This window comes from Bradyrhizobium sp. C9 (genome assembly GCF_002532045.1).
GTDB lineage: Bacteria > Pseudomonadota > Alphaproteobacteria > Rhizobiales > Xanthobacteraceae > Bradyrhizobium.
This window is the reverse complement of record NZ_NWTG01000027.1, coordinates 1-83,265: the sequence shown is the minus strand read 5'-3', so window position 1 is coordinate 83,265 and position 83,265 is coordinate 1. Positions and strand designations below refer to the sequence as shown.

Annotated in this window: 71 protein-coding genes, 1 tRNA gene and 2 pseudogenes; 43 read left to right on the top strand and 31 right to left on the bottom strand. The window is 64.9% G+C overall.

All coding sequences use genetic code 11. The features are described 5' to 3' along the window. Positions 1-53: 53 nt before the first annotated feature. Positions 54-863, bottom strand: a complete 810-nt coding sequence (locus CO675_RS33840) for an alpha/beta fold hydrolase (protein ID WP_097676161.1) — start codon at positions 861-863, stop codon at positions 54-56. 156 nt (positions 864-1,019) lie between these two features. Between CO675_RS33840 and CO675_RS33835 the strand changes: the two genes are divergently transcribed. Further along, positions 1,020-1,562, top strand: a complete 543-nt coding sequence (locus tag CO675_RS33835; protein WP_097676175.1) for a methylated-DNA--[protein]-cysteine S-methyltransferase — start codon at positions 1,020-1,022, stop codon at positions 1,560-1,562. Between the two features lie 188 nt (positions 1,563-1,750). Here CO675_RS33835 and CO675_RS33830 read toward each other — a convergent pair whose 3' ends face one another. From CO675_RS33830 to CO675_RS33815, 4 genes are all read right to left on the bottom strand, one after another. Beyond that, entirely contained in the window at positions 1,751-2,620 is an 870-nt protein-coding gene (locus CO675_RS33830; protein WP_198964846.1) for an MBL fold metallo-hydrolase, read from the bottom strand. A 283-nt stretch (positions 2,621-2,903) separates the two neighbouring features. After that, entirely contained in the window at positions 2,904-3,518 is a 615-nt protein-coding gene (locus CO675_RS33825; RefSeq protein WP_097676172.1) for a glutathione S-transferase family protein, read from the bottom strand. A gap of 202 nt (positions 3,519-3,720) precedes the next feature. After that, on the bottom strand, positions 3,721-4,563 hold the full coding sequence (locus CO675_RS33820; RefSeq protein ID WP_097676170.1) for a fumarylacetoacetate hydrolase family protein: 843 nt from the start codon (positions 4,561-4,563) through the stop codon (positions 3,721-3,723). A gap of 157 nt (positions 4,564-4,720) precedes the next feature. Continuing rightward, complete coding sequence (locus CO675_RS33815; RefSeq protein WP_245453035.1) at positions 4,721-5,374, bottom strand: TetR/AcrR family transcriptional regulator; 654 nt, start codon at positions 5,372-5,374, stop codon at positions 4,721-4,723. A gap of 148 nt (positions 5,375-5,522) precedes the next feature. Here CO675_RS33815 and CO675_RS33810 point away from each other — a divergent pair, with 148 nt between their 5' ends. After that, positions 5,523-5,894 (top strand): hypothetical protein, encoded by a 372-nt coding sequence (locus tag CO675_RS33810; RefSeq protein ID WP_097676159.1) that lies wholly within the window; start codon positions 5,523-5,525, stop codon positions 5,892-5,894. 245 nt (positions 5,895-6,139) lie between these two features. On the opposite strand, the gene CO675_RS33805 is transcribed toward CO675_RS33810, so the two are convergent. Then, a complete protein-coding gene (locus tag CO675_RS33805; RefSeq protein WP_097676158.1) occupies positions 6,140-6,988 on the bottom strand; it encodes an MBL fold metallo-hydrolase in 849 nt (282 codons plus the stop codon). 118 nt (positions 6,989-7,106) lie between these two features. Here CO675_RS33805 and CO675_RS33800 point away from each other — a divergent pair, with 118 nt between their 5' ends. Next, positions 7,107-7,520, top strand: coding sequence for a DUF3775 domain-containing protein (locus tag CO675_RS33800; protein ID WP_097676157.1), 414 nt, complete (start codon positions 7,107-7,109; stop codon positions 7,518-7,520). Positions 7,521-7,696: 176 nt separating this feature from the next. Here CO675_RS33800 and CO675_RS33795 read toward each other — a convergent pair whose 3' ends face one another. The 3 genes from CO675_RS33795 to CO675_RS33785 form a co-directional block, all read right to left on the bottom strand. Continuing rightward, entirely contained in the window at positions 7,697-8,686 is a 990-nt protein-coding gene (locus CO675_RS33795; RefSeq protein WP_097676155.1) for an NADPH:quinone reductase, read from the bottom strand. Continuing rightward, the gene (locus CO675_RS33790; protein ID WP_097676154.1) at positions 8,683-9,465 is read right to left on the bottom strand and encodes an SDR family oxidoreductase; all 783 of its coding nucleotides are present in this window, start codon (positions 9,463-9,465) and stop codon (positions 8,683-8,685) included. The genes CO675_RS33795 and CO675_RS33790 overlap by 4 nt, the downstream gene beginning before the upstream one ends. Positions 9,466-9,601: 136 nt before the next feature. Continuing rightward, a complete protein-coding gene (locus CO675_RS33785) occupies positions 9,602-10,117 on the bottom strand; it encodes a CvpA family protein (protein ID WP_097676152.1) in 516 nt (171 codons plus the stop codon). A gap of 108 nt (positions 10,118-10,225) precedes the next feature. Between CO675_RS33785 and CO675_RS33780 the strand changes: the two genes are divergently transcribed. Next, positions 10,226-10,987: an SDR family NAD(P)-dependent oxidoreductase gene (locus CO675_RS33780; RefSeq protein WP_097676150.1), complete on the top strand. Its 762-nt coding sequence runs from the start codon at positions 10,226-10,228 to the stop codon at positions 10,985-10,987. Positions 10,988-11,344: 357 nt separating this feature from the next. Here the strand turns inward: CO675_RS33780 and CO675_RS33775 are convergent, their stop codons facing one another. Together CO675_RS33775 and CO675_RS33770 are read right to left on the bottom strand one after the other, a co-directional pair. Next, entirely contained in the window at positions 11,345-12,952 is a 1,608-nt protein-coding gene (locus CO675_RS33775) for a GMC family oxidoreductase (RefSeq protein WP_097676149.1), read from the bottom strand. Between the two features lie 113 nt (positions 12,953-13,065). Further along, on the bottom strand, positions 13,066-14,499 hold the full coding sequence (locus CO675_RS33770; protein ID WP_097676147.1) for a coniferyl aldehyde dehydrogenase: 1,434 nt from the start codon (positions 14,497-14,499) through the stop codon (positions 13,066-13,068). A gap of 316 nt (positions 14,500-14,815) precedes the next feature. On the opposite strand from CO675_RS33770, the gene CO675_RS33765 reads away from it, so the two are divergent. Beyond that, positions 14,816-14,892: transfer RNA gene (locus tag CO675_RS33765), tRNA-Met, on the top strand. Positions 14,893-15,280: 388 nt separating this feature from the next. On the opposite strand, the gene CO675_RS33760 is transcribed toward CO675_RS33765, so the two are convergent. Beyond that, complete coding sequence (locus CO675_RS33760; protein ID WP_245453034.1) at positions 15,281-15,529, bottom strand: hypothetical protein; 249 nt, start codon at positions 15,527-15,529, stop codon at positions 15,281-15,283. Positions 15,530-16,154: 625 nt separating this feature from the next. Here CO675_RS33760 and CO675_RS33755 point away from each other — a divergent pair. Further along, positions 16,155-17,348, top strand: a complete 1,194-nt coding sequence (locus tag CO675_RS33755; protein ID WP_198964845.1) for a polysaccharide biosynthesis/export family protein — start codon at positions 16,155-16,157, stop codon at positions 17,346-17,348. Between the two features lie 275 nt (positions 17,349-17,623). Here the strand turns inward: CO675_RS33755 and CO675_RS41190 are convergent, their stop codons facing one another. Beyond that, the gene (locus tag CO675_RS41190; RefSeq protein WP_198964844.1) at positions 17,624-18,424 is read right to left on the bottom strand and encodes a hypothetical protein; all 801 of its coding nucleotides are present in this window, start codon (positions 18,422-18,424) and stop codon (positions 17,624-17,626) included. 57 nt (positions 18,425-18,481) lie between these two features. Here CO675_RS41190 and CO675_RS33745 point away from each other — a divergent pair, with 57 nt between their 5' ends. Continuing rightward, positions 18,482-19,426 carry a hypothetical protein gene (locus CO675_RS33745; RefSeq protein WP_198964843.1) on the top strand — a complete coding sequence of 315 codons (945 nt, stop codon included), beginning with the start codon at positions 18,482-18,484 and terminating at the stop codon, positions 19,424-19,426. A 162-nt stretch (positions 19,427-19,588) separates the two neighbouring features. Here CO675_RS33745 and CO675_RS33740 read toward each other — a convergent pair whose 3' ends face one another. Together CO675_RS33740 and CO675_RS33735 are read right to left on the bottom strand one after the other, a co-directional pair. Continuing rightward, a complete protein-coding gene (locus CO675_RS33740) occupies positions 19,589-21,106 on the bottom strand; it encodes an ATP-binding protein (protein WP_097676144.1) in 1,518 nt (505 codons plus the stop codon). 92 nt (positions 21,107-21,198) lie between these two features. Then, positions 21,199-21,597 (bottom strand): winged helix-turn-helix transcriptional regulator, encoded by a 399-nt coding sequence (locus CO675_RS33735; protein ID WP_097676143.1) that lies wholly within the window; start codon positions 21,595-21,597, stop codon positions 21,199-21,201. 126 nt (positions 21,598-21,723) lie between these two features. On the opposite strand from CO675_RS33735, the gene CO675_RS33730 reads away from it, so the two are divergent. The 3 genes from CO675_RS33730 (at position 21,724) to CO675_RS33720 (ending at position 25,315) form a co-directional block, all read left to right on the top strand. Further along, positions 21,724-22,119, top strand: a complete 396-nt coding sequence (locus CO675_RS33730; RefSeq protein ID WP_097676142.1) for a hypothetical protein — start codon at positions 21,724-21,726, stop codon at positions 22,117-22,119. A gap of 12 nt (positions 22,120-22,131) precedes the next feature. Beyond that, positions 22,132-23,796, top strand: a complete 1,665-nt coding sequence (locus tag CO675_RS33725) for an amidohydrolase (protein WP_097676140.1) — start codon at positions 22,132-22,134, stop codon at positions 23,794-23,796. Between the two features lie 229 nt (positions 23,797-24,025). After that, positions 24,026-25,315, top strand: coding sequence for an MFS transporter (locus tag CO675_RS33720; RefSeq protein WP_097676139.1), 1,290 nt, complete (start codon positions 24,026-24,028; stop codon positions 25,313-25,315). A gap of 27 nt (positions 25,316-25,342) precedes the next feature. Here CO675_RS33720 and CO675_RS33715 read toward each other — a convergent pair whose 3' ends face one another. From CO675_RS33715 to CO675_RS33700, 4 genes are all read right to left on the bottom strand, one after another. Continuing rightward, positions 25,343-26,053: an alanyl-tRNA editing protein gene (locus CO675_RS33715; RefSeq protein WP_097676166.1), complete on the bottom strand. Its 711-nt coding sequence runs from the start codon at positions 26,051-26,053 to the stop codon at positions 25,343-25,345. An 11-nt stretch (positions 26,054-26,064) separates the two neighbouring features. Then, complete coding sequence (locus tag CO675_RS33710) at positions 26,065-27,234, bottom strand: OpgC domain-containing protein (RefSeq protein WP_097676137.1); 1,170 nt, start codon at positions 27,232-27,234, stop codon at positions 26,065-26,067. 187 nt (positions 27,235-27,421) lie between these two features. Next, positions 27,422-28,036, bottom strand: coding sequence for a TetR/AcrR family transcriptional regulator (locus tag CO675_RS33705; protein ID WP_097676135.1), 615 nt, complete (start codon positions 28,034-28,036; stop codon positions 27,422-27,424). 84 nt (positions 28,037-28,120) lie between these two features. After that, positions 28,121-29,293 carry an acyl-CoA dehydrogenase family protein gene (locus CO675_RS33700; RefSeq protein ID WP_097676134.1) on the bottom strand — a complete coding sequence of 391 codons (1,173 nt, stop codon included), beginning with the start codon at positions 29,291-29,293 and terminating at the stop codon, positions 28,121-28,123. Positions 29,294-29,522: 229 nt separating this feature from the next. Between CO675_RS33700 and CO675_RS33695 the strand changes: the two genes are divergently transcribed. Together CO675_RS33695 and xylB are read left to right on the top strand one after the other, a co-directional pair. Continuing rightward, on the top strand, positions 29,523-30,623 hold the full coding sequence (locus CO675_RS33695) for an asparaginase (protein ID WP_097676164.1): 1,101 nt from the start codon (positions 29,523-29,525) through the stop codon (positions 30,621-30,623). A 19-nt stretch (positions 30,624-30,642) separates the two neighbouring features. Next, positions 30,643-32,085: a xylulokinase gene (xylB, locus tag CO675_RS33690; RefSeq protein WP_097676132.1), complete on the top strand. Its 1,443-nt coding sequence runs from the start codon at positions 30,643-30,645 to the stop codon at positions 32,083-32,085. A 37-nt stretch (positions 32,086-32,122) separates the two neighbouring features. Here xylB and CO675_RS33685 read toward each other — a convergent pair whose 3' ends face one another. Then, positions 32,123-32,737: a glutathione binding-like protein gene (locus tag CO675_RS33685; RefSeq protein ID WP_097676131.1), complete on the bottom strand. Its 615-nt coding sequence runs from the start codon at positions 32,735-32,737 to the stop codon at positions 32,123-32,125. Between the two features lie 252 nt (positions 32,738-32,989). Between CO675_RS33685 and CO675_RS33680 the strand changes: the two genes are divergently transcribed. The 3 genes and pseudogenes from CO675_RS33680 to CO675_RS33670 all read left to right on the top strand — a co-directional run bounded on the left by CO675_RS33680 (position 32,990) and on the right by CO675_RS33670 (position 36,568). After that, complete coding sequence (locus CO675_RS33680) at positions 32,990-34,525, top strand: sugar ABC transporter ATP-binding protein (protein ID WP_097676129.1); 1,536 nt, start codon at positions 32,990-32,992, stop codon at positions 34,523-34,525. Next, entirely contained in the window at positions 34,518-35,555 is a 1,038-nt protein-coding gene (locus tag CO675_RS33675; protein WP_097676127.1) for an ABC transporter permease subunit, read from the top strand. Before CO675_RS33680 ends, CO675_RS33675 begins: the two co-directional genes overlap by 8 nt. Before the next feature lie 68 nt (positions 35,556-35,623). Further along, positions 35,624-36,568: pseudogene (locus CO675_RS33670) on the top strand (ABC transporter substrate-binding protein). A gap of 80 nt (positions 36,569-36,648) precedes the next feature. On the opposite strand, the gene CO675_RS33665 reads toward CO675_RS33670, so the two are convergent. Beyond that, the gene (locus tag CO675_RS33665) at positions 36,649-37,200 is read right to left on the bottom strand and encodes a sigma factor-like helix-turn-helix DNA-binding protein (protein ID WP_097676126.1); all 552 of its coding nucleotides are present in this window, start codon (positions 37,198-37,200) and stop codon (positions 36,649-36,651) included. 174 nt (positions 37,201-37,374) lie between these two features. Here CO675_RS33665 and CO675_RS33660 point away from each other — a divergent pair, with 174 nt between their 5' ends. The 4 genes from CO675_RS33660 to CO675_RS33645 all read left to right on the top strand — a co-directional run bounded on the left by CO675_RS33660 (position 37,375) and on the right by CO675_RS33645 (position 42,495). Beyond that, the gene (locus tag CO675_RS33660; RefSeq protein ID WP_245453033.1) at positions 37,375-38,355 is read left to right on the top strand and encodes an AraC family transcriptional regulator; all 981 of its coding nucleotides are present in this window, start codon (positions 37,375-37,377) and stop codon (positions 38,353-38,355) included. Between the two features lie 60 nt (positions 38,356-38,415). Continuing rightward, positions 38,416-39,222 carry an MBL fold metallo-hydrolase gene (locus CO675_RS33655; protein WP_097676123.1) on the top strand — a complete coding sequence of 269 codons (807 nt, stop codon included), beginning with the start codon at positions 38,416-38,418 and terminating at the stop codon, positions 39,220-39,222. Positions 39,223-39,308: 86 nt separating this feature from the next. After that, positions 39,309-41,174 carry a molecular chaperone HtpG gene (gene htpG, locus CO675_RS33650; RefSeq protein ID WP_097676121.1) on the top strand — a complete coding sequence of 622 codons (1,866 nt, stop codon included), beginning with the start codon at positions 39,309-39,311 and terminating at the stop codon, positions 41,172-41,174. Positions 41,175-41,346: 172 nt separating this feature from the next. Continuing rightward, positions 41,347-42,495, top strand: a complete 1,149-nt coding sequence (locus CO675_RS33645) for a DUF3095 domain-containing protein (protein ID WP_097676119.1) — start codon at positions 41,347-41,349, stop codon at positions 42,493-42,495. A 71-nt stretch (positions 42,496-42,566) separates the two neighbouring features. Here CO675_RS33645 and CO675_RS33640 read toward each other — a convergent pair whose 3' ends face one another. From CO675_RS33640 to CO675_RS33630, 3 genes are all read right to left on the bottom strand, one after another. Further along, the gene (locus CO675_RS33640) at positions 42,567-43,010 is read right to left on the bottom strand and encodes a DUF2147 domain-containing protein (protein ID WP_097676118.1); all 444 of its coding nucleotides are present in this window, start codon (positions 43,008-43,010) and stop codon (positions 42,567-42,569) included. 193 nt (positions 43,011-43,203) lie between these two features. Further along, complete coding sequence (locus CO675_RS33635) at positions 43,204-44,589, bottom strand: MATE family efflux transporter (RefSeq protein WP_097676116.1); 1,386 nt, start codon at positions 44,587-44,589, stop codon at positions 43,204-43,206. A 136-nt stretch (positions 44,590-44,725) separates the two neighbouring features. Then, positions 44,726-45,256 (bottom strand): GNAT family N-acetyltransferase, encoded by a 531-nt coding sequence (locus CO675_RS33630; RefSeq protein WP_097676114.1) that lies wholly within the window; start codon positions 45,254-45,256, stop codon positions 44,726-44,728. Positions 45,257-45,398: 142 nt separating this feature from the next. Here CO675_RS33630 and CO675_RS33625 point away from each other — a divergent pair, with 142 nt between their 5' ends. The 14 genes from CO675_RS33625 (at position 45,399) to CO675_RS33560 (ending at position 61,236) form a co-directional block, all read left to right on the top strand. Further along, positions 45,399-45,998 (top strand): superoxide dismutase, encoded by a 600-nt coding sequence (locus CO675_RS33625; protein ID WP_021078629.1) that lies wholly within the window; start codon positions 45,399-45,401, stop codon positions 45,996-45,998. Positions 45,999-46,262: 264 nt separating this feature from the next. Beyond that, positions 46,263-46,649, top strand: coding sequence for a fluoride efflux transporter CrcB (gene crcB, locus CO675_RS33620; protein WP_097676113.1), 387 nt, complete (start codon positions 46,263-46,265; stop codon positions 46,647-46,649). Between the two features lie 483 nt (positions 46,650-47,132). Further along, positions 47,133-47,846 carry a protein TolQ gene (gene tolQ / locus CO675_RS33615; protein ID WP_016846954.1) on the top strand — a complete coding sequence of 238 codons (714 nt, stop codon included), beginning with the start codon at positions 47,133-47,135 and terminating at the stop codon, positions 47,844-47,846. A 34-nt stretch (positions 47,847-47,880) separates the two neighbouring features. Beyond that, positions 47,881-48,348 carry a biopolymer transporter ExbD gene (locus CO675_RS33610; RefSeq protein WP_097676111.1) on the top strand — a complete coding sequence of 156 codons (468 nt, stop codon included), beginning with the start codon at positions 47,881-47,883 and terminating at the stop codon, positions 48,346-48,348. A gap of 34 nt (positions 48,349-48,382) precedes the next feature. Next, on the top strand, positions 48,383-49,318 hold the full coding sequence (gene tolA / locus CO675_RS33605; RefSeq protein WP_097676110.1) for a cell envelope integrity protein TolA: 936 nt from the start codon (positions 48,383-48,385) through the stop codon (positions 49,316-49,318). Between the two features lie 72 nt (positions 49,319-49,390). Further along, on the top strand, positions 49,391-50,734 hold the full coding sequence (gene tolB, locus CO675_RS33600; protein WP_097676162.1) for a Tol-Pal system beta propeller repeat protein TolB: 1,344 nt from the start codon (positions 49,391-49,393) through the stop codon (positions 50,732-50,734). Positions 50,735-50,921: 187 nt separating this feature from the next. After that, positions 50,922-53,252 carry a putative bifunctional diguanylate cyclase/phosphodiesterase gene (locus CO675_RS33595; protein ID WP_097676108.1) on the top strand — a complete coding sequence of 777 codons (2,331 nt, stop codon included), beginning with the start codon at positions 50,922-50,924 and terminating at the stop codon, positions 53,250-53,252. A 171-nt stretch (positions 53,253-53,423) separates the two neighbouring features. After that, on the top strand, positions 53,424-54,155 hold the full coding sequence (locus CO675_RS33590) for an N-acyl amino acid synthase FeeM domain-containing protein (protein WP_097676107.1): 732 nt from the start codon (positions 53,424-53,426) through the stop codon (positions 54,153-54,155). A gap of 306 nt (positions 54,156-54,461) precedes the next feature. Further along, positions 54,462-54,956 carry a peptidoglycan-associated lipoprotein Pal gene (gene pal, locus CO675_RS33585; protein WP_097676106.1) on the top strand — a complete coding sequence of 165 codons (495 nt, stop codon included), beginning with the start codon at positions 54,462-54,464 and terminating at the stop codon, positions 54,954-54,956. Positions 54,957-55,205: 249 nt separating this feature from the next. After that, entirely contained in the window at positions 55,206-56,222 is a 1,017-nt protein-coding gene (gene ybgF / locus CO675_RS33580) for a tol-pal system protein YbgF (RefSeq protein WP_097676105.1), read from the top strand. Positions 56,223-56,270: 48 nt separating this feature from the next. Next, a complete protein-coding gene (gene tilS, locus CO675_RS33575; RefSeq protein ID WP_097676104.1) occupies positions 56,271-57,308 on the top strand; it encodes a tRNA lysidine(34) synthetase TilS in 1,038 nt (345 codons plus the stop codon). 259 nt (positions 57,309-57,567) lie between these two features. Continuing rightward, the gene (ftsH, locus tag CO675_RS33570; protein WP_097676103.1) at positions 57,568-59,490 is read left to right on the top strand and encodes an ATP-dependent zinc metalloprotease FtsH; all 1,923 of its coding nucleotides are present in this window, start codon (positions 57,568-57,570) and stop codon (positions 59,488-59,490) included. Between the two features lie 12 nt (positions 59,491-59,502). Beyond that, a complete protein-coding gene (locus CO675_RS33565) occupies positions 59,503-59,916 on the top strand; it encodes a DUF3052 family protein (protein WP_097676102.1) in 414 nt (137 codons plus the stop codon). Positions 59,917-60,036: 120 nt separating this feature from the next. Beyond that, positions 60,037-61,236, top strand: a complete 1,200-nt coding sequence (locus CO675_RS33560; RefSeq protein ID WP_097676101.1) for an ABC transporter substrate-binding protein — start codon at positions 60,037-60,039, stop codon at positions 61,234-61,236. A gap of 218 nt (positions 61,237-61,454) precedes the next feature. On the opposite strand, the gene CO675_RS33555 is transcribed toward CO675_RS33560, so the two are convergent. Further along, positions 61,455-62,954 carry a hypothetical protein gene (locus tag CO675_RS33555; protein WP_097676100.1) on the bottom strand — a complete coding sequence of 500 codons (1,500 nt, stop codon included), beginning with the start codon at positions 62,952-62,954 and terminating at the stop codon, positions 61,455-61,457. Positions 62,955-63,365: 411 nt separating this feature from the next. Between CO675_RS33555 and CO675_RS33550 the strand changes: the two genes are divergently transcribed. Both CO675_RS33550 and CO675_RS33545 read left to right on the top strand, forming a co-directional pair. After that, positions 63,366-64,040 (top strand): TetR/AcrR family transcriptional regulator, encoded by a 675-nt coding sequence (locus tag CO675_RS33550; protein WP_097676099.1) that lies wholly within the window; start codon positions 63,366-63,368, stop codon positions 64,038-64,040. An 82-nt stretch (positions 64,041-64,122) separates the two neighbouring features. Beyond that, the gene (locus CO675_RS33545; RefSeq protein ID WP_097676098.1) at positions 64,123-64,551 is read left to right on the top strand and encodes an OsmC family protein; all 429 of its coding nucleotides are present in this window, start codon (positions 64,123-64,125) and stop codon (positions 64,549-64,551) included. Positions 64,552-64,667: 116 nt separating this feature from the next. On the opposite strand, the gene pyk is transcribed toward CO675_RS33545, so the two are convergent. Both pyk and CO675_RS33535 read right to left on the bottom strand, forming a co-directional pair. Beyond that, positions 64,668-66,104: a pyruvate kinase gene (gene pyk / locus CO675_RS33540; RefSeq protein ID WP_097676097.1), complete on the bottom strand. Its 1,437-nt coding sequence runs from the start codon at positions 66,102-66,104 to the stop codon at positions 64,668-64,670. After that, the gene (locus CO675_RS33535; protein ID WP_097676096.1) at positions 66,101-66,709 is read right to left on the bottom strand and encodes a DUF1036 domain-containing protein; all 609 of its coding nucleotides are present in this window, start codon (positions 66,707-66,709) and stop codon (positions 66,101-66,103) included. The genes pyk and CO675_RS33535 overlap by 4 nt, the downstream gene beginning before the upstream one ends. Before the next feature lie 196 nt (positions 66,710-66,905). Between CO675_RS33535 and CO675_RS33530 the strand changes: the two genes are divergently transcribed. The 5 genes from CO675_RS33530 to CO675_RS33510 all read left to right on the top strand — a co-directional run bounded on the left by CO675_RS33530 (position 66,906) and on the right by CO675_RS33510 (position 73,396). Next, a complete protein-coding gene (locus tag CO675_RS33530; protein ID WP_198964842.1) occupies positions 66,906-67,208 on the top strand; it encodes a DUF1244 domain-containing protein in 303 nt (100 codons plus the stop codon). A 174-nt stretch (positions 67,209-67,382) separates the two neighbouring features. Then, entirely contained in the window at positions 67,383-67,655 is a 273-nt protein-coding gene (locus tag CO675_RS33525) for a DUF2312 domain-containing protein (protein ID WP_029085502.1), read from the top strand. Positions 67,656-67,786: 131 nt separating this feature from the next. After that, the gene (locus CO675_RS33520; RefSeq protein ID WP_097676093.1) at positions 67,787-69,550 is read left to right on the top strand and encodes an adenylate/guanylate cyclase domain-containing protein; all 1,764 of its coding nucleotides are present in this window, start codon (positions 67,787-67,789) and stop codon (positions 69,548-69,550) included. Between the two features lie 64 nt (positions 69,551-69,614). Beyond that, on the top strand, positions 69,615-72,626 hold the full coding sequence (locus tag CO675_RS33515) for an autotransporter outer membrane beta-barrel domain-containing protein (protein WP_097676091.1): 3,012 nt from the start codon (positions 69,615-69,617) through the stop codon (positions 72,624-72,626). A gap of 308 nt (positions 72,627-72,934) precedes the next feature. Then, entirely contained in the window at positions 72,935-73,396 is a 462-nt protein-coding gene (locus CO675_RS33510) for an SgcJ/EcaC family oxidoreductase (RefSeq protein ID WP_158231342.1), read from the top strand. A 30-nt stretch (positions 73,397-73,426) separates the two neighbouring features. Here the strand turns inward: CO675_RS33510 and CO675_RS33505 are convergent, their stop codons facing one another. From CO675_RS33505 to CO675_RS33490, 4 genes are all read right to left on the bottom strand, one after another. Next, positions 73,427-74,392 (bottom strand): LysR substrate-binding domain-containing protein, encoded by a 966-nt coding sequence (locus CO675_RS33505; protein WP_097676088.1) that lies wholly within the window; start codon positions 74,390-74,392, stop codon positions 73,427-73,429. A gap of 226 nt (positions 74,393-74,618) precedes the next feature. Beyond that, on the bottom strand, positions 74,619-76,217 hold the full coding sequence (locus CO675_RS33500) for a peptidoglycan L,D-endopeptidase MepK (protein ID WP_097676087.1): 1,599 nt from the start codon (positions 76,215-76,217) through the stop codon (positions 74,619-74,621). A gap of 265 nt (positions 76,218-76,482) precedes the next feature. Further along, entirely contained in the window at positions 76,483-78,738 is a 2,256-nt protein-coding gene (locus tag CO675_RS33495) for a L,D-transpeptidase family protein (protein WP_097676086.1), read from the bottom strand. A gap of 306 nt (positions 78,739-79,044) precedes the next feature. Next, the gene (locus tag CO675_RS33490; protein WP_097676085.1) at positions 79,045-80,535 is read right to left on the bottom strand and encodes a sigma-54-dependent transcriptional regulator; all 1,491 of its coding nucleotides are present in this window, start codon (positions 80,533-80,535) and stop codon (positions 79,045-79,047) included. 142 nt (positions 80,536-80,677) lie between these two features. Between CO675_RS33490 and CO675_RS33485 the strand changes: the two genes are divergently transcribed. From CO675_RS33485 to CO675_RS33475, 3 genes and pseudogenes are all read left to right on the top strand, one after another. Next, on the top strand, positions 80,678-82,588 hold the full coding sequence (locus CO675_RS33485; RefSeq protein ID WP_097676084.1) for a M3 family oligoendopeptidase: 1,911 nt from the start codon (positions 80,678-80,680) through the stop codon (positions 82,586-82,588). A 249-nt stretch (positions 82,589-82,837) separates the two neighbouring features. Then, positions 82,838-82,990, top strand: a complete 153-nt coding sequence (locus tag CO675_RS33480) for an aa3-type cytochrome c oxidase subunit IV (protein ID WP_097676083.1) — start codon at positions 82,838-82,840, stop codon at positions 82,988-82,990. Between the two features lie 142 nt (positions 82,991-83,132). Beyond that, a pseudogene (locus tag CO675_RS33475) lies at positions 83,133-83,265 on the top strand (NAD(P)(+) transhydrogenase (Re/Si-specific) subunit alpha); the annotation flags it as partial.

The following is an 83,265-nucleotide window of genomic DNA, read 5'->3' as shown; positions in this document are numbered from 1 at the left end:
AACCTCAGCTTCCTCGGTTCAGACCAGATGGACAACCTCCTGAGAGAGCAAAGCTAGCTCGCCAGAAACTCCAGCACGATCTCGCAATAGCGCTGCGGGGCCTGCTCGAACATCGGGTGCGTAGTGCCGGGGATCATCTCGGTGCGCGCGCCCTTCACGTTGGCGGCAAGCGCGTGCAGCACCTTGGGCAGCACGCCCTTGGTGTTGGCGCCGCCGATGAACAGCGTCGGCGTCCTGATCGCCTCCGCGTCGGCCTTCGAGAACGGCGGGCGCTGATCGCGGGTCTGGCCGATGAGCGTGGTCGCGTTGTCGCGCAACAGCTGCTTGGAGGTTGCCGGGATCCGCTTCCAGGCGCCGGGGCCTTCGAGCGCGTCCATGAATATCTGCAAGCCGCCGTCGATGTCGCCCTTGGCGATCTCAGCGGCACAGGCCGCGAAGCGCGCTGCCAGCGGCGACGGGCCCGGCTTGAAATCGGGATCGAGGCTCTCGTCGAGCTCGCCGCCGGGCTCGGCCAGGATCAGCCTGCGCAGCAGGTCCGGCCGCCGCTGCGCGGCGCGGAAGCAGATATGGCCGCCGCGGGAATGCCCCATCAGGTCGACCGGCTTGGTGTCGAACGCCTCGATGAAGGCGATCAAATCGTCGACATGCTGTGCGATCGAATAGGTGTCGCCGACGCCGTCCCAATGCGCCGGGAAGAAATGCCGCAGGCTGACCGCGATCACGCGGTGCCGCCGCGTCAGCGGGCCGAGCACCGCCGACCAGATCCGGAAATCGCACAGCGAGCCGTGCACGCAGACCAGCGGCGGGCCCTCTCCGATATCGAGATAGGGCATGTCGAAACCGTTGACGTGGAGGCTGTGCATTTGGGGGCTCGCGAGAGGGCAGGAGATGTTGTTGATTTAGCCCAAGTTCCCACGGAATTCGGGTGGATAGCAACATTCTCCAAGCCTAGATTTCAGATCGACAGCAGGCTCGAACGCATGAGCCCAAACGATATGAAGGAACATCTGGAGCGAGCCATGACCGGCCAGCATTTTGCAATCTTCGAGACCATGATCGGCGCTTGCGGCGTCGTCTGGGGCGAGCACGGCGTTACCGCCGTGCAGCTGCCGATGGGCACCGAGGAGAAGACCCGCAAGCGCATCTTCCAGCGCAACGGCGACGTCACCGAGGCGGCACCGCCGGCCGAGGTGCAGCACGCGATCGACGGCATGATCGAGCTGCTTGCCGGCAAGCCGAACGACCTCGCCGACATCGTGCTCGATCTCGACGGCGTGCCGGCGTTCAACCGCGGCGTCTACGACATCGCGCGGAAGATTCCGCCGGGCAAGACCGTGACCTATGGCGACATCGCCAAGCAGCTCGGCGGCGTCGAGCTGTCGCGCGACGTCGGCCAGGCACTGGGCCGCAACCCGTGCCCGATCGTGGTGCCCTGCCACCGCGTGCTGGCGGCCGGCAACAAGCCGGGCGGCTTCTCGGCCAATGGCGGCGTCGTCACCAAGCTGAAGATGCTGCAGATCGAAGGCGCGGTGGTGAACCACACGCCGAGTTTGTTTGATTGAGCGGGGCGCGCTCTTCTTATCCTCCCCTGGAGGGGGAGGATCGGTGCGCATGAAATGCGAACCGAGGTGGGGTGAAGGTCTCTCGTATCGGGCGCTGCCCGTGTTGAGAGATCACCCCACCCCGTCTCACACCTCGCTACGCTCGCTGTGAGCCGACCCTCCCCCTCCAGGGGAGGGTAAGCGCTCAGCTACACCGTCTCGCACACAAACCCATTGCCCTTGCGCTTGATCTTGCCGACTGTCGGCGAGGGGAAGTGCGCGGGGCAGCACAGCGTGTCGGTGTCGCAATAGCGCTCCAGGAAACCGCGGCGCGTCTTCGCGGCCTGTGCCTGGTCGACATCGAACTTCGCCGACAGTTCCGGATAGTGCGTCTGGATCGGCGAGTGCATCAGATCGCCGGCAAACACCGCATCATCCTTGCCGCGGCCGAAGCTGAAGGCGACATGGCCCGGGGTGTGGCCGGGCGTCGGCAGGATGCGGACGTGATCGCCGATGACAAAATCATTGCCGACGAGGTCGGCGCGCTTGGCTTCGACCACCGGCAGCACGCTGTCGACGAAGGGCGGCACCTCTGCCTTGGCGTTGGTCTCGGTCCAGTAGTCGAACTCGCCCTTGTCGAACACGTAGCGCGCGTTCGGGAAGGTCGGCACCCAGCGGCCGTTCTCGAGCCGCGTGTTCCAGCCGACATGGTCGACATGCAGATGCGTGCACATCACATAGTCGATGTCGCCGACCGAAAAGCCCGCCGCCGCGAGGCCGCGCAGATAGTTGTCGTCGGTCTTCATGTTCCAGCTCGGCCGTCCCGGCCGCGGCTTGTCGTTGCCGATGCAGCTGTCGATCAGGATGGTGTGGTGCGGCGTCTTCACGATGTAGGACTGGAACGCCAGGATCAGCGTGTCGCTGTCGTCGAGTGCGCCGGCCGCCTTCATCCAGGCGCGGTTCTCCGCGAGCAGCTCCGGTGTCAATCCGGGCAGCATGTCGAGCGCGGGCAGGAACAGCCCTTCGTCCTCGACGATGCGGTGAATGGTGAGATCGCCGGCGGCAAATTTCAGGCTCATGGGGATTCCTTGGCGTTGGCGTTTGCGAGCGAAGTGGAGTGAGTGCGGTTGGCGTGAAGAGAACGCGTAAAAAAGCCAGTGCGCGTCGCGCACGGCGGGAATTCTGATGTTGGCGAGGATATCCATCGCCGCAAGGGCTTGCTCCGGCGGGCCGTACCGGGCTGCCGTCATCGTCATCACAAAGTCGAGATCGGAGACGTTCAGTGCGAGCACCAGGCTCGCGCTGAAAATCGAGAGGCGGGGACGCATTCGCGGATCGTCATTCGCCCCGCGCTTTGCTTTGCTAGGCCGCAGGCGGCGCCGAGATCTTCACCGATGGCCGCTCCAGCATCTTCTGGTAGAAGGCGTCGAGCTTGGGATAGGCCTTGCGCCAACCGCAATCGGCAAAGCGGAAGTCGGCATAGCCGAGCACGCAGACGAGGCCGATCTGCGCGATGTCGAACGACGCGCCGTTCAGCACGTCCGGCCGGTTCTCGAACCGCGCCATACCGGCCCAGGCCCTGTTCCAGTGATCGTCATACCAGGCCTGCCACAGCGAGCCCTGCGGCCGCACCATCTTCTCGTAGCGGCACAGCAGCATCGAATCGAGCATGCCGTTGAGCAGCGAATGATCGGTCTTCAGCTGCCAGCGCCGCGGACCGTAGCCCGGGATCAGCCGGCCGCCGCCGATCTCGTTGAGATATTCGACGATGACGTAGGAATCCAGGATGACGTCGCCATGGTCGAGGATCAGCACCGGCAGTTTCTTCAGCGGCGAGATCTTGGAGTATTCGTCATTGGCCGTGCCCGGCGCGACGCTGGCCGGCACGAACTCGATCTTGTCGATCAGGCCGAGCTCGATCGCTGCGATGCGCACCTTGCGGGCGAACGGGGAGGCGGGAGAGAAGGTGAGTTTCATGGTGATGACCTCGTTTCGCATACACGGTCGTCATCCTGAGAGACCGTGAATGTATGACTCTCGATGACGCAACTTACTCGATGTCGTCCCGGCCTAGTGCGCAATTGCGCACTAGGCCGGGACGACGAGGAGAGAGATTGCGCTGTATCCCCGTTATCCCGCGCAGCGGCGAAGCCGTTGCGCGGGATGACGATTCCGCAAACTACGCCGCGACGATTTCCTGGCGCTGCTCGCCGAGGCCCTCGATGCCGAGCGTCACGACGTCGCCGACATTGAGGAAGGTCGGCGGCTTCATGCCGAGGCCGACGCCGGGCGGCGTGCCCGTCGTGATGATGTCGCCGGGCAGCAGCGTCATGAACTGCGAGACGTAGGAGATGCATTTCGCCATCGTGAAGATCATGGTCTTGGTCGAGCCGGTCTGGCGGCGCTGACCGTTGACGTCGAGCCACATCGACAGGTTCTGCACGTCGGCGATTTCGTCCTTGGTGGCGAGCCACGGGCCGACCGGACCGAAGGTGTCGTGCGATTTGCCCTTGGTCCACTGACCGAGGCGCTCGGTCTGGAAGTTACGCTCGGAGACGTCGTTGCAGACGCAATAGCCGGCGACGTGGTTGAGCGCGTCGGCTTCCGAGACGTACTTGGCGCGGGTGCCGATGATCGCGGCGATCTCGACTTCCCAATCCAGCTTGGTCGAGCCGCGCGGCTTCTCGACGGCATCGTTCGGACCGGACAGCGAGGTATTCGCCTTCATGAAGATGATCGGTTCGGTCGGGATCGCCGCGCCGGTTTCCTTGGCGTGGTCGGAATAGTTCAGGCCGATTGCGACGAACTTCGAAATGCCGGTGACCGGGGCGCCGAAGCGCGGCTTGCCGGAGACGGCGGGCAGGGAGGCGGGATCGAGCGCGGAAAGCTTCTTCAGCGAGTCCGGCGTGTAGGCTTCACCGGTCAGGTCCTTCAGATGGGCCGAGAGGTCGCGGAGCTGGCCGGATTTATCGATCAGACCGGGCTTTTCCGCACCCTTTTCGCCATAACGAACAAGCTTCATGTTGATCACTCCCTACGATGTCTTGAGGATTGTTACTGGTATACCTCGACACGCTTCATGGAACAGCGCGGGAGGAAATTCAACCGCCTGTCGCCTCGGGCATTGCAGCCATCACCTGCCGGCGTAGCCGTTTTGAGCCGGTTCTTTCAAACGGTGGTCATGATCGCGGATGCGGCGCGGCCAGCATCCGCGTGAACATCTCTTCCAGCAGCCGGCACGGCGGCTCGGGATCGCGAGTGCCCGCGACGATCGCGTCGTCGACCACGGCATGCATCCCGTCGAACACGATCAGCGCCGCGCTGCGGGCATTCGGGAACGCCCAGACGCCGGCGGTCCGGCCGTCCTCCAGCACGGCAACGACCTGCGCGATCACGTCGTCCTTTTCCTGTGACTGGCGCTGATGATGCGGGAAGTCGTGAAACACGACGTCATGCAACTCGACATTGGCAAGATAGGTTCCAACGGCGCCGCGCAACCAGGCGGATAGCCGCCCCGCGTGATCGTCCGCGGCACGCGCGCCGATCGAGGCGGTGACGCGGGAGAGGAAATCCTGCGTGAAGCGGGCGCGCAGGGCGATGATCACATCGGCCTTGGTCGAGAAGTAATGGTAGAAGGTGCCTTTCGCGACGCCGGCCCGCGTGACGATGTCGTCGATCGTGGTGGCCTCGATGCCCTTCGCGATGAACAGGGCCGCCGCCGCCGACATCAAATCGTCCACCCTGACCTCGGCGGGCTGCGTGCGCCGCCAGTGCTGTGATGCGCCGCGCGTTGTCCTCGCCTGCCGCTTCCCGATCATGTCGTCAGCATCCATCCGCCCCTGATATCCGATTCTGAGATCGCATATTTAGAATGTCTTTGAAATAGCTTATCGGCGTTGACCGACCGTCAGTTGACCAATATTTGTGCCCGGCCGCCTGCCGATCAGCACGGTCAGGCGTCGTCATCATGAGGAAGCTTCCATGAAATTCTTTCGCGAAGCCGAGCCCGGCATCTTCGTCGCGACCGGCCGTCTGCAAACCGAGCAGGACGGCTGCGACTGGACCGTGGAATACACCGAGCTTCTGGCCGCGAACCGTCCGTTCGCCGTGATCGTCAATGTCAACGATCAGCCGGAGGTCGCCGCCGGCAAGCCGATGGTGCTGTGGATGAAGGCGCGCAAGGCCGAACTCGGCCGGCTGATCCGGGTCACCGTCTATATCGCCGATGACGACGAGGAGCGCGCCGAGCTCGAGCGCACCCTTCCCGGACGGGCCAAGGCGTTGCCCTATCCCGCCGCGATCGCCGCCAGCGAAGCCGACGCGCTCTTCCTCGCGCGCGCCAGTTTGATTTAGAGGGCGATAAGATTAGGTCGAGTAGCGATCGTACTGCGCTCCCTCTCCCCGTTTTTACGGGGAGAGGGTTGGGGTGAGGGCCGTCCCCGCGTATTCGGTGATAGCTGCGTTCGCGGAGGCTCCCCCTCACCCGGGAACGCATCTAGCGATGGGACATAGCCGAAGCTCTGCTTCGGCGTTCTTGAGAACGGCCGCCGAAGGCGGCCTATGCCTCTCCCCGCACGCGGGGCGAGGTGAAGCTGAGTCTAGCTCAGCGCGACGAACCTGAACGCGTCGCCGTCGCGCTTGATGTGGCCGGCATTGAAATGCCCGCCGATCACCAGCGTCGGCGTGTCGGCAAAGCGCGAGAACAGTTCGCGCCGCGTTATGACCGATTGCTTCTGGTCGGAGTCCGCGGTCGACGACCAGTCGAGGTGGTACATCTGGCAGGGATGATGGGCGACGTCGCCGGTCAGCAGTCCTTCCTCGCCTGCGGACTTGATGTGGATGCTCATATGGCCGGGGCTGTGTCCCGGCGTCGGGATCAGCGTGATCTCCTCGGTCAGGCGATGATCGCTCGGCACCAGCTCGGCCTTGCCGGCGTCCGCGATCGGCTTCACCGAGTCGGCGAACACGGCGGCATGCGCGGCATCGTCGCTGTGGTCGCGCCAGTGCTCGAACTCGGTCTTGCCGAACACATAGCGCGCGTTCGCGAAGGTCGGCACCCATTTGCTGCCGACAAGTTTCGTGTTCCAGCCGACATGGTCGACATGCAGATGCGTGCACAGTACGGTGTCGATGCTGTCAGGGGCAAATCCGGCCGCGGTCAGTTTCTCCAGGAACGGATCGCTGCGGTTGTTCCAGGTCGGCACGTTACGGCCCTGCTTGTCGTTGCCGAGCCCGGTGTCGATGATAATGCGGTGCTCCGGCGTCTCGACCAGCAGCGAATGAATCGACATTTTCAGCCGGCCATCCTCATTGGCGAAATGCGGGATCAGCCAGGGCAGGCTCTGGATCTCTTCCCGGCCGGCCAGCGGCAGGATGAAGCGCGTGCTGCCGACGGTCTCAAGCTCGACGACTTTTGTGATCTTGACCTTGCCGATCGTCCATTGCATGCGGCGTGTCCTCTGATTTTTTGTTCTCTCGCCGGACCATGCGGGTTTCCGCGCGCCGGCGCAATGGATCAAGTCGGCGCTTCCCGCGTTACCGCCTCCTGGACCAAGGAGTGCGCGAATGCCGGAACTTACAATCTCCCCTGAGAAGGTTGGTTTCTTGATCGAGAAGGCGCGGGAATTCGACGTCAAGGAGGGGATCGTCGATCCGGACTCCGGCTCGAACGGCACCGACGACGAGATGATCGATGTGCTGGAGGATGACGGCAACGATCCGGTGGCGCGCGAGATCACCGGCTTCATCAACGCGCTGAGCGAGGACGAGCAGGTCGATCTCGTCGCGCTGATGCGGCTCGGCCGCGGCGATGCCACCATCGAGGAATGGGCCGATCTCCGCCGCGAGGCCGCGCGCGGCCGCAACGGCCGCACCGCGAGCTATCTGTTGGGCGAACCGATGCTGGGCGATTTCCTCGCCGAAGGGCTCGACGAGTTCGGCATCACGCCCGGCGACGAACGCATCACGCCAGTTCAGTAGGGAGTCGAAGCGTGCTGTTCTCCTTACCTCGCCCCGCTTGCGGGGAGAGGTCGGAATTCAAGCTAAGCTTGAATTCCGGGTGAGGGGGAGTCTCGGCATACTTCGCTATCACCAACTTCGCGGAGACAGCCCCTCACCCCAACCCTCTCCCCGTAAGAACGGGAAGAGGGGGAAGATCACCGCGCGCAGTCGACGATCACCGTGCCGATCTTGTCGCCCTTCTCGACGGCGAGATGGGCCTCGGCGGTCTCCGCCAGCGCGAATTGTCCGGCGATGTTGTGCACGCGGGTGCCCGACTCCAGCCATTTGGTGATGTCGGCCTGCGCGGCCGCGAGCAGCGGTGGCGGCAGTGCGAATAGCACCAGCGAGCGCACCGTGATGCACTTTTCCATCAATTCGCGCACCGGCAGCACCGGCGTGCGGTTGCCGTTGGTGGCGTAGACCGCGATCGTCGAGTTCAGTGCCATGATCTTCAGCGTGGTCGCAAGGTTGCCGCCGAAATCGACGTCGATCACGCGGTCGACGCCGCGGTTCTCGGTGAAGGCCATCACCTTGGAGACGACGTCCTCGGTGCGGTAGTTGACGACCGTATCGGCACCGGCAAGCCGCGCCTCGACGTCCTTGACCTCTGAGCTCACCGTCGCGATCACCCGCGCGCCGCCCCACTTTGCGAGTTGCACCGCATAGTGGCCGACCGCGCCGGCGCCGCCGGTGACCAGCACGGTTTGGCCGGAGATCGGACCGTCGGCAAACAGCGCGCACCACGCCGTCATGCCGGGGATGCCGAGCGTTGCGCCGGCCGCGAACGACACGTCCGGCGGCAGCGGCGTCACCAGGTAATCGGCGAGCGTGATGTACTCGGCGGCGGTGCCGAAGGCGCGGCCGTTGCGCTGGCCGTTGAACAGCCAGACGCGGTCGCCGACGGCAAAGCGCGTCACGCCTTCACCGATCTGGTCGACGATCCCGGCGCCGTCGCTGTTCGGGATCACGCGTGGAAATTCCATCGCGCGATAGTTGCCGCTGCGGCGGCCGACATCGGCCGGATTGACGCCGGAGGCCTCGAGGCGAACCCGGACTTCGCCCGGGCCGGCGTCGGGCGTCGGCATCTCGCCGACGGTGAGTACCGTCGGCGCCGCGCCGGTCCGCTCGTACCAGACCGCTTTCACAGCGTACCCGGGAAGGCGCCGCCGTCGAGCAGGATGTTTTGCCCGGTGATGAAGCCGGCCTTGTCGCCGCACAGGAAGGCGCAGGCGTAGCCGAATTCCTCGGGACGGCCGAAGCGGCCGGCGGGGTTCAGCTTGGCGCGCTCCGCCAGCACCTGCTCGGCCGAGATGCCGCGCTTCTCGGCCTCGGGTTTCGCCGTGCCGCGCAGCCGATCGGTCTCGAACGGGCCCGGCAGCAGTCCGTTGATGGTGACGTTGTTGATCACGGTCTTGCGCGACAGGCCGGCGACGAAGCCGGTGAGGCCGGCGCGGGCGCCGTTGGACAGGCCGAGGATCTCGATCGGTGCCTTCACCGCCGCCGAGGTGATGTTGACGATGCGGCCGAACTTGCGCGCCATCATGCCGTCGACGGTCGCCTTGATCAGCTCGATCGGCGTCAGCATGTTGGCGTCGATCGCCTTGATCCAGTCGTCGCGGGTCCAGTTGCGGAAATCGCCGGGCGGCGGGCCGCCGGCATTGTTGATCAGGATGTCCGGTTCGGGGCAGGCCTTGAGCACGGCTTCGCGTCCGGCCGGCGTCGTGATATCGCCGACGATCTCGGTGACGGTGATGCCGGGATGGCCTTTACGGATCTCGTCGGCGGTCTGCTTCAGCGCTTCGGCGCCGCGCGCCGTCAGCGTGACGTGCACGCCCGCATCGGCGAGCGCAATCGCGCAGGCGCGGCCCAGTCCCTTGCTCGATGCGCAGACGATGGCGCGGCGGCCTTTGATTCCAAGATCCACGAGTTCACTCCCTGTGATGTCGGATTGGTTTGTAGAGTTTCGCTGGCGCCAGTCTAGCCAAGCCCGGCGGCGCCGGTAAGGGAGGTGCAATGCATAAGTGCATGCCGGACCGGAGCAGCCCGGGTGAGCCCGTTGGTTAGATGCGCTGCTCGCGCCGTAGCCGTTCGATCGCCATGGTGGCTTCGGGCGGCAGCGACCGGAATCCGGCCTGTCCGGCGGCGGAGAACAGCGGCCGCAACTGCGATCCGTTGAGGAATTGCGGCTGCCTTGCCAGCGGCACCAGCTGATCGAACACCAGCACCAGCGTGGTCACGACGAGGCCGACCCTGATTGCGCCGAGCAGCGCGCCGCCGAGCCGGTCGCCGATCCCGATCTCCGAGCCGATGGTGTCGTCGAGCATCGTCCGCGCCATCTTGCCGAGGATGACGCCGATCAGAAGGAAGAGGCCGAACAGCAGCACCCCGTTGGGCGGAAACGGCGAGGACGGCAGCGTTGCGATGCGGGGCCCGACCATTGCCAGCAACGCGACCGCAAGCGGCATCGCGACGAGGTAGGCCAGGATGGTGACCGCGCTGCGCAACAGGCCGGTCGTGAAGCCGGTGACGACCGCAAACAACAGACCGAGCGTCACGGCGATGTCGAAGAGGTTCATGGAGGGAATTCCTGCCTCGATCTCGTACCGTCCCCCGGTTGATCAAACCTGCTTACATCAGGGACAATTGTCGCTATCACTCGTCCGCTTCAATCCGGGAACCTGCCGATGTCCGACCTATTCGATGTCAGTAAAGAAATCATCCTCATCACCGGCGCCTCGCAGGGGCTGGGGCGGCAATTCGCCCGCGTGCTGGCGGCGCATGGCGCTGCGGTGGTGCTGGCGGCGCGCCAGACCGCGAAGCTGAAAAGCCTGGAGGAAGAAATCAAGGCGAAGGGCGGCCGCGCTGCCGCGGTGCAGATGGACGTTGCGGATATTTCCGGCATTGCGAAGGCACTCGACGCTGCGGAAGCAGCACTCGGTCCGGTCTCGGTGTTGATCAACAATGCCGGCATCGCGATCGAGAAGCTTGCGACCGAGCAGACCGAGGCCGACTGGGACGCCGTGGTCAACGCCAATCTGAAGGGTGCCTATTTCCTCGCAACCGAGCTTTCGCGGCGCATGATCCTGCGCAAGCAGCCGGGCAACATCATCAATGTCGCGTCCGTGCTCGGGCAGGGCGTGCTCAAGGCCGTCTCGCCCTATGCGATCTCCAAGGCCGGCATGATCCAGGGCACCAAGGCGATGGCGCTGGAACTCGCCGGCAACAACATCCGCGTCAACGCGCTGGCGCCGGGATACATCGATACCGAGATGAACCATGATTTCTGGTCGACGCCGGCAGGCGAGCGGCTTGCAAAACGGATTCCGCAGCGCCGCGTCGGTGCAGAGTCCGACCTCGACGGCGCGATCATGCTGCTCGCCTCCAACGCCTCGCGCTACATGACCGGCACGGTGTTGACAGTCGATGGCGGGTTTTTGCTGAATTAGCTCCGTAGCCCGGATGACATTGCTGTCATCGCCCGGCCTGTGCGCAATTGCGCACATGGACCGGGCGATCCAGTACGCCGCGGCCCTTCGGCTCAAGCACTGCGGCCTCTGGAATACTTGGTCACCCGCATGCGCCGGTGATGACACTGCGCAAGCTGAGGCCGTCTGCACGATTTCGGAATAATAGAACGGTACCGCTGATTTGCCCGACGAGTCAAGCTGCCGTGTCGAACGCCGGCGGCCGCCGGCTACTGTGCATGGGGTTGTTTTCGATATTTTGGCCGCGCGCCCCTGCGACGGCCAGTCTCACAGGGTGGGCAAGGGCGCTCTCGCGCCATGCCCACCCCGCGCATTTGGTCAGCCCGCCCGCATCTCCGCCTTGATCATGTCGGCGGCCTTCTCGCCGATCATGATGGTCGGCGCGTTGGTGTTGCCGCCGATCAATGTCGGCATGATCGAGGCATCGACCACACGCACGCCTTCGAGCCCATGCACGCGCAGCTTCGGATCGACCACCGCGAGTGGATCATCCGTGCCCATCCTGCAGGTGCCGACCGGGTGATAGACGGTATCGGAGCGCGCCCGCAGGATGCTGCGGATGTCGTCGTCGGTTCGGACATCCGCTGTGAACATGTCCTTCTGCTGCAGGGCGCGCAGCGCCGGCGTGTCGAGCAGCCGTTTCGTCATCTTGAAGCCCGCGACCATGGTCTCGACGTCGCTGTCCTCGCCGAAGAAATTCGGATCGATTGCCGGAGCCGCGAGCGGGTCGGCGCTGTTCAGCCACACGCTGCCGCGGCTTGCCGGGCGCAGCAGGCAGACATGGCAGGAGAAGCCAGTGCCCCAGCGCGGCTTGCGGCCGTGGTCTTCCACCATGGCCATGCAGAAATGCAGCTGGATGTCGGGGACGTCGAGATCGGGGCGCGTCTTCAGGAAACCGCCGCATTCGGCGACGTTCGAGGTCATCGGGCCGCGCCGCTCGCGCCGGTACTGCCCGATCCCCTTGAGGATCCGCCCGATGCCGCTCCACGATAGTCCCGAGAAATAGGGTGCGTCGGAGGCGAAGCCGAACACGAAATCAGGGTGGTCCTGCAGGTTCTGTCCGACGCCCGGGAGTTGATGCACGCTGGCGATCCCGTGCTTGCCGAGCGCCGCGGCGTCGCCGACGCCCGACAGCATCAGCAATTGCGGCGACTGGAACGCGCCGGCCGAGAGGATGACCTCGCGCCGCGCGCGCAGCACCTTCTTCTCCTTGCCCTGCAAGTATTCGACGCCCACGGCACGCTTGCCCTCGAAGAGGATGCGGGTCGCCTGCGCCTGCGTCTCGATGCGCAAATTGGGCCGGCGGCCCATGTGGGGATGGATGTAGCCGCGCGCGGCGCTCCAGCGCTCCCCATTCTTCTGGGTCACCTGGTAGATGCCGAGGCCTTCCTGTTCGGCGCCGTTGAAATCGTCGCGGATCCGGAACTGCGCCTCGCGCGCGCCCTGCAGGAACGTCTCCTTGACCGGATTGTCGGACTGCAGGCCCGTGACGTTGAGCGGCCCGCCCTTGCCGTGATACTCGCCGTCGAGCTCGGTGTTGTTCTCCGAACGCTTGAAGTAGGGCAGGACGTCGGCATAGCCCCAGCCGGTATTGCCGAGCGAAGCCCAGTGATCGTAGTCGGCGCGATGGCCGCGGATATAGACCATGGCATTGATGGCGCTGGAGCCGCCGAGCCCCTTGCCGCGCGGCTGATAGCCGATGCGGCCGTTCAGGCCCTTCTGCGGCACCGTGTCGAACGCCCAGTTGTTGAGCTTGCTCGAGAGCATGAGGATGATGGCGCCGGGCGTGGTCACCACCCAATTGTCGTTCTTGCCGCCGGCATCGAGCATCGCCACCGAGGTCGCCGGATCCTCCGACAACCGCCCCGCCACCGCGCAACCGCCGGAGCCGGCGCCCACCACCACGAAATCGAATGTGTCAGTCACGTATGTTTCCCCCTGTCTCTTCGTCATTCCGGGATGGTCCGAAGGACCAGACCCGGAATCTCGAGATTCCGGGTTCGATGCTGACGCATCGCCCCGGAATGACGTTCTAAGTTTTACGACAACAGCCGCATCAGCTTCTCCAGCCGCGCGACCTTAGCGCCATAGGGCGGATAGAGGTCGGCGAGGCGGTTGAAGCGCGAGCGGTAGAACACCGGCTTCAGCTTGGTCAGCGTCTTGAATCCCCATTCGCCGTGATAGGCGCCGGTGCCGGACGCGCCGACGCCGCCCATCGGCTGATAGGCCTGCGCGAAATGGAACAGGCAATCGTTGACGGTGACGCCGCCCGACACCGTGCGTACCAGCACCGCATCCCGCGCGGCGTTGTCGGTGCCGAACCAGTACAGCGCCAGCGGGCGGTCGCGCCGGTTGATGAAGGCGATCGCCTCGGTTGCGTCGCGGGTGCCCATCACCGGCAGCAGCGGTCCGAAAATCTCCTCCTGCATCACGGTCATCTCTGGCGTCGCATCGACGATGACGGTCGGCGGGAATTTGCGCCGCGCCTTCCACTCCGGATCGTTCGGCGCGGCCGGCTGCATGATGGTCGCGCCCTTCGCGGCGGCATCGGCGACGAGGTTCTCGAGCCTTGCATAGTGCCGGTCCGAGACGATCGAGGTGTAGTCGGGGTTTTTCGGATCGGTACCGAACATGTGCTGCATGTGGCCTTGCAGCCGCATCGCGAACGGTTGCACCGAGGCTTGCGCCACCAGCGCGTAATCGGGCGCGATGCAGGTCTGGCCGGCATTGAGCAGCTTGCCGTAGGCGATGCGCTGCGCGGCCTCGTCGAGGTCGGCGGAGCCGTCGACGATCGCAGGCGATTTGCCGCCGAGCTCGAGCGTCACCGGTGTCAGGTTGCGGCCGGCCGCTTCCGCGACCAGCCGGCCGACGCGGGTCGAGCCGGTGAAGATCAGATGATCGAACGGCAGGGCGGCAAAGGCCGTTGCGATGTCGTCGTCGATATCGGTGACCGCAAGCTCGGTGGTGTCGAACTTCTTCTCGATCACCTCGGCCAGCAGCTCGGCGAAGCGCGGCACCAGCTCGCTCGGCTTGATGATGGCGCGGTTGCCGGCCGCGATCGCGGCGACCGCGGGCGCCAGGGTCAGCTGCAGCGGATAATTCCACGGCGCGATGATCCCGACCACACCGAGCGGCTGCGGGATCAGCCGGTTCCTGGCCGGCGCGAACTGCACCGTGGTCGGGATCCGCTCGGGCGCCATCCAGCCCTTGAGGTGCTTGGCCGCATGCTTGATCTCGCCGAGCACCAGCATGGTCTCGGCGATCGCGGTCTCGACGGTGGAGCGGTGGCCGAAATCGGCTGAGATCGCCGCCTCGAACCGCGCCTCGTTCTCGGTCAGCGCGGCGCGCAGGCGGCGCAGCCGGTCGAGCCGCGCCTGCAATGTCGGCGCCGGCTCGCTCCGCGACAGCTCGAACTGGCGGTGAAAAGTGTCCTCAAGCGCATGCAGCCCCGGGCTCTTCAATGGCCGGTCCATGGCGTTTCCCCTCGAATGACGTGTCCTTGACGGATTTTGTTGGGCGCCAAGCTCCGCTTTTGCGCGCGATCTGGCAAGAGCCGGTTCCCGGCGGTAAATTTGCCAGGAAAACCACTGATTTCGACGTCACAAAATCCTCAAAAACCCGCATCCGGGGCTTTCCAAACCGTACTCACGTTGATACATACCCCTCGCACCCGACGGCTTCGGCCCGGGTCGCCTTCTCAGGAAGCCCTCCGGACGGATCGATCGGCGCCATCTGATGCGTTGGCCGACCGGCTCGGGCACTCTTTCTGCAAGGCACGCAAAGGTTTAACGCGGGGTGGAGCAGCCCGGTAGCTCGTCAGGCTCATAACCTGAAGGTCATAGGTTCAAATCCTATCCCCGCAACCAAGTTCGACACGGAAACCCGGCAATCTGAAATGGATTGCCGGGTTTTTGTTTTGTGGGTTCGAAACACCGCAACCTCCCGCGGCCGGCATAACGACACCGGGCGCGAACAGCGCAGGCCGACTTGCCTTGGCCATCTCTAGTGGCTTGATTGGGAAACCGTCGATCTCGCCGATCAATCGGATTATCGACGCTATGAACTCGCGGGATCGTCTCGACGATGTCGGCGCGTGGATCGCGCTGACAGGCGTGTGAGCCGAACGGGCGGTGAGGGACGTTCGGTATGGCACGCGCCATTGACGAGGTGCTTCGGTGAGCCACCGAGCATGCAGGCGATACGCATCCGGATTTCAACCGCCTTTGCCTCGTTGCATTGACGACACAACCCCGATCATTTTTTGTCCTTGTCGGCGTCGTCGTCCACGTTGCCTTCATTGTCGACGCATCTTTTGAAATCGTCGCGTTCGGCCTGCCCATTGCCTTTGGCACTGCCCGCCGCCGGATTGCCAGGCTGACGTGGCGGAAAATTCTTCGCAATCAGCGCATTGCATTTCCTCGCGACCTCAGCGCTGACGGCTGATGTCTCTGTTGGGCTCGCCTGCCTGACCAATTTCGCGGAAAAGGCGACGTCGGTCCCCATCACACCAATTCTGAACGCGCCGGCCCGTTTGCTATTTTCGAACACTATTGGCAGCTAACGCATTGCCGACCGCAATTTCTCGCCGTCGCGGCGGCATGAGAGAGTTCCCGGTCCGTAAAATTGGGAGGAGCGTTTCATGAGATACGGAACAGCCGTGCTGACCCTGTTGTTGCTGTCCGGTGGGGGAGCAATGGCACAGGGCGTATCGCAAACTCCGACCCAGACCGTTACGCAGCAGCGCCAGAGCGGATCGACGGTGGCGGGCGGGCCGAATTCGGCGGTGAGAACCAACCAAGGCGTCAGCACCGGATTTAGCAGCCCGTTCGCAAGTCCGTTCGGAAGCTCCAATAGCTCCCAATCGAAGGGCGGCTACGCCGGTTCCAGCTCTGGCCGGTGATTTTCTTCGCCAAGGTGAGGTTCGCCAAATCTGCCACCTGTCCGTCATCTCGCCATGATGATGTCTCCGCAGCCAGCGAACTAACTCCGCGCCAGCGAGCCAAGCTTGGTTAACTGCTGGTTGAGCCCCGTAAGATCGTTGCAAACCAGCAACTGCCGCGATCCAAAAAATCTGCTCCAACGCAGATTCACTTAGAGATTGCACCGAGTCCACGAGAGTTCCGACAGCATGGGGACTAATCCTAAAATCAAACCTTTTGCCGGAATCGTCCTCAGCGCCACGATTGGCCTGGCCGGGTGCAGCATGTTGCCGACGTCGGGGCCATCCAGCCAAGCTGTAAAAAGCGAGACGCCGGTCGATGAAAACAGCCTTCCGTATGCGCTGGTTCGCGTCAATTCAGACGTGGTGTCCGTACTTGCGCGTACGGGCAAGTTGACGGTGACCTATCCCGATCGTCAGCCTCCGCGCGAAATCAGATTTGGCGTGGGCGACGTCGTCAGCGTGACCATCTTCGAAGCCGCCGCAGGCGGCCTGTTTATCCCGGTTGAAGCGGGTGTTCGGCCGGGCAACTTCATCGCTCTGCCCAATCAGACGGTGGACAACAAGGGCAACATTTCGGTTCCCTATGCCGGCGCTGTCCGCGCGCAAGGGCGGACGCCTTCCGAAGTCCAGCAGGCGATTGCGGATGCGCTGAAGAATCGCGCGATCGAGCCGCAGGCTGTCGTCGCCCTCATTGATCAGCGGACGTCGCTCATCAGTGTTCTCGGCGAAGTGAACAATCCGCTTCGCTATCCCGCAAACGCTGCTGGCGAGCACCTGCTTGATGCGATCACGCGTGCCGGCGGCCCCAAGGGACAAGGCTTCGACACCTGGGTCATGCTCGAGCGCAACGGCAAGCAGGCGACCGTGCCGTTTGGGTCGCTGGTGTATGAGCCATCGAACAATATCTGGGTCCATCCGAACGATACGATCTACGTTTATCGTGAGCCGCAGACGTTTGTGGCGTTTGGTGCGACCGGCCAGCAGGGTCAGTTCAATTTCGACGCCTGGCGAATTTCGGTGGCCGAGGCCGTGGGCAAGGCAGGCGGCCTGAACGATGCGCTGGCTGATCCCGGAGCGATCTTCCTCTATCGCGGTGAGCGGCGCGAAATTGCCGCGATGATGGGCGTCGACGTGAGCCGTTTCACGACGCCGATCATCCCGATCGTGTATAATTTCAATATGCGCGACCCGTCGACGTACTTCCTGGCGACGAAGGTGCTGATCCGGAACAAGGATGTTCTGTACACGTCGAACGCTCCAGCGGTGGAATCGGCGAAGCTGATGACGTACATCAGGCTGGTCACCGCAACGGTCAATGATCCGATCGTTGCAGCCTACAATGGCGCCGCGCTTCGGAGTCTGGTCGTAACGACTCCCTGATCCGCATGCGGTACAACGGGCGATACATCGTCGTCTTGAAGACGGCGGTGGTCGCCCTCAAACCGCGGCAGGCCGCCGTAACGGCCTGGGAACAGAGCGGTCCCGCCGCTTTTCGGCTGAATCTCGTACATCTCGGCATTCTCTTTGATCGGCGACGCGATAGGGAAATGAAATATTCCGAATGTACCACCGCGATTTGTTTGGGAAGAGATTCGCACTCACGTTGCCGGTTGCCGGAGATGCGGACCGCTCCGTCCCCGCAACCCGGGCCTTCCCTAGACGATGAAATGAAATTCCTGCCAGGCGCTCCAGATCATGCCGTCGTTGGTGCGAACCCAGAGGTCGTCAGACACGGTGCCGCCATCGAAAGTCGTACTGGCGAGCTGGGCCGTGGTGACGTTGATTGCGGTGTTGGCAGGCTGCGCATTCCCGCCGATGCTCCAATGGCCGCTGCCTGCCGACGGCGTCGACTCCCAGAATTGATACTGGCTCATGTGGTCCCCGTCGGCATCCGCGACCGAGAACAGCATCGATGCGGCCACGCTCTGGTTGGCGGTCGCGTGGAAGTCGGATGCGGTGACGACCGGGGCGTTGTCAATCGGTGCGTTGACGTGAAATTCCTTCCACGGCCCCCAGGCGATACCGTCGTAGGCTCTCGCCCAGAGATCGTCTGAACCGGAGCCGCTCTGAAAGCTTGTGCTCGAGAGCTGGGCTGCGGTCACATTGATTGCGACATTGGTGCCCTGAGCCACCCCGGCGACCACCCAGTGCCCGCTGCTCGGATCAGACGTCGAATCCCACAGCTGATAGTTCGTGATCGTGTCTCCATCCGCGTCGGTGGTCGAGAACAGCGTGGAGGCCGCGATATCCTGGCCGTGGCTCGCTGAAAAGTCGGCGGCCGCCACGATCGGAAGATTGTCGACCGGCGCGTTGACGTGAAACTCCTTCCAGTTGCTCCACATCATGCCGTCGAACGCGCGCACCCAGAGATCGTCGGAGCCCGAACCGCTCTGAAACGATGTGTTCGTCAATTGGGTGGGCGTCACATCGATGGCGATGTTGGCGGCCTGCGCCACGCCGCCGACCACCCAATGCCCGCTGGCAGGATCGGCGGTCGAGTCCCAGAACTGATAATGAGTGAACGTATCGTGAACGATCCGATCACCCAGTACGCGTTCTGGGACACCGGCGGCAATGGTCACTGGGTGGTGAATGGCGTCGCCCAGGCAGCCAATGTCGAGATCGATGTTGCCGCGGCGAACCTGTCGCAGGTCAGCTACGTGTTCGGCCCCGGCGGCTCGCCGTCGGATACGCTCTACGTGCGGGCCAATGACGGCAGCGAGTGGAGCAGCTGGAAGTCGTTCACGGCCACCGCAACCAACCAGGCGCCGACGGTCGCGGTCTCCAATGTCGTGACGGTCTCGGGGCAGACCTTTGCTGCCGCGAGCCTCGTCACGGCGACGGACGCCGACGGCGATGCCATCACGAAATATGCGCTGTGGGATTCCAACACCAACGGGCGGTGGAACGTCGGCGGAGTCAACGAGCCTGCAAATACCGAGATCGACATCACGGCGGCGCAACTTTCCCTGACCACCTATCAGGCCGGCTCCGGCACCGACCAACTCTGGATCCGGGCCAATGACGGCACCGCGTGGGGGGCCTGGCAGTCGTTCAACGTGACGGGAGAGAGTCCGAGCAGCGCCACTATCGTCCCGAGCGGCACCCTGGAATTGACCGGGACATCGAATGCCGCCGTAACGTTCCAGGGTTCGACGGGAACGCTGAAGCTCGACAATTCCGCGAGCTTTAGCGGAACCGTCGCCGGGATGACCGGTTCGGACGCGATCGATTTCGCGAACATCAGTTTCGCGAACGTTCAGACCCCGAGCTTCAGCGGAGACTCATCGCACGGCACGCTCACGGTGACGGACGGCACCGTCACGGCGAGCATTGCGCTGCTGGGCAACTACATGGCCTCGACCTTCACGACCTCGAGTGACGGCCATGGCGGCACCCTGGTTGTCGATCCGCCGGCGACGCAAGTCAGCCAGCTGGCGCAGCCACAGCATGCGTGAGGTCTGAAGGTGAGGGGCGGTGTGGGCCTGTCGCGGGCCCACGCAACCAGATCCCTCAACTGGCAGAAACAAAAAAGGCCCGCCTCCCGGCGGGCCTTTTCGTGTTCTGCGACGCTTCTGGGATTCCATGCGAGACCGAACGCTTCGTCGCCCGGTGACTGACTACGGAGTCGAGCTGTTGCAGGCTGCTTCCGCCGGCACTTCGTCGGCATTCGGGTCGGCCGCGGCCGTGGCCCAGGCGAGCTCGACGAGTGTCACGATCCGCCGGCCGGCACCGTCCAGCTGGCAGACAATCAGGCCTTGCTCCTCGATGTAGGTCAGCAAATGCCGGGCGCGGCGCAGCGAGTGCGTGCCATAAGCGCGGGCGATCGCGGCATCGCTCGGGCAGGGCCAGCCTTCCTTCGCGGCGCGGGCGATCATCATGAAGACGCCCTGCATGTCCTCGGGCAGGATCGCGGCACGCAGCGAGACATCCTGCCACGCGTCGTCCTCCGCCATCTCGGTGCCGAGCCCGGCGCGGGCGCGCGTCAGCATGCGACGGAAATCGGTCAGCTCGGGCACGACGGCACCGAGACCCTCGATCCGGCAGCGGACCACGAACTCCTGATAGAGCACGCCGATGGCGCGGAAGCCGGCGTCGGGCTCGGCGAGGATCGCGCGCAGGATGCGATCCAGCCGCTCACGCCGTTCGGCCAGCTGCTCGGCGCTGAGCGGCGGTTCCGCGGTTTCGGGATCTTGCTCCGGTGCTGTTGGCTTGGCGGCCATCAACTGGCTGAGCAGGTCGGGCGACGGCGCGCGGCGCGGCGGCCTGGCCGTCGTTTCGGGCGGCGGGGCCGCGAGGATGATGGCGCGCGCGTCTTCGAGCGCCGCTTCAGGCAGCGGCATCAGCCGCGGCGCCGCGTTGCGCGGTTGGGTATCGGTCGGACCGATGCGGAGACCCAGCGGACGGCGGGAGAGCGCGGGTCCCAGCGCCATGAATTGTCCGCGCTCCAGGTCGCGGAACGCCTCTGCCTGCCGCCGCTCCATGCCGAGCAGGTCGGCGGCGCGCGCCATGTCGATGTCGAGGAAGGTCCGGCCCATCAGGAAGTTCGATGCTTCGGCGGCGACATTCTTGGCGAGCTTGGCCAGCCGCTGGGTCGCGATGATCCCGGCAAGTCCGCGCTTGCGGCCGCGGCACATCAAATTGGTCATCGCGCCGAGCGAGAGCTTGCGCGCCTCGTCGGAAACTTCGCCCGCGATCGCCGGCGCGAACAGCTGTGCCTCGTCCACGACCACCAGCATCGGATACCAGTGGTCGCGGGCAACCTCGAACATGCCGCCGAGGAAGGCCGCGGCGCGCCGCATCTGGTTCTCGGCGTCGAGCCCCTCGAGATTGAGCACGGTGGAGACACGATGGATGCGCACGCGCTCGCCGGCGACCTGCAGGCTGCGCTCGGTATGGTCCTCGGCATCGATGACGAGGTGGCCGAATCGCTCGGCCAGGGTCACGAAGTCACCCTCTGGATCGATGATGGTCTGCTGCACCCATGGCGCGCTCTGTTCCAGCAGCCGGCGCAGCAGATGAGACTTGCCGGAACCCGAATTGCCCTGCACCAAAAGGCGCGTGGCCAATAGCTCCTCGAGATCGATGGCCGCCGATGCGCCGGCCGTCGTCTGTCCCATCTCGATCGCTACGGTCATGTCCCGACTCAAATTGTCCTTGCGGGGTGCGGCTTAACAAGCCGATCGCGCCCCGTCGAGCGAACCGCGGCATGATCCCCAGGCGCGACCGCCTATGTCCGGTAGGTCTCGTCACCGCCGTCGCGCTGGGCGCTTCGCCGCGGCTCGGGCGGTCGCCACGTAACGCCCTGTTCGGCGAGCAGATTGTTTCCCCACTCGGCCAGCGGGGTCAGCAGCGCAACAAGATTGAACCCTCGCTCCGTCAGTGCGTAGATCGACCGTTCAGACGAAATCTTGCGCTGCCGGACCGCGCCGTCGGCGATCAGGTCCCGCAGCAGGCTGGACAAGACTTGCTGGCGAACGCCCACGATCGAGTTGCGCAATTCGCCGAAGCTGAGTTCGTCTAGCGAGAGAAGATGAAGCACCCGAACCTTCCACTTGCCCGAGACGATCTTGAGGACCGTCTCGACGGGGCAGGGATCCTGGGCGGGGCGCTTGCGATGGTAGGCCATGGCTTCCTCGGTCAGAAATTAATGTGTCTGGCTGGCCCATGATTGATGTGGGACCATGAAGCGACGCGAGCGATGTAACCAGCCCGCCGACAAGAATATCTCGCAAGGTGCTTCATGGGAGACTCGATGAGCGGTCGAATTCTCAGCCTGCTTCTGTGGGCCGGCGTGGCCTATTTCTGCTGCATGGCAGTGGCGCACTTCTTCGGAATCAAGGTGCCAATCCTGTTTATCTACTACGATACACCCTATTACGCCTATCAGGACAAGATCATCGCGTTCGCGGTGGTGGCCTATATCTGCCTGTTTGTCTCCGCCGCGCGTTCGGGTGAGGTCGTGTTCGCCTTGGTCGCGATCTGGGTCACGGTTCTCGGTCTCTGCGCCGTCAATCTTTCCGACGCGCTGCACGTCGTTCTCGACGGCAGGTCCACACTACCTTACTGGCTGCAGACCGCCGCAATCGCGGCCTACGCCCTGTGCCTCACCATTCTCTCGCGGCAGCCGCGAAACCTTTCGGCGCACTGAGGGCCAGGCACGATGATGCAGGCGGAATTGATCTTCCATAATGGAAACGTGTTCACGGCGGATGCCGCTGCGGGTCGTGCCGAGGCGATCGCGGTGGCCGGCGGCACCATCGTTGCTGTCGGTCACGATCTCGACGTCAAGAGCCTGGCCGGTCCCGGAACCAGAATGGTGGACCTTGGTCGCGGCATGCTGTTGCCCGGTATCGTCGACGTGCACAACCACCATCTCCGTGGCGGGCAAGCCGACCTCTATGAATTGAAACTCTTGCCGACGATGTCGTTCGATGCCGTGCTGGAAGCTGTGCGCGCGCGATGCGCGACGACGAAACCGGGCGAGTGGGTCTTCGGCGGCATCTGGGGAAGTCAACTGGTCGAGGTGATCGGCCGTGCAAGTTCGCTGGCGGCGCTCGATGCCGTTTCCGGGGCGCATCCGGTGATGCTGCGCGACGACAGCCAGCACAACCGGTGGGTAAACTCTCGTGCGTTGGAGTTGATCGGGATCGACGCCGGCACCCCCGATCCGCAAGACGGTCAAATCCTGCGCGATGCGGAGACCGGGGCTGCGACCGGGCTATTGCTGGAGCGAGCCTCGGGGCTTGCCGAGCAGGCGGTCGAGCGAAGCATCCCGGACCTTGCGGAGCGCAACAAGGCTTCGTGCCGCCGCGCGGTTGAGATTCTCAATGGCTTCGGCGTCACCGCATTTCAGGATGCGACCACGACGCTCCCGTTCCTGGAAGCGCTGGCCGCGCTGGATCGTGCGAACGAGCTCAATGGCTGGTGCGTCGCCTCGCTGCCCGCGCAGCGGACGCTGTCGGGCGCCGATCTCGTCGGCGACGCGCTGATCGTACGCCGCGAGGCCTATCGCACCCGGCACGTCCGTCCCGATTTTATCAAACTGTTCATGGACGGGGTCCCGACGACGCGTACCGCCGCCATGCTCACGCCATACCGCGCCACGCGCTTGCAAGGCTGCTGCTTTTGCGGCGATCCCTTGATCTCGATTCCTGATCTGGTGCGGTGGATCGCAAAGGCCGAGAAGCATCGGATGCGGGTCAAGGTGCATTGCACGGGCGATGCCGCGGTTCGCGATACGCTCGACGCCATCGACGTCGTGCGCAGCTTCAACGGACCCGGAAACGGCGCCGATGCTACTCACCAGGTCGCGCATGCGGGCTTCGTAGCCCCCGCCGATATCCCGCGCTTCCGCGCGCTCGACGTCGCAGCCGACCTGTCGCCGATCATCTGGTATCCCGGCCCGATCCAGGAGGCCATCCGCGCGGCGATGCCGGTGGATCGCGCCGACTGTTATTGGCCGCTTCGCGATCTCCACGCCGCCGGCGCGTTGATGGCGGCCGGATCGGACTGGCCGGTTGTGGCCAATCCGGACCCCTGGCTCGGGATCGAAGGGATGATCACGCGGCGCAATCCGCGGGGCGGATATGATGGCGCGCTTTGGCCGGAACAGGCCCTCGATCTCGAGACAGTGCTGCGCATCTACACCGTCAACGCGGCGCGGGCGATGGGCTTGTCCGATCTCACCGGATCGATCGAAGCCGGAAAGTCGGCAGATTTCATCCTGATCGATCGCGACTTGTTCGCGACCGCGCCGCAGCTTCTATCGCAGACCAGGGTGCTTTCAACATGGTTCGAGGGCCGTCAGGTTCACGAGGCCGGATGAAAGCTCGCGTGGCTGGCTCGAAAGTGCCTCTTGGAAGATGACATGCCCTTCCCGACTTTCGGGACTACCGCTTGAGAAATTCCAGCCGCCGTTCGAATTTGGCGAGAAGGCACTGTCCCCGAACGGCGCCGCTATTCTGATGTCGGATACCTCCATCCCATTCGCCGGAGGTGTCCCTTCGCGCAAACCCCGTCATAGTCCGCAGCACAAAAGAAACGTGCGAGGAAACATGACTGAGAGCATCGTTGATGCCGTTGCGCCGTCGGTCGCGGCGACTGGTGCGGTGTCGCCGCGAAAGGTGTTTTGGGCGACCTGGTTCGGCTGGATGCTCGATGGCTTCGATTCCTCGATGTACGGCTACATCCTGGTCGGCGCGCTGAGCGAACTGTTGCCCGCCAGCGGCATCGAGCCGAGCAAGGCCAATATCGGCATCTATGGCGGGCTGCTGTTCTCGATCTTCATGCTGGGCTGGGCCTGCTCGATGGTCTGGGGCTGGGCCGCGGACCGTTACGGGCGCGTCAGGATCATGTGCTGGACGGTGCTGGTCTACTCGCTGTTCACGGCGCTGTGCGGGCTGGCAACCGGAATCGTGATGTTCGCATTGTTTCGCTTCGTTGCCGGCTTCGGCATCGGCGGCGAATGGGCCGCGGGCACGCCGCTGCTGCAGGAATCCGTGCCGGAGAATACGCGTGTGCGGCTAGCGGGCTGGTTGCATACGGCCACGCCGACCGGATTGTTCCTCGCCGCCGCCGTGACGCTCCTGATCGGCGGCACGCTCGGCTGGCGCGGTATGTTCCTGCTCGGCATCCTGCCGGCGCTCCTGATTGCGTATCTGCGCAGCAACATTCCTGAGCCCGAGGGCAGCGCGTCGCGCGAGCCGCCGTCGATTTCGGCGTTGTTTGCGGGAGATCAGGCTCGCACCACCTGGGCGGCGGCGCTGATGATGGCCTGCATCATCTTCGGCCTGTGGTCGTCGAACTTCTGGGCACCCACCGTGATTGCGACCAAGCTGGTCGCGGCGGGGGCGAGCCCGGCGCATGCGCAGGAGATGGGCGCGGTGGCCGGCCTGATCACCAATGTCGGCACGCTGATCGGCTGCTTTCTTGTGCCATGGATCACCGGCTGGCTCGGTAGCCGGCGCCGCACCGCGGTGCTGTTCTTCATCGGCGGGCTGATCTCCGTCGTGGTCTGCTATGAAGTCGCGATCGAATGGCTCGACAGTCTGGTGCTGTTCATGGCTTTGCTGCCGGTGCTCGGCTTCTTCACCAATGGCGTGTTCGGCCTGTTCACGATCTGGCTGCCGGAGATGTTTCCATCCGTGCTGCGCGGCTCGGGCTCCGGCTTCGCCTTCAGCATGGGCCGCGTGCTCGGCGCCGCCGGCCCGACGCTGATCGGCGCGCTCGCCGCCCGCACCGGAAGCTTCCCGCTGGCGATCTCGATGTTGTCGCTGATCTACGTAATCGGTCTGCCGTTGATCGCCCTCGCGCCGGAGACGGCGGGCAAGCCGCTCGCGAAATAGCAAGCCCAGGCCGTGTGCGAGAGCCGGTCAGACCGCAACCTTGATCCTGCGGTTCTGGCGGCCCTTGTTGTCGATCTTGACGATCCGTGCGGGTCGCGCGCGCCCGGTCGACTCCAGATGGGTCCCGCCGCAAGCCTGGCGATCGAGGTCGAGGATTTCGACGATGCGAACCAGTCCATCCTCCCCGGCCGGCGGGGCGACGGCCTTGCTACGGAACAGGCCGGGCACCGCCTGCGCTTCGTCGTGCGGCATGAAGACGCTGCTCACCGGAAGATCCCGCCGCATGACCGCGTTCAGCGGCGCCTCGAGCGCCCGCAGCGTGTCATTGTCGGCTCCCGGCAGATCGAAATCGACGCGGAACGTGGCATCGGCGTTGAGCTGGGCGCCGGTGAGAAGGGCGCCGCCGAACTGCGTGTAGACGAGTGCATTGACGACATGGGCGAGCGTGTGCAGTTCGCACATCAGGGCGCGAAATGCCGGCTCGACCTCGAGCGTCACGTTGCCGGAGGGCAAGGCTTCGCCGGCAAACAGATGCCACAGGCCGCGTTCGTCGCGCTCAAGTCCGGTGACGGGCAGCACGCCGCCGGACCATCTCAGGACACCGCGGTCCGGAAGCTGCCCGCCCCCTCCGGGAAAGAACGGCGAGCGCTCGACGAGGACCGCGCCGGGTCTGGCGTCGCGCACCTCGGCTTCGAGCTGCAGGATTTCAGGATGATCGTGATAGAAGGCACGCGACATCGATGACGCGCCTACGCCGCCGGCTTCGCGGCCGCTGGCGCCTGCGCAGCGACGGGTGGCTTCGGCGCCTTGTCGACCTTCTTCGACCAAGACCGGTAGTAGGCGAGCACGGTCATCAGCACGATGCCGACCGCGCTGACCACGATCTGCATCCAGAGGCTGCCGGAAACCTCGACCAGTACCACATGCGCGACCACGGCAAGGAACACGCCCGAGCAGAACACCTCGAGCGATTGCTGACCGCATTTGATGATCGGCTGGAATATCGGCCATTCATACCCAGCCCATTCGCGCGGCAAGAAGCGCGTGACGAAGAAGGCCAGCACCACGAAGTGCAGCACGCGATAGGGCGCGAGGTTGGTCTTGTCGTTCGGATTGAAGGCATCATAGAGCCAGGGCGGCATCACCTGGCCCAGCTCCGGGAAGCGGCCCGCCAGCGTCATGACCAGCGCGAACAACAGATAGGCGCCGCCGAGCCAGAGGAAGGCGCGCGAGCGGATCAACGTAATCGATTCGCTGGCACCGCCGAGCGCGAACCAGCCGCCGAACACGAACAGGAACTGCCAGCAGAACGGGTTGAAGTACCACGAGCCGCCCGGATAGGCCGGCAGATTCCAGCCGAAATGCCGTGCGGCGAGATAGAGCAGGAACGAGGCCAGCAGGGTCAGGTTGAGCTTGCGCAGCATCGCCCACAGCACCAGCGGATAGACCAGCATCAGCGCGATGTAGAGCGGCAGCACGTCCATGTTGACCGGCTTGAACGCCAGGATCAGGCCTTGATAGAGCGTCTCCGCCGGGTTCTGCATGAAGCCCGCGACGTTGAATTCATTCTGCAGATTGGGATCGTGATAGCGTTGCGCGAGATAGCCGATCTCGGCGATGTAGATCACGAACAGCAGGACGTGCGCGACATAGATCTGCCAGGCCCGCTTGATCAGCCGGGTGGCGCCGATCACGGTGCCGCGCTCCAGCATCATCCGCGCATAGACAAAGGAGGCGGTGTAGCCGGAGATGAACACGAACAGATCGGCCGCGTCGCTGAAGCCGAAATTCTTCTGCGTGATCCAGTTAACGGCGTTGTTCGGGATGTGATCGAGATAGATCGCCCAGTTGGCGAAGCCGCGCAGCAGATCGAGGCGATAGTCGCGGCCACGCGGCGGCAGAACAGCCCTGACGTCCATTGGTTCGCTCCCATCCCCAGTGCCCGCGTCTTCGGCCGCGGGGCGTCCACCGCGTCATACTAGAACAGGATTTCGACGGTTGTGTATTGGTTTTCTGGGAAAGGATCGTCTCAATGGCAGGTTAGACAGCGCTGAATTTGGATCAAATCATTCGCGTCGCCGAAGCCAGGGCCGCGCGCAAGCGCGGCTAGCGCTGAACGAACCCGTTGTGCAGCGTGGTGAACAGCGTCTTGCCCTTCTTCACCAGATCGTATTTGCGGCCATAGAGCAGCCAGACCGCGGTCAAGTGGCACATGCCGCCCATCATCAGCGACATCGCGGTGTAGGGATCGAGATTGCGGCGATAGGTGCCGGCGCGAATCGCCTGCTTGATCAGCTGCACGTAGCGCAGCGCATATTTGTCGACCGCCTTCTTCACCCGCGGCTCGGCGGCAAGGACGCTCGGCCAGATCTCCAGGAAGAACACGCGGCCCCAACTCGGGTTGTCCTTGATGTACTGGAAGTTGGTCAGGAAGATGATGCGAAGCTGCTCGACGGGGTCGCCGCCCTTCACCAGCAGCGGCTCGGTCTTCTGGTACAGCGCTTCGAAATTGCCCTCGGGCACATCCAGCACCAGCGCGCGCTTGTCCTCGAAGTAATCGTAGATGCTGGAGAGCGGTACTTTCGCCACCGCCGCAACCTCGGTGAGCGAGGTGCCGTCGATGCCCCTTTGGCCGAACAGCCTGGTCGCTGCCGAGAGGATCTGCTCGCGCCGATCGCGGCTGCGTTGTTGCTTGAGCTTGAGCGTCGTCCCCGAAGCCACTTCCTTCTCCCATCCCGCAAAACAGTAAGACAGCGGAAGTGGATCACCAAGAACTATTGCAACATAAAGTGGAAGAGGCCGTTGTCAGATTGGCGTGTTCCGCCGCTCGTGGTTGCGGAACGCGTTGCGGGCGATGATCTGCCGCATGATCTCGGATGTGCCATCCAGAATGCGCACCACCCGCGTTTCGCGCCAGATGCGTTCGATCGGCAGGTCCCTGGAATAACCGGCACCACCGAACAACTGCATGGTCATGTCGGCCACCCGCTGCACCGTGTCGGCGCCGGTATATTTGGACAGTGCCGCCGCGGCGGTGCGGGCGGCGTCGTCGCCTTGGTCGTAACGCCAGGCCGCCTCATAGGCGACCAGGCGCGCGGCATGCAGCGCGCTTGCCATGTCGGCGATCTGCCATTCGATGCCTTGATGGTCGCGCAGCTTGCGTCCGAACGTCTCGCGCTCCGAGACATGATCGAGCGCGTAGTCCAGCAGCTGGCTCGCTGCGCCGACGCAATAGGCGCCCCAATGCGTGCGCCCGGCGTCCAGGCACCGCATCGCAATGGCAAATCCTTCACCCTCCCGGCCGAGCAGGTTTTCGCGCGGAACGCGGCAGCCGTCGAAGATCACCTCGGCATGCGCCGAGCCGCGGCCGGCGGCCATCTCGACCAACCGGCCGATGGCGAGGCCCGGCGTCTTTGCGTCCACGACAAACGCCGCGATGCCCTTCGCGCCCGCCGACGGGTCGAGCGTGGCGAACACCGTGAAGACGCCGGCGACCGGCGCATTGGTGATGTAGGTCTTGTGGCCGTCGAGCACGTAATGACCGCCGTCCCGCCGCGCCCTGGTCTGGATGCGGGCGGCATCCGATCCGGCGTTCGGCTCGGTCAGCGCGAAGGCGCCGATCATGCGTCCGCTGGCGAGCTCGGGCAGCCATCTGTCGCGAACCCAAGGTTGCGCGAAAAACTCGATCGCCTTCGATCCGATATGAACGTTGACCCCACTCAGATAGTAGAAGGCAGTGTGCGCCTTCGCGAGTTCCTCGATCGCAAGGCAGCTGCCGAGCATCGACAGGCCGAGTCCGCCGAATTGCTTCGGCGTGTTGGTGCCGAACAATCCCATCCTGCGCAGGCCGGCCATAGCGCTCTCCGGAACCTCGCCGGTCGCCTCGATCGCGGCATCACGGGGCTTGAGCTCGCTGCGTACGAATTCGCGCACCCGGCCTTGCAGAACGCGGAGATCGTCGGGAAGCTGGAAGTGCATAGCGTGCCATTAATTCGAATAATCTTCGAAAAATGTGCGCTGTCATGCCCGCGGTGTCAACGTTTTGCAGGAGCGCCGGCGAACAAGGCGGTGTGATCAGGGTACCGGGTGAGAGCGGCGGGCAAGGTCGGAATTCTGTCCCCGATGGTTTCCGCCGCAAGTTTGTCCATTTCTTGCGCGATAAAACCACGAGTTGTGAGCAGGAAATCTGTCGCTGGGGGGAGAAATGATGCTGCACTTGTTCCGATCGGCTCGTTCCGCACGCACGATCGTCGGCCTGGCCGCGGCCCTCGTGATCGGGTTTGCGTCGCCGACCGTCGCACAGCAGTCGCCCGCCGGCAGCGCGCTGGCCCGCGTGCTTGTGCTCGGCACCGGCGGCACCATCGCGGGCCAGGCCAATGCACGCGCCGGCAATGCCTATGATTCAGGCAAGGTCAGTGCGGCCAACCTGATCGCGGCCATCCCGGGCATCGACAAGCTTGCGCAGATCTCGGCCGAGCAGATCTCGTCGATCGGCTCGCAAGACATGAACGACAAGGTCTGGTTCGACCTCGTCAAGCGCATCCGTACCGCGATCGACAACAAGGAAGTCGACGGCGTCGTCATCACGCACGGCACCGACACGATGGAGGAGACCGCGTTCTTCCTGCAAAACGTGCTCGACACCGACATGCCGGTCGTGCTGGTCGGATCGATGCGACCTTCGACCGCGATCGGCGCCGATGGCCCGGCCAATCTCTACGAGGCGATGCGGGTTGCGTCGGCGCCGGAATCCCGCGGCCGCGGTGTGCTCGTGGTTCTCAACGACACCATCCATGCCGCGCGCTGGGTGCAGAAGACCAATACGACCAGCGTCGAGACATTCCGCTCGCCCGACGCCGGTCCGGTCGGCTACGTCGACACCGGCTCGCTGCGCTTCCTGCAGCCCGCCGCATCAGTCAAGGCTGCTAAGCTGAAGCTGCCGGATGCGCCGCCTCTGCCGCGGGTCGACATCATCTATTCGCACGCCAACATGGATGCCGCGGAGGTCGAGGATGCGGTCAAGCGCGGCGCCAAGGGTATCGTGCTGGCTGGCGTCGGTGACGGCAACTCGTCGAAAGGCGCGATCGATGCGCTGGCGGCCGCGGCGAAGCAGGGTGTCGTGGTGGTGCGTTCGAGCCGGGTCGGCTCGGGCTACGTCAACCGCAACGTCGAGGTTGATGACGACAAGCTCGGCTTTGCAGTCGCGCTCGATCTCAACCCGCAGAAGGCGCGCGTACTGCTTGAGCTTCTGATCGCCAATGGCGTCACCGAATCCAAGGCGGTGCAGCAGGCATTCGCGCGTCCGTGATCGAGTGACGTGAAGCATCATGTATCTCGGGATCGATCTCGGCACCTCGGCGGTCAAGACCGTTCTCGTCGACGAGGCCCAGCGGGTGGTGGCGAGCCGCAGCCAAACGCTGACGGTGGCCTCACCGTTTCCCGGCCATAGCGAGCAGGACCCGGCGCAGTGGATCGACGCCACGTTCGCGACGCTCGACGCGTTGAAGGCCGAGCATCCAGCCGAACTGGCTGACGTCGACGGTATCGGCCTGTCCGGCCAGATGCACGGCGCGACGCTGCTGGATGCCGACTGGAAGCCGTTGCGGCCCTGCATCCTCTGGAACGACGGACGCTCGGCTCTGGAATGCGGCGAGCTGGAGCAACGCTGGCCGGCGTTGCGGGCGACGACCGGCAACAAGGCGATGCCGGGCTTCACCGCGCCCAAGCTGCTGTGGGTCGCCAGGCACGAACCGGAGATTTTCGCGGCCACCAGGCTGGTGTTGCTGCCGAAAGCCTATCTGCGCCTGGTGCTGACGGGCGAGGCAATCGAGGACATCTCCGACGCCTCGGGAACGTTGTGGCTTGATGCGGCGCGGCGGGACTGGTCCGACGCGGCGCTCGACGCGACCGGCCTGTCGCGCCGCCAGATGCCGCGTCTTGTCGAGGGCTGCGCGCCTGCGGTGCGGCTCTCGAGCGAACTCGCGCAGCGCTGGGGCATGCGCAAGCGGCCCATGATCGCGGGCGGCGCCGGCGACAACCCGGCGGGTGCCGTCGGGATCGGCGCGATCGGCAACGGCGCTGCCTTCGTCTCGCTCGGAACCTCGGGCGCGCTGCTGGTGCCGACGCAAGCGATCGCGGCCAATCCGGAGCGCGCGGTGCACACCTTCTGTCACGCGATTCCCGGGATGTGGATTCAGGCCGGCGCGATCCTCTCGGCCGCGTCTTGCCTCGCCTGGATCGCGCGGCTGTTGCGGGCCTCCGAGGCCGAGCTGCTGGCGCCGCTCGGGTCGCGCCCGACAGCGCCGTCGCATGTCAGCTTTCTGCCCTATCTGTCCGGCGAGCGAACGCCGCACGACGATCCCGATGTGCGCGGCATGCTCGACGGTCTGGCTCACGGCACCGATCGCGACGCGATCGTGCAGGCCGTGCTTGAAGGCGTCGCCTTCGCGCTCGCGGATTGCCGCGACGTGCTGGCCGATAGCGGCATGGCGATCACTGCCGTGGATGCGATCGGCGGCGGCTCTCGTTCGCGGTTCTGGCTTGCGGTGCTGGCCAACGTCCTCGACATTCCGGTGCATCGCTTTGCCGATGGTGAAACCGGGGCCGCGTTCGGCGCCGCACGGCTCGCCCGCCTTGCGGTCAGCGGCGAGGCGATCGCGGCCGTCTGCACGGCGCCGCCGCGCGTCGAGACGTTCGAGCCTGACCGCGCGCTTGCGGCGGCCTATGCCGAACGGCTGCCGAAATGGCGCGGCCTGTACCGGCCGCGATGAAAGCCGGCGCGCCTTTTGAAAACTCTCCGCCTGAAGGTCATGCCGGAACAGGGCCCTCGACCCGGTGAACTTCACGCACGGCATCACGATTGGCGATCCGGGCGTGATGCGCAGCAAGGTTCGGGTAGGCACCAATGTCGAAGCCGACGCGGGGCGTCCAGCCCGTCATCGCATAGAGGCTGACGTCGGCAATCGAGTAGCTTTCGCCCAAAAGATAGGCGCGCGTCGAGAGGTGCTGGTCGAGAAAGCCGAAGCGTGCCCGCAGCCGCTCCCGGAAAACGTCCTTCGCCCGTTCATCCAGCGCGGTGTAAAACAACGGGCCGAGACCTCCCTTGTGCACCTCACTGGAGAGGAAGTTCAGCCAGGCCTGCAACCTGGCCCGCTCGACGGTTCCGGGCGGTGGTGCGAGCCCATTGGTTGGGTCGCGGTCCGCGATGTATTGGGCGATCGCGGCTGCCTCGAGAAGGATGCTGCCATCATCGAGCGCCAAGGCCGGTATGTATCCCAGCGGGTTTATCGTTCGATAGTCTCCGCCATCCGCCATCATCTTGGTTGCTTCATCGACTCTGATGCCGGCAAAGGAAAGACCGCTCTCGAGCAGGGCGACATGGGGCATCAGCGATATCGTGCCCGGCGCGTAGTACAGCTTCATGCCGCCACCTTTCCTGCCTCCGGCGCCGACGCGCCAGGGGAGTTGCGCGCCGGCAAGGAGAATGGGCGAACGTTCGGCAGGAATGCAATCGCGAAAAATTCGCTTTGCCTTGCCGCCCCGGTTCCCGGCTCGTGTCTCGCCCGAAGCTATTGCCCTGTGCTGCGGCCTTTTGTTTAATGCGCGCACGCGCGCGAGAAATCGAATGCAACTTGCGGGTGCGACGCAACGCCGTCGGCGCAGTGGGGAGGCAAGATGAACGACCCGATCCTCGAGATGCGCCGGGTCTCCAAGTCTTTCTTCAGCATCAAGGCATTGCGCGGCGTCGACCTCACGGTCCATGCCGGCGAAATCCATGCGCTGATGGGCGAGAACGGCGCCGGCAAATCAACGCTGATGAAGATCCTGTCGGGCGCCTATCGGCCTGATCCGGGCAGCGAAATCCGCATCGAGGGCAAGGCCGTGAGCTTCAACGGCCCGCATGCCGGACGTGCGGCGGGAATCTCGATCATCTATCAGGAGCTGTCGCTCGCGCCCAACCTCAGCGTCGCGCAGAACATCTATCTCGGCCGCGAGGTCTCGCGCTTCGGGATGCTGGCGCGCGAGGCGATGGAGTCCGCCGTCGGCCCGGTCCTCGCGCGGCTCGGCGCCGATTTCGCGCCACGGACGCTGGTGGCCGGTCTGTCGATGGGCCAGCGCCAGCTGGTCGAGATCGCCCGTGCGCTGCATGCCCGCTCGAAGATCCTGATCATGGACGAGCCGACCACCGCGCTTTCGGCGGGCGAGAGCGAGCGGTTGTTCGGCCTGATCCGCCGGCTCCGCGACGAGGGCCTTGCCATCATCTACATCTCGCACCGCATGGACGAGGTCTACGCACTCGGCGACCGCGTCACGGTGCTGCGCGACGGCACGCTGGTCGGCTCGCTCGACAAGCCCGAGATCCGCGCCGACACCATCGTTCGCCTGATGGTGGGACGCGACGTCTCGTCCTTCTACAAGAAGGAGCACGATCCCGGCAGCGATAGCAGGGCGCTGGATGGGGTCCCCGTGCTCGCGGCCGTCGACATCGCCGACGGACGGCGCGTCAGGGGCTGCTCGCTCGCTGTGCATGCCGGCGAGGTGGTCGGCCTCGCCGGGCTGGTTGGCGCCGGTCGCACCGAGCTCGCGCATCTGATCATCGGCGCCACGCCAAAAACCGCCGGCCATATCGAGATCGAAGGACGCTCGGTCGATATCCGCAACCCCGGCGCGGCGCTCGCGGCGGGCATCGCCTATCTCACCGAGGACCGGAAGGCGCTCGGCCTGTTCCTCGACATGTCGTGCCTCGACAACATCAATCTCGCGATGCTCGGCCGAGATGCGAGGCCAGGCGGTATCCTCGACCGCGACAAGGCGCGCGATCGGGCGAGAAGGGCATTCGCGACGCTGGGCATCCGCGCCGCCGATATCCGCGTTGCGGCCGGCGGTCTCTCCGGCGGCAACCAGCAAAAGGTGCTGCTGTCGCGCCTGCTTGCGACCACGCCCAAAATCCTGATCCTCGATGAGCCGACGCGCGGCGTCGATGTCGGCGCCAAATCCGAGATCTATTCGATCATCGACAACCTTGCGAAGTCGGGCACGGCGGTGCTGGTGATCTCGTCCGACCTGCCCGAGATCATCGGCATCTGCGACCGCGTCCTCGTGATGCGCGCCGGGATGATTGCCGGCGAGATCAAGCGAACGGCTGCCGCACCGCTCGACCAGGAGCAGATCATGGCGCTCGCAACCGGAATGGAGCGGCTCGATGCCTGATGACGGTGCTTCCGCAAAGGCCGCCGCCGCGCCTGGCCTCGTCGCGGCGCAGGAAAGCAAGCGTCAGCGTACGCGGCTGCTGATTCGCTCGCTCGGCATGCTGCCGGTGCTGGTGCTGCTGTGCATCGGCTTTCATCTGCTGTCGGATGGCCGTTTCTTCACCGCGCAGAATCTCGGCATCGTGGTGCAGCAGGCCGCCGTCAACACCGTGCTGGCGGCCGGTATGACCTTCGTCATCCTGACCGGCGGCATCGATCTGTCGGTCGGCTCCATTCTGGCCGCCTCGGCCATGGCAGGGCTGATCATCTCCAAATTCCCCGATTTCGGCGCGTTGTGGTTGCCGGCCGCGGTGCTCACGGGCGCGGCTTTCGGTGTCCTCAACGGCGGCCTTATTGCGCTGTTGCGCCTGCCGCCCTTCATCGTGACGCTGGGGTCGCTCACCGCCGTGCGCGGCGTGGCGCGCCTGCTCGGCGCCGACACCACGGTGTTCAATTCGGCGATTCCCTATGCTTTCATCGGCAACGGGTCGCTGATGCTCGTTCCCGGCGTGCTGTCGATACCCTGGCTCTGGGTGATCGCGCTGCTCGTGATCCTGGCTTCGTGGCTGGTGCTGCGCCGGACCGTGCTCGGCGTTCATATCTACGCGGTCGGCGGCAATGAAAGCGCGGCGCGGCTCGCGGGCATCAAGGTCTGGGCGGTGCTGATCTTCGTCTACGCCGTGTCGGGCCTGCTCGCCGGTCTCGGCGGCGCCATGCAGGCGGCGCGGCTTTACGCCGCCAATGGCCTGCAGCTCGGCCAGTCCTACGAGCTCGATGCGATCACCGCGGTCATCCTCGGCGGCACCTCATTTGTTGGCGGCATCGGCTCGATCTGGGGCACGCTGGTCGGTGCGCTGATCATCGCCGTGCTGTCGAACGGCCTGATCCTCACTGGCGTCTCCGACGTCTGGCAATATGTGATCAAGGGACTCGTGATCATCGGCGCGGTGGCGCTCGACCGCTACCGGCTGCAGGGCTCGGCACGCACGTGAGCCACAGCAAATCGGGCGCAGTCACTGGTCGCCGCGCCGGAGCTTCAAACAGACCAGGGAGGAAGCCAATGAAGACGATCTCATTTGCCGGCGCCGTCATCGCGCTCGCCCTCGGTTCAGCGCCATGCTTTGCCAAGGAGCTGAAGTCGATCGGCATCTCGCTTGGCTCGCTGGGCAACCCGTTCTTCGTCGCTCTGTCGAAGGGGGCCGAGTTCGAGGCGAAGAAGTCCAATCCCAACGTCAAGATCACGACGGTCGGCTTCGAATACGACCTCGGCAAGCAGGTGACCCAGATCGACAATTTCATCGCCGCCGGCGTCGACTTGATTCTGCTCAATCCGGGCGATCCCAAGGCCGTCGGGCCGGCGATCAAGAAAGCGCAGGCCGCCGGCATCATCGTCGTGGCCGTCGATACCGCGGCCGAAGGCGCCGATGCCACGGTGACCACCAACAACGTCCAGGCCGGCGAGATCTCCTGCCAGTACATCGTCGACAAGTTGGGCGGCAAGGGCGACGTGATCATCGAGAACGGACCGCAGGTCTCCGCGGTGATCGATCGCGTGACCGGCTGCAAGAACGTGCTCGGCAAGAGCCCCGGCATCAAGGTGCTGTCCAGCGACTAGGACGGCAAGGGTTCGCGCGAAGGTGGCCTCACCGTGGCGCAGGGCTATCTGACGCGCTTCGCCAAAATCGATGCCATCTTTGCCATCAACGACCCGCAGGCGATCGGCACCGATCTCGCCGCGCGCCAGCAGAATCGCAGCGGCATTGTCATCACCGCGGTCGACGGCGCGCCCGACATCGAGGCCGCACTCAAGGATCCCGCTTCGCCGCAGATCCAGGCGTCCTCCTCGCAGGACCCATTCTTCATGGCGCGCCGCGCCGTGCAGATCGGCGTCGGCCTGCTCAACGGCCAGAAGCCTGCCTCGACCGTGGAGCTGTTGCCGTCAAAGCTCGTGACGCGCGACAATATCGCCGACTACAAGGGCTGGACGTCGAACCGTTCGCAATAGAGCGTTTTGGAGCGAAGTGGGCACCGGTTCGCGTGAGGAAAAACGCGTCAAGACAAGAAGCTCTAGCGCGCGGCCGCGGCTCAACAGACGTTGGCGCGATAGACCATCGGTCTTGACGCACCGCCCGCGGGCCTCGGTGGCTCCTGGGACGTTTGTGCTGCTCGCCGCGCCGCGAGCAGCAGGCCGCGCGCTTCGGCGATGTGCGACATCACGGTGGTGACGGGAAGGCCGGTGACCTCGGCGATCTCCTTGTAGGAGAGATCGAGATATTCGCGCAGTGCGATGACCTCGCCGAGTGGTGCGGGTAGCTCGGCGACCAGTTGCCGGATTGTCGGGGAGCCGCGCCGGTCCGGCGTCCTGCTCCCGCCGGCATCTGAGGCTGAGCCGCCGCGAGACTGCTTCTCCTGGCAGACGGTTTTGAGGATCGCGAGCAGCCACGGCCTGATGGCGGTGCCACGAAAGCCGTCGAACTGGCGCTGTGCGCGCAGATAGCAGTCCTGCACGGCCTGTTCGGCGTCCGCCTCGGTTCGCATCAGGACCTGGGCGAACGCATAGGCGTCGTCGAGCCAGGGCAGGGCGGCGTCACGAAACTGCTGCGCCGTTTTATTCCCGCCTTTCGCACCTTGCATCATAGGGTTGCATCTCGTGAATGGCTTTACCGTCAATCGGCGGAGTGGTATCAGGCTCCCCGCCGGAGTCGTGGACCGTCGCGCCAAGCGTAGGGACAGGAACGACATGCGCACGCCGGGAAGAACGCGATCGTTCGTCGCCTCGTTTCGATCGATCGCGCTTTCGGAGCACGGATGATGTCCGAGACACAGGTGCCCAACCGTTTCTCGATTTTCCATCGCGGGCTGGCGAAGGGGCCGGCCTATGAGGCCTGGCGCGAGGGCATTTGCCGCGGCTTCTGCCGGCTCGACGTCGGACCGACCGACGACAACCGCATCGATTGCCACAATGAATTCACGCTGCTGCATACGGTCGCGATCGCGACGCCACGCGGCGGCTCGGCCCGTTTTGCCCGCACCCGCGCGCTTCTGGATGACGGTTGCGACGACCTCGTTCTGATCTTCGCGACGCGCGGCTTGGTGCAGGTCACACAGGGCAGCACGGCGATCGAGCTTGAGCGCGGCCAGATGTGCCTCACCGAGATGAATATCGTCGGCACCGCCGATCTCACCCAGTCCGGCAGCTTTACCACGACGCGGTTTCCGCGGCGCCTCCTGCTCCAGGTCGCCCCCATGGCGGAAACGCAGCTCGCGCGGACGCTCGGCCGCGAGCCGGCGTTGAGCGCGATGATCGAGCGCTATTCCGCGCTCTGCACCGAGCTGGCCGGCGATCTCGATGTGCCGGGCCAACAGGCGGCGGCGCATCATTTGGCCGATCTGGTCGGCCTCGTGCTCGGCGGCAGCACGGAGCAGAAGGAACCGGCCGCGCGCGACGGCGTGGCGAAGGTGCGGCTCGATCTGATGAAGGCCGACATCCTGAAGAACCTCGACAATGGCAAGCTCACGATCGAGGTCATAGCAAGGGCGAATGCGCTGAGCACACGTCAGGCGCAACGCCTGTTCGCGGCCGAAGGGACCACGTTCTCGGAATATGTCCTGGAGCAGCGCCTGCTGCTGGCGCGCCGGCTGCTGCTGCACGCGCAGGGCGCCGGCCGCAAGGTCAGCGACATCGCCTATACGGTCGGCTTCAACGACCTGTCCTATTTCCACCGCGCGTTCCGCCGCAAGTTTGGTGCAGCACCGGCGGAGATGCAGATGGAACTGGGGCGCCGGCATTGAACGCGTTGCGCTGCTGGCGTAGATCAGGGCACCAGCTTCAATCCAACACCTGTGGTCTCAATGCCTCTCTGGACCTGCGAACAATGCGGCGCGCAATTTCCTGAAACCGCGGTGCCGCCACCGTGCTGCCCGATCTGCGAAGACGAGCGGCAATATGTGAACTGGAAAGGGCAGGCGTGGCTGACGCGCGAGGAGCTCGCGCAACGGCATCGGCTGGTCTGGCGCGACGATCTCGGCCTCGTTGGATTGGCGCTCGAGCCGTCCTTTGCAATCGGGCAGCGCGCGCTCTTGGTGCCGGATCGCGGCGGCTGCGTGATGTGGGACTGCGTGCCGCTGGCCACGCCCGAGGCGATCGCGCATGTCCACTCGCTCGGTGGGCTGAAGGTGATCGCGATCTCGCATCCGCATTATTATGGCGCCGTCGCCGACTGGAGTGCGGCGTTCGACGATGCGCCGGTCTATCTGCACGGCGACGACGCGCAATGGGTGACGCGGCCCTACTCGTCGATCGTGCCGTGGCAGGGCGACAGCCATCGCATCTCCGACGACATTCTCCTGGTGCGCGGCGGCGGGCATTTCGCCGGCGCCACCATGCTGCATTGGCGCAAGGGCGCGGACGGGCGCGGTGCGCTCCTGACCGGCGACATTGCGATGGTGGCGATGGACCGCCGCTCGGTCAGCTTCATGTATTCCTACCCGAACTACATCCCGCTCAACGCCATAGCAGTTCGCCGCATCGCGCGCACGGTCGCGCCGCTGGCTTATGATCGGATCTACGGCGCCTGGTGGGGCAAGAACATCGCAGCCGATGCCAAGGCGGCGTTCGACCGTTCGGTCGAACGCTATCTCGCGGCGATCTCGGACTGACGGTTCCCCCCGGCTCGTCTTGCCAGGCGGCGCGATCGCGCTATATCAGGGCTTTCCCGCCACTTACCGTTTGCCCGAGTTTCTGCATGACCACAACTGCCGCCGCCGAATCCCAGCCGTTCCAGGCCGAGGTTGCCGAATTGCTGCACCTGATGGTGCATTCGGTCTATTCCGAGACCGATATCTTCCTGCGCGAGCTGATCTCCAACGCGTCGGACGCCTGCGACAAGTTGCGCTATGAGGCGATCGCCAATCCCGGCCTGATCACCGACGGCACGCCGCCCGAGATCAGGATCGTCCCGAACAAGGCGGCCAATACGCTGTCCGTGGTCGATACCGGCATCGGCATGGAGCGGGCCGAGCTGATCGACAATCTCGGCACCATCGCGCGCTCCGGCACCAAGTCGTTCCTGTCGAAGCTGACGGAAGCCAAGGACGGCGCCAATCTGATCGGCCAGTTCGGTGTCGGCTTCTATGCCGCCTTCATGGTCGCCGAAAAGATCGTCGTTACCAGCCGCCGCGCCGGCAGCGACGAAGTGTGGGTGTGGACGTCGGAAGGCGGCAGCGGCTTCGAGATCGCGCCAGCGAGCGAGGAGGCTACCAAGCGCGTCACGCGCGGCACGGAGATCGTGCTGCATCTGAAGCCGGAGGCCGCCAAATATCTCGAGGCTTACGAGATCGAGCGCATCGTCCGCGAATATTCCGACAACATCCAGTTTCCGATCCTCCTGGTGTCGGAGGAGGGCGAGCCGCGCCAGATCAATTCGGCGAGCGCGCTATGGCAGCGCTCGAAATCCGAGCTCAAGCCGGAAGACTATGCGCAGGCCTACAAGCAGATCGCGGGCGCGTTTGACGAGCCGGCGATGACGCTGCACTACCGGGCCGAGGGCCGGCAGTCCTATGCCGTGCTGCTGTTCGCACCGTCGCAGAAACCGTTCGATCTGTTCCAGGTCGAGCGCAAGGGCAAGGTCAAGCTCTATGTCCGCCGCGTCTTCATCGCCGACGATGCCGAACTGCTGCCCGCGTACTTGCGCTTCATCCGCGGCGTGATCGACAGCGAGGACCTCCCGCTCAACATCTCGCGCGAGATGCTGCAGAACAATCCGCAGCTCGCGCAGATCCGCAAGGCCGTCACCAGCCGTGTCATCGGCGAGCTGGAGCAACTCGGCGAAAAGGAGCCGGAGACCTTTACGAAAATCTGGGACGCATTCGGCCCGGTCATCAAGGAAGGCCTGTGGGAGGACTTCGAGCGTCGCGAGAAGCTGCTGGCGCTGGCGCGCTTCACCACGACGTCGGGTGAGAAGCGCTCGCTGAAGCAGGTCGTCGACGACTTCAAGCCGAACCAGACCGAGATCTATTATCTGGTCGGCGACAGCGTCGAGCGGCTGAAGTCGAATCCGAAGCTGGAATCGGCGCGCGCCCGCGGCATCGAGGTGCTGCTGCTGACCGATCCCGTCGATGCGTTCTGGACTTCGGCGCCGCTCGAGTTCGGCGGCAAGCCGCTGAAGTCGCTGAGCCAGGGTGACGTCGATTTCGGCCTGATCCCGCTCGCCGATGACAAGTCTGAAGACAAGAAGGACGAGCCGCAAGCCGATGCCGCGACCACGATCGCCTTGATCAAGGATGCGCTCGGCGAGCGCGTCTCGGATGTCCGCGCCTCGCAGCGGCTGACCGCGAGCGCGTCCTGCCTGGTCGCCGGCGGCGACGCGCGCGACCGCGCGCTGGAGCGGCTGCTCGCCCAGCAGAACCGCGGCGAGATCACCAAGCCGATCCTCGAGATCAATTTGCGCCATCCGCTGGTCGCAGCTCTCGCGGCCGACACCGCGCAGGCGAAGGACCTGTCGCTCCTGCTGTTCGAGCAGGCGCAGATCCTCGACGGCGAGATGCCCGACGACCCGGCCGCATTCGCCAGCCGCATGAACCAGCTCGTGCTGCGGGGATTGGGGAAGTAGGGCGCGACGCGCTCGTCGCGCCCCATCCCCGTCACCCCCGCGCAACGGCGAAGCCGTTGCGCGGGGGTGACGGGACCTAGCTCCGCTCGGGCTGCGCTTTCAAAACCCCGTCCCAATCTGCGCCGTATCTGCTAGAGAGTTTCGTAACAGACGAACACAACACGGCGTTGCGATGGCTGGCGGCAGCGAGGTCTTCTACGGCGGCATTCCGGTGTTTCGCGGATTCGCGCGCCTGATGGATCCGGCGCTGTACGCGCCGCTGCCCGATGACTGGACGGTCGGGGTCGCCGATATCGTCGAGTCGACCAAGGCGATCGCGGCGCAGCGCTACAAGGCGGTCAATATGGCCGGCGCCGCGGTGGTTGCCTCAGTCACCAATGCGCTGGATGGCCGCGAATTCCCCTTCGTGTTCGGCGGCGATGGCGCGAGCTTTGCGGTCGCGCCCGCCGATCTCGACAAAGCGCGCGAGGCGCTGGCTGCGACCGCACGCTGGGTGCGCAATGATCTTGACCTCGTGCTGAGGGTGGCGCTGGTGCCGATGTCGGCGATCCGCGCGGCGGGCGCCGACGTCCGCGTCGCGCGCTTCGGGCCGTCGGCCAATCTGTCCTATGCGATGTTCTCCGGCGGCGGTCTTGCGTTTGCCGATGCCGCGATGAAGCGCGGCGCGTTTGCTGTCGAGCCGGCGTCTGAAGGCACGCAACCCGATCTGTCCGGCCTGTCCTGCCGCTTCGAGGTGATGCCCTCAGTGCGCGGTGTCATCCTCTCAGTGCTGGTGTTGCCCGCCAAGGACGCCGATCCCGCTGCCTTCCGCAAGGTGATCGAAGACATCGTCGTGCTGGTCGAGAAGAGCCCGGAGGCTGGACGGCCGGTGCCTGCAAATGGCCCGCCGCTGCGCTGGCCGCCGCAGGGGATGGAGTACGAGGCGCGTGCACGGCGCGGCGGCTCGCTGGCACTGCGTCGTGCCACGGTGCTCGCGTTCACGCTGTGGGCCTATACGCTGATGCGATTCAATATCCCGGTCGGCAAATTCGTGCCGAAAAACTATGTGCGGCAGCTGGTCGAGAATTCCGACTTCCGCAAGTTCGACGACGGCCTGCGCATGATCCTGGATTGCACGCCGGAACTCGCCGCCGAGCTCGAGCAGCGCCTGGTCGCCGCCGCGGCACAGGGCGTCGTGCGCTACGGCCTGCACGAGCAGGATGCCGCGATGATGACCTGCTTCACCCCGTCTGTGATGCGCGCCGATCACGTCCACTTCATCGACGGCGCCCGCGGCGGCTACGCCTCGGCCGCCACCGTACTGAAGACACGCGCGGTGTGAGTTGTTGCAACATCGGGGACTCTGCTCACATCCGCAAGCGGGAGAGGTGAGGGAAAAATCCCGGCCGGCCTTTACCGTCCCACCCGCGTCCAGGTCTCGCCGCCGCACAGCGCGCCGACGCAGCCTTCGACGCGCAGCGTGCTCTCGCCGGTGACCGAGATGCTGCTCGCATAGGTGCCGCCATCGTCGGCATTGTAGATCTGGCCCGACCATTTGCCTGCGGCAACCGGCTGCATGCCGGAGAACAGCGGCAGCCCGATGATCGGCCGGCTGGCCAGCGACGGATTGGGATTCTTGTTGTCGACCTGCGGCTTGCCGGTCATCGGATCGATCGGGTCGCGCAGGCTCACCACCACGCCGCAGATGCCGCCACCGCATTTGCTGACCTTGACGCGGGCGTCGCCCGCCTGGGTCTGCCAGACGCCGAAAGGCTCAGGCGCGCTTTGCGCATGCGCGGCAGGCACAGCAAGTGCCGTCGCGATGATTGCGATCACGAATCCCAGTCTGCAGGCCATGGCTCATTCCCCAAGAGGCCGGCCTGCATAACAAGTCGAAAGATTTCTGCAATGTAATAATCGCGCAATCGGGCGGGCGCGATCCGAAAAATTTTTCAGTTTTTTCCGAGGCCGCCATGCTCCGGCAAGGCTCGGAAGGGCGGCGGCGTCTTGCCGCGTCCGAAAGCGCAACGCGAGCCCCGGCCCTCCGGGTCTAGCCCCAGCGAGTCAGCCTGATCGAGACGATGGTGGCGAGGCCGAATGCCACCATCGCAGCTCCGACCAGCGCAAACAGCGTCCATGCCGGGGCGCTCGCGGCGGCGAGCCACCAGCCGCCGATGCCGACCAGCAGCAGGCGGATGGTCCCGGCCAGCACCGGGCCGCCGACCTTGGCCGCGCCTTGCGAGGAAAAATACAGGCAGACGCCGACACCGAAGAAGCCGAATCCCGGGCCGGCCAGCGCGAAATAGGACGAGGCGGCGGCAGTCACGCCGGGGTCGGTGGTGAACAGCGCAATCCACAGCGTCGGCTTCAGTGCGACCACGAATCCGACCAATCCGACGACAAGTCCGGCAACCGTGCCGGCGGTCCACGCCACCTTGCGGGCCCGTGTGACGAGTCCGGCGCCGATTGCCATGCCGACCATCGGCACCGAGGCGACGCCGACCGCGAATGCGATCGGGATCAGCAGGAATTCCAGCCGCGAGCCCATACCATATCCGGCCAAGGTCTCGGTACCGAAGCCCGCCAGGATCTTGGTGAAGATCAGGATCGTCAGAACGCTCTGCAACGGCGACAGGCAGGAGATCGCGCCGACTTTGAGGATGTCGAGGAACATCGCGCGCTGGAAGCTGAAGGCGGCGAAGTCGAGCTTCAACCGGCTGCGGCCGGAGGCGAGATACCAGGCGAGGAAGATCGCACCGCACGTAAAGGCCGTGAGCTGGCCCGCGGCGACGCCGCGCATGCCAAGGCTCGGCATGCCGAACAGCCCGAGGCCGAACACGCCGCCGACCGCGATCTGGATCATCGACACGGTGATCAGCGTCATCGAGGGGACGCGCATGTCGCCGGTGCCGCGCACGACAGAGGCGAGCGTGTTGACCAGCCAGATCGAGATCGCGCCGGAGAACAGCACCTGCGAGTAATGCGTCGACTGCTCGAGCACGCCGCCGCGTCCGCCGAGCAGCGCATAGAAGTCGCGGCCGAAGCCGAGCATCATCACGGTGAAGAACAACCCGGCACAGGCGCCGATGATCGCCGCATGCAGTGCCAGGTCGGCAGCGCGGTCGCGGTCGCCAGCGCCGAGCGCGCGGCTGATTGCCGACGAGACGCCGCCGCCCATCGCGCCGGCCGACATCATCTGTGTCAGCATTGCGAACGGAAACACCAGCGCGATGCCGGCCAGCGGCTCGGTGCCGAGCCGGCCGATGTAAGAGGTCTCGGCGACTGCGACCAAGGTCGAGCCGAACATCGCGATGGTGTTGGGGACCGCCAGCCGCAGCAGCGTCGGCAGGATCGGCGCCGTCAGCAGATGATCGACCGGTACCGCAGGCGTGGCCGCGGTCGAGTTGATCTCGTCGATCGAGGCGTCGATGGTCATGCGTCACGGCTCACTTCGCAAGTGGGGGAGGGGGGCACTGCAATTCGACGCCAGTGAACCAGGCTCACAATCAATAAATGATGATCGACATGTTACGTGTTCGAGCTAATGCTCGCCACCCGCGCCCATGCAGGGGTCACCACGGCAGGCCGCATAGGTCGATCTTGCCCTGGCGCGGCGCGCGGACGATGTCGTTGACGAACGGTGCCATTGCTTCGAAGCGGATCTGCCCGGAGGGCTGTTCGCAAGTGACTTCGCCGGTGAAGGGGTGCCAGCCGCGCGCCTGATAGAATGCGAAATTGTGCGGCTCGCAGAATAAGATTGCAAACTTCACCGCGTCATTGGCACGAATGGTGTGCACAGCGGCATCCAACGCGAGCGATGCATAGCCGCGCCGCCGGCAGTCCTCGCGGGTCGCGACCCCGCCGATGCCGCCGACATGCACCTTGTGGCCATTCCAGGTGATTGTCCGGAAGTAGATACCGACGTGGCAGGCGAGCCCGCCGTCGTCAGGCGCATCGAGAAACACGCGCAAATCCGCGTGAGCCCATTTGATGTCCGCCCACTGCTTGTTCTCCATGATATCCGGGCTCCAGACCGCCTGGAGCAGCGGCTCGGCGCGCCGCCACGACGCATCTCCGTTGAGAATGTCGATTTCAATGCTCATCGTCTCAGGTCCCTGGGTCTTGGCCGTCGGCTGCGCCGATCTGTCATACACGATCCGAAAATGCGGTGTTTCTCCGCCGTGGAACCTTCTATAAGGGGGACCCGTTAAGTGTAGTCTCCCACCCTCTGTTGGACATTACCCCATGACCTTCACGCTACCCGATCTGCCCTACGCCCACGACGCCCTTGCGCCCTACATGTCCAAGGAAACGCTGGAGTTTCACCACGACAAGCATCACCAGGCCTACGTCACCAACGGCAACAACGCGATCAAGGGGACCGAATTCGAAGGCAAGTCCCTCGAGGAGATCGTGAAGGGCTCGTTCGGCAAGAACGCGGCCGTCTTCAACAATGCCGGTCAGCACTACAACCACATCCATTTCTGGAAGTGGATGAAGCCGAATGGCGGCGGCAGCAAGCTGCCCGGCCGGCTGGAGAAGAAGATCAACGAGGATCTCGGCGGCTTCGAAAAGTTCAAGACCGACTTCGCCGCCGCCGGCGTCGGCCAGTTCGGCTCCGGCTGGGCCTGGTTGCAGGTCAAGGGCGGCAAGCTCGAGATCGCCAAGACCCCGAACGGCGAGAACCCGCTGGTCCACGGCGCGGTGCCGATCCTCGGCGTCGACGTCTGGGAGCACTCCTACTACATCGACTACCGCAACCGCCGTCCGGACTATCTGAAGGCGTTCGTCGACAGCCTCGTCAACTGGGATTACGTCGACGAGCTGTTCGGCAAGGCCGGCTAAGCATTCTGATCGCACTTTTCACGAACGGCCCTTCACCCTCCCCTGGAGGGGGAGGGTCGGTTCGCATGAAGCGAAATGCGAACCGGGGTGGGGCGATCTCTCAACACGGCTACTGTTCGAGTGGACAGACCGTCACCCCACCCCGCCGCTCATTTCATTCGCGTCGACCCAAGAGCGAGCTCCGCTCGTCTCGACCCCTCTAGGGGTGGGTGAGGCACGGACAGTTTCACGCTCTTCTCGACCCACACACCAGCGGGGGCATTGGTGGGTAACCCGGCAAGCTATCTCCTCGTCTTTCTCGGTGGTGGCCTCGGCGCGACGTTGCGGCACCTGATCAACGTCACCTGCGCGCGCTGCATCGGCACCGCGTTTCCCTACGGCACCTTCATCATCAACATCACCGGCTCGACCGTGATGGGCCTGATCGCCGGCTATCTCGCCTTCAAGGGCGAGGCCTCGCAGCCCTGGCGGCTGTTCCTGATGACCGGCATCCTCGGCGGCTACACCACCTTCTCCGCCTTCTCGCTCGATGCCGCGCTGCTCTATGAGCGCGGCGAACTCGGCCTTGCGGTGTTGTATGTCGCGGGCTCGGTAGCGCTGTCGATCGCAGGTCTGTTCGCCGGGCTTGCGATCGTGCGGCATCTGGCCTGAGCTTGAATCGCGCCCTATCCCCGCCGTCGTCCTGGCGAAAGCCAGGACTCATTACCCCAAGTCTCAATGGCGCGCGCCGCTGGGGCCGCGATCCCGTTCATCCCCGAGCGCGGTGGCTATAGGTCCTGGCTTTCGCCAGGACGACGCGGGGGGAGGCGCCCGGCGTCACCCCGGCTTCCGCGGCAAACCGTTCATCCCGGGAACCCGCCAACCGCCTCCGCCGGCGGCATTTCCCGCCTCCAAATTTCCCTTTGGTAACCTCGCCTTAACCATGATTAGCGTTTGGTTAGGGTCGGAATGCCGCGTGAAAAGCCCTCGTTTTGACATGTTGGCAGGGGAAGCAGGGCCCGGCTTTGGACGGGCCCCCCATGCGACAGATGCAAGAGGCTTTCGCGCAGTTTCGCCGCGCCTGATGCGGCCGTGGAATCGGTGCCGATTGGCGGCCCGCCTGATGGGGACACTTGCGTTGAGAGGATATTGCCGATGAATCCCGCCGACGTGGCTCAGTCAACTCTGCCACTGGCATCGAGCGATGTGTCGCTGATCGCGCTGTTCTGGCAGGCCCATTGGGTCGTCAAATGCGTGATGTTGGGACTTTTGTCCTGCTCGGTGTGGGTCTGGGCGATCGCGATCGACAAGATCCTGCTCTACGCCCGCACCAAGCGGGCGATGGACAAGTTCGAGCAGGCATTCTGGTCCGGCCAGTCGATCGAGGAACTCTACCGGGCCCTTTCGGCCAAGCCGACCCAGTCGATGGCGGCCTGTTTCGTCGCGGCGATGCGGGAGTGGAAGCGCTCCTTCGAGAGCCAGTCGCGGTCCTTTGCCGGCCTGCAGGCTAGAATCGAGAAGGTCATGAACGTCTCGATCGCCCGGGAGGTGGAGCGGCTGGAACGGCGGCTGCTGGTGCTCGCCACCGTCGGCTCGGCCGGCCCCTTTGTCGGCCTGTTCGGCACCGTCTGGGGCATCATGTCGAGCTTCCAGTCGATCGCGGCCTCGAAAAATACCTCCCTGGCGGTGGTGGCCCCGGGTATCGCGGAAGCGCTGTTTGCCACCGCGATCGGCCTGATTGCCGCAATTCCGGCGACTATTTTCTACAATAAGTTCACCTCGGAGGTGAACCGGCAGGCCGCCCGCCTGGAGGGGTTCGCCGACGAGTTCTCCGCCATCCTGTCGCGTCAGATCGACGAGCGGGGCTGAGATTTATGGTGGTCACTGTTGTGGGCGCACGATCATGGCGATGAGCATGGCAGGGTCCGGCGGTGGCAGGCGCCGCCGCGGCGGGCGCAAGCCGGTCATGGCCGAGATCAACGTCACACCGATGGTCGACGTGATGCTGGTGCTGCTGATCATCTTCATGGTCGCGGCGCCGCTGATGACGTCGAACATCGATATCGACCTGCCGGTCGCGAGCGGCGGCAAGTCGATCTCGTCGAACCAGCCGCCGCTGACGCTGTCGGTCAAGCGCACCGGCGGTGGCTGCAACTCGAATGTCGAGCTCTATCTCGGCGACGCGCCGATCACGGCCGCCGATTTTCCGGCCAAGATCAAGGCGATCGGGGACGCCCGGTCGGATGCCGAAAAGGTGGTCTATCTGCGTGGCGACAAGGATGTCTGTTACACGGATATGATGAAATTGCTCGGGGAGGTCCGGGCCGCGGGATTCAAGGCGAATATCGTCATCATCCCGGAAGGTGGATAGTGCCAATGTACCGCAGGGCACGGGGAAGCCTGATTTGAAGGTCAAGGTCGACAAGACTCTGGCGGCATCGATTGTCCTGCACGTCCTCGTGATCGGGTGGGGTCTCGTGTCGTTTTCGACCAGGGCGTACGTCATGCCGGAAGAAGAGTCGGTCGCGGTCGACGTGATCTCCGCCGATCAGCTCTCCCATGTCATGACCGGCCAAAAGGACGGCAAAAAGGAAAATCCCAAGCCGCTGGTCGACAAGGTCGCCGAAGCCAAGCCGGTCGACGACATGGTCGGCAAGGTCGAGGAAAAGAAGCCGCCGGTGGTGACCGAAACCGCACCCGCACCGACGCCGAAGGTGGAGAAGCCGGAAGACAAGAAGCCGGATCCGCCGAAGAAGGTTGAGAACAAGCCGAAGGAAGAGCCGAAGCCGGTCGAGAAGAAGCCCGATCCGGAGAAGCCCGACCCGATCGCGGAAGCGATCAAGAAGGAAGAGAAGAAGCCGCCGCCGAAGCCGGTTCAGCAGGCCGCCAAGCCGCCGCCGGAGCAGAAGCCGAAGGATCGCGTGTTCGACCAGAGCAAGATCGCAGCGCTGCTCGACAAGCGCGATCCGACGCGGGCCGCGGCAACCGGCGATGCGCTCAATGCCAACGCTGCGCTCGGCACGGCGAAGGGCAGGGCCGCCGACAACTCCGCGACTTGGGGCGCGATGTTCAGGCAGCAGGTCGAACGCTGCTGGAAGAACAAGCCCTACGGCAGCATCGAGGAGCAGCGGACCCAAGTGGTGATCGACGTCGATCTGAAGCGCGACGGCACGCTGGCCCGCATGCCGGTGGCGGAAGGCTCGCCGAGCACGCCCTACATGCGCGTCTATCAGGAGAGTGCCTTGCGCGCGATTATCGCATGTCAGCCCTACAACCTGCCTGCGGGCTGGTTTGAGGAATGGAAGGCATTCGCACCCGTGTTCAAAGAGAATAATACGTAACGTCAGCTGCGACGCTTGACCTATAGCGGACAAAGTCTACCGACCATGACCGACAACAATGATTTGCGTGCAATGATGTTTCGCCTCGACCGCCGACAGATGATTTCCGGAATGGCCGCGCTTGGCGCACTCGCCGGCGTACCCCTCCGCCAGGCCATCGGCCAGGAGGGCGGGCGCAAGCAGATTCCCGTCCCGGGGGGCGAGTTCGCGCCGGTGCCGATCGCGATTCCGAATTTCTCGGCCGGCACGCCCGGCGATGCCGAAGTCGGCGTCGGTGTTGCGCAGGTCATTACCAACAACCTGAAGCGCAGCGGCTTGTTCGCGCCGATCGACCAGGCTGCCTTTCTCGAGAAGCAGGTCAACATCGACGCGCCGCCGAACCTGAACAACTGGGCAAGCATCAAGGCGCAGGCGCTGGTGGTCGGGCGCATGACGCGCCAGGGCAACGGGCGCGTGAAGGCGGAATTCCGGCTCTGGGACGTCGGCACCGGCCAGCAGCTGGCCGGCCAGTCTTACGACACGTCGGCCGAATACTGGCGGCGCATCGCGCACATCATCTCCGACCAGATCTACGAGCGCATGACCGGCGAGAAGGGCTATTTCGATACCCGCGTCGTGTTCGTCGACGAGAGCGGCGCTGCGGATCGCCGCGTCAAGCGCCTCGCGCTGATGGACCAGGACGGCGCCAATGTGCGCTACCTGACCCGCGGCTCGGACCTCGTGCTGACGCCGCGCTTCTCGCCGTCGACCCAGGAAATCACCTACATGGAGTTCGGGCAGGGCGACCCGCGCGTCTATCTGCTCAACATCGAGACCGGCCAGCGCGAGATCGTCGGCAACTTCCCGGGCATGTCGTTCTCGCCGCGCTTCTCGCCCGACGGTCAGCGCGTCATCATGAGCCTGCAGCAGGGCGGCAACTCCAACCTGTTCGTGATGGATCTGCGCTCGAAGTCGATGACGCGGCTGACCGACACGCCGGCGATCGACACCTCGCCGTCCTATGCGCCCGACGGCACGCGGCTCTGCTTCGAATCCGATCGCGGCGGCAAGCCGCAGATCTACGTGATGCCGGCAACCGGTGGTGCGGCCCAGCGCATCTCGTTCGGCGACGGCACCTATTCGACGCCGGTGTGGTCGCCGCGCGGCGACTACATCGCCTTCACCAAGCAGGGCGGCGGGCAGTTCGCGATCGGCATCATGAAGCCGGACGGCTCGGGCGAGCGTATCCTGACCTCGGGCTTCCACAATGAAGGCCCGACCTTTGCGCCGAACGGCCGCGTCGTGATGTTCTTCCGCGATCCCGGCGGCAACAGCGGTCCGTCGCTGTTCACCATCGACGTTTCCGGGCGCAACGAACTGCGGGTGCCGACCCCCGGTTTTGCCTCCGATCCCGCCTGGTCGCCGCTGTTGTCGTGAGGCTCGCGCAGAGCTGCTCCGGGGAACCCCGGAGCGGTCGGCACTTCTTACCTAGCGTACTGAAACTTCTGCCGAATTTCGGCTATCAATCGGCCGCGGCAACGACTCGCTAACGATGTTCCCTCAGAAAGACTTCACCTGCGACCGCTAGAACTACGCAGCCGGAAAAGGACGCGTACGTCTGCAGATGCAGTTGGTGGATCAGAAACGACGAGGCAGCCAGGACGAGCTGGAGCCAGTGCTCTACGCTGCACTCGTGGATTCGATGCGCCAGAATTTCTGGGCGATGTTCCTCGGCAGCGTCGCCACGGCCTCCGCCGCGGTGATGACCGCGCTCAAGACCGGCAATGTGTTGCTGTGGCCGTTCGCCTTCCTGATCATTGCCATCGGAACCGCGCGGGCGGTCTGGATGCGCAAGTACGACGAGGCGCAGGGTGGCGGGCTGACCTACGAGGAAGCCAAGGTCTGGGCGCCGCGCTACTCGATCGGTGCGATCGTGTACGCCATGGTGCTGGGCGCCTGGTGCTTCGTCACCATCCTCGGCAGCGATGATGCGATCGCCCACATGCTCTGCGTCGCGGTGACGGTTGGCTACACGGCCGGCGGCGCGGCCCGCAATTACGGGCGGCCGCGGCTGCTGCAGCTCCACGTGCTGGTCGCCTGCGGGCCGATGTCGCTCGCCCTGGCGCTGCATGGCGACTTCTACTACATCGGCCTGTCGATCCTGCTGGTCCTGTTCTTCCTCGGCCTGAAGGGCATCAATCTCAGCCTGCATGCGATCTTCGTCAAGGCGCTGACCGCGAGCTTCCGCGAGGCGGCGCTGGCGCATCAGTTTGATACCGCGCTCAACAACATGCCGCACGGCTTGTGCATGTTCCGCGACGACGGACGCCTCGCCGTGATGAACCACCGCTTCATCGAGATGATGCAGCTGTCGGACGATTTCGTGCAGCGCGGTGCCAGCGCGACCGACATCTGCAATGCCTGCGTGCTGTCCGGCGCGATCTCGACCGCGGCGGCGCAACAAATTCTCTGCGAGATCGAGAGCTCGCAGCGCGGCGACATCGTCACCAGCGACCCCGATCCGGCCCAGAACCGTTCGCTGGACTGGACGTTCCAGCCGATGCCAGGCGGCGGCACGGTCATGCTGGTCGAGGACATCACCGAGCGCAAGGACGCCGAGGCCAGGATCAGCCATCTCGCGCGCTACGACGAACTGACCGCGCTGCCCAACCGCGTCAATTTCCGCGACGAGATCGGCCGGCTGCTCGCCATGCAGCACGGCGACCATCGCTCCGCATTGCTGTTCGTCGACCTCGACCAGTTCAAGCAGGTCAACGACACGCTCGGCCATCCCTGCGGCGACCAGCTGCTCTGCGCGGTCGCCGAGCGGCTGCGCGAGATGCTGCGTCCGGAGGATTTCGTGGCGCGGTTCGGCGGCGACGAGTTCGTCGTGTTCCAGCAGAACATCCATTCGCATGAGGACGCCGCCGCCCTGGCGCGGCGCATCGTCGACCGCCTCAGCGAGCGCTACAAGATCGACAACCATCTGGTCGAGATCGGCGCCAGCGTCGGCATCGCGATGACCGCGCCCGGCGTCGGCGCCGACACGCTGCTGAAGAACGCCGACATGGCGCTCTACCGCGCCAAGGCCGACGGCCGCGGTACTTTCTGCTTCTTCCGCGACGAGATGGCCCAGACTGTCGAGGCCCGCCGCATCCTCGAGCTCGATCTGCGCAAGGCGCTCGCCAACGAGGAATTCGAGCTGTTCTACCAGCCGCTGATCAACCTGAAGTCCGGCAAGGTCTCGACCTGCGAGGCGCTGCTGCGCTGGAACCATCCTGCGCGCGGCACGGTCTCCCCGGTCGACATCATTCCGGTCGCCGAGGACATGGGCCTGATCGTCGATCTCGGCCGCTGGATCCTGCGCAAGGCCTGCATGGAATGCATGAAGTGGCCGGAGGCGGTCAGCGTCGCGGTCAATTTCTCGCCGCAGCAGTTCCATCAGCGCGACGTGCTGAGCGAGGTCCGCTACGCGCTCGAGGTCTCCGGTCTGCCGGCGCAACGCCTCGAGATCGAGATCACCGAATCCTCGCTGCTGCACAACACCGAGCTGACCCACGATGTGCTGTCGCAATTGCGCTCGCTCGGCGTGCGGATCTCGCTGGATGATTTCGGCACCGGCTACTCGTCGCTCAGCTATTTGCACAATTTCCCGCTGCAGAAGGTCAAGATCGACCGCTCCTTCCTCGAGGGCATCGACAGCGATCGCCCGCTGACCTTGCTGCGCGGCGTCGCGCGGCTGTCCGCGGACCTCGGCATGTCGGTGGTGGTCGAGGGGATCGAGACCAACGAGCAGCTCGAACTGATCAGCGCCGACGGCGCTGTGACCGAAGCCCAGGGATACCTGTTCAGCCGGCCGGTTCCCGCCGTCCGCATCCGCCAGCTGCTCAATGCCTCGCACGGCCGGCGCACCGACGAGCAGCTGCACGTGGTTCCCTCGCGCTCGATCGCTTGATCTAGCTCAATTACTTCAATCGATGGTTGTGAAAGCCTGCGGCGGCACTATCCTAAGTTCCGCTCGCGGTCAGAGGTTAACTGTATTATCTCGATTGCTTTGACGAAAATTAAGAAGCTGTTAAGGTTTTAGGCAGCTCGCAAAAGTTGTCGTGAAAGTCCGGAGTAGTTCATGAGGTCCCCCGTCGTTGCGCCCCGCGCTTTTTCGCGGGGCCCCGAGCTGCTCGACCAGGTTGATTACCGCCTCGCCCAAACGCCCGCCGAAAAAGAAGAGATCTACAATCTGCGTTATCGCGCCTATCTGCGCGAAGGTGCGGTGAAGGAATCGGCCGAGCAGCGGGTCACGGATCAGTATGATGATCTGGAGAACTCGTGGACGTTCGGCGTCTATCTCGACGGTGAGCTCAGCAGCTCGGTTCGCATCAGCGTGCTGACGAACGAGTGGCGCGAGTCATGTTCTGCGGAGGCATTTGGCGAAATCCTGCATCCGAGACTCGATCGCAACGAGATCATCATCGATCCCGCACGGTTCGTTGCGGATCCCGATCGGGCCCGGCGCTCGCCTGAACTGCCCTATGTCACCGTCCGCCTCGCCTATATGGCTTGCGAGTATTTCGGCGCCGATCTGGGGCTGGCAATCGTCCGCCCCGAGCACCAGGCATTCTACCGCCGCGTCTTCTTCCACGAGACCATCGCCGAGCCGCGGCTGTTTCCGGGCCTGCTCAAGCCGGTCGGCCTGATGGCGGCCGACTTCCCCACGATGCGCGACAAGGTGTTCAATCGCTACCCGATGATGCGCTCATCGGCGTTCGAGCGCCGCATGCTGTTCGAGCGCGAACACCACGTGCACCAGCAGCCGACGATCGATCGATTCGAGCGCCATTCGATCGTGCCGCATTCCTGACCGGGAATCCGCCGGCTGCGGTCCCGTCGCTGCCGCCGATCCGCGTCCAATTCCGCAACTATCTGTCGCCGGCTGGCCACGGACGGCGCCAAAATTGCCGTTGCACGACCGGTTCCCGCGAACCTTGCGTTCCCTTCACCATCGCGCCACATTTGCCACCCATTAACCATCGGGGGCGCTTTTCGCCATTGCCTGGCATTTGATCGGGTCCAGCAAGGTCTCGTCAAGGTTGACGGAACGTTCGCTTAACCATCGCCCTGTAGACCCAATGGACAGTACGAAGAGCGTGAGCGTGGAGGCTCCGGAATGAAACATCAGATGCGTATCCTCCAGGGAATGAAGCTGGCTGCGGTTCTGGCGGTGGCGCTGTCGATGGGTGCCTGCGCCAACAAGAACGGCATGGGCGCCGATGGTGCGATGGCGAGCGCCGCGACCCCGGGCAGCCAGCAGGATTTCGTGGTCAATGTCGGCGACCGTGTGTTCTTTGAGAGCGATCAGACCGATCTCAGCCCGCAGGCGACTGCGACCCTCGACAAGCAGGCGCAGTGGCTGCAGACCTACAACCGTTATTCCTTCACCATCGAAGGCCATGCCGACGAGCGCGGCACGCGCGAATACAACATCGCGCTCGGTGCGCGCCGTGCCCAGTCGGTTCGCGCCTACCTCGCCTCGCGCGGCATCGACCCGAGCCGCATGCGCACCATCTCCTACGGCAAGGAGCGTCCGGTCGCGGTCTGTAACGACATCTCCTGCTGGTCGCAGAACCGCCGCGCCGTCACCGTGCTGAACGCCAGCTCCTGACGCGATCCTGGATGAGTTTTCCAAGCCGGCGCCTTCGGGCGCCGGTTTTGTTTTGGCCGCGTGAAGGCCTGCCCCCGGCTTCATCAAGATGAACGAAGCTGCGTGCAATTGGCCGCTTGCTTGTTCCACCGTCCGTACTAAACCGGTATCCGCGACGCTGTCCCGGATTTGAACTGCTAGTCACAATTCCGGCGTACTCCGTCTTTCAATGTCGCTCGCTTTTCACGTCGATCTCGTCGTCAGGGCAAAATGTCATCCAGGCTTCATTTTCTTTCCTCCGCCGCGGCGATCGCGGCGCTGTTCGCCGTTTCCGCACCAGCGTTTGCCCAATCCGACGATTCCGATGCCGAAATGCGGATCGAGCGGCTGGAAAACCAGCTGCGGCAGCTGACCGGGCAGAACGAGGAGTTGCAGTACCGCAACCGCCAGCTCGAGGAGCGGCTGCGCCAGCTCGGCGGCCAGCCACCCGGCCCGAATGGACAGCCTCCGGTGGCCCAGCCCGGTGCCGCGGCGGTGCCATCGGCGCAGCAGGGATACCCGCAGGCGCAGCCCGGCTACGCCCAGCCGCAGCAGGGCTATGGCCGGCAGCCGCAGGGCGGCTATGACCAGCAGCAGATCGCGGCACCCGCGCCGATCGTGCAGGAGCCGGCGCCGGCGGCAACGCCCGGTCGCCGCGGCCGCGGCGACGCCTTCGATCCGAACCAGAACCCGAATGCTCCGGGCGTGCCGCGCGCGCTCGGCGGCGGCCAGATGCCGATGCCGGGCGATGCGGCGGTCGGCGCGCCGGGCGGCCGCGGAGCCGGCGAGCCGCTCGAGCTCGGCAACACCAGTCCGCAGCGGGCGCCCGGCGCGAGCGCGGCCCTGACCACATTGCCGCCGTCGGCGACGCCGAAGGACGAGTTCGACCTCGGCATCGGCTACATGCAGCGCAAGGACTATGCGCTCGCCGAAGAGACGATGAAGAACTTCGCCACCAAGTATCCGAGCGATCCTTTGGTGGCGGATTCGCAATACTGGCTCGGCGAAAGCTATTTCCAGCGCCAGCAATATCGCGATGCCGCGGAAACCTTCCTCGGTGTGACCACCAAGTTCGACAAGTCCGCGAAGGCGCCCGACGCACTGCTGCGGCTCGGCCAGTCGCTGGCGGCGCTGAAGGAGAAGGAAGCCGCCTGCGCCGCGTTCGGCGAGATCTCGCGGAAGTACCCGCGCGCGTCCGGCGGGGTCAAAGCTGCGGTTGACCGCGAGCAGAAGCGCGTGAAGTGCTAAACCAGCCGGGGGAGGCCGCTTCCGGCCTTGCCGCGACCCGCTGGTTCTATGATGCCCGACGACCAATCCGCCATCCCGGCAAGGGACGCCAAGCGCCTGTTCGCAGGCCTGGGGCGCGCGCCGGCGATCGTGCTCGCAGTGTCCGGCGGTCCCGATTCCATCGCGCTGATGTGGCTGGCCGCGCGCTGGCGCCGCGCGCTCGCGCAGGGACCGCAGCTGGTGGCGGTCACCGTCGATCACGGCCTGCGGGCTGAAGCGGCCCGCGAGGCGCGCGACGTCAAACGGCTGGCGCGGAGCCTCGACCTGCCACATCACACGTTGCGCTGGAGCGGACCCAAGCCACGCACCGGCGTGCCGGCAGCCGCGCGTCAGGCGCGCTATGGCCTGCTCACGCAAGCCGCCCGCAGGCACGGCGCGACGCATATCCTGACCGCGCACACCCGCGACGACCAGGCCGAGACGCTCTTGATGCGGATGCTGCGCGGCAGCGGCGTCGCGGGTCTCGCGGCGATGGCGCGCGAGACCGAGCGCGATGGTGTTCTGCTGACGCGACCGCTGCTCGATGTCTCGAAGGCACAGTTGATCGCGACGCTGAAGAAGGCGCGCGTCGGCTTTGCCGACGATCCGACCAACCGCGATCCGTCCTTCACGCGACCGCGGCTGCGCGCGCTGATGCCGCTGCTGGCGGAGGAGGGCGGCGACGCGCGGAACCTGGCACGGCTCGCCGCGCGGATCGCGCGCGCCAACACCGCGCTGGAGGTGCTGGTCGACGGCGCCGAGCGCTATCTTGCGTTGAAAAGCGAGGATAACCTCGGTGCGGGTTTCGACGCGGCACTGTTCGCGGTGATGCCGGACGAGATCCGCCTCCGTCTGCTCAAGCGCGCGATCGACCGCACCGGACATGAAGGGCCTGCCGAACTCGGCAAGGTCGAAACCCTGCTCGCCGCGGTCGATGAGGCCGTCAGCCAGCCCTCGGGACAACGCGAATCCAAGCTGAAACAGACGCTTGCCGGAGCGGTCATCAGCGTTGCCTCCGGCCGCATCAGAATCGCTCCGGCGCCGCCTCGGCGGGCCCGGTCCCGCTGAGCCGGGTTCGATTGTTTCAATCGCTGTCATAAACCGGCAAGGTGGCTTAACCACCCCGGAAAAACACCGGATTCTGCGTCATTTTTTGACCGGGAATCGGGTTAGGATGCGGTAAATAGTCGTGCGTGGTTCCCTTGGCATCGACCCCAGCGGCACCTAGATTGTAGGGCATCGACGGGATGGATTCCCTGGGGATTCCCACAGAGCCTGCCCAAGGATTAGAGAGAGGCCGCGATCCGCGCGACCACGAAGGAAGACCATGAACGCCAATCTGCGGAATTTCGCCCTCTGGGTCATCATTGTCCTGCTGTTGCTGGCGTTGTTCACGCTTTTCCAGAATCCTGGCCAGCGCTCGTCGTCCTCCGACATCTCGTTCTCGCAGCTTCTCACTGAGGTCGATCAGGGCCATGTCCGCGACGTCGTGATTCAGGGGCCCGAGATTCACGGCACCTTCAACAACGGCACCAGCTTCCAGACCTACGCGCCGAGCGACCCGTCGCTAGTGAAGCGCCTCTATGACGCCAAGGTGCAGATCACCGCGAAGGCGCCGGGCGACAACGTGCCGTGGTTCGTCTCGCTGCTCGTCTCCTGGTTGCCGTTCATCGCGCTGATCGGCGTCTGGATCTTCCTATCGCGGCAGATGCAGGGCGGCGCCGGCAAAGCGATGGGCTTCGGCAAGTCGCGCGCCAAGATGCTGACCGAGGCGCATGGCCGCGTCACCTTCGAGGACGTCGCGGGTGTCGACGAGGCCAAGCAGGATCTGCAGGAGATCGTCGAATTCCTCCGTGACCCCGGCAAGTTCCAGCGGCTCGGCGGACGCATTCCGCGCGGCGTGTTGCTGGTCGGCCCTCCCGGCACCGGCAAGACGCTGATCGCGCGCGCGGTCGCGGGTGAAGCCAACGTGCCGTTCTTCACGATCTCCGGTTCTGACTTCGTCGAAATGTTCGTCGGCGTCGGCGCCAGCCGCGTCCGCGACATGTTCGAGCAGGCCAAGAAGAACGCACCCTGCATCATCTTCATCGACGAAATCGACGCGGTCGGCCGTCATCGCGGCGCCGGCCTCGGCGGCGGCAATGACGAGCGCGAGCAGACGCTGAACCAGCTGCTGGTCGAGATGGACGGCTTCGAGGCCAACGAAGGCGTGATCCTGATTGCGGCGACCAACCGTCCCGACGTGCTCGATCCCGCGCTGCTGCGTCCAGGCCGCTTCGACCGTCAGGTCGTGGTGCCGAACCCGGACGTCGTCGGCCGCGAGCAGATCCTCAAGGTTCACGTTCGCAAGGTGCCGCTGGCGCCGGATATCAACCTCAAGACCATCGCGCGCGGCACGCCGGGCTTCTCCGGTGCCGACCTGATGAACCTCGTCAACGAGGCTGCGCTGACCGCTGCCCGCCGCAACAAGCGGATGGTGACGCAGGCCGAGTTCGAAGAGGCCAAGGACAAGGTGATGATGGGCGCCGAGCGCAAGTCGCTCGTCATGACCGAGGAAGAGAAGTTGCTGACGGCCTATCACGAGGGCGGCCACGCCATCGTCGGCCTCAACGTGGTCGCGACCGATCCGATCCACAAGGCGACCATCATTCCGCGCGGCCGTGCGCTGGGCATGGTGATGCAGCTGCCGGAGCGCGACAAGCTGTCGATGTCGCTGGAGCAGATGACCTCGCGCCTCGCCATCATGATGGGTGGCCGTGTCGCGGAAGAGCTGATCTTCGGCCGCGAGAAGGTGACCTCAGGCGCCGCCTCCGACATCGAGCAGGCGACCCGCCTGGCTCGCATGATGGTGACGCGCTGGGGCCTCTCGGAAGAGCTCGGCACCGTGTCCTATGGTGAGAACCAGGACGAGGTGTTCCTCGGCATGTCGGTCTCGCGCACCCAGAATGCGTCGGAGGCGACGGTCCAGAAGATCGACTCCGAGATCAAGCGTCTGGTCGAGGAAGGCTACAAGGAAGCGACCCGCATCCTGACCGAGAAGCACGGCGACCTCGAAGCCCTGGCCAAGGGCCTGCTCGAGTTCGAGACGCTGACTGGCGACGAGATCATCGACCTGCTGAAGGGCAAGAAGCCCAACCGCGAGTCGGTGCTGGAGCCGTCGACGCCGCGTGCCTCCGCTGTGCCGCCGGCCGGCAAGTCGCGCCCGCGTCCTGATCCGGACACCGGCATGGAGCCGCAGCCGCAGGCGTAAGCCTCGCCCGCCATGGCCGGCACCTCCGGCAAACCGATTGTGCAAAAGCTCGGCCTCAAGCCGGGCTTTTGTATTTTTGTCGATGGGTTGTCGGTTCCCTATGCCGACATCGTCGGCGAGCTGCCTGCCGATCTGCGGATCGCGAAGACTGCGCGGGCGCCGCTCGATGCCGTGCATCTGTTCGCCGCCGAGGCCAGGGGGCTCGCCGCCAAGCTGAAGCGTTACCGCGAGGCGATCGCACCTCGCGGCATGATCTGGGTGTCGTGGCCGAAGAAGAGCTCAGGCGTCGCGACCGATCTTGACGACAGGGCGGTGCGCGCGGCCGGGCTCGCGTCCGGTCTGGTCGACATCAAGGTCTGCGCCGTCGATGCGGTGTGGTCGGGGCTGAAATTCGTGATCCCGGTCAACGAGCGCGGCAGGCGCTGAGATCGCCGCGGCGAATGGGCTTGGCCTCTGTCGGGACGCCGTGGCATCCTTAAGGCCAAGCCGACAAACGGCACGACCGCGCTCTCTGAGGACGCGGCGAGAAAAGGGGAGGGGAGGCCGATGCGCAAGGCATTCGGCGCGCTTGGCGCCATTTCATTCCTGCTGCTGCCCACCGCTTCATTTGCCGCCGAGATGCGTGGCGTCACGGCAACCGAGATCAGGATCGGCCAGACCATGCCCTATAGCGGGCCGGTGTCGGCATTCGGCGCGCTGGGCAAGGGGGAGGCCGGCTATTTCAGGATGTTGAACGAGCGCGGCGGCATCAACGGCCGCAAGATCAACTTCATCTCGCTGGACGATTCCTACGCGCCGCCGAAAACGGTGGAGCAGACGCGCCGGCTCGTCGAGAGCGACGAGGTGGCGTTGATCTTCTCCTCGATCGGCACTGCGCACAACACAGCGATCGCAAAGTACCTGCAGGGCAAGAACATCCCGCAGCTGTTCCTGGCCTCCGGCGCCTCGAAATTCGGCGACATCGCGCAATTCCCGCAGGCGACGATGGGCGTGCAGGCGCCGTTCCGCTACGAGGCGCGACTCTACGCGCGTTATGCGCTGGCGAAGAATCCGAACGCTAGATTCGCTGTGATCTCGCAGAACGACGATTACGGCCGCGACTATCTCGCCGGCCTCAAGGACGTGCTCGGCGAGAAATACGATTCGCTCGTCACCGTTGCGACCTACGAGATATCGGACCCGACCATCGACTCGCAGATCGTCAAGCTGAAGGCGACCAATGCCGACGCCTTCGTGATCGCGGCGACGCCGAAATTCGCGGCGCAGTCGATCCGCAAGGCCTTCGAGATCGGTTGGCGGCCGATGACGTTCCTGTCCAACACCGCGGTGTGGATTTCGACCGTGATGCAGCCGGCCGGCGTCGAAGCCGGCACCGGCATCATCTCCACGGCCTATGTGAAGGATCCGGACGATCCGGCGTGGAAGAACGATCCCGGCATGAAGGGCTGGCGCGACTTCATGAGCCGGTACGTGCCCGAAGGCGACCAGCACGACACCAACTACGTCAACGCCTACAACAGCGCCATGGCGCTGGAGGCGGTGCTGAAGGCCTGCGGCGATGATCTCTCGACCGAGAACATCCTGCGGCAGGCGTTCGCGATCAAGGACCTGGAATTGCCGATGCTGCTGCCGGGCATCAAGATCAACACCTCGCCGGCCGACCATGTGCCGGTCGACCAGATGCAGCTGATGCGCTTCAACGGCAAGACCTGGGATCGCTTCGGCGAGCTGCAGACGGGGAATTAGGTTGAGATCGAATACACGTCTGTACTCGCGCTCCGCACTAGACCCGTCATCCTGAGGTGTGAGCGCAGCGCCGTCTCGAAGGATCGACGGCCCGGCTGCGAGATCAGGGCCGTGCATCCTTCGAGGCTCGCCCAGCGGCGCGATTGCGCCGCAAGGCTCGCACCTCAGAATGACGGGCGTAGCGCGGCGCTGCTGTTCAGGACAACGCCACAGCGAAATTACTTCGAACCCTCTGCCGCCGGCACCGCGCCGGCCTTCTCGTTCGACCGTACATGGATGACGGCGATGTCGTCCTTGTAGAGCTGCTTCCAGCCCTTGAGATGGTCCAGCGCGTTTCCGGCCGGAGAGCCCGAGCTCAGCAGCGTGGCGTCGATCCGGTATTTGTCGAGCAGGTCCAGCAGCTGGCCGACGTCGCGGGCATCGAGCGCGGCGTAATAGTCGAGCACGAATTGCTCGCCATAGAGCTCTGCGCGACCGTCGATGAACACCTTCATGTCGCGGAGCACCAGGTAGCCGCCGAACGGCGCGGTGCTGAACACGCGCTGCGCCTTGTGTTGCTGGAGCACGTCGACCGCGGAAACCGGCGAGACTGCTGGCAGGAATTTGAACTCGTGCTGCGCGACGAAGGTCGTCGTCGTCACCCACGCTCCGATCACCATCGCGATGGTCGCCAGGATCGTAACGACGGGGAGGGAGCGTCCATGCTCGACGCGGACGGCGGGGACACCTGTCATTCCCCATTGTTCGGCGATCGGCTTGGCGAGCACCAGCGGCGCGATGAACGCGAACACCTCGATGTTGCGGATATGGCTCAGCGCCATCCAGACCAGCCCGAGCAGCAGCAGGATTCGCGGCACAGACAGGGTCAGCCCGCGATAGCAGATGGCGCCGATCAGGCCGAGCAGCGTGGCCTCGAAGAAGCTGGGCCTGCTGAAATCCGCGGGCAGCCATTCGCCGATCAGCGACAGCAGCTTGCCGAGGCTCAAGATCTTGGTCGCACCCAGCAGGCTATTCCAGCCATAGGGCGTCACGCAGCTCGCCGCCAGCGCAGCGATGCCGAACAATCCCCATCGCACGATGAGCTCGCGGCGGCGGCCGGGCTCCGCGCTCCACACCGCCTCAAGGCCAATCGGCCCGATCAGAGCCAGGCCGAGCACGAAGCCTCCATGCAGATTGGCCCACAGCGCCATCAGCGGCAGCAGCCACCATGACGGTGAGGTGCGGCGATCCGCTGATGCCATCAGGCCGCCGATGAACGCCAGCAGCACCGGCAGCGCCAGCACATGCGGGCGCGCGAAGAAGTGGATCGTCGACAGCAGCAACGCCAGCGCCGCAATCAGCAGCGCGCGCGCGGGATCGAAATACGGGCTCAACAGATGCAGGAAGATCGCGACCGTCGCGCCGATCGCGATCGAGGTCAGGATCACCGGCCCGGCCCAATCGCCGCCGTACACGAGGGCGTACGCCACCTGCGACAGCCACGAGCTCGAGATCCAGGGCTCGCCGAAACGGGTGAACGAGAACACGTCTGCTGTCGGCATCGCGCCGTGTTCAAGGATCCACTGTCCGACCTTGATCTGCCACTCGGTGTCGGAATCGCGCAGCAGGATCTCACCGGCGGAGAGATAGAACAGATAGGCGCCCACGGCGGCACACAGCGGCAGCAATCCTCGCACCGCGCTACGGCTGCTCACGCTGCTCGTGATGGAGAGTGACATGGCTTCCTGGGCTCGGCCGCGGACATCGAGGAAACGCCATAGCGTGACGTTGGGCGCACTCGACCACGGCTTCCGATAAATTCGGGTAAATGCGGCCGCGATGTCGTGGGCTCTGCGCGACACCGGATGTCTCGATTTCGAGCAATCATCTCAGGGCGCAATTTACCATCGAAAGCCCGATCCGGACCTGAGTGCGGTTGGCACCTGCCGCTTCGTCGGTCGGTGGGCCGCCGGTTCAATCGGAGGTGGCATGCGGCCGTCGCAAAATCCTTACAATTCCAGCTTGTCATTCAGTCTGAATAGTTGTTCACTTCTTCAGACGGTTGCGGGATCAACCGTTCAAAACATTGAAGACGCGTGTGTTCTGCCGGTGGGCGCCGGCCAGGGGACACGGTGGGGGGACGGAATGCCATGGTCTACCGGCGAACTCATCAGGTCGTGAAACGGCTGGCTGCCCGGCGCAGCGCCATCCTGTCGGCTGCGCGGGACGCGGCGGCGGCCGGCGGCATGGCCGCGGTCCAGATCGCACCTGTCGCGGTGCGGGCCAATGTCGCGGCAGGCACCGTCTACCGCTATTTCCCGTCGAAGGCCGAGCTGATCTCGGAATTGATCACGGAGGTCTCGCGCGATGAATTGTCCGCGATCCGGCGTGCCGCAGAGGCCGCGCCCGGACCGTCATCGGCGCTGGCTGCCGCGGTGACGACGATTGCGGTCCACGTGCTGTCGCAGCGCAAGCTGGCCTGGGGCATCCTGGCCGAGCCGGTCGATGTCGACGTCACCGCCTCGCGCCTTGCCAGCCGCCGCGATATTTCCGGCGAGCTTGCCATGCGCATCGACGCCGCCGTGCGCGCCGGACATCTGCCGGCGCAGGATACGGCGCTCGCAGCCACCGCCTTGCTCGGCGCGCTGCATGAAGCGCTGGTCGGCCCGCTCGCGCCGTCCAATCTCGACGATCCGATCAAGCTGCGCGATGCGGTGCAGACCGTGACGCTGCTCGCGCTGCGCGCGGTCGGCGTGATGGACGCACGCGCCCGTGGTCTTGTGGTGCAGGCGACGACCCCGGCGAAGGCGTTGGTCGGGGCCTGAGATCGCAGCTGGGCGGCGAACGCTTCCGTCGCATTGGCGTTGTAGGTTGAGGCTGGGTTCAACCAATCACACGGAGCAACGCATGACGACGACCCATGGCTCGGCCAAATGGCAGGGCGGCATCAAGGACGGCAAGGGCGCGATCTCGACCAAGAGCGGCGCGCTCTCGGATTACCCCTATGGCTTCGCCAGCCGTTTCGAGGGCAAGCCCGGCTCGAACCCCGAAGAGCTGATCGGCGCGGCGCATGCTGCCTGCTTCACGATGGCGCTGTCGTTGATCCTGGGCGAAGCCAAGCTCACGGCCGAGCACATGGAGACCAAGGCCGACGTGACGCTGGAAAAGGTCGCCGATGGCTTTGCCATCACCGCCGTGCACCTGACGTTGTTGGCGAAGATCCCCGGCGCCGATAACGCAACGCTGCAGGAATTGGCGGGCAAGGCCAAGGCCGGATGTCCGGTGTCGAAGCTGCTCAACACCAGGATCACGCTCGAGGCGTCATTGCAGGGCTGACGGTCCGGAGCGCAGCATTGGGGCCACGCTGGTGCGTGGCCCGGCGCGGCGGGTTAGAGCGTTTTCGAGCGAAGTGGGCGCCGGTTCGCGTGAAGAAAACGCGTCAAAACAAGAATCTACAGCTGCGCGTCGCCGTTCGGTCCGACCGAGGCGATGCGCAGCATGTTGGTGGTGCCGGGCGCGCGGAGCGGTACGCCGGCGACGATGATGACGCGCTGGCCGGCCCTGGCAAAACCGTCCCGGAATGCAATCGAGCCGGCGCGTTCAACCATGTCGTCGAGATCGTGAGCGTCCTCGGCGACGACGCAATGCACGCCCCACACCACCGACAGCTTGCGCCCGGTCACGAGGTTCGGCGTGATCGCGACCACCGGCACCTTGGGCCGCTCGCGCGCGACGCGGATCGCGGTCGAGCCAGACGAAGTCCAGCAGATGATCGCCGACAGATCGAGCGTTTCGGCGATCTGCCGCGCGGCGTCGGCAATGGCATCGCCCACCGTCGCCTCGGGATCGACGCGCTGGGCGTTGATCACGCTGCGATAGGTCGGGTCGCGCTCCACTTCCTCGCCGATCCGGTTCATGGTCGAGACCGCTTCCACCGGGAATTTGCCGGCGGCGGATTCCGCCGACAGCATGATGGCGTCGGCGCCCTCGTAGACGGCGGTGGCGACGTCGGAGACCTCGGCGCGCGTCGGCACCGGTGCCTGGATCATCGATTCCAGCATCTGGGTTGCGACCACCACCGGCCGGCCGGCGCGCCGCGCCATCCGGATCATCTGCTTCTGCAGGCTCGGCACCCGCTCCAGCGGCAGCTCGACACCGAGATCGCCGCGCGCCACCATCAGCGCGTCCGCCGCTTCGATGATGTCGGCGAGGCGGTTGATCGCCTGCGGCTTCTCGATCTTGGCCATCACGGCGGCACGGCCGCGGATCATCTTCTTGGCCTCGATCACGTCCTCCGCACGCTGCACGAAGGACAGCGCAACCCAGTCTATACCCTCCGGCAGCGCGGCTTCGAGGTCGGCGCGGTCCTTCGGGGTCATCGCGGAAACCGGCAGATCGGTGTCGGGCAGGCTGACGCCCTTGCGGTCCGACATCTTGCCGCCGATCACGACGCGCGTGACGGCGCGGTCGGGCGAGGTTTCCTCGGCGATCAGCCGCACCTTGCCGTCGTCGAGCAACAGTGCATGGCCGGGCCGGAGCGCGGCGAGGATCTCCGGATGTGGAAGCTGGACGCGGCTGTTGTCGCCCGGCGTCTTGTCGGAATCCAGAATGAAGCTCTGGCCGTTCTTGAGCTGGGTCGACCCTTCCGCGAAGGCGCCGACCCGCAGCTTCGGCCCTTGCAGGTCGACCAGGATGCCGATGGGCCGGCCGTAGCTCGATTCGACATTGCGGATGGTCTTGACCAGCTCGCGCATCTTGTCATGCGGGGTATGGCTCATGTTGATGCGGAACACGTCGGCCCCCGCCTCGAACAGCTTGCGGATCATCGCGCTGTCTGAGGAGGCCGGGCCGAGCGTTGCGAGGATCTTGATTCGGCGCAGTCGTCTCATTGTTTGTTTCCGGGTGGTGCGGCTGGCGGCAGACCCGACGCGCCCGGCGGTGCTGCGCCCGGCGGCGGGTTGGGCAGGCCCGGCATCGCCCCGGGGCTTCCCGGCGCCACGCCGCCCGGCATTCCCGGTACTTTCTGCGGCTGTTGTTCGTTGGCTTCGGTCAGCTGGACGGTCCATGCACGCTGCTCGCCGGTGTCGACCTCGAAGAAACCGGTGCGGTCGAAGCCCCGCGCCAGGCAATTCTCGGTACCCTTGATGGTGAATTCCTTGTCGCGCGAGCACATGAAGGCCTGACCGGACCATTCGCCGCCGCGATCGTAGTCGAGAGCGTAGATGTAGTAGTAGCGCGCCACAAGATTGCCGCGCAGCAGGGTCTCGCAGGTCCGCGACGACACATTCCACCAGCCCTCCGTGGTCCAGCCCTCGGCATCCTTGTAGCCGAGCGCGATCCCGACCCGGCTCGAGGTGTTGTTGCACAGCCGGAAATCGGCGGCCGCCGGGCTCGTCCACAGGCATGCCGCGACCAGCCCCAGCACCGGCAGGATGCTGGCCAGGATCAGGCGGATGGTGCGGGGAGCTGAGGCGAGAGAATCTGTTGGGCTCATGCGGCGAAGCTATATCAAATCATTGTCGATTTCGCGTGCCCGGCTGGCACTGTCAACGGGCGGGCGCCCGTCCCCACGCTGCGGGGCCGTGGCCAGTGTGGCCGGCTAGGTCCGTATTGCGCGTCGATATGGCAAAATCTGTGACAATTCCCACCTGATATCAATATGGTGAGCGCATCACACCGGGATCACGATCATGAGCATTGACGACAAAACCAGAACAGAACTTGAGGCCGCGGTGTTCCGGCGCCTCGTCGATCATCTCCGCAACCGGACCGACGTGCAGAACGTCGACCTGATGAACCTTGCCGGCTTCTGCCGCAATTGCCTGTCCAACTGGATGAAGGAAGAGGCCGACGCCAAGGGCCTTGCGGTGAGCAAGGACGAGAGCCGCGAGGCGGTCTACGGCATGCCCTATGAGGAGTGGAAGGCGAAGTATCAGGGCGGCGCGACGCCGGAGCAGCTCGCGGCGATGAAGAAGGCCCAAAGCGGGCACTAATTCCCAATTGATGTGACGCCAGTTCCGTGGCCGCCCGCATCTCCTGTGGGCGCGCTGTGGATGAGCGCGATGTTTCCTTGACGGGACGTGCTCCAAAATCGAGGGTCGCCCGCAGCAAGCGGTGCGCGTGGCGCGTATTCGCGCGACATTTCATTGCCATTTCAGGAGTACGCGATGGCCACCACGTCTGCCGCCGTTCAGGACGAACCCGCAACGCGATTCGCCAAGGACCAGCTCAAATCCATCATCGAGCGCATCGAGCGGCTGGAAGAGGAAAAGAAGACCATCTCGGACGATATCCGCGACGTCTATGCCGAAGCCAAGGGCAACGGCTTCGACGTCAAGGCGCTGCGCACCATCGTGCGCCTGCGCAAGCAGGATGCCAACGAGCGCCAGGAGCAGGAAACCATCCTGGAGACCTATATGCAGGCGCTCGGGATGCTCTGAGGCGGCAGGCGGGCCGCTCTGGCGTCGACAAGGGCCCGCCCGAGGTAACTCGCCCAAGCCTCTTGGCGAGGCTTGGGCGAAATCCCGGGATTTGCTAGACTGCCGGTGAGGTAACCGGGCAGATCGTTCAGATGGACGTGCCAGGACCAGAGCGTCGGCTCGCTGCGGTCCTCGCCGCCGACATGGTCGGCTTTAGCCGCCTGATGGAGGCTGACGAGACGGGCACCCTTGCGCGCCTCAAGACCCATCGGATCGAACTGATCGATCCGGCCATCACCAAGAATCGCGGCCGCATCATCAAGACCACCGGCGATGGCCTGCTGGTCGAATTCCACAGCGTCGTCGATGCGGTGCTGTGCGCGGCCGAGGTGCAGCGCCGGATGGCCAAGCGCAACGCCGACGTCGCGCCGGCGCGGTGGATGCAGTTTCGCATCGGCATCAATCTCGGCGATGTGATCGTGGACGGTGCCGACATCTTCGGCGACGGCGTCAATGTCGCGTCTCGCCTCGAGGTGCTGGCCGAGCCCGGCGGCATCTGCATTTCCGGCGCGGTCCGCGATCAGGTCGGCGATCGCCTGGAGGATCTGAGCTTCGAGGATCTCGGCGACCAGACCGTCAAGAACATCGCGCGACCGATCCGGGTTTTCCGCGTCCATCTCGAATCGAGCGCCAAATCCGTAGCCGACCATCCGAGCGCGGCCGCCGCCACCGTCGTCGCCAAAAAGCCCTCCATCGCCGTGTTGCCGCTGGTCAACATGAGTGGCGATCCCGAGCAGGAATTCTTCGCCGACGGTCTCACCGAGGACATCATCACCGAGCTGTCGCGCTTCCACGATCTGCTGGTGATCTCGCGCAACTCGACCTTCGTGTACAAGGGCAAGGCGGTGAAGGTGCAGGACGTCGCGAAGGAATTCGCGGTCGACTATGTGCTGGAAGGCAGCGTGCGCAAGGCCGGCGGGCGGATCCGCGTCACGGTGCAGCTGATCGATGCCGAGGCCGACCGGCATGTCTGGGCCGAACGCTACGACCGCGAGCTCGCCGACATCTTCGCCATCCAGGACGAGATGACGCGCGCCATCGTGGCGACCTTGCCTGGCCGTGTCGAGGCCGCGGCGCATGACCGCGTCAAGCGCAAGCCGACCGACAACATGGCGGCCTATGAGTGCGTGCTCGCCGCCAAGGTGCTGCATCACCGCTCGGCTCGGGACGACAATACGGAAGCGCAGCGTCTGCTCGAGCGGGCCATCGTGCTCGATCCCAACTACGCCCATGCGCACGCCTGGCGGGCCTGCGTGCTCGGCCAGACCTGGGTCTACAATTGGTGCGACGACCGCGACGCGACCTTCGCGCAGGTCGCCGCAGAGCTGGAGATCGCGCTCAAACTCGACGACAACGACAGCGACGTGCACCGGATCCTCGCCGCGCTGAACCTCAACCGCGACGATCACGACAAGGCGGCCTTCCACCAGGAGCGCGCGCTCGCGCTCAATCCCAACTACGATCTCGTCGTCGTGCAGCAGGGCGAGCTCCTGACCTGGCTCGGGCGGCCGGAGGAGGGCATCGACTGGATCAAGCGGGCGATGCGCCTCAATCCGTTCCATCCGGAGCGGTTCTGGAGCCATCTCGGCCGGGCCTGCTATTGTGCCGAGAAATACGCCGACGCCGCCGAGGCGTTCTCGCGCATCACGCGGCCCGACCACACTCATCACGCCTTCCTCGCCGCGACGCTGGCGCAGATGGGCAATTCGGTGGCGGCCACAGCCCATGCAACCGAGGTGCTGAAGCGCGAGCCGGCGTTCTCGGTCGCAGCTCACCTCGCAACCCAGCACTACAAGCGCGCGCCCGACCGGGCGCGCTACGAGGCCGGCCTGCTCAAGGCAGGGCTGCCAGCCTGACTCTCCAAGCGCGGCGCGCAACCCCTGTCCGACTGTCGCTACGCCCAACTCATGAACGAGCTTCATGATTGTTGAAAGCGTTTCGCTTGTTGTGCGCGGCGTTCGCGGGTTGAAGTCAGCCACCAGGCATCGTTGGAAATCATGCGTGGCCGCGCCGGCACGTTCAGGCTTGCGCGGCGAAAATCTGCCGCGCCTGCGCGGTACGAGAGGGAATGCTGCAATGAACAGGTTTGGCTTAAGCACTCTCGCTGCGCTGCCGTTGGTGGGCCTGGCAAGCGGCGCGCAGGCAGCGTGCAGCGCGATCGCTCCGACGGCAGACGATCAGGTGATCACCTGCAGCGCGAATCCCGATGGCAGGCCTGACACGACCGGCATCGAGGATCTTGACGGCAAGACCGGGGTAACGGTCAACATCAACGCGGGCGCGCAGATCCTCGACACTTCGGCTGGGCTGCTTCGCATCCAACCCAGCAGTTCCAATTGGAAGATCAACAACCAGGGAACGCTCAATGAAATTGGGAGTGTGGGGAGCAACACAACAGTCGACAACGGCGGCAAGATCGTCGCCGGAGAGGGGGGAGTGGCGGTCGAGCTGTTGAATGGCGGCAGCGTCAGCAACGCGAGCGGCGGCAGCATTCAGGGGGGCGTTGGAGTCATCATCGGCGGCGGAGCAGGTGCGTTGACCAACGCCGGCGCGATTGCAGCCAACGTCGGAGCAGCCGTGATATTGGACAGCGGAACGGTGACGAATTCTGCCGGAGGCCGGATTTCCGGGACTGGAGCTGGTGGCGTCGGCGTCGTGCTGGGGTCGGGTACGCTCGACAACAACGCCAACGCCAAGATATCCGGAACAGCGACCGGCGCTCTGGTCGATGCCGGCACGATCAACAATGCCGGCACCATCACGTCCGATCGCGTGGCGGTGCAGACGCACAGTGGAACGTTGAACAACCTGACGGGCGGGGTGATCTCGGGTGCCGCGGCTGGCGTTGTTGTCAATCTGCCTCCGCAGATACAGGCGCGGATCCGCACCAGCGCGCTATCTCAACCACCCGTGCCGGCGGTCGTCAATGCGGCAGGCGCAACCATTGCCGGTGCCATAGGCGTGTATTTCGCTGAGGCGGGCACCGTGACCAATGCCGGGACGATCACGGCGACCGGGCGGGCGATTGATTTCGGCAAGGCCGGCGGCGTCGACTCGACGGTTCTCAACTACGGACGCATCGTCGGCGACGTGCAAATGAGTGACGGCAATGCGACACTGGCGATTGCAACCGGATCGACGATTGCGGGCGGGGTGAGTGCCGGTGGTGACGACGGCAGTCGAAAGAAAGAGCTGCAACTGATCGGCGGCGGCGTCGACACCTATAACGGGTCGTTCACCGGTTTCAAGGCGCTGACGGTCAATGCGCAGGGCGGCGTCTGGACGCTCGCCGGCAACAACACTCAGACCTATGTGAATGGCACCACGATCAACGCCGGTTCACTGCTCGTGAACACAACGCTGGCCTCGCAGGTCACGGTGAATCAGGGCGGCGCGCTGGGCGGCAATGGCACCGTGATCGGGAACGTCATGTTCAATCCCGGCTCGATCTACAGGGTCAACCTCAACGGCAATCAAGCGGACCGATTGACAATTGGAGGTAACGCAGCCCTCGGCGGCGGCACGCTCAACGCCACTGTAGCCACGAGTGGCATCGTCGTAGGGCAGAACTACACGGTATTAACGGCAAACAGTCTGAGCGGAAAGTTTGCCGCCGAGACGACGAACGTCAACAGCGCCTTCCTGTCGTCGGCGCTCGTCTATGACGCGCATGACGTGTTTCTGCGCTTCGACCGCAATAGCCTCAGCTTTGCCGGGATTGGCCAAACCAGCAATCAGGCGGCCGTCGGCCGGGCTTTCGATCGGATCCCCCTGATGACTGCCAATCCCGCCTTCAATGCTGTGTTGCTCGGTTCTGCCGCCCAGGCCCGCAGCGCCTTCGACAGGATCTCCGGCGAGGGCCTTGCCGGCGCGCAGAATGCGGCGTTTCGTGCCAGCTCGTTGTTCACCTCGTCGGTCAACGACCAGGCGAGCGCCTGGCGCGCCGGCCGGGACGGTGGCGGCAATGCCATTGTGGTGGGGCGTGACGGCGCGATCGGTTACGCGCCGGAGGATGCCTTTGCCAGCGCGGGGCCGTTCACCAAGGCGCCCGCGGCGGCGCGGTTCGACCGCACCTGGCGGGTGTGGGGATCGGCGTTCGGCGGCAGCAGCACCCTGCAGGGCAACGCGGGTCTCGGCACCGCCGCGCAGAAGGACAGCCTGTTCGGCGGCAACATCGGTCTCGACTATCAGGTGTGGCCAAACTGGCTGGTCGGCGTCGCATTCGGCGGCAGCGAAGGCAATTTCGCGGTCGACAGCCGCGCCACAAGCGGCAAGGTCGATGGCGTTCATGGCGGCGTCTACAGCACGCTTACGCTGGGACAGCTCTATCTGAGCAATGCCACCACGGTGTCGTCGTTCAGCAACAAGACCACGCGGGTCACCGGCAATATCGGTGGTCTTGCCGCCGAGACCGAACGCGGCAATTTCAATTCATGGCAATTGCGCTCGCGCTTCGAGGTCGGGCACGATTTCGCCATTGCGGGAGCGCGCGTGACGCCGTTCGCGGCGTTTGAGATCGCGCAGCTCTACAGCGACAGTTTTGTGGAGAGCAGTCAGACTGCCGGCAGTGTGCCCGGCGTGCTCGGGCTCGCGGTCTCGCGACAGACCACCACGTCGGCGCCGCTGTTCGCGGGGGTACGCGGGGAGCGCCGCATCGAGCTTGCCAACGGCATGGCGCTGACGCCGCAGGCGAGCATGGCCTGGGTCCACGAGTTCGCGCCGACGCGCAACCTCAATGGCACACTGGTGTCGCTGCCGGGCGCGAGCTTCATCGTCGACGGGGCGCGGCCGGCCAGCGATGCGGCGCAAGTCAGCGTTGGCGCGCAGCTCGACGTCACCCGCAACGCCGCGCTGTTCGCAAACTTCGAGGGCGAGTTCTCCAGCGTAACTCAGGCCTATGCCGGCAAGGGCGGCATCAGAATGGCCTGGTAATCGCGTCGATCGCCGGTCCGGCACACCACGGCGAGGAACCGGATCGCGGGCTGGCGACCACAAGCCTGCCCGCTCCATCGCTCAACGAGACCGGAACCCATCATCATGATTGATCTGGAAAGGTCGCCGGTTCGGCGTCTTGTGCAAAGGCTTGTGATTGCGACGTTCATGGCCATGGCGCTGGCTGAGGCGTCACTGTCGCCGAGGGGCGCTGATTTGTCGTCGACAGCCCGAGCGATGACGGAGGCGCCCGCAGTCGGATGTCCGGATCTCACCGCACATCATTCCAGCAGCGTTTGAGGTACCAGGTGACTCCGCGGACATGGCCGAATGAGCTTCGTCGGATTCTGGATACGATCGCTCGACTGGCAGCGGCGTGGAATGAGGGTGATGAAGCCGGCTACGCGTCCCACTTCACGGATGATGCGAACTACATTGCGGCAAGCGGCGAGCGCTACAGAGGCAAGGCGCAGATCAGGACGGGCTATGGCTGGTTGTTCACGACGAGTCTCCGCGGAAGCCGGATCTCGTTGGAAATCGAGAGCGTACGATCGTGGTCCCCGGTGATCGCGCTGGTCACGCTCCGCGCCAGGCTCGAAACACCCGACGACACGGTTGATGGCCGGCACGCGTTGATCCGTTCCTCGCTCTTGATGTTTCTTGCCACGGGCGGCTGGCGCGTGGCGGCGCTGCATGGCACGCGCATCGCCGATCGCCGCTGCGGGTCTCGGCGACCACCATCGATGTGGACGAGCATCGGTTCGCCGTAGGCGCTCCTGGGCGAGGGCGCTATTCCGCCGTCAGGACGGGGTCTCGGTTCGCGGCGTCTGCTGCGGGATCGCCTGCACCGCATCCCGCAGCCAATGCGTGAGGGCCTTGATCTTGGGATCGGCGCCGGCCTCGATACGATGTACCAGCCAGAAGCTCAGTTCGCTGCTTGCGGGCGGGTCGATCGCGGCGATCAGCGTCGTTCCAAAACCGGGATGGCTGCGCACCAGCGGATCCATGGTCAGCACCGCACCGACACCGTGCTGGGCGGCCTCCAGCGCGATCGGAAGACTGTCGAGGGTGACATCAAGCCCGGCGTCGTGATCCTCGATCGATAGGCCGTGGATGGCGAACCAGTCCGGCCAGGCGCTCGGGAAGAAGGCGTTGTGAATGAGAGGGAGCCGCAAAAGGTCGGCTGGAGCCGTGACCGGATGGGCTGCAAGGAACGACGGGCTCGCCGCCGGCAGGCCGCGCACGGTGAGCAATCGGGTCTTGGTCAAACCCGGCCATGGTCCTCGCCCGATGCGGATGCCGGCGTCGACCTGCTCGATGTTGAAGTCGACCATCCGTGCGGTAACCTCGAGGCGGAGATCGTAGTGCGGCCAGCGGCGGGCAAAATCCCGCAGGTGCGGCACCAGCACGGTTTGTGAAAACAGCGCAGATGCGCTCAACCGAATCTGGCGCGTCTGCGCATCGGTTGCGAGGTCATCGAGGCCGCGGTTGATGGCGGCAAGACCACGGCGCACCTGGTGGGCGAAACGCTCACCGGCAGGTGTGAGGCGTACCGAACGGCCGACCCGGCTGAACAGTCGCTCGCCAAGCTGTGCCTCCAGGCTACCGAGTTGATGGCTGATCGCCGATGCTGTGAGGCCGAGCTCTTCGGCAGCGCGCCGGAAGCTCAGGAGGCGAGCGGCGGCTTCGAAGGCGATCAGGGCGGAGGTCGGAGGAATGCGGACGCGGGAGGCCGGGATCCGCAGCGCTGAATGATTGTCATGCATGGTGAAGCCAGTTCACGTGCCATTCGCTTGGGCGCGGGCCGCTGTCGTAGCGTCACAATCGCGCCAGGCCGGGATATAGCTCGTTCCCCCGCGCGCCCATCCATCACGTTTTCGAGCGTTTTCTTGATGATGGCGTATGCAGACCGCAACCTTCCGCTGGCCGGGCGCTACGCCAGTGCAGACCAGCGCAATGTCGGCGTTGGCGAGCGTTCTGAAGCAGAACTACTCAGCGCAGCGAGGCGGTGCGCAGCACGAAGGACTGGGTGGTCAGGAGGGCAGTGGCCGAGCCGGAGAAGCGGTCGCAGGTCATGCCCATCATCGGATCGTCCGAGAAGGTCATGGCGACGGCGGCCTGCGGCTTCACGAAGTGCTGTCGCATCATGCTCATGTCGGTGTCGCCGAGCACCGTGGTCAGCATGCCGCTGCTCGCGCTCGGCGCCAGCATCACGACGCGCATCCAGATGTCGTTGCCCTTGGCGGCCGAGATCCGTGCCGACGTCGTGATCACGCCCTGGCTCGGCGTGCCCTTCGCAACGACGGTGTTGATTTCGGTGGCCGGCGCCGCCGCATTGCGCGCCGGGCGCACATTGCGCGGGATCGGCGCCGTCGCAGCGACGATGTTGGCGCGGTCGACCGGCGACGACCCGGCCGGCGCATAGGCGAGCGCCTTGTTGAAGTTGTCGGCCGTGCTGGCGGTGGTCTGCGGATCCGAACCGCCGACTGCCTCACGCGCCTTCAGTGCGGCGATCTGCGCGGCCGAAGCCTGCTTCGGCGCCGCGGACTCGTCACCCCAGAAGCCGCGGGCATTGATGATGTCGGCGGGCGATTGCGGCGCGGTGTTTTCGGCCGTCTGCACCACCTGCACTGCCGGCTTGGCCTTCGGCATCGGCACGAGCTGCGCGTCGGCGGCGGCGAGCTGGATGGCGGCGGCGAATTGCTGCGGCTTGGCGCGCGGCAGCGGAACGGGGTCGGCGGGCTTGGCAGGGGCAGCGGCCGCAACCACGGTGGCAGCGGCGGGCTTGTCGTTCACGGCGACCGCGCCTTCGTCTTCATCGTCGCCCGACTTGCCGCCACCGAACAGCTTCGCGAACAGGGTCGGCTTGCTGATGGTCGCAGCATCGTCGCCATTGCCGCGGCGTTCGATGTCGGCCTTGGCGAGTTCATAACCCTTCAGCGGCGTGCCGTCGGTCGGGACATGGACGGTGCGGCCATCCGGGAACACCCGGACCAGCTGCTCGCGGGTCATCCGCGGCCAGTGGCGAATGCCGCCGGTGTCGAGATGCACGAACGGCGAGCCCGAGGTCGGATAGAAGCCGACGCCGCCGCGCTGCAGGCGCAGGCCGGCGAACCGGATCTGCTCCAGCGGCACGCCCGGAATGAAGAAGTCCATCGCATGCCCCAGCATGTGCTGGCTGTGGCGCGCAACGCCCGAGGAGCGGCGGCGGAGCATGGCGTTGGTGGCGGGAGCGCGATAGGCGGAGATGATCTGGATCGGCTGCTTGCCGCCGACGTCGTTGTAGACTTCCCAGAGGATGTCGAAGAGGTGACGGTCCATCACCGTCTCGTCCTGGGAGCGCCAGTCGCGCAGGAAGTGATTGAGCTGCTTCAGCGCGGCTTCGTCGTAGCGGCCATCGCGCTTGAAGGTGATGGTGAGGTCTTCGCCGGAATGGGTGTGGTGGAAGGAGAGGGTGCGGGTCTGGTTCAGCGCAGTCGCATCGTGCACCGAGCCGGCGCCCGCCAACAGCAATAGCGCGGTCAGGCCGACTTGGTACCCGGCCTTAGGCAGCGACAGCGGATTGTAGCGGCGTGCGAAAACAGCCAGCACTATGAGCCCACCCAGTCGACGAGCGTTCGGTCGGCATCTTCGCAGACCCCCTGCGGAAGACGGTGAACGCTTTCTTAAAGCGGGAGGGTTAACCGAGGTTTACCGACCCGCCCCCAAGTTGGGCTTAACTAACTGGGGGAGTGTGGCAAAAGATAGCCCTGTTCCCCGGACCCCATCGTAAATGGTTAACGTAAACGATCTCGCTTTTTGAGCGAGATCGTTGATTTTACTTCAATATTTATCCCAATCGGGCGGAGAGGGCAGTTTAGCGGGTGATCACCCGGCGCTGCTGCTGGGCCTGGCCGCGGCGGACCGGCTGCGGCTCCGGCTGGCCGAATCCCCCGAACAGGCGCTCGAAGAAGTTCGGTCCGGAGGAGCCAAAGCCGCTGTTGTCGCCGGCGACGTTGACGCCCGGCGGCAGGCTGCTGCTCGGCGGCCGCGCGTAGCTCGGCTGGGCGTGCGCCACCACCGTTTCGAGGTCCTTGCCGCGGCTGTTCTTGAGCAGCGACAGCATGGCGGCGTCGCGGCCGTAGATGTCCCTGCGGATTTGCAGCTTGCCGGCATCGTCCACGAACGCGGTCTGGTAGGTGATGTTGACCGGGATCGGCGTCGGGAATTTCAGATCGACTTCGCTCGAGCCGTACATGCTGCGGATCCGCTCCGGCGTGTAGTGCTGGTTCGGCTCGGTGATGTTGAGCAGCACCGACGCGTACTGATCCGGATTCTGCACGCGCATGCAGCCGTGGCTGAAGGCGCGCTCATCCTTCGCGAACAGATACTTGTCCGGCGTGTCGTGCTGATAGACCAGGAACTTGTTCGGGAAATTGAAGCGGATGCGGCCGAGCGCGTTGGCTTCGCCGGGCGGCTGCGAGACGTGGATCGAGCCGTCGCGGTTGCGCTCGAGCTTGAGGCCCATGCGCTGCAGCACCGTCGGATCCTGCTGCAGGGCCGGCAGATACTCGTTGTAGATGATCGACGGGGGCACGTTCCAGGTCGGGTTGACCGTGATGTACTTCATCGTCTCGGTCAGAAGCGGCGTGGCGTGCTGGCCGGGCTTGCCGGTGACGACGCGCGTGGTCCAGACCTGCGCGCCGTTCTGCATCACCTTCAGCGTATAGTCGGGGATGTTGAGGATCACATAGGCATTGCCGACATTGGCCGCGCCGAGCTGGCGAGGCAGCCAGCGCCAGCGCTCCATGTTGACGAGCACGGTGTCGATCTGGCGGTCGCGCTTCGGATTGTTCAGCGCCTTGACCGTGCGCTCGTCGAGTACGCCGGTCGCCTTGAGGTCGACGCTGCTCTGGAATTTCTCCACCGCCCGCGCCACCGTGGCGTCATACTTGGTGCTGTCGGCATCCTCGGTGATGCCGAGCTTGTTGCGCAGGTCCGGCACGCGCGGATCGTCCATCTCGACCGCGGCCTGCTTCTTGCGCGCGGGCACGTATTTCAGCGCGGGGCCGTCTGCGATCGTGATCACCGGGCCTTCGCCCTGGCCACGCAGCTCGGCGAGCTTCTTCTTCAGCTCCTTGTAGAGCTTCTGCGGCGGGTTGTAGCCGTCGAGCGCGGCGGAGGCGTCCTTGGCCGAGGTCACATTGGTGAACACTTCGGCCGGATCGATCGGGTGTTCCGGATAGAGGATGTCCGCCGACACCTGCGACCAGTGCATGCGGCCGCTCTGGGCCTGGCGTGCATAGTCCAGCATGCTGGCCGCGAGCTTCAGCTCGGCGTCGGCCAGCGTATCGGGCGTCGTCGCAGCGGTGAAATCCGGCACCGGATAGTCTGATGCATCGAGGCCGTCGGCGGCCGCATCCTTCAGGCGGGCGATGACGCCCTTGCCGGCATCGGTCAGCTTGCCGGCCTTGGTGAAGACGGGTGCGTATTCGCGGGCCGAATAGAACTTCTCGGCCGCGGCGCGCTCGTTCTTGCGATCGAAGGTGCGCAGCGACTTGTTGGCGAGCAGCTCGCGCAGCTTCTCAGCGACTGGCTGATCCTCGGAGGCAACGTTGCTCGCAGCCTTCGCAGGCTCAGCGGCCGGAGCTGCCGCGGGCGCCGCTGCGGTTGCAGGAGCGGGTGGGGCCGCGGCCGGCGCGACCGCGGTGTCGGTCTTCGGCGCATCGACCTTGGGCGCATCGGCGGGTTTGGTCGCCGGCGCGGTGGCGACATCAGCGGGCTTCGGCTCGACGGCCTTCGCGGTCGCGCTCGGTTCTGCCGGCTTTGCATCGACAGGCTTTGCATCGACGGGCTTGGCTTCGTTGGCCTGTACCTCTGCGGGCTTCGCGTCCGCCGGCTTGGCGGCGTCGGGCAGCGCGGCGGTGGTGTCGGCCTTGAAATCACTCGCGGTGGGCGGCGGCACATTGGCCGGCTCGGGGCGCGGGATCGCGGCGTCGATCGCCAGTTCCGAGGCGCTGGAGCGAGGCGTGTCCTGCGCGAAGGCCGAGCTCGCGGACACCGTGAGGAAGGTCGCCGCGACGGCCATCAAGACGCGGTCAAATCCTCGACGGTTGTTCGAACAGTCACGCATTTTCACACCCCCTGGGTGGAACTGCTCCCTCAGATTCTGGAACAGTTCAAATCGGTATTCGGTTTCATAGCTTGCGCGGAAGCGCCGGCCTCTCAAACGACTCGCACGCCTGCACGCAATTAACGCAGACGATACATTTGCCCCTCTTATGCAGCCAGCGCCATGCGGGGCAACTCACGACAAACTGACCTCGAAGCGGCTGATTTCGCTCGGGCCGTGCGTTTTTGCCACGCGGCACAGCCTTTGTCTGTCACCGACGGGACACGGTTCAAAAGGTTCCCTGGTATTGTCCTGTCGGCCCCAGGTTTAGCCGGCGTCGCTCGTGCGCGTGCCGGCCGCGGCTTCGTCGAGCTTGCGGTAGAGCGTCGAACGGCCGATCTTGAGGCGGCGCGCGACCTCCGACATCTGGCCGCGGTAATGCGAAATCGCGAACCGGATGATCTCGTTCTCGAGATCTTCTAGCGGGCGCACCTCGCCCGCGGCGGTGAGCATCGACAGGCCACCCGCGGTGGGCAGGGCAGAGGTAACAGGTATCTCATTACCAGAAATCATCGCGGGCGCTGTGGACGGCGACACCACCAGCGGCTCGCTCTGCAGCGATTTGCCTTCCGGCACCGGATGCGTCGCGCCTTGCGGGAAGTCGGCGAGCCCGAGCTGGTCGCCATCGCTCATCACCACGGCGCGATACACCGTATTCTCGAGCTGGCGGATGTTGCCCGGCCAATCGAGCTGCGCCAGATGCGCCATCGCATCGCCGCTGATGCCGGTGATGTTGCGGTTCTCCTCGGCGCAGAACCGCGCCAGGAAATGCCGCAGCAGATGCGGAATGTCCTCGCGCCGCTGGCGCAGCGCCGGGATGGTCAGCGGCAACACGTGCAGGCGATAGAACAGGTCTTCGCGGAACTGGCCGCCCTTCACGAGATCGAGCAGCTTGCGGTTGGTCGCCGAGATGATCCGGACATCGACCTTGACCGGCTTGCGGCCGCCGACGGCCTCGACGGTGCCCTCCTGCAGCGCGCGCAGCAGCTTCACCTGCGTGGCCAGCGGCAATTCGCCGACCTCGTCGAGGAACAGAGTGCCGCCATGGGCCTCGACGAACTTGCCCTGATGGCGCTCGGTGGCACCGGTGAAGGCGCCCTTCTCATGGCCGAACAGGATCGATTCGACGAGATTGTCCGGGATCGCACCGCAGTTCACCGCGACGAACGGCTTGGCCTTGCGTTCGCTGCTGCCGTGGATCGCGCGCGCGAACAGTTCCTTGCCGACGCCGGACTCGCCCTCGATCAGCACCGGGATGGTCGAGGATGCGGCCTTCTGCGCGGTGCGCAGCACCCCGGCCATCGCCTCGCTGCGGGTGATGATGTCGGTGAAGGTCAGCCGGCCCTCGCGGCTGTGGCGGATGCGCTGCAATTCGCCCTTCAGCGCCGACGCGTTGAGGGCATTGCGCAGCGACACCTGCAGCCGCTCGAAGCCGACCGGCTTGACGACGAAGTCCTGGGCGCCGGCGCGCATCGCCGACACCACATTGTCGATGCCGCCATGCGCGGTCTGCACGATGACCGGGACGTTCAAACCAGCTTCACGAATTTTTGCGAGGACTCCGAGACCGTCGAGGCCCGGCATCACGAGGTCGAGCACGACGGCATCGATCGCCTGCGTCTCGGATGCGGTCAGGGCCGCAATCGCCGCGTCGCCGCTGTCCACGACGAGGGGCTCATAGCCGCATTTCTGCACCATGTTTTCAACCAAACGACGCTGTACGGCGTCATCATCGGCGATCAAAATGGTGGCAGCCATGGTTTTCCCCGCACGCTACGTTTATCTGTCTCGAATCGGGGCAATGTCGCCGATGCCGATTAACGCACTCTTAAACCTTGCAAACCCGCTTTCATTCCGCCGCCGCCGACATCTTTCCGACTGAAGTAAGGTTACGAACAAGATGACCTCGCGCTCCAAAACTGCTTCCAACAAGTCAGCTCTCAGCAAAGCCGCTCTCCGCAAGGAGGCCGCGCTGCGCAAGACGGCCGCGCAACGCAAACCGGCCGCAGCCAGCCCGAAACAGGCAGCCAGCAAGACCGGCAGGCTTCCGGAATGGAATCTGGCAGATCTCTACTCCGGTATCGACGCGCCGGAAGTCGCACGCGATTTGCAGAAAATGGATGCAGATTGCGTCGCGTTTGAGACCGACTACAAGGGCAAGCTTGCCGAAAATACCGGCAAGGAAGGCGGCGGAAAGTGGCTGGCCGAGGCGATCCGCCGTTATGAGGCGATCGACGATCTGGCTGGCCGTCTCGGCTCTTATGCCGGCCTGGTCCATGCCGGCGACAGCGTCGATCCGGCGATCTCGAAGTTCTACGGCGACGTCTCCGAACGGCTGACGGCCGCCTCGGTGCATCTGCTGTTCTTCTCGCTCGAGCTCAATCGCGTTGACGATGACGTGATCGAGCGCGCGATGGCCGAGCCCACGCTCGGTCATTACCGGCCGTGGATCGAGGATCTGCGCAAGGACAAGCCGTACCAGCTCGAGGATCGCGTCGAGCAGCTCTTCCATGAAAAGGCGCAGAGCGGCTACGCGGCCTGGAACCGGCTGTTCGACCAGACCATCTCCGGCCTGCGCTTCAAGGTTGCGGGCAAGGAGCTCGCGATCGAGCCGACGCTCAACCTGTTGCAGGACAAGGCCGGCGACAAGCGCAAGTCGGCCGCGCAGGCGCTGGCCAAGACCTTCAAGGACAATGAGCGCACCTTCGCGCTGATCACCAACACGCTGGCCAAGGACAAGGAAATCTCCGACCGCTGGAGGGGCTTCCAGGACGTCGCGGATTCCCGCCATCTCAACAACCGGGTCGAGCGCGAGGTGGTCGATGCGCTGGTCGCCTCGGTGCGTGCGGCCTATCCGAAGCTGTCGCACCGCTACTACGCGTTGAAGGCCGGCTGGTTCAAAAAGAAGAAGCTGCCGCACTGGGACCGCAACGCGCCGCTGCCGTTCGCGGCGACCGGCACCATCGCCTGGCCCGAGGCGCGCAACATGGTGCTGTCGGCCTATAACGGCTTCTCGCCAAAAATGGCCGAGATCGCGGAGCGCTTCTTCAGCGATCGCTGGATCGATGCGCCGGTGCGTCCCGGCAAGGCGCCCGGTGCGTTCTCGCATCCGACCACCCCGTCGGCGCATCCCTATGTGCTGATGAATTACCAGGGCAAGCCGCGCGACGTGATGACGCTGGCGCATGAGCTCGGCCACGGCGTCCATCAGGTGCTGGCGGCGAAGAACGGCGCGCTGATGGCGCCGACGCCGCTGACGCTGGCGGAGACCGCGAGTGTGTTCGGCGAGATGCTGACCTTCAAGCGGCTGTTGTCGCAGACCAAGAACGCCAAGCAGCGCCAGGCGCTGCTCGCAGGCAAGGTCGAGGACATGATCAACACCGTGGTGCGGCAGATCGCGTTCTATTCATTCGAGCGTGCGGTTCATACCGAGCGCAAGAACGGCGAGCTCACCGCCGAGCGGATCGGCGAGCTGTGGCTCAGCGTGCAGGGCGAGAGCCTCGGGCCCGCGATCGAGATCAAGCCGGGCTACGAGACGTTCTGGATGTACATCCCGCACTTCATCCACTCGCCGTTCTACGTCTACGCCTACGCGTTCGGGGATTGCCTGGTGAACTCGCTCTATGCGGTCTACGAGCATGCGTCCGAGGGTTTTGCCGAGCGCTATCTCGATATGCTCGCCGCCGGCGGCACCAAGCATTACTCCGAGCTGCTGCGGCCGTTCGGGCTCGACGCCAAGGACCCGAAATTCTGGGACGGCGGCCTGTCCGTCATCGCCGGCATGATCGACGAGCTGGAGACGATGGGCTGACGACCATCGGCCTTCCGGCTGGTCCAGCATCAGATTCGTTCGGCGTTTTTGCGCCTCACGGCATGATCGTCCCATGATGCCAGCGTCTGGGAGATCAATCCTGCCGAGGGGCGACCGCAGGGCCGTCGCTCGAGGGGTGAATCGGGGACGATTTGCGGTTCAAATCGCCCGATCGGGAGCACGCCGTTGCCCTGACAATCTGTTTGCGGTAATGGCTCGCAGAACGCGAATTTCTGACTGGGGACAGCGATGGCAGACCATAGCGAAGTGGCCTATACGACCGCCGACGGCAACGATTACGTGGCGCATGAGCAGACCTATGAAGGGTTTCTCGTGCTGGTCAAATACGGCACCATCAGCGTCGCCATCCTCCTCGCCTTGATGGCCTATTTCCTGGTCTGATCCCTGATCGGCTAGCGGCATCGCCGTCCCGCGGCGGTGCCGGAATTCCTGTCGAAACCCGGATGGAAAAACCGGGTATCCAATCTGGCGAAAATAACGCTAGTTTGAAGACGCGTGCGCCGCTCGCGCCGCCGGAGGGCCCATGAAGATCGCCGTTGCCAAGGAAATCGATGCGTCCGAGCCGCGTGTTGCGGTCTCGCCCGATACCATCAAGAAGTTCAGGGCGATCGGCGCCGAGGTGGCCGTCGAGCCGGGCGCGGGCGTCAAGTCGGGCT

What these genes read in the sequence shown, in the direction of transcription:
- CO675_RS33780 (WP_097676150.1), top strand. Translation starts at nt 10,226, where the DNA reads ATGTCCGACCTATTCGATGTCAGTAAAGAAATCATCCTCATCACCGGC.
- CO675_RS33490 (WP_097676085.1), bottom strand. Translation starts at nt 80,535, where the DNA reads ATGGCTGCCACCATTTTGATCGCCGATGATGACGCCGTACAGCGTCGT.
- CO675_RS33825 (WP_097676172.1), bottom strand. Translation starts at nt 3,518, where the DNA reads ATGAAACTCACCTTCTCTCCCGCCTCCCCGTTCGCCCGCAAGGTGCGC.
- CO675_RS33550 (WP_097676099.1), top strand. Translation starts at nt 63,366, where the DNA reads ATGGTCTACCGGCGAACTCATCAGGTCGTGAAACGGCTGGCTGCCCGG.
- ftsH (WP_097676103.1), top strand. Translation starts at nt 57,568, where the DNA reads ATGAACGCCAATCTGCGGAATTTCGCCCTCTGGGTCATCATTGTCCTG.
- pal (WP_097676106.1), top strand. Translation starts at nt 54,462, where the DNA reads ATGAAACATCAGATGCGTATCCTCCAGGGAATGAAGCTGGCTGCGGTT.
- CO675_RS33495 (WP_097676086.1), bottom strand. Translation starts at nt 78,738, where the DNA reads ATGCGTGACTGTTCGAACAACCGTCGAGGATTTGACCGCGTCTTGATG.
- CO675_RS33640 (WP_097676118.1), bottom strand. Translation starts at nt 43,010, where the DNA reads ATGGCCTGCAGACTGGGATTCGTGATCGCAATCATCGCGACGGCACTT.
- CO675_RS33655 (WP_097676123.1), top strand. Translation starts at nt 38,416, where the DNA reads ATGCCTCTCTGGACCTGCGAACAATGCGGCGCGCAATTTCCTGAAACC.
- CO675_RS33545 (WP_097676098.1), top strand. Translation starts at nt 64,123, where the DNA reads ATGACGACGACCCATGGCTCGGCCAAATGGCAGGGCGGCATCAAGGAC.
- CO675_RS33835 (WP_097676175.1), top strand. Translation starts at nt 1,020, where the DNA reads ATGACCGGCCAGCATTTTGCAATCTTCGAGACCATGATCGGCGCTTGC.
- CO675_RS33820 (WP_097676170.1), bottom strand. Translation starts at nt 4,563, where the DNA reads ATGAAGCTTGTTCGTTATGGCGAAAAGGGTGCGGAAAAGCCCGGTCTG.
- htpG (WP_097676121.1), top strand. Translation starts at nt 39,309, where the DNA reads ATGACCACAACTGCCGCCGCCGAATCCCAGCCGTTCCAGGCCGAGGTT.
- CO675_RS33525 (WP_029085502.1), top strand. Translation starts at nt 67,383, where the DNA reads ATGGCCACCACGTCTGCCGCCGTTCAGGACGAACCCGCAACGCGATTC.
- CO675_RS33740 (WP_097676144.1), bottom strand. Translation starts at nt 21,106, where the DNA reads ATGACCGTAGCGATCGAGATGGGACAGACGACGGCCGGCGCATCGGCG.
- CO675_RS33515 (WP_097676091.1), top strand. Translation starts at nt 69,615, where the DNA reads ATGATTGTTGAAAGCGTTTCGCTTGTTGTGCGCGGCGTTCGCGGGTTG.
- CO675_RS33530 (WP_198964842.1), top strand. Translation starts at nt 66,906, where the DNA reads ATGAGCATTGACGACAAAACCAGAACAGAACTTGAGGCCGCGGTGTTC.
- CO675_RS33715 (WP_097676166.1), bottom strand. Translation starts at nt 26,053, where the DNA reads ATGTCGCGTGCCTTCTATCACGATCATCCTGAAATCCTGCAGCTCGAA.
- CO675_RS33680 (WP_097676129.1), top strand. Translation starts at nt 32,990, where the DNA reads ATGAACGACCCGATCCTCGAGATGCGCCGGGTCTCCAAGTCTTTCTTC.
- CO675_RS33630 (WP_097676114.1), bottom strand. Translation starts at nt 45,256, where the DNA reads ATGAGCATTGAAATCGACATTCTCAACGGAGATGCGTCGTGGCGGCGC.
- tolQ (WP_016846954.1), top strand. Translation starts at nt 47,133, where the DNA reads ATGAATCCCGCCGACGTGGCTCAGTCAACTCTGCCACTGGCATCGAGC.
- CO675_RS33565 (WP_097676102.1), top strand. Translation starts at nt 59,503, where the DNA reads ATGGCCGGCACCTCCGGCAAACCGATTGTGCAAAAGCTCGGCCTCAAG.
- xylB (WP_097676132.1), top strand. Translation starts at nt 30,643, where the DNA reads ATGTATCTCGGGATCGATCTCGGCACCTCGGCGGTCAAGACCGTTCTC.
- CO675_RS33785 (WP_097676152.1), bottom strand. Translation starts at nt 10,117, where the DNA reads ATGAACCTCTTCGACATCGCCGTGACGCTCGGTCTGTTGTTTGCGGTC.
- CO675_RS33720 (WP_097676139.1), top strand. Translation starts at nt 24,026, where the DNA reads ATGACTGAGAGCATCGTTGATGCCGTTGCGCCGTCGGTCGCGGCGACT.
- CO675_RS33805 (WP_097676158.1), bottom strand. Translation starts at nt 6,988, where the DNA reads ATGCAATGGACGATCGGCAAGGTCAAGATCACAAAAGTCGTCGAGCTT.
- CO675_RS33480 (WP_097676083.1), top strand. Translation starts at nt 82,838, where the DNA reads ATGGCAGACCATAGCGAAGTGGCCTATACGACCGCCGACGGCAACGAT.
- CO675_RS33595 (WP_097676108.1), top strand. Translation starts at nt 50,922, where the DNA reads ATGCAGTTGGTGGATCAGAAACGACGAGGCAGCCAGGACGAGCTGGAG.
- CO675_RS33665 (WP_097676126.1), bottom strand. Translation starts at nt 37,200, where the DNA reads ATGATGCAAGGTGCGAAAGGCGGGAATAAAACGGCGCAGCAGTTTCGT.
- CO675_RS33695 (WP_097676164.1), top strand. Translation starts at nt 29,523, where the DNA reads ATGCTGCACTTGTTCCGATCGGCTCGTTCCGCACGCACGATCGTCGGC.
- CO675_RS33675 (WP_097676127.1), top strand. Translation starts at nt 34,518, where the DNA reads ATGCCTGATGACGGTGCTTCCGCAAAGGCCGCCGCCGCGCCTGGCCTC.
- CO675_RS33645 (WP_097676119.1), top strand. Translation starts at nt 41,347, where the DNA reads ATGGCTGGCGGCAGCGAGGTCTTCTACGGCGGCATTCCGGTGTTTCGC.
- CO675_RS33625 (WP_021078629.1), top strand. Translation starts at nt 45,399, where the DNA reads ATGACCTTCACGCTACCCGATCTGCCCTACGCCCACGACGCCCTTGCG.
- CO675_RS33815 (WP_245453035.1), bottom strand. Translation starts at nt 5,374, where the DNA reads ATGGATGCTGACGACATGATCGGGAAGCGGCAGGCGAGGACAACGCGC.
- tilS (WP_097676104.1), top strand. Translation starts at nt 56,271, where the DNA reads ATGATGCCCGACGACCAATCCGCCATCCCGGCAAGGGACGCCAAGCGC.
- CO675_RS33710 (WP_097676137.1), bottom strand. Translation starts at nt 27,234, where the DNA reads ATGGACGTCAGGGCTGTTCTGCCGCCGCGTGGCCGCGACTATCGCCTC.
- CO675_RS33800 (WP_097676157.1), top strand. Translation starts at nt 7,107, where the DNA reads ATGCCGGAACTTACAATCTCCCCTGAGAAGGTTGGTTTCTTGATCGAG.
- CO675_RS33660 (WP_245453033.1), top strand. Translation starts at nt 37,375, where the DNA reads ATGTCCGAGACACAGGTGCCCAACCGTTTCTCGATTTTCCATCGCGGG.
- CO675_RS33685 (WP_097676131.1), bottom strand. Translation starts at nt 32,737, where the DNA reads ATGAAGCTGTACTACGCGCCGGGCACGATATCGCTGATGCCCCATGTC.
- CO675_RS33745 (WP_198964843.1), top strand. Translation starts at nt 18,482, where the DNA reads ATGAGTGAACGTATCGTGAACGATCCGATCACCCAGTACGCGTTCTGG.
- CO675_RS33840 (WP_097676161.1), bottom strand. Translation starts at nt 863, where the DNA reads ATGCACAGCCTCCACGTCAACGGTTTCGACATGCCCTATCTCGATATC.
- CO675_RS33535 (WP_097676096.1), bottom strand. Translation starts at nt 66,709, where the DNA reads ATGAGCCCAACAGATTCTCTCGCCTCAGCTCCCCGCACCATCCGCCTG.
- CO675_RS33725 (WP_097676140.1), top strand. Translation starts at nt 22,132, where the DNA reads ATGATGCAGGCGGAATTGATCTTCCATAATGGAAACGTGTTCACGGCG.
- CO675_RS33485 (WP_097676084.1), top strand. Translation starts at nt 80,678, where the DNA reads ATGACCTCGCGCTCCAAAACTGCTTCCAACAAGTCAGCTCTCAGCAAA.
- CO675_RS33810 (WP_097676159.1), top strand. Translation starts at nt 5,523, where the DNA reads ATGAAATTCTTTCGCGAAGCCGAGCCCGGCATCTTCGTCGCGACCGGC.
- CO675_RS33590 (WP_097676107.1), top strand. Translation starts at nt 53,424, where the DNA reads ATGAGGTCCCCCGTCGTTGCGCCCCGCGCTTTTTCGCGGGGCCCCGAG.
- CO675_RS33560 (WP_097676101.1), top strand. Translation starts at nt 60,037, where the DNA reads ATGCGCAAGGCATTCGGCGCGCTTGGCGCCATTTCATTCCTGCTGCTG.
- CO675_RS33505 (WP_097676088.1), bottom strand. Translation starts at nt 74,392, where the DNA reads ATGCATGACAATCATTCAGCGCTGCGGATCCCGGCCTCCCGCGTCCGC.
- CO675_RS33830 (WP_198964846.1), bottom strand. Translation starts at nt 2,620, where the DNA reads ATGAGCCTGAAATTTGCCGCCGGCGATCTCACCATTCACCGCATCGTC.
- tolB (WP_097676162.1), top strand. Translation starts at nt 49,391, where the DNA reads ATGATGTTTCGCCTCGACCGCCGACAGATGATTTCCGGAATGGCCGCG.
- CO675_RS33555 (WP_097676100.1), bottom strand. Translation starts at nt 62,954, where the DNA reads ATGTCACTCTCCATCACGAGCAGCGTGAGCAGCCGTAGCGCGGTGCGA.
- CO675_RS33730 (WP_097676142.1), top strand. Translation starts at nt 21,724, where the DNA reads ATGAGCGGTCGAATTCTCAGCCTGCTTCTGTGGGCCGGCGTGGCCTAT.
- CO675_RS33700 (WP_097676134.1), bottom strand. Translation starts at nt 29,293, where the DNA reads ATGCACTTCCAGCTTCCCGACGATCTCCGCGTTCTGCAAGGCCGGGTG.
- pyk (WP_097676097.1), bottom strand. Translation starts at nt 66,104, where the DNA reads ATGAGACGACTGCGCCGAATCAAGATCCTCGCAACGCTCGGCCCGGCC.
- CO675_RS33760 (WP_245453034.1), bottom strand. Translation starts at nt 15,529, where the DNA reads ATGGGGACCGACGTCGCCTTTTCCGCGAAATTGGTCAGGCAGGCGAGC.
- CO675_RS33735 (WP_097676143.1), bottom strand. Translation starts at nt 21,597, where the DNA reads ATGGCCTACCATCGCAAGCGCCCCGCCCAGGATCCCTGCCCCGTCGAG.
- ybgF (WP_097676105.1), top strand. Translation starts at nt 55,206, where the DNA reads ATGTCATCCAGGCTTCATTTTCTTTCCTCCGCCGCGGCGATCGCGGCG.
- CO675_RS33635 (WP_097676116.1), bottom strand. Translation starts at nt 44,589, where the DNA reads ATGACCATCGACGCCTCGATCGACGAGATCAACTCGACCGCGGCCACG.
- CO675_RS33520 (WP_097676093.1), top strand. Translation starts at nt 67,787, where the DNA reads ATGGACGTGCCAGGACCAGAGCGTCGGCTCGCTGCGGTCCTCGCCGCC.
- CO675_RS33755 (WP_198964845.1), top strand. Translation starts at nt 16,155, where the DNA reads ATGGGGACTAATCCTAAAATCAAACCTTTTGCCGGAATCGTCCTCAGC.
- CO675_RS33770 (WP_097676147.1), bottom strand. Translation starts at nt 14,499, where the DNA reads ATGGACCGGCCATTGAAGAGCCCGGGGCTGCATGCGCTTGAGGACACT.
- CO675_RS33610 (WP_097676111.1), top strand. Translation starts at nt 47,881, where the DNA reads ATGGCGATGAGCATGGCAGGGTCCGGCGGTGGCAGGCGCCGCCGCGGC.